The sequence below is a fragment of the Roseibium sp. LAB1 genome (genome assembly GCF_054658235.1).
In genome coordinates this window covers 1497056-1610141 of the sequence record NZ_BAAGIB010000001.1, presented here as the reverse complement: position 1 = coordinate 1610141, position 113086 = coordinate 1497056, and the positions used below count along the sequence as shown (strand labels likewise).

At 60.2% G+C, this 113086-nt stretch carries 108 protein-coding genes and 1 pseudogene (2 of these 109 cut by a window edge); 49 read left to right on the top strand and 60 right to left on the bottom strand.

Going from position 1 to position 113086, the window contains the following annotated elements; all coding sequences use genetic code 11:
- Both ACYQ54_RS07575 and ACYQ54_RS07570 read right to left on the bottom strand, forming a co-directional pair.
- Positions 1-197, bottom strand: the 5' end (the start) of a protein-coding gene (locus ACYQ54_RS07575) for a hypothetical protein (RefSeq protein ID WP_460080786.1). It extends 937 nt beyond the left edge of the window; 197 of the gene's 1134 nt are visible here — the first part of the coding sequence; the start codon lies at positions 195-197; its stop codon lies off the left edge, out of view.
- 11 nt (positions 198-208) lie between these two features.
- The gene (locus ACYQ54_RS07570; protein WP_460080784.1) at positions 209-1285 is read right to left on the bottom strand and encodes a hypothetical protein; all 1077 of its coding nucleotides are present in this window, start codon (positions 1283-1285) and stop codon (positions 209-211) included.
- Positions 1286-1834: 549 nt separating this feature from the next.
- On the opposite strand from ACYQ54_RS07570, the gene ACYQ54_RS07565 reads away from it, so the two are divergent.
- The 25 genes from ACYQ54_RS07565 to ACYQ54_RS07445 all read left to right on the top strand — a co-directional run bounded on the left by ACYQ54_RS07565 (position 1835) and on the right by ACYQ54_RS07445 (position 27317).
- Complete coding sequence (locus tag ACYQ54_RS07565; protein ID WP_460080782.1) at positions 1835-2863, top strand: LacI family DNA-binding transcriptional regulator; 1029 nt, start codon at positions 1835-1837, stop codon at positions 2861-2863.
- 225 nt (positions 2864-3088) lie between these two features.
- The gene (locus tag ACYQ54_RS07560) at positions 3089-4408 is read left to right on the top strand and encodes an ABC transporter substrate-binding protein (RefSeq protein WP_460080780.1); all 1320 of its coding nucleotides are present in this window, start codon (positions 3089-3091) and stop codon (positions 4406-4408) included.
- Positions 4409-4582: 174 nt separating this feature from the next.
- Positions 4583-5530: a carbohydrate ABC transporter permease gene (locus ACYQ54_RS07555; protein ID WP_031270370.1), complete on the top strand. Its 948-nt coding sequence runs from the start codon at positions 4583-4585 to the stop codon at positions 5528-5530.
- Positions 5527-6468 carry a carbohydrate ABC transporter permease gene (locus ACYQ54_RS07550; protein WP_460080778.1) on the top strand — a complete coding sequence of 314 codons (942 nt, stop codon included), beginning with the start codon at positions 5527-5529 and terminating at the stop codon, positions 6466-6468. Before ACYQ54_RS07555 ends, ACYQ54_RS07550 begins: the two co-directional genes overlap by 4 nt.
- Positions 6465-6656 (top strand): hypothetical protein, encoded by a 192-nt coding sequence (locus ACYQ54_RS07545; protein WP_023003183.1) that lies wholly within the window; start codon positions 6465-6467, stop codon positions 6654-6656. The genes ACYQ54_RS07550 and ACYQ54_RS07545 overlap by 4 nt, the downstream gene beginning before the upstream one ends.
- 5 nt (positions 6657-6661) lie before the next feature.
- The gene (locus ACYQ54_RS07540) at positions 6662-7759 is read left to right on the top strand and encodes an ABC transporter ATP-binding protein (protein ID WP_460080777.1); all 1098 of its coding nucleotides are present in this window, start codon (positions 6662-6664) and stop codon (positions 7757-7759) included.
- On the top strand, positions 7752-8747 hold the full coding sequence (locus tag ACYQ54_RS07535) for an ABC transporter ATP-binding protein (protein WP_460080775.1): 996 nt from the start codon (positions 7752-7754) through the stop codon (positions 8745-8747). Before ACYQ54_RS07540 ends, ACYQ54_RS07535 begins: the two co-directional genes overlap by 8 nt.
- An 11-nt stretch (positions 8748-8758) precedes the next feature.
- Positions 8759-10405: a dihydroxyacetone kinase subunit DhaK gene (locus tag ACYQ54_RS07530; RefSeq protein WP_460080774.1), complete on the top strand. Its 1647-nt coding sequence runs from the start codon at positions 8759-8761 to the stop codon at positions 10403-10405.
- A gap of 549 nt (positions 10406-10954) precedes the next feature.
- Positions 10955-11995 carry a TRAP transporter substrate-binding protein gene (locus ACYQ54_RS07525; protein WP_460080772.1) on the top strand — a complete coding sequence of 347 codons (1041 nt, stop codon included), beginning with the start codon at positions 10955-10957 and terminating at the stop codon, positions 11993-11995.
- Positions 11996-12061: 66 nt separating this feature from the next.
- Positions 12062-12649, top strand: a complete 588-nt coding sequence (locus ACYQ54_RS07520; protein WP_460080771.1) for a TRAP transporter small permease — start codon at positions 12062-12064, stop codon at positions 12647-12649.
- Positions 12646-13962 carry a TRAP transporter large permease gene (locus tag ACYQ54_RS07515; protein WP_460080768.1) on the top strand — a complete coding sequence of 439 codons (1317 nt, stop codon included), beginning with the start codon at positions 12646-12648 and terminating at the stop codon, positions 13960-13962. Before ACYQ54_RS07520 ends, ACYQ54_RS07515 begins: the two co-directional genes overlap by 4 nt.
- 88 nt (positions 13963-14050) lie before the next feature.
- Complete coding sequence (locus tag ACYQ54_RS07510; protein WP_460080767.1) at positions 14051-14815, top strand: SDR family NAD(P)-dependent oxidoreductase; 765 nt, start codon at positions 14051-14053, stop codon at positions 14813-14815.
- Between the two features lie 10 nt (positions 14816-14825).
- Complete coding sequence (locus tag ACYQ54_RS07505; RefSeq protein WP_460080766.1) at positions 14826-15593, top strand: crotonase/enoyl-CoA hydratase family protein; 768 nt, start codon at positions 14826-14828, stop codon at positions 15591-15593.
- Between the two features lie 19 nt (positions 15594-15612).
- On the top strand, positions 15613-16083 hold the full coding sequence (locus ACYQ54_RS07500; RefSeq protein ID WP_460080765.1) for a MarR family winged helix-turn-helix transcriptional regulator: 471 nt from the start codon (positions 15613-15615) through the stop codon (positions 16081-16083).
- Positions 16084-16108: 25 nt separating this feature from the next.
- The gene (locus ACYQ54_RS07495) at positions 16109-17923 is read left to right on the top strand and encodes a feruloyl-CoA synthase (protein ID WP_460080763.1); all 1815 of its coding nucleotides are present in this window, start codon (positions 16109-16111) and stop codon (positions 17921-17923) included.
- Between the two features lie 16 nt (positions 17924-17939).
- On the top strand, positions 17940-18812 hold the full coding sequence (locus tag ACYQ54_RS07490; RefSeq protein WP_460080762.1) for an amidohydrolase family protein: 873 nt from the start codon (positions 17940-17942) through the stop codon (positions 18810-18812).
- Complete coding sequence (locus tag ACYQ54_RS07485) at positions 18809-19264, top strand: DUF3237 domain-containing protein (protein ID WP_460080760.1); 456 nt, start codon at positions 18809-18811, stop codon at positions 19262-19264. The genes ACYQ54_RS07490 and ACYQ54_RS07485 overlap by 4 nt, the downstream gene beginning before the upstream one ends.
- A gap of 219 nt (positions 19265-19483) precedes the next feature.
- Positions 19484-21058: an acyl-CoA dehydrogenase family protein gene (locus ACYQ54_RS07480; protein WP_460080758.1), complete on the top strand. Its 1575-nt coding sequence runs from the start codon at positions 19484-19486 to the stop codon at positions 21056-21058.
- Between the two features lie 240 nt (positions 21059-21298).
- On the top strand, positions 21299-22207 hold the full coding sequence (locus ACYQ54_RS07475) for a LysR family transcriptional regulator (protein WP_460080757.1): 909 nt from the start codon (positions 21299-21301) through the stop codon (positions 22205-22207).
- Between the two features lie 73 nt (positions 22208-22280).
- Entirely contained in the window at positions 22281-23102 is an 822-nt protein-coding gene (locus tag ACYQ54_RS07470; RefSeq protein ID WP_460080755.1) for a putative hydro-lyase, read from the top strand.
- A gap of 25 nt (positions 23103-23127) precedes the next feature.
- Positions 23128-24165 (top strand): TRAP transporter substrate-binding protein, encoded by a 1038-nt coding sequence (locus ACYQ54_RS07465; protein ID WP_460080754.1) that lies wholly within the window; start codon positions 23128-23130, stop codon positions 24163-24165.
- An 18-nt stretch (positions 24166-24183) separates the two neighbouring features.
- A complete protein-coding gene (locus ACYQ54_RS07460; protein ID WP_460080752.1) occupies positions 24184-24732 on the top strand; it encodes a TRAP transporter small permease subunit in 549 nt (182 codons plus the stop codon).
- Positions 24732-26015, top strand: a complete 1284-nt coding sequence (locus ACYQ54_RS07455) for a TRAP transporter large permease (RefSeq protein WP_460080751.1) — start codon at positions 24732-24734, stop codon at positions 26013-26015. The genes ACYQ54_RS07460 and ACYQ54_RS07455 overlap by 1 nt, the downstream gene beginning before the upstream one ends.
- A gap of 107 nt (positions 26016-26122) precedes the next feature.
- Positions 26123-26608, top strand: a complete 486-nt coding sequence (locus ACYQ54_RS07450; RefSeq protein ID WP_460080749.1) for a DUF992 domain-containing protein — start codon at positions 26123-26125, stop codon at positions 26606-26608.
- 121 nt (positions 26609-26729) lie between these two features.
- Complete coding sequence (locus ACYQ54_RS07445) at positions 26730-27317, top strand: exopolysaccharide biosynthesis protein (RefSeq protein WP_460080748.1); 588 nt, start codon at positions 26730-26732, stop codon at positions 27315-27317.
- Between the two features lie 280 nt (positions 27318-27597).
- Here ACYQ54_RS07445 and ACYQ54_RS07440 read toward each other — a convergent pair whose 3' ends face one another.
- Both ACYQ54_RS07440 and ACYQ54_RS07435 read right to left on the bottom strand, forming a co-directional pair.
- Positions 27598-28527: a PRC-barrel domain-containing protein gene (locus ACYQ54_RS07440; RefSeq protein WP_460080745.1), complete on the bottom strand. Its 930-nt coding sequence runs from the start codon at positions 28525-28527 to the stop codon at positions 27598-27600.
- A gap of 127 nt (positions 28528-28654) precedes the next feature.
- Entirely contained in the window at positions 28655-28840 is a 186-nt protein-coding gene (locus tag ACYQ54_RS07435) for a PLD nuclease N-terminal domain-containing protein (protein WP_460080743.1), read from the bottom strand.
- A 158-nt stretch (positions 28841-28998) separates the two neighbouring features.
- Between ACYQ54_RS07435 and ACYQ54_RS07430 the strand changes: the two genes are divergently transcribed.
- Positions 28999-29169, top strand: coding sequence for a DUF1328 domain-containing protein (locus ACYQ54_RS07430; RefSeq protein ID WP_006937216.1), 171 nt, complete (start codon positions 28999-29001; stop codon positions 29167-29169).
- Between the two features lie 139 nt (positions 29170-29308).
- Here the strand turns inward: ACYQ54_RS07430 and ACYQ54_RS07425 are convergent, their stop codons facing one another.
- The 3 genes from ACYQ54_RS07425 to ACYQ54_RS07415 form a co-directional block, all read right to left on the bottom strand.
- Positions 29309-30619: a DUF2254 domain-containing protein gene (locus tag ACYQ54_RS07425; protein ID WP_460080740.1), complete on the bottom strand. Its 1311-nt coding sequence runs from the start codon at positions 30617-30619 to the stop codon at positions 29309-29311.
- Positions 30620-30780: 161 nt separating this feature from the next.
- Entirely contained in the window at positions 30781-31335 is a 555-nt protein-coding gene (locus tag ACYQ54_RS07420) for a sigma-70 family RNA polymerase sigma factor (RefSeq protein WP_460080738.1), read from the bottom strand.
- On the bottom strand, positions 31332-31538 hold the full coding sequence (locus ACYQ54_RS07415) for a NepR family anti-sigma factor (RefSeq protein WP_460080736.1): 207 nt from the start codon (positions 31536-31538) through the stop codon (positions 31332-31334). Before ACYQ54_RS07415 ends, ACYQ54_RS07420 begins: the two co-directional genes overlap by 4 nt.
- A gap of 186 nt (positions 31539-31724) precedes the next feature.
- On the opposite strand from ACYQ54_RS07415, the gene ACYQ54_RS07410 reads away from it, so the two are divergent.
- Positions 31725-32525, top strand: coding sequence for a response regulator (locus ACYQ54_RS07410; RefSeq protein ID WP_460081707.1), 801 nt, complete (start codon positions 31725-31727; stop codon positions 32523-32525).
- A 157-nt stretch (positions 32526-32682) separates the two neighbouring features.
- Here ACYQ54_RS07410 and ACYQ54_RS07405 read toward each other — a convergent pair whose 3' ends face one another.
- A complete protein-coding gene (locus ACYQ54_RS07405; protein ID WP_460080735.1) occupies positions 32683-32880 on the bottom strand; it encodes a CsbD family protein in 198 nt (65 codons plus the stop codon).
- Between the two features lie 181 nt (positions 32881-33061).
- On the opposite strand from ACYQ54_RS07405, the gene ACYQ54_RS07400 reads away from it, so the two are divergent.
- Complete coding sequence (locus ACYQ54_RS07400; RefSeq protein ID WP_460080733.1) at positions 33062-34864, top strand: sensor histidine kinase; 1803 nt, start codon at positions 33062-33064, stop codon at positions 34862-34864.
- Between the two features lie 70 nt (positions 34865-34934).
- On the opposite strand, the gene ACYQ54_RS07395 is transcribed toward ACYQ54_RS07400, so the two are convergent.
- Both ACYQ54_RS07395 and ACYQ54_RS07390 read right to left on the bottom strand, forming a co-directional pair.
- Positions 34935-35216 (bottom strand): hypothetical protein, encoded by a 282-nt coding sequence (locus ACYQ54_RS07395; RefSeq protein ID WP_460080731.1) that lies wholly within the window; start codon positions 35214-35216, stop codon positions 34935-34937.
- 92 nt (positions 35217-35308) lie between these two features.
- Positions 35309-35824, bottom strand: a complete 516-nt coding sequence (locus ACYQ54_RS07390; protein WP_460080729.1) for a Dps family protein — start codon at positions 35822-35824, stop codon at positions 35309-35311.
- Positions 35825-36181: 357 nt separating this feature from the next.
- Between ACYQ54_RS07390 and ACYQ54_RS07385 the strand changes: the two genes are divergently transcribed.
- The 4 genes from ACYQ54_RS07385 to ACYQ54_RS07370 all read left to right on the top strand — a co-directional run bounded on the left by ACYQ54_RS07385 (position 36182) and on the right by ACYQ54_RS07370 (position 38577).
- Positions 36182-36442, top strand: a complete 261-nt coding sequence (locus tag ACYQ54_RS07385) for a DUF7218 family protein (RefSeq protein ID WP_460080727.1) — start codon at positions 36182-36184, stop codon at positions 36440-36442.
- Between the two features lie 198 nt (positions 36443-36640).
- Positions 36641-36985 carry an ElaB/YgaM/YqjD family protein gene (locus ACYQ54_RS07380; RefSeq protein ID WP_460080724.1) on the top strand — a complete coding sequence of 115 codons (345 nt, stop codon included), beginning with the start codon at positions 36641-36643 and terminating at the stop codon, positions 36983-36985.
- Entirely contained in the window at positions 36985-37413 is a 429-nt protein-coding gene (locus tag ACYQ54_RS07375) for a hypothetical protein (RefSeq protein WP_460080721.1), read from the top strand. Before ACYQ54_RS07380 ends, ACYQ54_RS07375 begins: the two co-directional genes overlap by 1 nt.
- Before the next feature lie 42 nt (positions 37414-37455).
- Positions 37456-38577: an AI-2E family transporter gene (locus tag ACYQ54_RS07370; RefSeq protein ID WP_460080718.1), complete on the top strand. Its 1122-nt coding sequence runs from the start codon at positions 37456-37458 to the stop codon at positions 38575-38577.
- Positions 38578-38882: 305 nt separating this feature from the next.
- On the opposite strand, the gene ACYQ54_RS07365 is transcribed toward ACYQ54_RS07370, so the two are convergent.
- Positions 38883-39188, bottom strand: coding sequence for a hypothetical protein (locus tag ACYQ54_RS07365; protein WP_460080717.1), 306 nt, complete (start codon positions 39186-39188; stop codon positions 38883-38885).
- Positions 39189-39368: 180 nt separating this feature from the next.
- Between ACYQ54_RS07365 and ACYQ54_RS07360 the strand changes: the two genes are divergently transcribed.
- Positions 39369-39737 carry a response regulator gene (locus tag ACYQ54_RS07360; RefSeq protein WP_460080716.1) on the top strand — a complete coding sequence of 123 codons (369 nt, stop codon included), beginning with the start codon at positions 39369-39371 and terminating at the stop codon, positions 39735-39737.
- 36 nt (positions 39738-39773) lie between these two features.
- Here ACYQ54_RS07360 and ACYQ54_RS07355 read toward each other — a convergent pair whose 3' ends face one another.
- The 11 genes from ACYQ54_RS07355 to ACYQ54_RS07305 form a co-directional block, all read right to left on the bottom strand.
- Positions 39774-40520 carry a Crp/Fnr family transcriptional regulator gene (locus tag ACYQ54_RS07355; protein ID WP_460080714.1) on the bottom strand — a complete coding sequence of 249 codons (747 nt, stop codon included), beginning with the start codon at positions 40518-40520 and terminating at the stop codon, positions 39774-39776.
- 176 nt (positions 40521-40696) lie between these two features.
- Positions 40697-41140, bottom strand: a complete 444-nt coding sequence (locus ACYQ54_RS07350; protein ID WP_460080713.1) for a DsrE family protein — start codon at positions 41138-41140, stop codon at positions 40697-40699.
- Between the two features lie 87 nt (positions 41141-41227).
- A complete protein-coding gene (locus ACYQ54_RS07345) occupies positions 41228-42349 on the bottom strand; it encodes a c-type cytochrome (RefSeq protein ID WP_460080711.1) in 1122 nt (373 codons plus the stop codon).
- Positions 42333-43607 carry a sulfite dehydrogenase gene (gene soxC, locus ACYQ54_RS07340; RefSeq protein WP_460080709.1) on the bottom strand — a complete coding sequence of 425 codons (1275 nt, stop codon included), beginning with the start codon at positions 43605-43607 and terminating at the stop codon, positions 42333-42335. The genes ACYQ54_RS07345 and soxC overlap by 17 nt, the downstream gene beginning before the upstream one ends.
- 33 nt (positions 43608-43640) lie before the next feature.
- Complete coding sequence (gene soxB, locus ACYQ54_RS07335) at positions 43641-45335, bottom strand: thiosulfohydrolase SoxB (RefSeq protein WP_460080708.1); 1695 nt, start codon at positions 45333-45335, stop codon at positions 43641-43643.
- 196 nt (positions 45336-45531) lie between these two features.
- Complete coding sequence (soxA, locus tag ACYQ54_RS07330; protein WP_460081704.1) at positions 45532-46362, bottom strand: sulfur oxidation c-type cytochrome SoxA; 831 nt, start codon at positions 46360-46362, stop codon at positions 45532-45534.
- Between the two features lie 173 nt (positions 46363-46535).
- Entirely contained in the window at positions 46536-46862 is a 327-nt protein-coding gene (gene soxZ / locus ACYQ54_RS07325; RefSeq protein ID WP_460080706.1) for a thiosulfate oxidation carrier complex protein SoxZ, read from the bottom strand.
- Between the two features lie 97 nt (positions 46863-46959).
- The gene (soxY, locus tag ACYQ54_RS07320; RefSeq protein WP_460080703.1) at positions 46960-47409 is read right to left on the bottom strand and encodes a thiosulfate oxidation carrier protein SoxY; all 450 of its coding nucleotides are present in this window, start codon (positions 47407-47409) and stop codon (positions 46960-46962) included.
- A 23-nt stretch (positions 47410-47432) separates the two neighbouring features.
- Complete coding sequence (gene soxX, locus ACYQ54_RS07315; protein ID WP_460080702.1) at positions 47433-47912, bottom strand: sulfur oxidation c-type cytochrome SoxX; 480 nt, start codon at positions 47910-47912, stop codon at positions 47433-47435.
- 177 nt (positions 47913-48089) lie between these two features.
- Positions 48090-48644 (bottom strand): SoxW family protein, encoded by a 555-nt coding sequence (locus ACYQ54_RS07310; protein WP_460081701.1) that lies wholly within the window; start codon positions 48642-48644, stop codon positions 48090-48092.
- Between the two features lie 72 nt (positions 48645-48716).
- Positions 48717-49451 carry a cytochrome c biogenesis CcdA family protein gene (locus tag ACYQ54_RS07305; protein ID WP_460080700.1) on the bottom strand — a complete coding sequence of 245 codons (735 nt, stop codon included), beginning with the start codon at positions 49449-49451 and terminating at the stop codon, positions 48717-48719.
- 92 nt (positions 49452-49543) lie between these two features.
- On the opposite strand from ACYQ54_RS07305, the gene ACYQ54_RS07300 reads away from it, so the two are divergent.
- The 3 genes from ACYQ54_RS07300 (at position 49544) to ACYQ54_RS07290 (ending at position 51613) form a co-directional block, all read left to right on the top strand.
- Positions 49544-49918 carry a thioredoxin domain-containing protein gene (locus tag ACYQ54_RS07300; RefSeq protein ID WP_460080699.1) on the top strand — a complete coding sequence of 125 codons (375 nt, stop codon included), beginning with the start codon at positions 49544-49546 and terminating at the stop codon, positions 49916-49918.
- Positions 49919-50010: 92 nt separating this feature from the next.
- Positions 50011-50361, top strand: coding sequence for an ArsR/SmtB family transcription factor (locus ACYQ54_RS07295; protein WP_460080697.1), 351 nt, complete (start codon positions 50011-50013; stop codon positions 50359-50361).
- 145 nt (positions 50362-50506) lie between these two features.
- On the top strand, positions 50507-51613 hold the full coding sequence (locus tag ACYQ54_RS07290; protein ID WP_460080695.1) for a YeeE/YedE family protein: 1107 nt from the start codon (positions 50507-50509) through the stop codon (positions 51611-51613).
- A 24-nt stretch (positions 51614-51637) separates the two neighbouring features.
- Here ACYQ54_RS07290 and ACYQ54_RS07285 read toward each other — a convergent pair whose 3' ends face one another.
- Positions 51638-52576 (bottom strand): MBL fold metallo-hydrolase, encoded by a 939-nt coding sequence (locus ACYQ54_RS07285; RefSeq protein WP_460080694.1) that lies wholly within the window; start codon positions 52574-52576, stop codon positions 51638-51640.
- Positions 52577-52713: 137 nt separating this feature from the next.
- Here ACYQ54_RS07285 and ACYQ54_RS07280 point away from each other — a divergent pair, with 137 nt between their 5' ends.
- On the top strand, positions 52714-53820 hold the full coding sequence (locus ACYQ54_RS07280) for a YeeE/YedE family protein (RefSeq protein WP_460080693.1): 1107 nt from the start codon (positions 52714-52716) through the stop codon (positions 53818-53820).
- Between the two features lie 48 nt (positions 53821-53868).
- Here ACYQ54_RS07280 and ACYQ54_RS07275 read toward each other — a convergent pair whose 3' ends face one another.
- Positions 53869-55314, bottom strand: coding sequence for an SH3 domain-containing protein (locus ACYQ54_RS07275; RefSeq protein WP_460080692.1), 1446 nt, complete (start codon positions 55312-55314; stop codon positions 53869-53871).
- A gap of 226 nt (positions 55315-55540) precedes the next feature.
- On the opposite strand from ACYQ54_RS07275, the gene ACYQ54_RS07270 reads away from it, so the two are divergent.
- A complete protein-coding gene (locus tag ACYQ54_RS07270) occupies positions 55541-57001 on the top strand; it encodes a COG3904 family protein (protein WP_460080689.1) in 1461 nt (486 codons plus the stop codon).
- Between the two features lie 15 nt (positions 57002-57016).
- On the opposite strand, the gene ACYQ54_RS07265 is transcribed toward ACYQ54_RS07270, so the two are convergent.
- From ACYQ54_RS07265 to ACYQ54_RS07255, 3 genes are read right to left on the bottom strand one after another with little or no spacing between them, the layout of a single operon-like run.
- Positions 57017-58462, bottom strand: coding sequence for a caspase family protein (locus ACYQ54_RS07265; protein WP_460080687.1), 1446 nt, complete (start codon positions 58460-58462; stop codon positions 57017-57019).
- Entirely contained in the window at positions 58459-60063 is a 1605-nt protein-coding gene (locus ACYQ54_RS07260; protein WP_460080685.1) for a caspase family protein, read from the bottom strand. The genes ACYQ54_RS07265 and ACYQ54_RS07260 overlap by 4 nt, the downstream gene beginning before the upstream one ends.
- 9 nt (positions 60064-60072) lie before the next feature.
- Positions 60073-61059 carry an OmpA family protein gene (locus tag ACYQ54_RS07255; RefSeq protein WP_460080684.1) on the bottom strand — a complete coding sequence of 329 codons (987 nt, stop codon included), beginning with the start codon at positions 61057-61059 and terminating at the stop codon, positions 60073-60075.
- Between the two features lie 283 nt (positions 61060-61342).
- Between ACYQ54_RS07255 and ACYQ54_RS07250 the strand changes: the two genes are divergently transcribed.
- A complete protein-coding gene (locus ACYQ54_RS07250) occupies positions 61343-62551 on the top strand; it encodes a caspase family protein (protein ID WP_460080683.1) in 1209 nt (402 codons plus the stop codon).
- A gap of 146 nt (positions 62552-62697) precedes the next feature.
- Here the strand turns inward: ACYQ54_RS07250 and ACYQ54_RS07245 are convergent, their stop codons facing one another.
- Positions 62698-63366 (bottom strand): OmpA family protein, encoded by a 669-nt coding sequence (locus tag ACYQ54_RS07245; RefSeq protein ID WP_460080681.1) that lies wholly within the window; start codon positions 63364-63366, stop codon positions 62698-62700.
- Between the two features lie 183 nt (positions 63367-63549).
- Between ACYQ54_RS07245 and ACYQ54_RS07240 the strand changes: the two genes are divergently transcribed.
- Positions 63550-65178, top strand: a complete 1629-nt coding sequence (locus ACYQ54_RS07240) for a COG3904 family protein (RefSeq protein ID WP_460080680.1) — start codon at positions 63550-63552, stop codon at positions 65176-65178.
- A 19-nt stretch (positions 65179-65197) separates the two neighbouring features.
- On the opposite strand, the gene uxuA is transcribed toward ACYQ54_RS07240, so the two are convergent.
- The 9 genes from uxuA to uxaC all read right to left on the bottom strand — a co-directional run bounded on the left by uxuA (position 65198) and on the right by uxaC (position 74090).
- Complete coding sequence (gene uxuA, locus ACYQ54_RS07235; RefSeq protein ID WP_460080678.1) at positions 65198-66379, bottom strand: mannonate dehydratase; 1182 nt, start codon at positions 66377-66379, stop codon at positions 65198-65200.
- Positions 66376-67830, bottom strand: a complete 1455-nt coding sequence (locus ACYQ54_RS07230; protein WP_460080676.1) for a mannitol dehydrogenase family protein — start codon at positions 67828-67830, stop codon at positions 66376-66378. The genes uxuA and ACYQ54_RS07230 overlap by 4 nt, the downstream gene beginning before the upstream one ends.
- Positions 67808-68536: a 2-dehydro-3-deoxy-D-gluconate 5-dehydrogenase KduD gene (kduD, locus tag ACYQ54_RS07225; protein ID WP_460080674.1), complete on the bottom strand. Its 729-nt coding sequence runs from the start codon at positions 68534-68536 to the stop codon at positions 67808-67810. Before kduD ends, ACYQ54_RS07230 begins: the two co-directional genes overlap by 23 nt.
- Positions 68533-69357 (bottom strand): 5-dehydro-4-deoxy-D-glucuronate isomerase, encoded by an 825-nt coding sequence (gene kduI, locus ACYQ54_RS07220; protein ID WP_460080673.1) that lies wholly within the window; start codon positions 69355-69357, stop codon positions 68533-68535. Before kduI ends, kduD begins: the two co-directional genes overlap by 4 nt.
- A gap of 27 nt (positions 69358-69384) precedes the next feature.
- Complete coding sequence (locus tag ACYQ54_RS07215) at positions 69385-69702, bottom strand: cupin domain-containing protein (RefSeq protein WP_460080671.1); 318 nt, start codon at positions 69700-69702, stop codon at positions 69385-69387.
- A 10-nt stretch (positions 69703-69712) separates the two neighbouring features.
- Positions 69713-70993: a TRAP transporter large permease gene (locus tag ACYQ54_RS07210; RefSeq protein WP_460080669.1), complete on the bottom strand. Its 1281-nt coding sequence runs from the start codon at positions 70991-70993 to the stop codon at positions 69713-69715.
- 1 nt (position 70994) lies between these two features.
- Positions 70995-71492, bottom strand: coding sequence for a TRAP transporter small permease (locus tag ACYQ54_RS07205; RefSeq protein WP_460081699.1), 498 nt, complete (start codon positions 71490-71492; stop codon positions 70995-70997).
- A 151-nt stretch (positions 71493-71643) separates the two neighbouring features.
- Complete coding sequence (locus ACYQ54_RS07200; protein WP_460080666.1) at positions 71644-72624, bottom strand: TRAP transporter substrate-binding protein; 981 nt, start codon at positions 72622-72624, stop codon at positions 71644-71646.
- A 23-nt stretch (positions 72625-72647) separates the two neighbouring features.
- Positions 72648-74090, bottom strand: a complete 1443-nt coding sequence (uxaC, locus tag ACYQ54_RS07195; protein ID WP_460080665.1) for a glucuronate isomerase — start codon at positions 74088-74090, stop codon at positions 72648-72650.
- A gap of 93 nt (positions 74091-74183) precedes the next feature.
- On the opposite strand from uxaC, the gene ACYQ54_RS07190 reads away from it, so the two are divergent.
- The 3 genes from ACYQ54_RS07190 to ACYQ54_RS07180 all read left to right on the top strand — a co-directional run bounded on the left by ACYQ54_RS07190 (position 74184) and on the right by ACYQ54_RS07180 (position 76652).
- Positions 74184-74876: a GntR family transcriptional regulator gene (locus tag ACYQ54_RS07190; RefSeq protein ID WP_460080662.1), complete on the top strand. Its 693-nt coding sequence runs from the start codon at positions 74184-74186 to the stop codon at positions 74874-74876.
- Positions 74873-75817 carry a sugar kinase gene (locus tag ACYQ54_RS07185; RefSeq protein WP_460080661.1) on the top strand — a complete coding sequence of 315 codons (945 nt, stop codon included), beginning with the start codon at positions 74873-74875 and terminating at the stop codon, positions 75815-75817. Before ACYQ54_RS07190 ends, ACYQ54_RS07185 begins: the two co-directional genes overlap by 4 nt.
- Before the next feature lie 172 nt (positions 75818-75989).
- Entirely contained in the window at positions 75990-76652 is a 663-nt protein-coding gene (locus tag ACYQ54_RS07180; protein ID WP_460080658.1) for a L,D-transpeptidase, read from the top strand.
- A 354-nt stretch (positions 76653-77006) separates the two neighbouring features.
- Here ACYQ54_RS07180 and hpaI read toward each other — a convergent pair whose 3' ends face one another.
- From hpaI to ACYQ54_RS07145, 7 genes are read right to left on the bottom strand one after another with little or no spacing between them, the layout of a single operon-like run.
- Positions 77007-77795 carry a 4-hydroxy-2-oxoheptanedioate aldolase gene (gene hpaI / locus ACYQ54_RS07175; RefSeq protein WP_460080656.1) on the bottom strand — a complete coding sequence of 263 codons (789 nt, stop codon included), beginning with the start codon at positions 77793-77795 and terminating at the stop codon, positions 77007-77009.
- Between the two features lie 8 nt (positions 77796-77803).
- Positions 77804-78613, bottom strand: a complete 810-nt coding sequence (gene hpaH / locus ACYQ54_RS07170) for a 2-oxo-hept-4-ene-1,7-dioate hydratase (protein ID WP_460080654.1) — start codon at positions 78611-78613, stop codon at positions 77804-77806.
- Complete coding sequence (locus tag ACYQ54_RS07165; protein WP_460080652.1) at positions 78610-79464, bottom strand: fumarylacetoacetate hydrolase family protein; 855 nt, start codon at positions 79462-79464, stop codon at positions 78610-78612. The genes hpaH and ACYQ54_RS07165 overlap by 4 nt, the downstream gene beginning before the upstream one ends.
- Positions 79461-80879 carry a pyridoxal phosphate-dependent decarboxylase family protein gene (locus ACYQ54_RS07160; protein ID WP_460080651.1) on the bottom strand — a complete coding sequence of 473 codons (1419 nt, stop codon included), beginning with the start codon at positions 80877-80879 and terminating at the stop codon, positions 79461-79463. The genes ACYQ54_RS07165 and ACYQ54_RS07160 overlap by 4 nt, the downstream gene beginning before the upstream one ends.
- A 29-nt stretch (positions 80880-80908) precedes the next feature.
- On the bottom strand, positions 80909-81889 hold the full coding sequence (hpaD, locus tag ACYQ54_RS07155) for a 3,4-dihydroxyphenylacetate 2,3-dioxygenase (protein WP_460080649.1): 981 nt from the start codon (positions 81887-81889) through the stop codon (positions 80909-80911).
- Positions 81890-81918: 29 nt separating this feature from the next.
- Positions 81919-83430, bottom strand: a complete 1512-nt coding sequence (gene hpaE, locus ACYQ54_RS07150; RefSeq protein WP_460080647.1) for a 5-carboxymethyl-2-hydroxymuconate semialdehyde dehydrogenase — start codon at positions 83428-83430, stop codon at positions 81919-81921.
- 3 nt (positions 83431-83433) lie between these two features.
- Positions 83434-83820 carry a 5-carboxymethyl-2-hydroxymuconate Delta-isomerase gene (locus ACYQ54_RS07145; RefSeq protein WP_460080644.1) on the bottom strand — a complete coding sequence of 129 codons (387 nt, stop codon included), beginning with the start codon at positions 83818-83820 and terminating at the stop codon, positions 83434-83436.
- 102 nt (positions 83821-83922) lie between these two features.
- Between ACYQ54_RS07145 and hpaR the strand changes: the two genes are divergently transcribed.
- Positions 83923-84375, top strand: a complete 453-nt coding sequence (hpaR, locus tag ACYQ54_RS07140) for a homoprotocatechuate degradation operon regulator HpaR (protein WP_460080642.1) — start codon at positions 83923-83925, stop codon at positions 84373-84375.
- Positions 84376-84561: 186 nt separating this feature from the next.
- On the opposite strand, the gene ACYQ54_RS07135 is transcribed toward hpaR, so the two are convergent.
- The 9 genes and pseudogenes from ACYQ54_RS07135 to ACYQ54_RS07095 form a co-directional block, all read right to left on the bottom strand.
- A complete protein-coding gene (locus ACYQ54_RS07135) occupies positions 84562-86352 on the bottom strand; it encodes a hypothetical protein (RefSeq protein WP_460080641.1) in 1791 nt (596 codons plus the stop codon).
- Positions 86331-87428, bottom strand: a complete 1098-nt coding sequence (locus ACYQ54_RS07130) for a glycosyl hydrolase family 8 (protein WP_460080639.1) — start codon at positions 87426-87428, stop codon at positions 86331-86333. The genes ACYQ54_RS07135 and ACYQ54_RS07130 overlap by 22 nt, the downstream gene beginning before the upstream one ends.
- A 1-nt stretch (position 87429) precedes the next feature.
- Positions 87430-88851: a cellulose biosynthesis cyclic di-GMP-binding regulatory protein BcsB gene (locus ACYQ54_RS07125; RefSeq protein ID WP_460080638.1), complete on the bottom strand. Its 1422-nt coding sequence runs from the start codon at positions 88849-88851 to the stop codon at positions 87430-87432.
- 131 nt (positions 88852-88982) lie between these two features.
- Positions 88983-89711 (bottom strand): annotated as a pseudogene (locus ACYQ54_RS07120) (cellulose biosynthesis cyclic di-GMP-binding regulatory protein BcsB); the annotation flags it as partial.
- 11 nt (positions 89712-89722) lie between these two features.
- Positions 89723-91978: a UDP-forming cellulose synthase catalytic subunit gene (gene bcsA, locus ACYQ54_RS07115; protein ID WP_460080637.1), complete on the bottom strand. Its 2256-nt coding sequence runs from the start codon at positions 91976-91978 to the stop codon at positions 89723-89725.
- A 25-nt stretch (positions 91979-92003) separates the two neighbouring features.
- Positions 92004-93146, bottom strand: coding sequence for a helix-turn-helix transcriptional regulator (locus tag ACYQ54_RS07110; RefSeq protein WP_460080635.1), 1143 nt, complete (start codon positions 93144-93146; stop codon positions 92004-92006).
- A gap of 856 nt (positions 93147-94002) precedes the next feature.
- Positions 94003-95358, bottom strand: coding sequence for an aminotransferase class III-fold pyridoxal phosphate-dependent enzyme (locus ACYQ54_RS07105; RefSeq protein ID WP_460080634.1), 1356 nt, complete (start codon positions 95356-95358; stop codon positions 94003-94005).
- The gene (locus tag ACYQ54_RS07100) at positions 95355-96035 is read right to left on the bottom strand and encodes an HAD-IA family hydrolase (RefSeq protein ID WP_460080632.1); all 681 of its coding nucleotides are present in this window, start codon (positions 96033-96035) and stop codon (positions 95355-95357) included. The genes ACYQ54_RS07105 and ACYQ54_RS07100 overlap by 4 nt, the downstream gene beginning before the upstream one ends.
- Positions 96025-96810, bottom strand: a complete 786-nt coding sequence (locus tag ACYQ54_RS07095; RefSeq protein WP_460080631.1) for an IclR family transcriptional regulator — start codon at positions 96808-96810, stop codon at positions 96025-96027. Before ACYQ54_RS07095 ends, ACYQ54_RS07100 begins: the two co-directional genes overlap by 11 nt.
- A 269-nt stretch (positions 96811-97079) precedes the next feature.
- Here ACYQ54_RS07095 and ACYQ54_RS07090 point away from each other — a divergent pair, with 269 nt between their 5' ends.
- The 5 genes from ACYQ54_RS07090 (at position 97080) to ACYQ54_RS07070 (ending at position 102889) form a co-directional block, all read left to right on the top strand.
- Entirely contained in the window at positions 97080-98015 is a 936-nt protein-coding gene (locus tag ACYQ54_RS07090) for a tripartite tricarboxylate transporter substrate binding protein (protein WP_460080629.1), read from the top strand.
- 66 nt (positions 98016-98081) lie between these two features.
- Positions 98082-98621 carry a tripartite tricarboxylate transporter TctB family protein gene (locus ACYQ54_RS07085; RefSeq protein WP_460080627.1) on the top strand — a complete coding sequence of 180 codons (540 nt, stop codon included), beginning with the start codon at positions 98082-98084 and terminating at the stop codon, positions 98619-98621.
- A gap of 7 nt (positions 98622-98628) precedes the next feature.
- The gene (locus ACYQ54_RS07080) at positions 98629-100149 is read left to right on the top strand and encodes a tripartite tricarboxylate transporter permease (protein ID WP_460080626.1); all 1521 of its coding nucleotides are present in this window, start codon (positions 98629-98631) and stop codon (positions 100147-100149) included.
- A gap of 8 nt (positions 100150-100157) precedes the next feature.
- Positions 100158-101645: an aldehyde dehydrogenase gene (locus ACYQ54_RS07075; protein WP_460080625.1), complete on the top strand. Its 1488-nt coding sequence runs from the start codon at positions 100158-100160 to the stop codon at positions 101643-101645.
- An 8-nt stretch (positions 101646-101653) separates the two neighbouring features.
- Positions 101654-102889 carry a Tm-1-like ATP-binding domain-containing protein gene (locus tag ACYQ54_RS07070; protein WP_460080623.1) on the top strand — a complete coding sequence of 412 codons (1236 nt, stop codon included), beginning with the start codon at positions 101654-101656 and terminating at the stop codon, positions 102887-102889.
- A gap of 135 nt (positions 102890-103024) precedes the next feature.
- Here ACYQ54_RS07070 and ACYQ54_RS07065 read toward each other — a convergent pair whose 3' ends face one another.
- The 7 genes from ACYQ54_RS07065 to ACYQ54_RS07035 form a co-directional block, all read right to left on the bottom strand.
- Positions 103025-105586, bottom strand: a complete 2562-nt coding sequence (locus ACYQ54_RS07065) for a GcvT family protein (protein WP_460080621.1) — start codon at positions 105584-105586, stop codon at positions 103025-103027.
- A 433-nt stretch (positions 105587-106019) separates the two neighbouring features.
- The gene (locus ACYQ54_RS07060) at positions 106020-106685 is read right to left on the bottom strand and encodes a hypothetical protein (RefSeq protein WP_460080620.1); all 666 of its coding nucleotides are present in this window, start codon (positions 106683-106685) and stop codon (positions 106020-106022) included.
- Positions 106686-106788: 103 nt separating this feature from the next.
- The gene (locus ACYQ54_RS07055; protein ID WP_460080619.1) at positions 106789-107388 is read right to left on the bottom strand and encodes a hypothetical protein; all 600 of its coding nucleotides are present in this window, start codon (positions 107386-107388) and stop codon (positions 106789-106791) included.
- 14 nt (positions 107389-107402) lie between these two features.
- Complete coding sequence (locus ACYQ54_RS07050; RefSeq protein WP_460080617.1) at positions 107403-108815, bottom strand: caspase family protein; 1413 nt, start codon at positions 108813-108815, stop codon at positions 107403-107405.
- A 207-nt stretch (positions 108816-109022) separates the two neighbouring features.
- Positions 109023-109601, bottom strand: coding sequence for a histidine phosphatase family protein (locus ACYQ54_RS07045; protein ID WP_460080616.1), 579 nt, complete (start codon positions 109599-109601; stop codon positions 109023-109025).
- A 128-nt stretch (positions 109602-109729) separates the two neighbouring features.
- Positions 109730-112066: a methyl-accepting chemotaxis protein gene (locus tag ACYQ54_RS07040; protein ID WP_460080613.1), complete on the bottom strand. Its 2337-nt coding sequence runs from the start codon at positions 112064-112066 to the stop codon at positions 109730-109732.
- Positions 112067-112601: 535 nt separating this feature from the next.
- Positions 112602-113086, bottom strand: the end of a protein-coding gene (locus ACYQ54_RS07035) for an ABC transporter ATP-binding protein (protein ID WP_460080612.1). It continues 574 nt past the right edge of the window; only the last 485 of its 1059 coding nucleotides appear in the window; its start codon lies beyond the right edge, outside the window — the gene reads right to left on this strand; the stop codon is at positions 112602-112604.

The window sequence follows — 113086 nt, the reverse complement described above, 5'->3', positions numbered from 1 at the left end:
GAAAGCGCCGTGAAGGTTCCCGACAGCGCTTCCAGATACTCCTTCAGAACCGGAATTTCCGATTCAAGCGCGGTGTTCTCGCTGATGACGTTTTCCGCCACCCCTTGCAAATGCGAGATGATGCGCTCGAACTTGGCGAAGTAGCGCCGTGTTTCATGCGCTTCTTCCAGGGTTCTGTGGTCCAGGGTCAGATCCACCGTTCAGACCCTCAGGCCCCGTACGTGTTCTTGTCGTGCTTCTCGACGATCTGCTGGAACCGGCGTGCAAAACGCTCGTCAGATTTCGCCTTTTCCTCCAGCACCTTGCGGGCAAACACCATGTGGTCCTCATGGGCTTCCATCATGTCGGCCATACGCTGGTTGGTTGCCGAGCCGATGGCGGCCATGGCGGACTGGGCTTCCTTGTCGGTAGCCACGCCGATCTCGTTGATCTTGTGGGCGATATCCTGCTGCTGCGCCGTCTTGAGCGATTTCACGAGTGCATCGTAGAGCACGACACGCTGCTTGGTGTCCGTCTGCAGCTTGTTGATCAGCACCATCTGGGTGGCTGCCTGGTTCTGCAGGCTGTCGACCCAGGTCTTACCCTTTTCGATGTAACGCTCCAGCGTCTGGCTTTCGGCAAGCTTGACCTGTTCTTCCTGGGCAAGACGGTTGTATTCGGCGTTCATCTCCGCCAGCTGGCTTTCCAGCTTGGTGCGCGTGGCCGCGTCGGTTTCCATGGAAATCTTGTTTTCCAGGGCAATGACATCCGGATCCATCGCAACCAGCTTGGCCTTGATATCTTCCAGCGTGCTGACGGTCTGTTCGCGCTGGCTCAGCGTCTCGCTCAGGTTGGCTTCCACACGCTTGGAATGTTCGTTCAGCGTGCCGAGCTGTTCCTGCAGCAGCTGGCCGATGACATTGGACTTGGAAATCAGGTCCTGCAGCTTGTCGTCGATACTGGCCGAGCGCATGCGTTCCTGCCGGATGCTGTCGGAACGCTGCTTGGAAAAGATGCCGATGAAGCTTTCCCAGCCGGTCTTCGTGCGCATGGCATCGAAGTCCTTGGAGAAGGTCGCGGTGACATCATCGAGGCCCATGATGAGCTCGGCGATATTGGCGCCCATGAGCTCGGTGTGCTTGTGAACGTCGTCCAGGGACGCGTTCTCGATGTCGATGGAAATGTCCTGGCCGGTGTCCAGCTTGGACTTTGCGGTCTCGATCTTCGAGGTCATCTCGTCGATCTTCTGCCTTGCGGCGGCAACTTCCTTTTTCGACTTTTCAATCTGAGCGCTGAAATCCGCCATGGGCCCCTTCCGGATAAAATTTTTGTAATCTGGTTCTTATTTAACAAGTCTTCTTGGAAATACAATTACAACGCGCTTGCCGGGACGTTATGGTTCCAATTGCTTGCGTGGCGTTAAGGGGCGGGACTTCAGTCTTTTCGAAGCGGACAACCGCCCCTGTGTTCTCGCGAGACCGGCGGGTGGCTGGTGCATTTCTGACGTCTGACGCCCTTGCTTTTGGAAGAGGGGCCGTGGGCGTGGCCGGCCCGGCTTGCCTCGCTGCCGTGAATCGGCTTTGCTGTGAAGCCCGTGGTCAGGAGCTTCATTCTGGCGCCCGCAGGGCGTGACTGCGTTCTCCAATTGTCTGATATCCTTGGGGAAATTTCTTCCCTCTCTCGCCGCAAAGCGGATTTTTGATTGACGTATGTCAGACTGCTGCGCGACATTGTCTCCCCGTTGGTCAGTTGGTGTCCGGCCAAACCCGGAAGGATGTCCGGACGCTGATCGGCCTTGAAGTGTTGAAGCATCTTGTCAGCGTTCATGTGAATGCGGGATGGTTCGGGAGACGTGATGGTCAAGCCAACCGTACACGATATTGCCCGTGAGGCGGGGGTCAGCCTGTCGACTGTCGACCGGGTTCTGAACGGCCGTGCGGATGTGCGTCCGAAGAACGCGGAACGGGTCAAGGAAGCCGTCCGGAAGCTCGGCTATGTGCGCGATACCAATGCGGCCAATCTCGCCAGGCAGCGCCAGTACAGGTTCGTGTTCGTGCTGCCCGAAGGGCCCAATCACTTCGTAGAAACGCTGGCGGCCGCGGTCGAGGAAGCGTCAGGCGCGCAGGTCGCGGACCGGACCGATGTCAGCGTGCTGCTGGTCAATGCAGCCGACCCGCATGCCGTTGTCGACAGACTGAAGACCCTGGACCTTTCGGAGCTTGACGGTGTTGCCATCATGGTTCCGGAGACACCGCAGGTGCGCGATGCCATCGCTCATATCAAGAGTGCCGGCGTCTACGTGGTTGCGCTGGTCTCTGACCTGCCGAATTCCAAATGCCACTATTTTGCCGGTGTCGACAATTTCTCCGCCGGCAAGACGGCGGGGGCTCTCCTGGGCAAGTTCCTGCGCAACGAGACAGGCAGCATCCTGGTGGTGACCAATTCCATGGTGGCGCGCGACAGTATCGAGCGGCGTTTTGGCCTGGACGAGGTGCTGTCGCGGGATTTCCCGCACTTGAAAACCCTGCCGACCATCGAATTTTATGACGATCCGGACCGGATCCACGAGACGCTGGACCACGCTCTCAAGGCCCATCCCGAGCTGAAGGCGGTCTATTCCATGGGGTCGGGCAATGCGGCCATGCTGGACGCGCTGCGTGAACATGGCGTTGCCGGACGGTTTGTGGTGATCGCCCATGACCTGACCCCTGTCACCCGTCAGGCCCTTGCCGATGGCGAACTCGACGCGGTCATTGCCCAGAATGTCGGCCATCTCGTGCGCAGTGCCCTGCGGGTGCTGAGGGCCAAATGCGACGGCACGGACATCTATGAGGCGCAGGAAAAGATCCGGATCGAGATCATCATGCGCGAAAACCTCTATTGAGGCGGGCCTTTTCGGCGGAAGACGAAACTCCAGAAAACTGAGAGAAAACAAGGGAATGCCTCGGTGTGGCAGGCTGTTTCGAGCCTGTTTGATATCGAAAAGAAAGACGTATGTCAGTTTTTTCGTTGACGTGACATACGTATGTCAGATAGCGTGAGCCTGCACTTGGAGGAGTGCTGCGGTCCGGCAGGCGCCGGTGCGCGACCATTCGGGAGGACTTCACCCATGAAAACTGCGAAATTTCTCGCGGCGACCGCCATTGTTGCGGTCAGCGGACTATCTGTTTCCAACGCGCAGGCCGATGAGCTGACGCTTTGTTGGGCTGCCTGGGATCCGGCCAATGCGCTGGTCGAACTGTCGAAGGAATTCGAGACCGAATTCGGCCACACCATGAACTTCGAATTCGTGCCGTGGCCGAACTTCGCCGACCGCATGCTGAACGAGCTGAACTCCGGCGGCAAACTGTGCGATCTGCTGATCGGCGACAGCCAGTGGATCGGCGGCGGCGCGGAGAACGGCCATTACGTCAAGTTGAATGACTTCTTCGAGAAGGAAGGCATCAGCATGGACGATTTCGCCCCGGCGACCGTCTATGCCTATTCCACCTGGCCCAAGGGCGAACCCAACTATTATGCGCTGCCGGCCATGGGCGATGCCAATGGCTGGTTCTATCGCAAGGACTGGTTCGAGAAGCCGGAAATCCAGGCTGCCTTCAAGGAGCAGCACGGCCGTGATCTGGCTCCACCCAAGACCCAGGCCGAACTTCTGGAGATTGCCCAGTTCTTCCAGGGGCGCGAGATTGACGGTCAGACCCGTTACGGCGCGTCGATCTTTACCGAGCGCGGCTCGGAAGGCATCACCATGGGCGCGACCAGCGCGATGTATCCGTTCGGCTTCAAATACGAAATGACGCCGGGCAAATATGACATGGAAGGTGCGGTCAACTCGCCGGAAGCCGTGGCTGGCCTGGAGTTCTACAAGGAACTCTACAAGACAGGCACGCCTCCGGGGTACACCGACAGCTACATGGAACAATCGCTCGATGCCTTCAAGTCGGGGCAGGTGGCCATGGCCATGAACTGGTTCGCCTTCTTCCCCGGCCTTTACGCCGACCCGGACGTTGGCGGTGACAAGATCGGCTTCTTCGTCAATCCCGGCCAGAACCGGGAAGCGTCGACACTTGGCGGGCAGGGCATCTCCGTGGTGGCCTATTCCGACAAGCAGGACGCGGCGCTGGAATACATCAAGTGGTTTGCCCAGCCGAGCGTTCAGAAGAAGTGGTGGGATCTCGGCGGCTATTCCTGCCATGTCAGCGTCCTCAGCGACCCGAGTTTCCCGGACAGCGCGCCGTTTGCATCAGACTTCCTTCTGGCCATGGATAACGTCATGGATTTCTGGCAGGAGCCGGCTTACGCCGAGTTGCTGCTGGCGATGCAGAAACGTCTTCATGACTATGTGGTCGCCGACCAGGGCACCGCACAGGAAGCGCTCGACAAGCTGATCGAGGACTGGACCGAAACCTTCGAGGACGAAGGCAAGCTCTGAAGGTCTGATTCAAACCTGCTTCAGCGGACGGTCCGCCCCAGGGCGGGCCGTCTCTCCCTGAAAAGCCAGCCGGCCTGCGGGCAGGATGCTGGGCTTCCAGGCGTGCCTCTGGCACCCTGATCACAGCCCGGCCGGCCGGGACTTTCCGGAACCGTTTCTCAAGAAGAGCGTCTCATGTCCGACACCCCGATAGACCGAGTAGCAAAGGCAACGCCGCCCACCGTTGCCGCGAAAATCCGAGGGCTTTCCGACCGAACCATTGCCTGGCTTTTTGTCGCCCCGACAATTTTCCTGCTGCTGGCGGTCAACATCTTCCCGCTGATCTGGACGATCAATCTGAGTTTCACGAATTTCCGGGCCAACCGGCCCAATCGGGATGTCGAGTATATCGGCCTGCGCAATTACGAGCGCATCCTGACCGACGGCGACATCTGGCTGACCATGCAGGCAACCGCGCATTTCCTGTTCTGGACCATCGTCCTGCAGGTGCTGATCGGGTTCACGCTGGCCTGGCTGATCAACCGGAAATTCAAGGGCAACGATCTTTGGACGACGCTCATCGTTCTGCCGATGATGTTGTCGCCGGCCGTTGTCGGCAACTTCTGGACCTTTCTCTACCAGCCGCAGATCGGTCTCTTCAACTACGGTGTGTCCTTCTTCACCGGCGTCGATCCGGCATCCTTCCAGATGATCGGCGACGTGGCACTCGCGCCCTGGGCCATCGTGATTGTCGATACCTGGATGTGGACCCCCTTCGTGATGCTCATCTGTCTGGCAGGCCTGCGATCGATACCGGACTATATCTACGAGGCCGCGGAAATCGATCGGGCCAGCAAGTGGCGCCAGTTCTGGACGATCACTGTGCCCATGGTGCTGCCCTTCCTCATGCTGGCAGTCCTGTTCCGCGGCATCGAAAACTTCAAGATGTTCGATCTTGTAGTGCAGCTGACCGGCGGCGGCCCCGGCTCCGTGACCGAGCTGACCTCCATCAACCTGAAGCGTGAAGCCTTCGAAAAATGGCGCACCGGCTATGCCTCCGCCTACGCGATCGTCCTGTTCGTGACCGTCTTCGGCCTCGCCTCGATCTACGTCAAAGCCCTCAATAAGGTGAAGGAAAGATGAGCAGCTATTCCATCACAGAACCGTCTTCGCGGCAGAAGTGGGTGGCCGGGTCGCTGGTCATCGCCTACGCGATCATCACCCTGCTGCCGCTGGTCTGGATCCTGACAACAGGCTTCAAGTCACCGGTCGATGCAATCGCCTATCCACCCAAGGTGCTCTTCGAACCGTCGCTGGAGGGCTACGTCAACCTCTTCACCACCCGTACCCGGGTATCGCCGGAGCAGCTGCAGGCCCTGCCGCCGCCGGCCACCTGGTACGAGGAGATCGTGCGCAACCGTGACATGGTGATCGCCGGTCCCTCCCGCTACGGCGAAAGGTTCCTGAACTCGGTCATCATCGGCTTCGGATCCACCTTCCTGTCGGTGTTCCTGGGAACGCTCGCCGCCTACGCCTTTTCAAGGTTCAAGGTGCCGCTGAAGGACGATCTGCTGTTCTTCATCCTGTCGACAAGGATGATGCCGCCGATCGCTGTCGCCATTCCGATCTTCCTGATGTTCCGCACACTCGGGCTGTCGGACACGCATCTGGGCATGATCCTGCTCTATACGGCGGTCAATATCTCCCTGGCGGTCTGGCTGTTGAAAGGCTTCATCGACGAGATCCCGCGAGAATACGAGGAAGCGGCGCTGATCGACGGCTACACCCGCTTCCAGGCTTTCTACAAGGTGGTGCTGCCGCAGGCGGCAACGGGCATCGCCTCGACGGCCATCTTCTGTCTGATCTTCTCGTGGAACGAATATGCCTTCGCGGTGCTGCTGACCTCCGGTACGGCCCAGACGGCACCTCCCTTCATTCCGACCATCATCGGCGTCGGTGGCCAGGACTGGCCGGCGGTGGCCGCGGGGGCAACCCTGTTCCTGGTGCCGGTCATGGTCTTCACCATCCTGCTTCGCAAACATCTCCTGCGCGGCATCACCTTCGGAGCGGTCCGCAAATGATCAGCGATTTCATGAGTGGCCTTGTCCGCCTGCGCCGCGGGTCCTGGGAAATGCTCGCATCCCTTCTGATCGCCATCGGGGTGATCATGCTGATGCAGCCGGTCTTCCTGTGGGCCTACACCTATTCCTTCATTGTCACGCTGACCGGAACAGTCATGTTCATCATCGTCAGCCACTTTCCGGAGTGACTGTCTTGGCAGAGATCGTAATCAGAAACCTTCGGAAGGAATTCGGCGACTTCACTGCCGTGCAGTCGTCTTCCTTCAAGATCGAGGACGGTGAGTTCTTCATGCTGCTCGGCCCGTCCGGCTGTGGCAAGACCACCACCTTGCGCATGATCGCCGGGCTGGAGCTGCCGACGTCAGGCGAGATCTATATCGACGGCGAGGAGGTCGGCCAACGGCCGGCGAGCCAGCGCGATATCGCCTTCGTCTTCCAGATGTTCGCCCTCTACCCGCACATGAATGTGCGCAAGAACATCTCCTATCCTCTGGTCAGCCAGGGCATGCCGAAACATCAGGTTGCCGAGAAAGTGGCGGAAGTTGCCCGTATTCTCGGGATCGAGAAGATCCTCGACCGGCCGGTGGGCGGTCTTTCCGGCGGCGATCGCCAGCGCGTCGCTCTCGGCAGGGCCATCGTCCGGGATCCGAAAGCCTTCATGATGGACGAGCCGCTCGGTGCGCTCGATGCGGAGTTCCGCGAGCATATGGCCGAGGAGCTGCGGGCGCTGCATGACCGCATGGGCGCCACCACTGTCTATGTCACCCACGACCAGCTGGAGGCGATGCAGATGGGCGACAAGATCGTGGTCATGAACCATGGCGTCATCGAGCAGTTCGGCACGCCGCAGGATATCTACGACAAGCCGGCAACCATGTTCGTTGCCGACTTCATCGGCTCGCCGCCGATGAACTTCCTGCGCTTTCACGGCGAGGTCCATGCCGGCGCGTCAAAGGTAATGATGCATCACGAGGAACTGGAGGTGCCGCGGCTGATGGAGCCGTTCGAAGGCGACATGGTCTTCGGCATCCGTCCCGAACACATCACGCTCAGCGATAGCGGATCCTACCGGGGCGAGGTTCTGGCGGCCGAATATCTCGGCACCACACAGATCGTGACCCTGAAGACCGCTGCCGGCGAATTGAAAGCCCGCATTCCGTCGGACCAGCCGGTCCGCGCGGGGGAATATGTCGGCCTCACCTTCAACGGATCTACGGTCACGCTGTTCGACAATCAGTCGGGACGGGCGTTGCGGTCCGAGCTGAACGAGGGAGTGCTTGCTCATGGCTGAAGTCAGGCTATCCGGCCTCACCAAGCGGTTCGGCGACACGCTTGCCGTCGATGAGGTGAGCATGAACATTCCCAACGGCGCTTTCGTGACGCTGCTCGGGCCGACGGGGGCCGGCAAGACCACGATCCTGCGCCTGATCGCAGGGCTGGAGCAACCGGACGGGGGCGATATCGTCATCGCCGGGCGGTCGGTGGTGGGCGACACGCCGGCACAGCGCAACGTTGCCATGGTGTTCCAGCAATATTCGCTTTATCCGCACATGAGCGTGCGGGAAAACCTGGCCTTTCCGCTGCGCTCACCCTTGCTCAAGACGCCTTCGGATGAAATCGAGCGCAAGGTTGCCGAAGTTGCCGAGGTTCTGCGCATTTCGCACAAGCTCGCCAACAAGGCGACCAACCTTTCCGGCGGCGAAATGCAACGGGTGTCCATTGGCCGGGCGCTGGTGCGCGATCCGTCCATCTACCTGATGGACGAACCGCTGTCCTCGCTCGACGCCAAGCTGCGCTCGGACCTGCGCATCGAGCTGAAGCGCATTCAGGAAAGCCTCGGGGCGACCCTGCTTTATGTGACCCATGACCAGATCGAGGCGATGACCATGGCGACGCATGTCGGCGTTCTCGATCATGGCCGCCTGGTGCAGTTCGGGTCCCCGCGCGAGATCTACGAGAACCCGGTCAATCTTTATGTCGCCGGCCGTCTCGGCCAGCCGCGTATCAACGTTCTGCCGGCGGATCTTTTTGCCGGCGCGCCGAGCGGGGCCAAGTCCATCGGCATGCGTCCGGAGCATATCGCGCAAGGCGAAGGCAAGGTTTCGGAAGTTCGCCGGGTCGAACATCTGGGTGATCAGACCCGTCTGCATCTTTCTCTGGATGGACATTCGGTCGTGACACTGTCAGACAGCCACACCGCCCTTGAACCGGGTGACACACTCGCCATTCAACCTCGCAATCCGCTTTTCTTCGACGCCAGCGGCGCTCGCATTTCCTGAGGAGACGGGACATGAAGCAATTCATCAATACCAAGGAAACGCTCGTCACCGAAGCGATTGACGGCATGCTGCGCACCGCCGGCGGGCGGCTCGCCCGTCTCGACGGCTATCCGCATATCAAGGTGGTCGTGCGCACCGACTGGGACAAATCAAAGGTGGCGCTGGTCTCCGGTGGCGGTTCCGGTCATGAGCCGAGCCATGCCGGTTTCGTCGGCCAGGGCATGCTGACGGCTGCCGTCTGCGGCGAAGTGTTTGCCTCGCCCTCCGTGGACGCGGTGCTGGCGGGCATTCTGGCCGTCACCGGCAAGGCTGGCTGTCTGCTGATCGTCAAGAACTACACCGGCGACAGGTTGAACTTCGGTCTGGCGGCCGAACGGGCGCGCTCCTTCGGGCTGAAGGTCAACATGGTGATCGTCGATGACGATGTCGCCCTGCCGGACCTGCCGCAGGCACGCGGTGTAGCCGGCACATTGTTCGTGCACAAGATCGCCGGAGCGCTTGCCGATCAGGGTGCGGATCTGGAGACCATCACGGAGGCCGCCAGGAAAACGATCGGCGGCGCAATATCCATCGGCATGTCGCTAGACACCTGCACTGTTCCAGGGTCGCCCAAGGAAGACCGGATTGCCCATGGCAAGGCGGAACTCGGACTTGGCATCCATGGCGAGGCAGGCATCGAGCAGGTCGATTACTCGAACGCCCGCGCCGCCATGGCCATGGTGGTGGACCGGTTGGCGCCGAACCTCGCACCCGGACCCCATGTGGCGATCCTCAACAATCTGGGCAGCACGACGCCTCTGGAAATGTCGGTGCTTCTGGAAGAACTCACCAGCTCGCGCATCGGCAGTCAGATCCGCTGGGTGATCGGCCCTGCGGCCATGATGACCTCGCTCGACATGCACGGGTTCTCGGTGTCGCTGCTGCCGGTCGGCAAGACGGAAGAGGCCTTGCTGCAGGCGCCGGTCGCGCCATGGGCCTGGCCCGGTTGTCTCGCGCTCGGCGCAGTCTCCGTCCTGCCCTTGCCGGATGGACTGACGCCGATCCAGCCCCTGCCGTCAAAGAACCCGGAGACGCGCCAGTTCATCGAGCGCTGCTGCGATATCCTGATTGCAGCCGAGGACGATCTCAACGCGCTCGATGCCAAGTCCGGCGACGGGGATACCGGCAGTACGCTCGCCACCGCCGCCCGTGCGCTGGTGAAGGCGCTCGACCGGCTGCCACTGGCGGACCTCACCCAGCTTTACCGGGCCATCGGGCTGGAACTCAGCCAGACCATGGGTGGGTCTTCCGGCGTGCTGCTGGCGATCTTCTTTGCCGCTGCCGGTGATGCTTCCTCCAGTGGACGCGGGGCCATCGGTGCGCTGAAGGCCGGCCTCGACCGGATCATGCAGGTGGGCGGTGCCCAGCCTGGTGACCGCACCATGATCGATGCGCTGCTGCCGGCCCTCAATGCCCTGGAAAACGGTATCGAGGCAGCCGCCACCGAGGCCCGTCAGGGGGCAGACGCCACGTCGCGGATCACGCGGGCGCGGGCGGGCAGGGCGTCCTATGTCTCGGAGGCGAGCCTGTCCGGTCACAACGACCCGGGTGCGGAAGCCGTTGCCCGGCTGTTCGAGCAGTTGACCCTTTCTCCGGCCCTTACCTCCAAGTCCGCGTAGGCCGGTACCTGACCGGCGGGCCGGGCTTTAATGCCACGGCCTGCCGGTGCTTTCCCCTGATTTTCCAGTTTGTTCATTTTCCTCTCAGGCCTGAGGCAGCGGCTTTCAGGAAACACGAAGGGCTCTGACTGCGTGACGTTCGGTGCCCTTTCGTCTGTCCTCATCGCCTTTGTGTTACTGCCTTGATGCCTCTGCGTTAGTTGGGGTGCCCCAAATGATGCTGCCTGCCCAGCCCGTCCTTCGCAGGAAGTGGCAGGGTTGATGACACTGGCGTTTTCTGTCCATTCTTCTCACGGAAAGTCTTGCCTTCGGGAACGATCCGTCACAAACTCCGGTAAATTTTACAGGATGTTGTGATGCTTTTGCGGCTGATCAGAATGTATTACTTCCCGAATGGCCGCGTGCATGCAAAGCTGAAGATGGAGGGTTTGAACTGACACCAAAAATTCAGCTTGAAAAAAGTTATGAAGTATAACTATTATAAATCATCATCTGATCGGAGGGAGGAATCCGGTCGGGTTTTGAAGTTGATCGAACAGGGAGGAAACCATGATCAACTTGCATAAGCAGTTTGCCAAACTGGCTGTGGCTGCGACTGTATCCGCAATTGCACTTGCGGGCACCGCGTCGACCACATTGGCGCAGGAAGTCACGCTGCGCCTGCACCAGTTTCTGCCGGCCCAAGCCAATGTTCCCAAGAACGTACTCGACCCCTGGGCCGACAAGATCGAAGCGGATTCGGATGGGCGCATCAAGATCGAGCGGTATCCGGCCATGCAGCTGGGCGGTAAGCCGCCTGAGCTGATCGACCAGGTCGTCGACGGTGTGGTGGACATCGTGTGGACCGTTGCCGGCTATACGCCTGGCCGCTTCCCGCGCGCCGAAGTGTTCGAGCTTCCGTTCACGATGACGGATGCGGAGACCATGTCCCGCGCCTACTGGAAGCTTGCCGAAGAAACCATGATGGATGAGGACTTCGCGCGCTTCAAGCCGTTGGCCCTTTGGGTTCATGGTCCCGGCGTGATCCATTCCAGCAAGCCGATCGTCGCGCTGTCGGATCTGAACGGTGTCAAGCTTCGCGCGCCGACCCGTGTCACCAACAAGCTGTTCTCCAACCTGGGTGCAACGCCGATCGGCATGCCGGTTCCGGCCATCCCGGAAGCGCTCAGCAAGGGTGTTGTCGATGCCACGGTTATTCCGTGGGAAGTCGTCGGCGCTCTGAAGGTGAACGAGCTGGTGAAGAACCACACCGAGTTCCCGGGCAAGGCGCTCTACACCACGTCCTTCATCTTCGCGATGAACAAGGAAAAATACGACAGCCTGCCGGACGACCTGAAGGCCGTGATCGATGCCAATTCCGGTGAGGAATTCTCAGCCTTCGCCGGCAAGCAGATGCAGGCTGACGATGCCGGCCCGCGGGCCGCAGCCGTGGAGATGGGTAACAACATCATCACGCTGACGGACGAGCAGGCTGCAGAGTGGGAAGCCGCCGCTCAGGGCACCATCGACGAGTGGTATGCCGAAATGGATGCCAAGGGCATCGACGGCAAGGCGCTGCAGGCTCGTGCCGAAGCGCTGATGGCCAACTGACCGTCATTGAAGCAGCCCTCCGGAAACTGGATTTCCGGAGGGCCTCCTTCGACAGGATACAAAAAAATGCTGCTCACTTTTGTGGAGCGCCTCGCGCGCTTCATGGCGATCCTTGGCGGTCTGGTGCTCACAGCGCTGATCGGGCTGACCTGTGTCAGCGTACTTGGCCGCGGGCTGAACACGCTCGGTCATTCCGATTTCCTGACCTCCCTGTCTGAAAGCGCGGCCAACGCGCTGATCGCGACCGGCGTCGGTCCGGTTTCCGGCGATTTCGAACTGGTCGAGGCCGGGATCAGTTTCACGGTGTTCGCCTTCCTGCCCATCTGCCAGCTGAAGCGGGGACACGCCACCGTGGACATTTTCGCGGGCAGCTTTCCGCACTGGATGAACCGGGGGCTTGAAGTGTTCTGGGAGGTTCTCCTGAGCGGCCTGATGTTCCTGATCACCTGGCGGCTGTTCGTCGGCATGGAAGACAAGATGCGCTACAACGAAACCACCTTTCTGCTGCAGTTCCCGATCTGGTGGGCCTTCGCGCTCAGCTTTGCCGCCGCTGCCGTTGCCTCCGTCGTCGCGCTCTATTGTGCGGTTGCCAAGGTGTTTGAACTGATCACCGGCCGGCGGTTCACGCCCGATGCCGAGGGAGGGGTCCATTGAGCCTGCTTGAACTCGGTTACCTGTCGTTTCCCGTCCTTCTGTTCCTGATCTTCCTGCGGGCGCCCATCGGCCTTGCCATGATGATCTGCGGCCTGGGTGGTCTCTACCTTGCGACCGGCAGTCCCAACATCATTCTCGCCAAGCTGAAGTCGGAAACCTATTCGACCTTCTCCAGCTACTCCCTGACGATCATTCCCATGTTCCTGCTGATGGGGCAGTTCGCGACCCATTCGGGCATGTCGTCGTCGCTGTTCAAGGCTGCCGAAAGCTGGCTGGGGCACCGCAAGGGCGGTGTTGCCATGGCCGCCGTCGGCGCCTGTGCCGGTTTCGGCGCGATCTGCGGATCGTCGCTGGCAACTGCCGCCACCATGAGCCGCGTCGCCCTGCCGGAACTGCGCCGCTACGGCTATTCCGGCGGTTTCTCGACCGCAACGTTGGCTGCCGGCGGAACGCTCGGCATTCTCATCCCGCCTTCGGTCATCCTGGTGATCTATGCCATCCTGACCGAGCAGAACATCGCCAAACTGTTCCTGGCCGCCTTCATTCCGGGCCTCCTGGCCGCCATCGGCTACATGATCACGATCTCGATCTATGTGCGGCTGAACCCTGGTTCCGCCGGCACGCGTGAACCTGTGCCCTACGCCGAGCGGATGCGCGCCCTGATGGACGTCTGGCCGGTGCTGCTGGTGTTCGGTCTCGTGGTCGGGGGTATCTATCTCGGCTGGTTCACGCCCACCGAAGGGGCCGCGGTCGGAGCTGCCGGGACGGGCATCATCGCGCTCATTTCCGGCAATCTGACCTGGAAGATCTTCGTCGACAGCATGATCCAGACCGCGATGAGCACGGCGATGATCTTCTTCATCGTGCTCGGCGCCGGGTTCTACAACAGCTTTCTCGCGCTCAGCCAGTTGCCTCAGGAGCTCTCCGGCTGGGTTGTCGGCCAGGGCTTCAGCCCGCTGGTGGTGCTGACGCTGATCCTGCTGTTCTATCTGGTCTTCGGCTGTCTGATGGACAGCCTGTCGATGATCCTCTTGACCATCCCGATCTTCTTTCCGGTGATCAGCGTGCTGGATTTCGGCATGAGCCCGGAACATGTCGCGATCTGGTTCGGCATTCTGGTCCTGATCGTTGTGGAGGTCGGGCTGATAACGCCTCCCGTCGGCATGAATCTGTTCATCATCAACGCGATGGACCGGTCGACGCCGATGAAGGAGACCTACAAGGCCGTTCTCTGGTTCGTCACGTCCGACATCGTCCGTGTGATCCTGCTGGTTCTCTTTCCGTCAATCACCCTGTTCCTTCTGGCCGGTTAACCCGGCCGGAAGGCGTGCGCCCATTCGGCGTATCAAAATAGGTATGAGATATAACAATGATGACTAAAACCAATTCAGGGGACATGCCATGCTGATGTCCGGACAAGCGGCTCTCGTCACCGGTGGCGGCAGCGGACTGGGTGCTGCAACCGCCCGTCATTTTGCAAGGGAAGGCGCGAAAGTCGCGATCCTCGATTTCGATATCGACAGGGCTAGCGCTGTCGCTGAAGACATCGGCGGGTTCGCCGTTCAGGCCGATGTCAGCAACGAAGAGGCGGTTGGCGCCGCGTTCGACGAGGCCATCGGGTTGCTCGGCACAACGCCGCGCGTCGTCGTCAGCTGCGCCGGTGTCGGCTTTGCCGCCCGTATCGTCGGCCGGGAAGGCAAGCTGTCCTTCGATACCTTTGAAAAGACGCTGAAGGTCAATCTCTTCGGCACGTTCAACGTCATGAGCCATGCAGCCAAGCGCATGCTGGAGGTGGAACCACTGGAGAACGGCGAGCGCGGCGTGATCATCAACACCGCGTCGGTCGCCTTCGAGGACGGACAGCTTGGCCAGGCCGCCTATTCGGCCTCCAAGGGCGGTATAGCGGCCATGTGTCTGCCGGCAGCGCGGGAATTTGCCCAGCACGGCATCCGCGTGATGGCCATTGCACCCGGCCTGTTCCGCACGCCGATGATGGAAGGCCTGCCTGAAGAGGTTTCCGCGAAGATCGCCGCCAATATTCCGTTCCCGCCACGCCTTGGCGAGCCGGAGGAGTTTGCCCTGCTTGCCGGTCACATCGTGACCAACCCGTTCCTGAACGGCACGACCATTCGTCTGGATGGCGCCGTACGTCTGCCGCCGCGCTGAGGAGACACCGATGACAGAACCGATCCTGAAAATTGAGATTTCCGACAGCGTCGCGACCCTGACCATGAACCGTCCGGACAAGCGCAACGCCATGTGTGACGCGCTGCTGGCGGAAATCGACAGATTTTTCCTGACACCGCCCGCCGAGGTGAAGGCCGTGGTGATCACCGGTACTGCGGGACATTTCTGTTCCGGCCTCGATCTGTCCGAGCATGTTGCCCGTGACGCGGAAGGTACGATGCGCCATTCGCGCGGCTGGCACCAGGTGATGGACCGGATCCAGTTCGGCGGCTTGCCGGTGGTCTCGGCCATGTTCGGCGCCGTCATCGGCGGCGGGCTGGAACTGGCCAGCGCCACTCATGTGCGCGTTGCCGAAAGCTCCGCCTTCTTCCAGTTGCCGGAAGGCCGCCGGGGCATCTTCGTCGGCGGCGGCGCCTCCGTTCGTGTCGGTCGTATCCTGGGGGCGGACCGGATGACCGAGATGATGCTGACCGGCCGCAAGTACAGCGCGGGCGAAGGTCTTGCCCTCGGACTTGCCCATTACACCGTCGGCGAGGGAGAGGCATTGGCGAAGGCACAGGAGCTGGCTGCCCGGATTGCCTCCAACGCGCCGCTGTCCAACTACATCATGATCCAGGCTCTGGCGCGGATCGCGGACATGTCCAAGGCGGATGGTCTGTTCACCGAGAGCCTGTGTGCCGCCATCACCCAGACCAGCCCGGATGCGCAGGAAGGCCTTGCCGCCTTTCTGGAAAAGCGCAACCCGGCTTTCAGGTGACCTTATGAGGAAAACCGTGATGGAACCGCAGACCGAGACCGGAATTGTCAATGTCAACGACAGGACCCTGCGTGCGCTCTACGGCTATCAGATGAAGCGGACGTTCAACGTCATCCAGTCGGACCTGAGCCGGACGCTGAAGCCGTTTGATCTGCGCATGCTGACCTATACAGCCCTTGTGCTGATTGTCGACAACCCGGGCCTGCGACAGTCGCAACTGGCAGAGGCCATGGACATCGAGCGGCCCAACCTGGTTGTGATCGTCGACGAACTGGAGCGGCGTGACCTGATCATCCGCGACCGGCTGCCGAGTGACCGCAGAGCCTATGCGCTCAAGGCGACACTGGCCGGACGGCGGCTGTGTGAAAAGGCGATCGCCGCCGTGATGGCGCATGAAAAGACCCTGCTCAACGGTATCAGCCAGGACGCACTGCGTGTCGCCACGAAGGTGATGCAGATGATCGAAAGCAACCGCCCACGGCAAGACTGACAGGACGTTTCGGGAGGAGACGATCATGAAACGCACAACTGAATTTCTGCGTCATTCGGTCGAGCGGGAAGACCGTCCGGATGGCACTATCCTGCTGCGGTCGACCTATCCGCTCGGCCCGGTGGCAGAGCGCACGGGTGACTGGCTCCACCAATGGGCGCAGGAAGCTCCTGACAGGGTTTTTCTGGCAGAACGCAGTGGCGCCGGCTGGCGCGAGGAAGGCTATGCGGGGGTTCTGGAAAAGGTGCGGGCTGTCGGGGCTGCGCTCCTGGCAAGAGGCATGGGGGAGGACACGCCAATCCTGATCATGTCCGGCAACGGTGTCGACCACGGCATTCTTGCGCTCGCCGCCCAGTACGTCGGGGTGCCGGTGGTGCCGGTGGCCGAGCAATATTCGCTCATCCACGGTGCCCATGGCCGGCTGCGCGAGGCGATCAACCTGATCAAGCCGAAAATGGCCTATGTGGTCGATGCAGACCAATATGGAGAAGCACTGAACCTTGAGGAACTGGCGCACGTCGAGATTGTCGCCAGCAGGGCAGGCAGCCGAAGCGTCACCACTTTCGCCGATCTCCTGAAAGGTGATGGCAGCGTCGATGTCGACGGCGCCTTTGCGGCCGTTACGCCGGACACGGTCGGCAAGATCCTGATGACCTCGGGTTCGACCTCCAGCCCCAAGGGCGTCCTGACCACCCACCGGATGATGTGCGTCAACCAGGTCCAGCTTGCCGATTCCATGCCGTTTCTGCGCAAGCGCCCACCGGTGATTGTCGACTGGCTGCCCTGGAATCACGTTTTCGGCGGTTCGCACAATTTCAACATGATGCTGGCCAACGGCGGCAGTCTCTACATCGACGACGGCAAGCCGGTGAAGGGCCTGTTCGAGCGGACGATCGAGAACCTGACACTCAAGACCGGCACGCTGGTGTTCAACGTGCCGCTGGGGTTCGGCATGCTGCTGAAGGCGCTGGAGGCGGATGCGGACCTGCGGCGCCGCTTCTTCGAGGATCTGGACCTGATCTTCTATGCAGGCGCTTCCTTGCCACAGGACGTCTGGTCGGGGTTCGAGCGCATGGCGATGGAGGTCAAGGGCGAGGTGCCGCTGATGACCTCCTCCTGGGGGCTTACGGAAACCGCACCCTCGGCGATGATGCAGCAGGAGCCAGCAGCGCATTCCGGCATTGTCGGCGTCCCGGTGAACGGGGTGACCGTCAAGCTGATCCCGGATGCGGACATGCGTTGCGAAGTCCGGGTGAAGGGCCCCAACATCATGCCGGGCTATTTCAACGATCCCGAGAAGACGGCTGCCGCCTTCGATGACGAAGGGTTCTTCATCACCGGAGACGCGATGCTGTTCCTCGATCCGGCAGACCCGAACAAGGGCATGCGCTTTGATGGCCGGATATCGGAAGACTTCAAGCTGCAGTCGGGTACCTGGGTACGGGCGGCGCAACTGAAGCTCGACATGCTGTCCCGCCTCGCGCCGCTTGCCACCGATCTGATCATCACCGGCGCCGACCGCCAGCAGATCGGCGTCATGATCTTCCCCAACCTCGGGGAACTGAAGCGGGAAGGGTTCGACCTGCAGGATGATGACGGCGCGTTCCGTTGCAAGCTGCTGCAGGGGGAACTCCACCGGCGGCTCAGTGCCCGTGCCCGCGAAATCAGCGGCAGCTCGACGCTGGTGTCCCGCGCCATCGTTCTGTCTGAGCCGGCGTCCATGCCGGAAGGCGAAATGACCGCCAAGGGCAATCTGAACATCCGCAAGGTTCTGTCACGCCGCGAGCGGCTGCTGGAACGGCTTTACAATGACAATGACCCGGCTGTGGTCACACTCTGATTGAGGAGCGTTTGAAATGGTCGATATCACCAAGGTTCGCGCCATCGACATCCACACCCATGCCGAGGAGCCTTGCGGCTGCCATTCCGATGATGGCTATGACGACCTGCAGGCGACGATGGCGAAATACTTCCGGGCCCCCTGGAGCCATCCGCCGACCGTGCCGGAAACGGCAGCCCACTACCGCGAGCAAAACATCGCGGCGGTAATCTTTCCGGTGGATGCCGAACGCGAGACCGGCTACCGCCGCTACAAGAACGAGGAAGTGGCAGAGCTTGCCGCCGAGAATGACGACGTGCTGATCCCCTTTGCCTCCATCGACCCGCACAAAGGCAAGATGGGTGCGCGCGAGGCTCGCCGCCTGATGAAGGATTTCGGCATCAAGGGCTTCAAGTTTCACCCGACGATGCAGGGTTTTTACCCGAACGACCGCATGGCCTACGAGCTCTATGAAGCGATTGCGGAAGAAGGCTCCATTGCGCTGTTCCATACCGGCCAGACAGGAGTCGGCAGCGGCATGCGCGGGGGCAACGGCATGCGGCTGAAATACTCCAACCCGATGTATATGGACGATGTCGCAGTCGATTTTCCTGATATGAAGATCATTCTCGCGCATCCTTCCTTCCCCTGGCAGGAAGAGGCTCTGGCAGTCGCCCAGCACAAGCCGAATGTCTATATCGATCTCTCCGGCTGGTCGCCGAAGTACTTCCCGGAAATCCTGGTGAAATACTGCAATTCGATCCTGAAGAAGAAGGTGCTGTTCGGCTCCGACTGGCCGATGATCACGCCGGAGCGCTGGCTGTCAGATTTCGAGAAGATCGCCATCAAGGACGAGCTGCGTCCGGACATCATCAAGGGCAATGCGGCAAGGCTGCTGGGGCTGGCATGATCACCCCGGGCCTTACCCACTTCTGCGACCTTGAGGTCGAGCTTGGCCCGGTCCGGGAAATGGGGCAGGGCAGAGCCGGGACACGGCGGATCATCCCGATTGTCGGTGGCCGTGTCACCGGTCAGGTGTCCGGAACGGTGCTCGACATGGGGGCCGACTGGCAGACGATCCTGGCCGACGGTTCAGCTGATATCGACACCCGCTATGCCTTTGAGACAGACGACGGCGCGGTGATCGAGATCATCAACAAGGGCGTGCGCCATGGGCCGCCGGAGGTTCTGCAAGCCCTTGCCCGCGGCGAGGATGTCGACCCGGCGCTCTATTATTTCCGCACAGTGGCGCGGCTGGAAACGGGAGATCCGCGTTACGAGTGGGTCAACCGCACGCTCTTCGTCGGCACCGGCCGCCGCCTGGCGTCCGCCGTGCTGGTGTCGCTGTTTCGGGTGGAGTGAGGGAGGGAGTGATGGTCCGGGGTCTCGAAAGGTCCCGGAACGAAGTTCTTGGCCACCTATTTCCTCATCCTGAGGAGGACCTTCAGGTCCGTCTCGAAGGATGGGCCACTTGCGCCAGAGTTTGCCGCCCATCCTTCGAGACGGGCTAACGTCCTCCTCAGGATGAGGGGGAATACAAAGCGAACACCCGATCGATTATCTGCTGAAAGCCAGTACCCCATGAAACCCTTCGCCGCTCCGCTTGACGATATCCTGTTCTGCCTCACCCATGTTGCCGGGGCGGCGGATCTGCCGGACTTCGATGCAGACCTTGCCGCCGAGATTGGTGGTCACTTCGCCGCCTTCGCCGAGGAGCAGCTGGCGCCCTTGAATGAACCGGGCGACAGCCAGGGCTGCCGGCTGGAGGAGGGGCGGGTGCAGATGCCGGACGGGTTCCGCGAGGCGTATGCCGCCTATGCGGAGCAGGGCTGGCCGGGGTTGACGATCCCGGAAGACTTCGGCGGGCAGGGGCTCGATGCCGGGGTTCTTGCGATCACTTCGGAAATCTTCACAGGCGCCAATCACAGCCTGCAGATGGTGACAAGCCTTGCGGCGGGCGCCGCCCGCACCTTGCTGGCCTTTGGCACGGAAGATCAGCAGGCGCGCGTGATCCCGCAATTTGCCTCCGGCGAGGCCCTCGCCACCATGTGCCTGACCGAACCGGACGCGGGGTCCGATCTGTCCCGCATCCGTTGCCGGGCTGTGCAGGCTGGTGATGGCTGGTCAATCAGCGGCGAGAAGATTTTCATCTCCGGCGGCGACCAGGACATGAGCGAGAAGATCCATCACCTGGTGCTGGCACGCACGTCGGATGATGGTGTGAAGGGTCTGTCGCTGTTTCTGTGCCCGTGCACCCGCGCGGACGGCAGTCGCAACGCGGTGACCGTTACCCGCATCGAGGAAAAGATGGGTCTGCATGCTTCGCCCACCTGCCAGCTTGCTTTCGACGGCGCTGACGCCGAACTGGTCGGCCGGGAAGGCGAAGGCCTGAAAGCGATGTTCACGATGATGAACCATGCCCGCGTGGACGTGGCCTTGCAGGGTGTCGCCCATGCCGCCCGCGCGGCGGACATTGCCAGCACCTATGCGGCAGAGCGCAAGCAGGGCCGGGATGCAGCGGGGAAGCCCGTGACACTGGACGGCCACGCCGATGTCCGGCGCATGCTGGACGAGATCGACGCCCTTGCTCTCGGTGGCCGGGCTATCGCACATCTGGCCCTGGTGACGGTCGAGGGCGGGGAAAACCGGGCTCTGGCCGAATTCCTGACCCCGATTGCGAAGACCTACTGCACTCAAGCAGGGATGCAGGCAACGGAACTCGGCATGCAGGTGCTCGGCGGCTACGGCTATCTGAAGGAATATTACCTGGAGCAATGCTACCGGGATGTGCGGATCACCGCGATCTATGAAGGCGCCAACGCCATTCATGAACGGGCGCTGGTGACGCGCCTGCTGCCGGGCAAGGAAGGCAAGGCTTTCGAGGATTTTCTGCGCGCGGAATGTCAGCGCAACGAAACAGCTTATCCTCAATTGAGCGAGGTGGTTGCCCACTGGTGCCATGCGCGCGAGCAATTGTTGCAGAGCGAGGATCCGACCGCTCTCGCCCATGACTTCATGAAAGTGACGAGCGCGACCCTCTTGAAAGTCCTGTGGGCACGGATGGCGGAGAAGGCGGACCACCATCCAGACCCGGAGCGGATCCGGCGCCTGGCAGGGAAAGTGCTGGCGCGATCCGAACTGGCTCCAGGTGCCTGAGCTTATTCTCTGGAGCGGTGCGCGCCTCTTCGACGGGAAACTCCCCAACTGAAATGTCCCGGTTTCATCAGGGATTTCTGCTTTCGCGGAGAAGACGCATGGGGATCGATGTTTTCCCTTTCGTCGTAACAGCGAAGGAGGCTTTGCCACCGGTCTCTGCGCACCGGCCTTTTTCCAAAAGCTTTTCAATTTCCGCGGCTTCGCGCACAGTAGCCGAAACCGATCACGCCGGGACCTTTCATGCATCCGCTTAATCTCGATCAACTGAGGGCCTTTCTGGCCGTTGTCCGCCATGGCGGCGTCAACAAGGCGGCGGGCAGTCTGAACCTGACCCAACCGGCGGTGACGACGCGGATCAAGCGGCTGGAAGAAGCGCTGGGAACCGAATTGTTCGAACGGTCTCCCGGCAAGCTGAAGCTGACCAAGCGCGGCGAGCTGCTGCAGACGTTCGCCGAGCAGTTCGAGCGTCTGTCGGACAAGGTCGAGGAGACGGTGGTTTCCCGAGAAGGGATCGACCGGCATCTGCGCATCGGTGCGTCAGAAACCATCGCGCAGTGCTGGCTGCCGGATCTGGTGGCCGCGCTGCGGGCCGATTTTCCGAACCTGATCGTGGAAATCAATGTCGATATTTCCGTGAACCTGCGGGCGGGCCTGCTTGATCGGGAAATCGATCTGGCGTTGCTGCTGGGGCCGATTTCGGAATATTCGGTCGACAATATCGAACTGCCCGGCTTCGATCTCGGCTGGTATGTGGCAGCGGATAGCCCGGCAGAGGGTGGCCGTGCCAAGGCGCTTCTCCGGGAGAAGCCCGTGATTACCTATGCAAGGCACACGCGCCCCTACCGCGAGCTGAAAACGCTTTTGTTCGAGAGGGTTGCGCCCGATGTGCAGATGTTCCCCTCGTCCTCCCTCTCAGCCTGTTTCCGGCTGGTGGAAGCCGGGCTCGGCGTCGCGGCGTTGCCGAAGGCGCTGGCACGACCCTATGTTGATGGCGGACGCATCGTCGAGTTCGATCCGGGATGGGTGCCGGATGCCCTGAGGTTCTCGGCAAGTTATCTCGGCGACCCGCGCAGCCACATTGTGGCGGCCGCGGCCAAGAAGGCGCTGGAGGTGGCGCAGGCCTATTCAAGTTATAAAAATCATTTATAGATTCTGCTAAAATCATTCTATTTGAGTTTATAATCGCAATGCGGGAGCCTTTCTCCAATGGAGGAGAGCCCCAGTGCTGCAATCTTATGAAACCCTACGACAGGAAAGCATCGAGACGCTTCGCACGCGGATCCGGTCCGGCAGTTACAATTCGCACACGGCAGGGCTCGGCAAGAACCTGCTTCAGGCCAATCTGGCGATCATTCCGCAAGCCTATGCGCTGGATTTCATGCGCTTCTGCCAGCGCAATCCGAAGCCCTGTCCGCTGATCGGTGCGTCGGATACGGGAAATCCCATCCTGTTCACCCTTGGCCACGGCCTGGACATCCGTACTGATGTTCCCGCTTACAACATCTATCGGGAGGGCCGGCTGGAAGGCTCGGTTCCGGATATCAGCGCCTTGTGGTCCGATGATCTTGTCGCTTTTGCACTGGGCTGTTCCTTCACATTCGAACACGCGCTGATCGAGGCGGGGATCGACCTCTGGCACATTTCCAGCAACGTCACCGTGCCGATGTTCCGCTCGAACCTGGAAACGATACCGGCCGGGCCGTTCCGGGGAGCAATGGTGGTTTCCATGCGGATGATCCCGAATGAACGGGTGCGGGACGCGGTTGCCATCTCGGCACGCTTTCCGCTGGCACACGGATCGCCTGTCCATATCGGCGATCCGGCCGCGATCGGCATCTCCGATCTCGGCAAGCCGGACTGGGGCGATGCGGTGCCGGTAAAGGCCGGACACACGCCCGTCTTCTGGGCTTGCGGAGTGACGCCGCAGGCGATCATCCAGAACGCGGCCCTGCCTCTGCTGATTACCCACAAACCGGGACACATGCTGATCACCGACATCCCGGATGACGCTGAAATTCCAATCATAACAAAAAAGACGCTGTAAGCTCGAACCTTCACGGAGTGGACACATGACAAGATTTCTGACTTTCCTCATGGCCGGTGCCGCCATGTCCTCGGCTGCGGCGGCTGAAGACCTGTCTGTCGTCGGCAGCTGGTCCAGCCTGCCGCTGCATCAGGACTATGAGGCGCCGTTCTGGCAAACCGCCTTGCCCGAGGCATCCGGCGGGACCATCAGCACCACCGTCACCACCCACAACCAGATGAACCTTGGCGTCGGCGAGGTGTTTCGCCTGCTCGGGCAGGGCGTATTCGACGTCGGCATGACGGTGGGTGATTATGCGGTTGCCGATGCTCCGGAACTGGAAGGCCTCGATGTGCCGCTGGTCGCCATGTCGGCTGACAAGGCTCATGCCGCGGTCGATGCCGCCCGGCCGATGGTCGAGGAAATCTTTGAAAAACGCTTCAATTCCAAGGTTCTCGCCATTGCGCCCTATCCGCCGCAAGTGGTGTTCTGCAACGCAGAAGTCGGCTCGCTGGACGACCTGAAGGGCAAGAAGATCCGCGCGTCCGGCCGCATGACCGCCAAGTTCCTTGAAGCGTTGGGCGCAGAAGGCATTACGGTCGCCTTTTCCGAGGTTCCCGGCGCGCTGCAGAAAGGCGTCGTCGATTGCGCGGTGACAGGGGCAGGCTCCGGCTACAGTGCCGGGTGGTGGGAAGTCAGTACCCATCTGCTGCCGATCCCGCTTGGCGGCTGGGATCCCGTGGTGACGGCGATGAACCTCGACAAGTGGAACGCACTGTCCGGCGAGACCCAGGCGCTGATCGAAAAGGAAATTGCCGAGAAGTTCGAGGCTCCGGCCTGGGCATCGGCAGAAGGCGCCCTGACCAACGATATTGCCTGCCTGACCGGCAAGGGCGAGTGCGCTTCGGGCGAGGTGCGTGACATGGTTCTGGTGGAAGCCAGTGACGGCGACATCGAGCGGGCGCGCCAGATCCTGGAAACGGATGTCTTGCCGGAGTGGGCAGAGCGGGCAGGCGGTGATTGGGCCGCGCGCTGGAACGACAGCGTCGGCACCGTTGTCGGCGTGCAGATCAAGACCAACTAGAGCCCGGGAGACATCGAGGTGGCGGAGAAACTCCTGTCAATCCTGTCGAGGACCAACCGGATGATTGCGATATCGGTCGGCACTCTGTTCCTCACCTGTGCAGGTCTTGTTCTGATTGATATCTGTCTCCGCCGCGTCGGTGCCTCCTTCGGCGGCACCGACGAAATCTCCGGCTACGTGATGGCCATCGGCACGGCCTGGGGCATGGCTTTCGGACTGAGTGAACTTTCGCACATCCGGATCGATTTCCTGCGCCGCTCGGTCGGCCTGCCGAAATGGCGGGCGGTGCTGGACCTTCTGTCGATCTTTGCCCTGTCCTCGACCGTCTCCATCGTCGCGCTGAAATGCTGGCCAGTGGTGGAGACGAGCCTGCGCAATTCCTCGCGGGCGAACACACCGCTGGAAACGCCGCTGGCCCTGGTGCAATTGCCCTGGTTTGCGGGGTGGGTCTGGTTCGCGATCACCGCATGGCTGACCTTCGTTGCCGGTGTGCTGCTGGTTCTGCGCGGTGAATTTGCCAAATCCGAGCAGGCCATCGGCGCCTTCCCGGAAGGGGAGACGGCCTGATGCTTTCCTTCGTATCCGTCGGCCTCCTCGGCCTCCTCAGCCTATCCATTCCTGTCGGCATCGTGTTGTTCCTGCTGGGCTTCGGCATCGACCAGTTCTTCAGTGCCTTTCCGCTGACGCGCGGGCTGGGATCGATGGTCTGGTCGACCTCGGAAAATGCGGCGCTGATCGCCATTCCGTTCTTCGTGCTGCTGGGAGAGATCCTGGTGCGCACAGGCATTGCCGCACGAACCTACTCAGCGCTCGACCGCTGGGTCTCCTGGCTGCCCGGCGGTCTGGTGCATGCCAATGTGGCGACCGCCACAATGTTCTCGGCCACATCCGGCTCGTCGGTGGCAACCGCCGCGACCGTTGCAACGGTGGCCATGCCGCAGGCCGAACGGCTGGGCTATGACCAGAAACTCTTTTCCGGTGCGATTGCCGCCGGAGGGACGCTTGGCATCATGATTCCGCCGTCGATCAACCTGATCGTCTACGGCTTTCTGACGCAGACCTCGATCCCGCAGCTGTTTCTGGCCGGGCTGGTGCCTGGCATCCTTCTGGCAGTGGCCTTTCTGGCCGTCACCGCGCTGGTCTGCATGGTCAACCCGAAGCTTGGCGGAGCTCGGCGGACGTTCCCCTTGCGGGAAATGGCGCTCGGGCTGGCAGATCTCCTGCCGATCATCCTTCTGTTCAGCGCCATCATCGGGTCGATCTACAAGGGCTGGGCGACGCCGACAGAAGCTGCCTCCGTCGGGGTGGCCGGAGCGCTGGCGATCGCCGCGTTCTTCGGCGGTCTCAACACGCGCATGATCGGCGAAGCGCTGATCGGCACCGTGCGGGTCACGGCCATGATCATGCTTGTGGTGATCGGCGCGTCGTTCCTCAACTTCACGCTTTCCGCCGCAGGCCTGTCGCAGGAACTGCGCGGGTTTCTGGAAGGGCTCGGTTTCGGACCGCTGCAGACGCTGCTGGTGATCGTCGCGATGTATATCGTGCTCGGCTTCTTTATCGAGACGCTGTCGCTTATGGTCATCACGATCCCGATCGTGGTGCCGATTGTCATCAGCCTGGGCTATGATCCGGTCTGGTTCGGCATTTTGATGATCGTACTGATCGAGATGGCCCTGATCACCCCGCCGGTGGGGCTCAACCTGTTCGTGGTCCAGAGCGCACGGCGGGGCGGTTCCATTGCCGAGGTGATGCTGGGAGCCATTCCATATGTGCTGGCGATGCTGGCCATGGTCGCGGCGTTGATTGCCCTGCCGCAGATTGCGCTGTATTTGCCGATGGCCATGCGCTGACGGGACTGGCGCACAATTATTTTGGAACTGACTGAAGGGGCAGACGTTTCCACCGTGTGAAGGCGGACCGGAGCATTCCGGAAGGCACATACACGAAGGAGACATTGATGAAACGGTTTACCAAACTCGCCTTGATGCTGACAGGTGCCACACTTCTGGCAACCCCTGTGATGGCTCAGGACAAGCCTGCTGGCGTTGAGGTCGGAAAACTGACCTGTGTTACCGAGGAGGAAACCAATTTCATCGTCGGTTCCAAGACGGTCATGAATTGTACCTTCGACCGGGCCGGTGGCGGCGCTGCCAGCTACTATACGGCGACCGTGAGCGAATACGGCCTTGATATCGGAACAACCGACTCGGCCACACTGATCTGGGGCGTCGTCGCCCCGACTGCCGATCTGGAGGTTGGCGCTCTTGAAGGTGAATACGCCGGCGTGACCGCGGGTGCCAGCCTGGGTGCGGGCGTGAAGGCCAACGCCCTTGTCGGCGGGTTCGACAAGTCGATTGCGCTGAACCCGCTGAGTGTCGAAAGCCAGACGGGCACGAATATTACCCTTGGTGTGAGCCGGCTGTCGCTGGAAGCAATCAAGTGATCAACATGACATAGCGTCAAAAAGGGTCGGCATTGCCGACCCTTTTTGCTTTTTCGGCTGCCGGTGTGACCGGACAAGCCACTGCACATCAAAAGACAATCCAAACTGGAGGAGAACCTGGATGGCGTCCGGTCAGGCGAAGACAATCAAAGGAGTTCTCACCAACTGGGAAGACGAAATCGAAGAGGAAGGCCGCGCCGATGTCGGCTCCCTGTTGAAGGCGTCCGGCAGCCGTGCGGCGGGCCCCTTGCTGTTTCTGCCGGCCCTCATAATGATTTCTCCCATCGGGGCCATACCAGGCGTCCCAATCGTTCTCACAACCTTGACACTTCTGGTGGCGGGCCAGCTCGTTCTTGGCCGAACCTCGATCTGGTTGCCGGCTTTCGTGCGCAATCGCGGTCTTCCCGAACAGAAGGTGAAGTCGACCATCGACACGCTGACCCCCTATGCCGAGCGTGCCGACCGTTACCTCGGTCAGCGGCTGTCCCAGTTTGCCGGGGAGACAGCGAGCCGGATCGTCGCGGCCTTTTGCATTGTCCTGTCTCTTCTCGTCTATCCCGCCACCCTGCTGCCCTTCGCTGTCGCCTTGCCCGGCTCGGCAATCCTGTTGCTGAGCCTCGGACTTCTGGTGCGAGACGGCGTTGTTACGCTGGTGGGCCTGATCGTGGCATTGGCTGCGATTGCCACCGTCGTTTACTGGTTTGCCTGAGCACTGGTCTGAGCACTGGTCTGAGCACCTGTCTGAGACTGGAAAAATCTTCTCGTGACAGGCTGCGGGGAGAGGAGGAGGAGGGGGCTGGACCGGCCAGTCGCCCCTGCAACGAAAATAGCAGCTTCAAAATGAGCCGGTTTTCCTGCGTTCTCTCCGCCTTGAAGAATGCCTCTCCACCTTCAAGCGGTTTCAATCTCTTTGACAGAGCATTTCCTGCAGCCCGACACAAAAAACGGGCCGCCGAAGCGACCCGTTTTTACATCTCCCTGACTGCCATTCAGCCTTTCAGCAAAACCGCATCCGGGTTGGACTTGTAAGTGGCAGGCTCATAGGTCTGCGCATTTTCGAGCTGTTCCTTGGTGAAGGGGGCTGTGACCAGAAGGTCGCCGTTCTCCGTTTCGAACATCTTCAGGCTGTTGTAGGAAACGGCGACCGGCTTTGCATTGAAGCCAAGGAACCCGCCAACGTCGATGACAACCGCCTGTGCCTTGCCGTCCTTGCCGATCAGCACCTCGGCAACTTCACCAATGTCGGTGTCCTCGCTGGTGTAGACCGTGGAATCGATCAGATCATCGGTGGACACGCTGGCCGCGTCGACCTCGGTCTTTTCAGCAGTCCAACTCTCGGTCATGGCCTCGTCAAGCTTCTGCCTGGCCGGATCGATGGCTTCCTCGCGAACGACCTGATAGGTGGTCTTGGCTTTTTCTGCGGCCTTGTCCATCTGTTCGCGGGCGCCTTCCGCCGTCATCCAGTGCGGAATGTACTCCGGGCGCTCGTATGCGGTCGCATCTTCCAGCTCCTTGCGCGACACGTCGCTGACGACGATAAGCCGATTGTTGTTTCCGGCCACGAAGTTGAGGCGTGAGAAGTCGAGGGCGACTTCCTTTTCGCCAATACCAAGGAAGCCGCCGACACCGACGATCACCGCACGCACGCTGCCGTCGCGGCTGAAGACGACGTCGTTGATATCGCCGATTTCTTCACCCTCACTGGTCTTGCTGGTCATGATCGGTTTGCCGACCATGTTGGTCGCAAGGATGCCCGTGGTTGCATCCGGGGAAAGTGTGTGGAGTTCGAATTCGAAGACGCCGGTGTCGTCAGTTGCACCGGCCTGACCGCCGTCTTTCATCGCAGCGGTCTCACCGGCGAAAGCCGCCGTGGAAATGGCGGCAACGAGTGCGGTGGTGGCGAGTAGATGGCGAAGCATTTCAGAATCTCCTTTTCATGGTTTGAAAAGTTGAAGTTGCACTGGGTAAATGATTGACTTTTCGGGAAGTTCCAAAAAGAAACGCCACGGGAGCGCGCCTGGTGGCGCACATCCGTGGCGTGAATGGTCAAGCCAGTTTGCCGGAACTTTTCGGTCCGGCCAGCAGCCAGACGATGAAACCGACGACCGGGAATATCAGGATGCCCAGAACCCAGAGGAGTTTCGCACCGGTCGAGGAGCCGCTCCCGAAAACCTGAATGATCGCGTAGACGTCCAGAATGAGGATCAATAGGCCGACAATTCCATATTCCATGACAGATCTCCGATTAAGATAACTGTGATGGAAACGGTCAGGCTGGAAGAAGGTTCCCAGGCGCGGACTTAAAACCGAGATGATAAACTGAAAAAATATTTGGAACGATTTTGAAATTGGCGCGTTTTATCTCCGTATCTCAAATATCGGAGGTTGCTATGCTTTCCTGGGCATTGTTGTTCTTGGTGGTTGCCATTGTTGCGGCCGTACTTGGTTTTGGTGGTATCGCCGGCACGGCAGTCGGCATCGCAAAACTGATCTTCTTTGTCGCCATTGCGCTGTTCCTCATTTCGGCAGTCGCACATGCCATCAGAGGCCGCAGGGTCTGACGCAAAAACAAAACGGGCGCTTCGGCGCCCTTTTTTGTGCCTTCCTTCCAGCCTTTCAGCGGCCATGCGAAACCTCGGGTTCCGCAAGATTTCCACTTTTCAAACTTCTGAAATGCACCGGTTGCGCCCCAGGGCCTGACTAGCAGGTGCCACCTTGCTGACGCAGCGTGTTTCGGGCCGCCCAAAGCCGACGGGCGATCTGCCGCCGGTCCGGCCGGCTTTCGATCGAGAAGACCGCGTCCTGGGCGATGTTGAAAAGCTGATTGGCAACAAGCGGCAGATGCTCCGTCCGGCACACCAGGGCGGCTTTCTCCAGAGCACTGATGAGATGGTCCAAAACCAGGATGTTGCCTCTTGCCGCCTGCCGAAGCGGGCCGATCGCCGTATCCACAAGATCATGCACTTCGATAATCGTCAGCCAGAGGCGAGGGGTGTCGTCTTCATCGCTGATCAGGGAACTGGGTGCGCCGCGCTGGAGGATCCGTGCAACGGAGGCCGACAGGTGATCGATGGCACTGATGGCGGTGTAGCTGTCGTTGACTCCGGGCGATAGCGCGCGCAGGGCGATTTCCACCATCAGGTGAACCGAAAACTGGATGTCTCCCTCTGGTGCCCGGGCCTTTTCGATGTGGAAGGTCGCGCGGATGGGGTGCAGATCCGGCTCGTCGGTGCGCGTTCGGATTTTTGCAATCGGCATGCCTTCGATGACATAGGTGCCGGGGCTGACCGAAACTTCGATGAAACCATCAAGGGTCTTGGCGATCTCAACCAGCCGGTCGCTGTCGATGAAGGTAATATAGCCGCTTTGCTTGGCCTTGAAGACCTGGACCGGCAGGTCGGGGATCTCGTCTTCGTCGCGCGGTTTTTCACGCGGTTCGTTCGCCAGGAGCTGGTCGATGGAGGACCGGAGCGAGGCGTGAATGCGGCCGATTTCTGCATCCACCCGGATCCGTCCGGCCACGTCGTTGACGAAATAGACCAGCCAGAAAAAACTGCTGGCGGCAAGAATGATGGACAGGATGACGGAAAACCGAAGGTCCTCGCTTTCGTCAACGCCGAAGAGGACGAGCATCGAATAAAGAAAGGTCGCGCCCAGGAGGCCGATGGTGATCTGTGTCGTGCGGTTGCTGGCGAAGGTTTCCAGAAGACGCGCGGAAATATTGCCGGCGGCAAGTGTGAAGACGACCAGCGTCAACGAGTAGACCAGGCTGATGACCGACATCATGGCCCCGGCGATGGTCGACAGGACCGAGCGGGCACCGTCTATGCTGATGGACTTGTAGCCGAAGAAGTCGAAAACCCCGGTCAACAGTTCCAGGTCGTCGATGAGAAAGGCCGCAAAGGCGAGGGCAGCCCCCAGAAGGGTGATGCAGATGGGGATGAACAGAAAGCCCTTGGCGAGGCGGACAAGGGCTTGTTCGCGGGCGTTTTCCCGATAGGCCAGATCCATGACTGCTCCCCCTCAAACCGGCAGGGTTCCACCGGTGATGGAACCCTGCAAGTCATTATTAGAAGTCTCCCACCTTACCCGGTTTGCCTGCCCGCACCGGAAGCTTGCGCCGGTCTGCAAGGCAGACGCACAGGCGGAAGGTCTGGTGTTGTCGAAAATGATCAGACGGACAGAGCGTCCCGGATCAGGGAGACGGATTCGGCGGCGGCGATTTCGGACCGTTCGAATTTTTCGGTCCCGTTCATGAGGTCTTCCAGGCGCAGACGTGCACGGGAGACGCGGCTTTTGACCGTGCCGACCTTCACGCCGAGAATATCGGCGGCTTCCTCGTAGGAAAAGCCGCTGGCACCGATCAGGATCAGGGCTTCACGCTGGTCGTCGGGGAGAACCTGAAGGGCGCTCAGGAAATCCTTCAGTTCCAGATGACCGGCCTGTTGCGGCTTGCTCTCCAGGCTGGCGGCATGTTCGCCGTCAGGGTCCGCGACCTCGCGCTGCATCTTGCGGCCGACGGAATAATACTGGTTGCGGAGAATGGTAATCAGCCAGGCGGTGAGATTTGTGCCCTCGGTGAATTTGTCCTTGTTGGCAATCGCCTTTGCCAGGGTTTCCTGGACCAGATCGTCCGCACGGTCGCGGTCACCACTGATCGACCTGGCAAAGGCGCGCAATCGCGGAATAGCGGCGACCAGGTCCTGTTTGAACTTTGCGACGTTCATTCGGCGGCCTCCTCGTCAGAACCTCTGCCATCCAATGCTGACAACAGATCCAGCATGTCGTCGGGTATGTCTTCGGATAGGGCCTCGTCGTAGACTTTCTTGAGCTGGTTGCCGATCCAGTCTTCTTTGGACTTGGCTCCGGCGGCCGGTGTAATGACTCCAAATCCGGCGTTTGGCCGACTTGGGTTAAGTTTGCTTGCCATGGCAGATTCCCGATTTTCGCGTCTGAGACGGTAGGCTGATTTGGGACGTAAACGCAGCGGCGAAAAAAAAGTTCCTCGAGTATGGAACTTTTTTTTGTCGAATGCATTTCCGAGTTACGGGTGCGCTTGATGCGGGCCCTTCGGCCGCTTTCAGGCGGCAACTTATTGAGGAACTAATTTATGTCCGTGAGCCTTTCCGAAGAAATCGCGCCGCTCCTGCCGTATCTGCGCAGATATGCAAGAGCTTTGGCGGGAAGTCAGAAAAGTGGCGACGCCTATGTCAGGGCTTGCCTGCAGGCGCTGGTGGCAGATCAGACCATCATCGACACATCTCATGGTGTGAAGATCGGTCTTTACCGGCTTTTCCATGTTCTTTGGAACGCAAGCGTCGTTCCGCCCGCCGCTCATGACGGGACTGTTTCCATCTTCGAGCAGACCGCGCAGCAGCGGCTTGCGACAATGGCGCCGGAAAGCCGGCAGACCTTGTTGCTGTCCACGCTGGAGGGTTTCTCCCTTCCCGAAACCGCGCTTATCATTCAGCGCAGCGAGGAAGATGTGACCACGCTGATCCAGGATGCGATCGCGGAAATCGACCGGCAGACCAAGACGGATGTGCTGATTATCGAGGACGAGCCGCTTATTTCCATGGATCTGATCCAGATTGTGGAATCCCTTGGTCATGGTGTTACCAGCGTGGCCCGGACGGCGAGCGACGCCATCGCTGCGGCCAAGGCACAGACCCCCGGGCTGGTTCTCGCCGATATCCAGCTTGCCGACGGCTCGTCAGGCATCGACGCGGTCAAGGAAATCCTTGCCGAAATGGCCGTGCCGGTGATCTTCATCACGTCCTTCCCCGAACGTCTGCTGACGGGCGAGCGTCCGGAGCCGACATTCCTGATCACCAAGCCGTTCAACCCGAACACGGTGAAGGCGGGGATCAGCCAGGCGCTGTTCTTCAAAGGCGCGGAAGAGGTTGCCGCTGCCTGACGGGTAGCGGTCATACGATGAGCACAGGGGGCGTGCCACCTTGCCTTCGTTCTTCGCGAACGGAGCCAGATGTCTTTTTGGGCAGACGTCCCTGCGTGCGCGCAGACAAAACGAATAGTGCCGGAAGGGAGAGGCGGGCCGGGCCCGCCCTCCACCTTCAGTGCCGCGCCATCCAGGTGTCGATTTCGCGCTCGGCTTCTTCGCGGGTCTTGCCGTATTTCTGCTGGATCAGGCCTGTCAGTTCGGTCCGGCGGCCGGCAACCCGGTCAACTTCGTCGTCGGTCAGCTTGCCCCATTGGGCGATGGCCTTACCTTTGAATTCTTTCCAGTTTCCTTCAATTCGGTCCCAATTCATCGGTCGTTTTCTCCTTGTCCTGATGGCACAGGGAAAACGGGTTCTGCTCTCGATGGTTCCGAATGAATTGCGGTTGGTGCCAGCTTCGGACGTGACCTGGTGTACCGGCATGCGGGAGGGGCTTCCTCGATGCGGAACCGCCGCGCAAGTTCATATGCCCGGATGACGGAGCAAAACCGAAATGTCTGAAATCGTGACCTATCTTTTTGGTGCGGCCTCGTTCATGCCGCATGGATACTGCCTGCTCTGGCGCCCGGACCTTGTGGCCATGCATGCGATCTCGGATGCCCTGATCGCGCTCGCCTATATCGCCATCCCCCTGATGATCCTTGATTTTTTGCGCAAGCGGCCGGACATTCAAGGCAATTCCCGGAAGATCGGCTATCTGTTCATCGCTTTCATCCTGGCCTGCGCCTTGACCCATCTGACGACCCTGGCAACACTCTGGTGGCCGGTGTACGGCGCACAAGGTCTGATCAAGCTGGTCACCGCACTTATCTCGGTGGCGACCGCTGTCGTCGTATGGCGGTTGCGGCCGATGTTGCTCGCCATCCCCTCGCTGCAGGATCTGGAGGAGGCCAACGATCTGCTGAAAGCTGAAAACCTTCAGCTTTCCAACAAGGTCGGCAGATCGCGTCAGGAGGTCAAGCGTATCAACGAGCGGTTCGAAACCGCCCTGACCGGATCCAACATTTCCGTTTTCACCCAGGACAAGGATCTGCGCTACACCTGGATCCACAATCCGCGGTTCGGCAAGAACGCCGAAGACATGATCGGTTGCGGCGACAAGGACCTTCTGCCGGAAGAGACCGCGGCGGAACTGGAGCCGGTCAAGCGCCAGGTGATGGCGACAGGTGAGACAGCATCCACCTATTTTGCGCTCGACAGCGAAGAGACGGGAACGATCTCCCTGGATCTGATCGTGCATCCGACACGGGACGGAGATGGTCAAATCGACGGTGTGCTGTGCACCGCGATCGATATGACCGAGAAGAACCTTTATGAAATCCGGCTAGCCTCACTGGCCAGTCAGCTTGCGGAGGCCAATCGGCGCTTCGAAAAGGCACTCGACGGTTCGCTCACCACCGTGTTCGAGCAGGATCTGGACCTGAAGTACACGCATGTCATCAATCCGTCGCCCGGGTTCAAGCCGGATTTCTTTATCGGCAAAAGCGACGCGGAGCTGTTTCCGGAGGAGGATCAGCTGAAGCTCATTCCGGTGAAAAAGAAGGTTCTCGAGACCGGCGAAAGCGCGGTGATCGAGTTCGACATGGACATGAAAGGGGTCAATCGCAGTTACAACATGCGCATGGAGGCCTCGCGCGACAAGGATGGCCGGATCGCCGGCCTGATCGGCATTTCCGTCGACCTGACACACAAGCGGGAAAACGAGCGGCAAATGCATCTGGTCATGCGGGAGCTGACGCACCGGTCCAAGAACCTGCTTGCAGTCATTCAGGCGATGGCCCGCCAGACGGCGGCACGCTCGGACAATACGGAGGATTTCGTCGAGAGTTTCGCCGCCAGGCTTCAGGCGATGGCTGCCAGCCACGATCTTCTGGTGTCCCAGTCCTGGTATGGCGCGGATCTGAAGGAGCTCGTGCTGGCGCATCTTGCGCAGTCCATCGACCCGGGAAGTCCGCAGATCGACATCAAGGGCGATCCGCATTCGATCACCGCGGACGCGGCTCAGAACCTTGGCCTTGCCCTGCACGAACTGACGACCAATGCCGCCAAATACGGGGCCTTGTCAGTGCTTGGAGGTAAATTGTCGGTGTCGTGGACCACGGAAAACGGCAAGATCCGTTTGATCTGGAAGGAAAGCGGTGGTCCGGAAGTGGTTCCACCGAAGCGCAACGGCTTCGGGCGGATGCTTCTGGAGCGGCTGGTCGGGCCCGCTCTCGACGGCGAGGTTACCATCGAATTTGCGCCGGAAGGCGTCCGCTGCGTGATCGAATTCCCGGCAAGGCAAACCGGTCTTTAACCGGCCTTGCCGTCCGGGGCAGAACGACGACCCGGACGGGCGATTCAGTTCCCCTGGCGGGAAGCTGCGCTCAGGACGATTTTCCGTGCGCGGTCTTCTCGCGCCGGAGAGCCTTCAGGGACTTCAGTGCCTCATCGATTTCCTCGATCAGCTCGGCTGGGGATCGGCCGTCCTCAGCCCCTGTCTGCGGTGCCTTGCGCAAGGTGGCCCGCCAGGCCAGCAGTGCCGTCCGCTTCTGTTCTAGCGACAACGACCGATCTTCCAGAACGCTTGCGGCAGTTCGGAACCCGGCAAATCGTTTGGGTACGCTGATCATGGTCTCGTACTGTTGGAACAATGGGGTCGTGCTCATGCGAAGGACCGTCTGCCGTCTTGCGGCAGACGGTCCTTCGTCGTCTTGCAAGTTACCTGGGGTTTGCCACCCGGGTTTCCGGCAGGTGCCGGTTACTCGGTAATGACAGCCCTCAGCATCCAGGCCGCCTTGTCGTGGAACGTGATGCGCTGGGTCAGGAGGTCTTCCGTCACCGGGTCACCATTGTCACCGGCATAGGCTGCCATGTCTCGCATTTCGGCCGCGATCATTTCATGGCTGTGTACCAGATCCTCGATCATCTCGAAGGCATTCGGCATGCCGCCGGCCGGCAGGCTGACGGTCAGGTTGAGCTTGCCTTCGTCGACGTTGACCGGAGCCCTGTGGCCCAGGGCACGGATACGTTCGGCCAGATCGTCCGTCGCGGCAAAAAGGTTCTCGTAGTGCTCTTCGGTAAGGTCATGGATCGACTTGAACAGCGGCCCGACGACGTTCCAGTGATACAGGTGCGATTTCACCGTGAGCATGTAGGTTTCGGCCAGAATGACCGAGAGATGCTTCGCCAGCTGTTCGCGCACCTCGGCAGGAACACCCGTCTTGATCGGGTCGACTTTCGGCGTTTCGATGTTCAGAACCTGAGATGTCGACATTGTTCTTTCCTTTCGTGCTGTCGGTTGGCGATGTCAGTTCCAGGACCGCAACCGACAGGGGCGCGTCCCGGATGTTCGCTAGGAAAAGTCTTCAGGTCCGACTCAGTTCCATGTTTTTGACAAAATTTCGATTATTGACAGTATGGAAAATGTGACTTCGAATTATTTCAATAATATTGATCGAGCAATTTCATCAGCCTGCGTGCCAGGTCTCGTTTTTCATTTTAATTGATCTTGCTGAATTCCATTAGAATCGCTTGATTATGGGAAGGTTATTGGAACCTTTCCGCGCAGGCTCGCGTTTTCCTTTGAGATTGTTTTCGGCAAGTCCGGAACAGCAAGTGAAAGGAAAGAGGCATGGCTTCCAGTTCCAGCTCCAGCATCAAGAAGGAAGACACCTACGACGCCCTGCGCGACAAGGGCTACAGCAAGGAAAAGGCGGCGCGGATTTCCAATGCCCAGGCGAATGATCGCCAGTCGCCGTCACGGAAAGGCGGCAAGGCCGCGCCCTATGAGACCTGGACCAGAGATGCGCTGTACGAGCGGGCGCAAGAGCTGGACATCCACGGCAGATCCAAGATGAACAAGGACGACCTGATCGAGGCTCTGCGCGGCTGATCACAGGCCAGATATGATGTCTGGCAACAATTCCAGCCACATTGGCTGGAACCAAATGGGCTCCAGGCCGTTTACAGGCCAGACCGCGACATTCAATAGCGCGGTGTCCAAGCGCCCGGTTTCCGGGCTTGATCCCATTCACGCATTGCGCACCGCCTGTAACCGGGGCCGCATGCAATTGAGAACAGGAGTGAGACCATGGCAACAGCGAAATCTGCCACGGCAACGGCTGCCAATCCTGCCAATGACACTGTAAGCGCCCGCGAGATCGAGGAAAACATCGAACGCATTCGCGGCGATATCGCTTCCCTGGCTGGTACGCTGAAAAAATACGGTTCCGGCAAGACGGATGAATACAAGGCCAAGGCCGCTGCGGCAGGCGAGGACCTGACCAAATTGTCCCAGAATGCCCTGAACGATCTTTCGGCAGAATTGCAGACCTACGAACGCGCTTTCGTCGCAGAAGTGCGCCGCCGTCCGCTGCAGTCGATCGGCATCGCTGCCGGTATCGGCTTCCTGATTGCAGCGCTGGTGCGCCGCTAATGCTCCTGCGCGCCCTTCCAATGGCCTTCGGGGCCGTTTCGCGAGACCTTAATGGCATGGTTCACCGTGCCAAACGCAATGCCGTGTTGAGCGGTATTGCAGCGGTTTGTTTCGCGACGGCTTACGCGGCCGGGGTTGTGGCTGCCGGCGCTTTTCTGGCGCCGATCTTCGGCCCGGCAGTGGCGGCGCTGCTGATTGCCGTCGTCATGGCCGTAACGGGACTGGTGTTTGTGGCGGTGCTCAGCTTTCTGAAGCACAAGGACCGCAAGCGCAAAGCGCATCATCAGGCGGCGCAGCGATTGACACTCGCTGCCGCCCTTTCCGTTCTGCCGCAGCTCACCAAGTCCAAAGGGCTGATGATCACCGTCGCATTGGGTGGTCTGGCTTTTCTGGCTGCGCAGGCACGAGGCGACGACGAGCGCGGCTAACCCCAAGTCGCGCCTTGTTGCCGGCCACCGGAGCATAAATTGATGACAGCGCAGCCAGACCCACCCGCCACGACCAGACTTGTATCCCCTCTGGCTGTGGCCCAGACGCTCAACTCGGATCCGGTTGTTCGCATCTCGCTGGTCATTCTGTGTACCATCGCGGTGATCGCGGCCCTGGATATTGCCCAGGTGGTTTTTGCACCCGTCTGCCTGTCGATCGTCGTCGGCACCATCTTCACCCCGCCAATGGAACGCCTGGCCCGCATGGGGGTCCCGCCCTGGCTGTCCGCGGGGGGCATGGTGCTGGTCTTTGTCGCGCTGATCCTGACTGCGGGGGCGGCCTTCGTCGTGCCGCTCTCGGACTGGCTGGACAGGCTGCCGCTTATCTGGTCGCGCCTGCAAGCGCAGTTGATCAGCTGGCAGGGGTTCTTTTCCTCACTTGCAAGCTTGCAGGAAGACCTGCGCAGCGCCATGGGCCAGAAGGGGGGCATGCAGGTCAGCGTGGACGACAATTCCGCGGTCGAAAGCGTCTTCTATTTCGCACCGGCCTTCGTGGCCCAGGTGATCCTGTTTCTGGCCAGCCTCTATTTCTTTCTTTTGACGCGTCCGCATTTGCGCCGGGCCGCGCTGCAGCTGTCGCCGGACAGCGAAAGCCGCCGGTCCACCGTGACCGCGTTCCGCACCATAGAAGAGCGGCTGTCCACCTATCTGATCTCGATCAGCGTCATCAACGCGGCACTCGGTGTGGCGGTGGCCCTGACCATGTGGGTACTCGGTGTGCCGTCGCCGCTGCTGTGGGGCATGCTGGCCGGTGTGCTGAATTATGTTGTTTATCTGGGGCCGGCGATCATGGTGCTGGTGATGAGTGCCATCGGCCTTGCGACCGGCAACACACCGCTGGCGATCCTGACGCCGCCGCTGGCCTATCTGGTACTCAACCTGATCGAAGCGCAGTTTGTCACGCCGACGGTTCTCGGGCGGACCATGACATTGAATCCCTTTGCAGTGTTCCTGGCCATCGCTTTCTGGATCTGGTTATGGGGACCGGTGGGCGGTTTTGTCGCCGTGCCCTTGCTGCTGGTTGTCGGGACGGTGCTCGAGATCATGAATGAGCCTTCCCACGAGGACAAGGCTGAGCCGTCTGACACCGAGGCCAGCCCCTGAGCGAGCGCCAGCAAACCCCAGAGGACGGGTTCTCCGGGGGGCATTCCTGGGCGCGTGCGGGGCTACAAGAAACATTGCGCCTTGCCAGCACTTCGCGAAAGGACTTGCCTGTCATGTCATGCAGAAGGTGAGACGTGAGTGAAGCCGGCGTCGCCAGAGGTTGCCGAGGAAGCCATCCTGCCCATCCGTTTCAGGTCTGCCATGTCCCCGCTCGTGCTGCGCACTTCACAAGGGCTCATTGGTACAGACAAAATAAAAGCCGCCAGGAAATGGCGGCTTTTCAACGATTATGCTTCATGAACTCATTACTCGGTATGATAGGCCAGCATGCCGTGGGAAATCGGCCAGCCGGTACAGGTGGTCACGCGAATGCCGGACACACAGCGCATCGGACGGCCATGCACGTCGGCAAGTTCAACCTTGAGGTCACCCTTGGGAGCGGCCTTCTGCTCAACTTCCGCCGGTGCGGTCGCGATGTTTGTGTTAGCGGTTTCAGCGTCCGCTTCATTGGAAAACATGGGTTCCGCCAGTGTCAGGCAGGATGCCACGACAGCGGCAATGGCAATTGCCGCGGGGGCGTTGGTCGGGATGCGTTTTCGATGCAAGAACATGATGTCTACCTCCAGCCTGTAAACGCCCGAGTAAAGAAAAGGTTTCACGCTTTTACGGAGTAGCTGAAGGCTATGAGGTCAAAGTGGAAAATCCGTCAGGCCGATAACTTATGTTAATGCAGGGCGATTGATTTCGTGTCATCTTGCAGCCAGTCAAACAGTCTGACCATGAGAACCTTCGTGACAACGGAATCCCACATCACCGCGCCGGTGTCGCGCGGGCCTGCTTTGGTTGTCGAAGACAACCCGATCATTGCGCTCGACACGCAGATGATGCTGGAAGAACTCGGGTTCTCGCCGGTGCAGACGCTTGCGAACCTTTCCGAGGCGGCGGAGACACTGGCCGCGCACCTGTTCAGCTTCGTCATTCTGGATGTGAAGATAGGTGACGACACCAGTCTGGCGGTTGCCAAACAGCTTCTGGAAAAGGGGACGAAGTTCATCTTCGCCAGTGGCTACAGCGACCTCGGTTCGCTTCCCACGGTTTTCGAAGGGCAGGCCATCTTGAGCAAGCCCTATACAAAAGCCCAGATCGACGCCCTCATCTGACCCTGGATCGTACCCAGTCAAAGGGGCGTGCCGCTCTCAGATGAGCGGTCGGCAATGATCGCCCATGCTTTCGTAAGACGCGATTTTTTCCAGCGCGTCCCTGTCCAGGATCCGGATCCGGTCTCTGGTCCAGTTGATCAGCCCTTTCTCCTGCAACTTTCGAAGCGTTCGGCTGGTGTGAACCGGCGTGATGCCGAGCGCGTCGGACAGATGGCTTTGGGAAAACGGTGCGTCGAGCGCCTGGTTGCTGGCATAGCCGATGGCCTCGCCACGTTCGTAGAGATGAAGGATGAGATAGGCAAGCCGCTCCAGAGCGGTGCGCTGACCGAGGCTGATAATGTGCCCGTCCAGTATCTGCTCCTCGCGGGCTGCAATCCAGGTCATTGAATAGGCGAGGGTGGGGTAGTCCTTGAACATGGACCAGACCCGGTCACGCTGAAAGACACACAAGGTGGTGTCGGTAAGGGCCGTCACGGTGTGCTGCATCTCGTTCAGGACAGCAAGCTGCAGACCAACGAGATCGCCCGGCAGGGCAAAGTTCAACACCTGGCGCCTGCCGTCAGCCAGAACCTTGTGACGAAAGGCCCAGCCGTCCAGAATGGTATAGAGGTGAGGGCTCTTGTTTTCTTCCTGAACGATCGTCGCCCCGGCTTCGACGGTCAGTTCACCGGTCTTGAAATCCGAAATGAAATCCAGTTCCTTGTCGTCCAGGGCACGGAAAATGGTCTTGCGTCTCAGCGGGCAGGTTTGACAATTGGTTTGAAACGGGTCGGTTTCGGTCATTCAAATGGCATCTCCATTGCAATTGATCAAAACGCTTTGAACAGCCGCAGGTTCCCATTTGAGGCAGAAGCTTGCGGGAAAGCAACCCCGGCAGCTTGACGGCCTGGGCCAAGATGCAATGAAATGTCTGAAACCGCGCGGACGGGGCTCCCGTCCGCGTGGAAATCTGCCGGACCTTAGGGGCGCAGAATGGTGTAGCCGTCTTCGTTCAGCTCCATCAGAGCGACGGCCCCGGCCGAAACGACCTCGACACCTTCCAGCAATTCGATGTCCTTGCCTTCTTTCTTGGCCATGGCCTGACGGGTGTTGTCACAGGCTTCGAAAGCGACATTCGGCATGCTTTGCACGAAGGATTTCATGCGGTCCGACACGGGAGAGGTATCCGCCCGGAACATGTGCAGGCCTGCATTGAAGGCAATGATCTTGATGTCGGATTCCTCGCCCATTTCGGAGTAGTGCCGGGCAACGTTGGCGGCGACGTTCAGAACGGTGTTCATCTTCTGCGGATCATTGTCGCTGATCTGCAGGGCAAGCTTGTGGACGCCGTCTTCCGCGAGTGCGGCAGAGGCAAGCATCAGCAGGGCTGAAGCGGCCACTGCCAGTCTTGAAAACATTCCCATCGTTTCCTCCTCCTATCGCCGCAGGATATCCTGCGGCGGCCTTGCGCGGGCGGCCTTTCTTTCACGGGCCGTTGCCGCAAAACGATGTCAGTCGACGCCTCCCATGCCCGAGGCCTCGTCATCGTCGACGGAACCGGGGGTCACGTCGAGAATACGGGCACGCATGGTGATCTCGACTGCGCTGTCCTTGCAGTTGCTCATGCAGGGGTCGGCCTTGGCGGCATAATGCGGCTCTTCGGCACGATCATCAGCTATGAAGTTTTCCTCGTTGGGAAGGCGGGTCTCCAGGAAGTTGTCTTTCGACAATTCGAAGTCCTCGTCCTCGACAATGTCGTTCAGATAAAGGAGATAGGCCGTCAGTGCGTAGACGTCGTCATCCGACAGAGAGCGCGCGTTGCCATATGGCATGGCACGGCGGACGTAGTCGTAGACCGTGGACAGATACGGCCAGTAGGAACCGATCGTCTTTTCCGGACGTTCCTCGGTGAGCGTGTCCTGGCCGCCCGCCAGAACCGGCCAGCGGCCGACGCCTTCACCGAAGTCGCCGTGACAGACCGCGCAGTTCTCGGTGAACAGCACTTCGCCATCGGCCACCGTGCCTGAGCCTTCCGGCAGGCCGGTGCCGTCGGGGCGAATGTCGATGTCCCAGGCTGCAACCTCGTCGTCCGTCGCCACGCGGCCCAGACCGAAGACACCGCCATCACGGGTTTCGGACACCGGGGCGGCCGGGGCTTCCGCAGCCGTGTCGGCGCTGGTGGTTTCCGTCTCTTCGGCAGCCGCCTCTGCGGCGTCTTGCTGGTCAGCCGGAGCGGCGCCGCTGGAGAAGGAGGCCAGATAGGCAATCACGTTGTCCAGATCGTCCTGCTTCTTCAGTCCGGCAAAGGCCATCTTGGTGCCCTTGACCATGTCCTTGGGCTTGGTCAGATAGGTCGTCAGCGTCGCCTCGTCCCAGACGAGGCCTCCATCACCGGCTTCGATCATCGCCCTGGAATACTTGTAGTCCTCGAGCGAGCCGGCCGTGCGGCCGAAAACGTCGTTCAGTTCCGGTCCGACCTTGTGCTTTGCGCCTTCCCCTACCGCGTGGCAGGCCGCGCATTTCTTGAAGACCTTCTCACCCTTTTCTGCGTCTCCCGCCTGAGCCGTTGCGGCAAGCAGGGGCAGGGTGGCGATCACGGTTCCAAGGCTGAGGGCTTTAAGAAACTTCGACATTTTCCACCGTTCCGTCTGCTTTGACATACCAGGTCTGGATGCCGTTGTTGTGGTAGATCGAGTTTTCGCCGCGGGCGGCACGCAGCTCGTTCTTGGTCGGCTGGAAGAAGCCGTGCTCGTCCATCGCGCGGGACTGGAGCAGCAGGTCCGAACCGTCCCAGTCGATGTCGAGATAAAAGCGGTGCATGGCCTTCGATAGACTTGGGCCGTCGAGGCGGGCCGTCTTCCAGTTCCGGCCACCATCAAGCGAGACATCCACCCGCTTGATCCGTCCATTGCCGGACCAGGCGACGCCCGAGATAACCATCGGTCCCTTGCCGTGACTGATCGGAGCCTGCGGGCTCGGCGAGGTAATGACGGATTTGGGATCCATCACCCAGGTGAAGCGGCGGGCCTTGCCGTTTTCCAGAAGGTCCGTGTATTTGGACGTTTCCTCGCGCTGGTGCCAGGGTTCGTCGCCGACCTCGATCCGGCGCAGCCATTTCACCCACATGTTGCCTTCCCAACCGGGGACGACCAGGCGCAACGGATAGCCCTGTTCGGGGCGCAGGGCTTCGCCGTTCATCTTGAAGGCGACCAGGCAGTCGTCGAGGGCCTTTTCCATCGGGATGGACCGGGTCATGGCCGAGGCATCGGCACCTTCCGGCATCACCCATTTGGCGTTGGTCTTGAGACCGGCCTCTTCCAGGATCAGCTTCAGCGGAACGCCGGTGTACATCACGCAGTGAACCATGCCGTGAGTGTACTGGCAGCCGTTGAGCTGGGAGCCGCGCCATTCCATACCGGAGTTGGCGGCGCATTCCAGGAAGTAGACCCTGTTCTCGCGCGGGAAGCGCTTCAGGTCTTCCATGGTGAAGACCAGCGGCGTGTCGACGAGACCGTTGATCATCAGCCGGTGATCGGCCGGGTTTATCTCGGCAATGCCGCCGTGGTGACGCTCGAAACACAAGCCGTTGGGCGTGATGATGCCGTCCAGCTCATGAAGGGGTGTGAAGTTGACAGAACTTTCGGTGGAGGCGGTCAGCCACTCCACGTCGCGGCGAACCACATGGGCCTCGAATTCCGACGGCACGCCATAGGGGCGCGCCTGAACACCGTCGCCGAGATAGCGGTTCCAGTCCTGAATCTCGGTGATCAGCGGATCACCTGCCGCGCGCGCGGCGCCTGCGGTGCCTGCAACGGCGCCCGCTGCGAACCCTGCTTTCAGGAGGGAGCGCCTGGACAAGCCGGGCGTCTTGGAGTTGGTTTTGTCAGTCATGATCGTGTCCTCAGGATCTCTGAAGAAATGGCATCATCCTGCCAGCTTGACGGACTGGTTGTCCGGCAGGCTGACCACGGGATTGCTGGTGAGGTAGGCTTCGACGACTTCGGCGATGGGTGGGCCTTCGGTGCCCTCGTTGACCGAAGCCCAGCCGGCAACGACATATTCCCTGGCCGGTTCGATGGGCTCGCCGGTGGCAAGCAGGGTCATGCCCGAAATGCGCTCGCCGATGTCCTTGTTGGGGTCGATGGTGTAGCCCATGCCCCCCACGCGGACCATGTCGCCGCCCTGCTGGTAGTAGGGGTCCTTGTTGAAGAGGTTGTCGCCGACGTCTTCCAGAATGTCCTTCAGCATCTGACCGGTCATCGGCGAGCGGTAGGCCGCCGGATAGGTCATGGCGCAGGCGTTGTGGACGTCCTCGAAGGTGATGTCCTGGCCCGGCAGAACCGATGTCCCCCAACGGAAGCCGGGCGACAGGGCAATCTCGGCGTCGCGTTCGCTTAGCAGCGCCTGGCAGATCAGATCGTCGAAGGTGCCGTTGAAGTTACCGCGCCTGTAGAGAAGGCTCTCGGTCTTGCCGACAACGCGGGCGAGATCCGCTTCGTACGGCGCGCGGACCTCATCGATCAGCGCTGCCATGTCCGCGTCCGGGGTGATCACGTCGGAGAAGATCGGGATCAGGCGGTAGCCATAGCCTGCCAGTTTGCCGTCCTGGACGTCGAGATCGACCCGGGAAACGAATTTGCCGTTGGAGCCGGAGGCGATCACCAGCGTGTTGTTGACGATGACCGGCTCGGGCAGGGCGTCGTGGGTGTGCCCCGTCAGAATGACGTCGATGCCGTCGACACGCGACGCCAGCTTGCGGTCAACGTCAAAGCCGTTGTGCGACAACAGCACCACGATTTCAGCGCCTTCGTCGCGCGCTTCGCCAACGTGTTTGGCAATGTCTTCCTCGCGGATGCCGAAAGACCATCCCGGGATCATCCAGCGGGGATTGGCAATCGGCGTATAGGGGAAGGCCTGGCCAATGACGGCGACCTTGGTGCCGCCGCGCTCGAACATCTTCCACGCTTCGAAAGCTGGTTCGTCCCACTCGTTGTCGTAGATGTTGGAGCCGAGGAAGGAGAAGGGCAGGCTGTCGATGACTTCCTGGACCCGGTCGGTGCCGTAGGTGAATTCCCAGTGGCCGGTCATGGCATCCGGCTCCAGCGAATTCATGATCGTGATCATGTCTTCGCCCTGGGTTTCGTTCGATGTGTAGCTGCCCTGCCAGGTGTCGCCGCCATCCAGGAGAAGGACATTGTCGGCGCCACGTTCGGCGCGAATGCGCTTGATGACGGTGGCGACCCTGTCCATGCCGCCCATCTTGCCGTAGCTCCTGGCCAGGGAGACGAAGTCCTCGGAGGTCAGTGCGTAGGCATCCGGAGAGCCGGGCTGGATGTTGTAGAGCTTCAGGAAATCGGCGCCGGTCACATGGGGCGGTTTGCCGTTGACGTCGCCAATGCCCAGGTTGATGGACGGTTCGCGGAAGTAGATGGGCTTCAGCTGGGCGTGGATGTCGGTGATATGCACCAGCGTGAGCTTGCCTTTCGGCTCCATCCCCAGGAGCTGGTCCTCGGTGAGGGCTTGCTGTGCCATCAGCCGCGACCACGATCCCGCCATGCCAGATCCCAGCAAGGCACTTGTCGCGGTTGCCGCCATCAGGAACTCACGTCTTGAGAACATCCTCGGTTACTCCAAACCAACGGCCGTCTCCCGGCCGGTTGCACAGTTTTCCCGTTGATGCGCGGCCATGCCGTGCACCCCGGTCATCCCACGTTCGGGACAAAGATTTTTTCAGCCCTGTTCTTTCCGCCAGTCGCCGGGCCGGAAAAGAAACCGGCGCGGCGGCTGTGACCGCGCCGGAAGTTGAACGGTCAGCCTATTGGCGAACCGCCGGGGTTTCGATGTCGAGCCCCGTGCCGCGCCAGGTCACATAGACCTCCAGAGCCATCAGCTCGTCGGAGAAGGCTGCCGGGAAAGCTGCCCGCGTATCGCGAATACAGCCACGGAAGCGGTTGTGCAGGGACACCATCGCGCTCTGCTTCAGCCGGTAGGTCGGGAAGCCATTGACGTTGCCCTGGCTGAGGTGATCGGCCCGGATGTAGTTGCCGTTGTAGTTTTCGTGACAGGTGGCGCAGGCCAGGTTCAACTGACCCGTGCGGGTGTAGTAGAGTTCCTTGCCTTTTTCCCACCAGTCCTGCATCTCGCCCTCGCTCAGGTCGACGTGCATCGGCATGCCGAGCGACTGGTGCTTGATGTAGGTTGTCAGGGCCTTCTGATCGTCGGCGTCGAACTTGTAGGGCTTGGCCTGCATGTTCTGTTCGCGGCACTGGTTGATCTGCAGCTCGATGTTGAACGGCTTGCCGGCATCCTCATTCCACTTGGGATAGCTGGCACCAAGACCCTTGAGGAAGCTTTCGGCGTCCTCGTGGCAGGACGCACAGGATTTTCCTGCTTCGCCGTCCACCGTGTTCCAGATTTCCTCACCGCGTTCGACATAGAGCATGCCCGGGTTCTGGAAGCTGTCGGCTTCAAGGTCACGGGTCTCGGGCGTCCGGTAATGCCAGCCGGAAATCAGTTCATCGAAAGGGTGTCCTTCCGGTGCCGGAACCCGGGTGTTGATTTCCATTTCACCGTCGATAACGAGCTTATCGTCAACCGGCCCCCCGGCCAGGCTAGCGCTTGTGCCGACCATCATTACTGCGAACATGGTGGCTATGCGTTTCGTTCTATTGGCCAAATCGTCTCCTCCCGATTTGAGCGGTCCCTGGAACATCCTGTCGTCGAATGACGGCAGATGAGATGTTCCAACACTCTCGAAGCAATCAGCGTCCGGCTGTTCAATCGTTTCCGATGTCACAGCCGCCGATCCTGGGTTGCCACCTATTCAACAGTGATCTTGTTCTCGGTCTCGTAGACGCTGCCGTCGTCGTCAACCCAGGTGAACTTGAACGTTCCGGACTCGTTCACCTTGGCGTTGAACTCCATGTAGGGGTTCGCCGAAACGGCCGGGTCCATGTCGCAGGAAAACACCACCTGTCCGTTGAACTCGCAGGTGAACTTGTTGATGATCTTGCGCGGCACCAGGTTGCCCTGCTTGTCCTTGCGCTGACCGGATTCCATCGGGTGGCTGATGAGCGTCTTGATGGTGATGACTTCTCCCGCAGCTGCCTTCTTGGGCACTTTCACGCGCGGTTTCGGTTCTGCCATGACTTTAGTTCCTTCGTATCCCTGATCTGCTTGCCGGGCGGCAGTGCGGCTGAACGCCGGTGCCGGTCCTGCGGCCAAGCCGCGTCTGTCCGGCGGATCAGCCGCCGCAGCCGCCGATGGTGACTTTCACTTCCTTGCGGTCGATGAAGGTGGAGCCGTCGTTCATCTTCGCGACAGCGATGACGTTCTGCGTCTTGGCCAGCCGGATCCGTGTCTTGGCTTCGGCAGCCCCGCTCATGGCGGTGAAGTGGAACGTCGCAACGGCCGGGTTGGGGTTGCCGTCGGCGAGAATGAGGACGGATTCAACAAAGCTGTCTGCCGTCATCGGGCTGTCGACGGAGACGCCGACCGGCACCGTGTTGCCGTTCTCTGCGATTTCCGGCGTGTCGAGGGACACTGTGCCCTCCTTGGGGTCGGCACCGCCGGTGAAGGCCTTGATGGCCTCTTCGGTCTGGTCGGTTGCGGCGAAGGATACCCGCGATCCGGCAGCCACGAACGCGGCGGTTCCTATCGTCAGTCCAAACACCTGGCGTCTTGTAAAGCTCATCTCTTGCTCCTTGAAACCCGAGATCAATTCTCTTTCAGCGTCATGAGATAGGCGACGACGTCCTCTACCTCTTGCGCTGACAGGATGGTTTTGCCGGCGAATTCCTCGTCGACGTTGATGCCCACCTTCAGGGTGTAGAAACCGGGCATGATGGTCTGGTCACCGAAGACGTCCTTGCTGTTGACCACGATGGCGCGCAGTTGCGCCTCGCTCCAGCGGTCGGCTGCGCCGTCCAGGACGGGGCCGACTTCGCCGTGGAACAGCTGTGCGCTGAGATCGGCATTGGCATGGCAAGCCAGGCAATTGCCCTTCTTGCGGTCGGCGAAAGCTTCGCGCCCGGCCAGCGGGTCTCCCTGAACGCCTGTCAGGGATTGGGACAGTTCCATATCGACGATGGGAACGCTGTCCGGGGCAACCGTTCCGGCGGTTGCTGCGGAAGCGGCCAAGACGGCTAGGCCGGCAAAGACCGCCGGCAGGCTCAAATGTGTCGCGCCCTTGAACATTGTGTCGGCTTTCCTCCTCAGTGCGGAACGCCCGGCTGTGGTGCCGTTTGCGTTCCTGCGGCAGGTCCGATTCCCCAGCCTGCCTGTCCTCCTCATATTAAAAGATATGATTTTTTGCATATGTTATGCAATAGGCCTTTTGCCGTATGCGGCATAAACCTGTTTTATTCGTGCTCCCTATTCCGCGTCGAGGCGTCCTTTCTCGCGCAACTCGTTGATTATGCGGGCATGATACTTCTGGAAATGCTCATCCCCCTCATAGCCTTTTTCCCGAACCCACTGGAACATGTTCAGGAAAGTCCACTTGCCGAAGGCGCCGGGCATGGTTGCAACGGCTACTTCCGACACGGTTCCCTCGCTCGGAACTTCTTCCGGCAGAAACACGATCGTCGGGGTGAAGACGTAGCCCCATTTGCGGGCGGCGGTCTTTTCGGTCAGTTCCTCACCGTCCAGATCGATCACTTCCTCATCGCCGAACATGTTGTATTGCACGACCATGAAGTTCTCTTTGATGTAGTCGGACACCTCCGGATCGGAGAGGATCTTTTCGTGCATCTGGCGGCAATAGATACAGCCGCGTTGCTCGAAAATGATTGCCAGCCGCTTGCCTTCGCCGGCTGCGGTTTCAATGTCTTCGCCGATGTCGCGGAAGGTCACGGTGAACCAGGGCTGCTTGTGCAGGCCGTCGTCGCCGAGCGTTGCGGCGAGCGCTGTCGTGGTCAGGGCCACCATGAGCTCGACTGCCAGGATCAGATGTTTCCAGATACGCATGTCATTGTCCTCCCTGGACCGGATACCGGCCGGTCAGCCGATTTGTGAGAAAACCGGGAATGTTTCGAGAAGCCAGAAGGCGATTGCCGACATCTGCCCGGTGATGAACAGCAGGCCGGTCACGACCAGCAGCCCCCCCATGATCTTTTCCACTGTGCCCATGTGTTTGCGGAAGCGGCCGGCCATCTTCAGGAAACGGCTGGCAAAGGCCGCCGCCAGGATGAAGGGCAGGCCGATGCCGAGCGCATAGACCGCGAGCAGGCCGGCACCGTGCCAGGTGGTGTCCGACGACCCGGCCACGAACAGGATCGCAGCCAGAACCGGGCCGACGCAGGGTGTCCAGCCGAACGCAAAGGCCAGGCCCATGACGAAGGCCCCGACAAGGCCTGCAGGCTTGCGTTCCACATGGATGCGGGCTTCGCGAAACAAAAGGCCAATGCGAAAGACACCGAGAAAATGCAGGCCCATGACGATGATGATCGCCCCGGCGACGTAAGACAGGATATCGTAATAGCGGGCGATCGACTGGCCGATGACGCTGGCCGTTGCGCCCAGGGCGACAAAGACCAGCGAAAAGCCGAGCACAAAGGCGATGGCGGCCAGAATCACCCGGCGACCTGTTTCCGCTGTTGCGGTTTCGCCCTTCAGTTCATCGACGCTGACACCGGCCAGATAGCACAGATAGGGCGGCACAATCGGCAGCACGCAGGGCGAAATGAATGAGAGCAGGCCCGCCAGAAAGGCGGCACCCAGAGAAACATCGAGCATTCATTTCCTCCCAGAGAAACTCGATCTTCGGTTGCTTTAAAATATTCAAAAGTTCCTATATATTGCAATGAAAGAAATGTGGAGACTGCAAAATGTCCGTCGCGACACGTGCGATGATCCTTGCCGGAGTGTTATTTTCCGGCCTGTTTCAAGGGCTTTCGGCCTGGAGTGCCGAGCTGGTCATGCTGGAACAGCCTGGGTGTGTCTGGTGCAAGCGCTGGAACGAAGAGATCGGCATAGCCTATCCGAAGACGACGGAAGGCCGGCAGGCACCGCTGCGCCGGGTCGATATCACCGGCGACTGGCCGCAGGACCTGGCCGGTATTCCCAGGGAGCGCATGACGCCGACGTTCATTCTGGTTGCCGACGGCGTTGAAATAGACCGGTTGCGCGGCTATCCGGGAGAGCACTTCTTCTGGCCGCTGCTGGGCGATATGCTGAACAAGCTTCCAGACAACACCAAGTGATGTTGTTGATCCGGTCCTGAAGTTAAGGCATGAATCTGCTGTGTGGATTTGTGCGCTGCAATGGCGATGCTGACAAAGGGTGTGGGTTCGGGATGATTTTGCCGGCCTTGGACAAGAACATGGATGCGAAGGACCTCGACCTGCTGATGGAGCAGGCGCGGAAGGCGAGCGACCTGCTCAAGGCCCTTTCGCACGAAGTGCGTCTCGTGATCCTGTGCCTGTTGTCGGAAGGCGAAAAATCCGTTTCGGAGCTGGAAGAAATCCTGACCATGCCGCAGGCCGCTGTATCGCAGCAGCTTGCCCGGCTTCGCCTGGAAGGCCTGGTGCAGTCGCGGCGCGACGGGCGCATGATCTACTACAGCCTGATGAATGACGAAGTGAGTTCGATCATCTCGAATCTCTACGACCTTTTCTGCAAGGATGTCCGCGCTCCGGAACAATAAGCGCTGGCAGCTGGTCTAAGGTGCGTGCAACGCAGCAACGAGTTCGATTGCTGCAGTTTTCGCCGCCTGCTACGGTTTATGGAAATCGCCGACAGAGCGAGTATTGGAAACGCAGCCGGAGAACCCGGCGGAGGGTAGGACGCGCATGGTCAATCTGGATCCGGCGGTACTGACACCGCTCCTCGGTGTGCTTGCGGGGTGCGTGCTCGGCGTCGTTGCCCGTTCGAGCCATTTCTGCACCCTGTCCGCACTTGAGAGGCATTGGTATGCGGGCGACAGCAGCGCCCTCAGAACCTGGGTGCTTGCTTCCGTCTCGGCGCTGATCGGCACGCAGCTGCTTGTTGCCGTCGGCATGGCCGACACGGCTGCATCCTTTTATCTGTCCCCGGAATTTGCCTGGACAGGCGCCATCCTCGGCGGGTTCATGTTCGGCATCGGCATGGCCCTAGTCGGCACCTGCGGTTTTGGCGCCGTGCTGCGCCTTGGAGGCGGCAGCCTCAGGGCGCTGGTGGTCCTGACGGTGATCGGCCTGTCTGCGCTGGCGGCACAGAGAGGCATAGTCGGCATCTTGCGGGTGCCGCTTGTTGACGATCTTGCCGTTTCCTTCACCGCAAGCGGCAGCCAATCCATGGGCGACATCGTCTCGACCCTGTTCGGCATGAAGCTGCAGGGTGTGGTTGCTATCCTGATTGCCCTGGCGGGGCTGTTCTGGATCTTCAAATCGGCCTCCTATCGCCGTCAATGGAGCAAGATCGGAACCGGCGTCCTTATCGGCAGCGTGATTGCCTTCGGCTGGTTTGCAACGACCTTCCTTGCCGAACGTTCCTTCAATCCGGTTCAGATCGAGGCAGGGTCCTTCGTGGTGCCCGTGGGCGACACCATCATGCAGCTGATCACCTATACAGGCACCCTGCCGGATTACGGTGTCGGCCTGATTATCGGGACACTTTTCGGAGCCGTGGTCGCGGCCCTGTGGAAGCGGGATATCCGCTGGGAAGCCTGCGACGATGCACGTGAACTCGGGCGTCATCTTCTGGGCGGCACGCTGATGGGCGTTGGCGGGGTGTTTTCCATGGGCTGCACCGTGGGGCAGGGCATCACCGGCTTTTCAACGCTGGCGATCTCAGCGCCGATTGTCATGGTGTCCATGGCATTCGGAGCCAGGGTCGGGCTCGCCTGGCTTGTGGAAGGCAATGTCTTTGCCGCTTTTCAGCGCAATCAGGGAGCGGCGCATCAGTCAGCGGCGGAGTAACTCCGCCGCCGTTGATCCCGTTCCTCAGACCGCAACGAAACTGTAGGCGTTGCCGGAGCGTTCGACATGTCCTCCACCCGGGTGGGGGAAGTGGTAACCGATGACGCGGGAGCCATCCTGTGCCAGCCGGTCCAGCAGGGCCTTGCGGGTGGCGATGCCCTGGTCGCGATCCTGGTCGGAACCGGAGGCCCAACCGGGTTTTTCGAACGAGATCACCGTGTTGGAAATCGCGTCGCCCACCACAAGCAGGCTCTCCGATCCACCGTGAAGCATGTAGGACATGTGCCCCGGGGTATGTCCTGCCGTATCGACGGCCTCAACGCCGGGCAGCACTTCCTGGCCCGGTTTGATCATCGCCACGCGATCCTCGATCACGTCGAAACGAGATTGCGCCCCAACCACGAAGCTCTTGCGCTCTTCCGGGGTCTTGGCAAGCGTGTCGTCCGCGCGCCAGTAATCCCATTCGGCCTGCGGCATCCAGATCTGGGCCTCCGGATAAAGCGGGTCATCAAAATCGTCCAGAATGCCCCACAGGTGGTCGGGATGGGCATGGGTGAAGATGATGTCGGTGATGTCCGACGGGTCGATGCCCGCGTCCGACAAGTGTTCCGGGAGGTTGCCCGCCGTGGACTGAAAATTGGCCCCTGAACCGACGTCGAACAGAACGGTGCGGTCGCCGGTTCGAAGCAGGGTGATGTTGCAGTCCGGCGTCAATGCGTCGGTGGCAAGACCGTGTGGTTTCAGAAGTGCCTCGATCTCCGCTTCGCTTTGCTCCGGCAGGATGAAGGACATCGGCAAGGTCAGGTGACCGTCGGAAAACACCGTGATGTCATGGGCACCGAGTGTCAGGTTTGCTTTGGCGAATGCGGGGGGTATCCGCCCGGCAAACCCCGCGGCTGTGAGCGCGAGACCTCCGGCAAGAACGTTGCGTCTCGTCAGATCTTTCCGAAATTGCCCGGACATGGCATCCTCCACATATTCAAACTTTTGAATTTATCTATGTTTCATTGAGAGAGGTCAATGCCTGTCGATGCAAATGAGGACCAAGCTGACGTCAAGCGAGGGTGCAGTGCGCACAGGTGACGCCCCGGGAGAGGCCCATGGATCTGACATTTCTTCTGGATGAGATTTCCGAACCCTGGCTGCTGGCAATCGGCGGTCTCGTTGTCGGGATAATGTTCGGTGCCTTTGCCCAGCAAAGCCGCTTCTGTCTGCGGGCCGCCAGCCTGGAGTTTTCGCGCGGTGCACCGAAGGACCGGTTGCCGGTCTGGCTGCTGACCTTTTCCTCCGCGGTTCTGTGCACGCAACTGCTGATCCATCTGGGTGAGGTTCAGGCCAATGAAGCGCGCCAGCTCGCCTCACCTCAGAGCCTCTCCGGGGCGCTTCTGGGCGGATTGATGTTCGGCACTGGCATGGTGCTGGCCCGCGGTTGCGCCAGCCGCCTTTTGGTGCTGTCGGCCACGGGCAACCTGCGGGCGCTGCTGTCCGGCCTCGTCTTTGCCGTTGTCGCCCAGGCCAGCCTGCGCGGGCTGTTGAAGCCGGTGCGAGAATGGTTTGCCGGTCTTTGGACAACCGGGGACATTGGCGGAAACGACCTCACGGAAATGCTGGGCCTGAGCACGCCGGTGACACTCGGCTTCACCGCCCTGTGGCTGTTGGCGGGTCTGGTTTTTGCATGGCGGTCACGCGTGAAGCTCTGGCAGCTTGTGGCAGCGGCGGGTGCCGGGCTCGCCATTCCGCTGGCCTGGTGGTTTACCTCGGCCATGGCACGGCAGGCTTTCGATCCCGTGCAGGTGGAAGGCGTAACCTTCACCGGTCCGTCCGCCGACGCCCTGATGCTGGTTCTGTCACCGCCGGGTGATCTGCTCGATTTCGACGTCGGGCTGGTTCCCGGTGTTTTTCTGGGATCGTTCCTGGCGGCTTTCCTGACGCGGGAACTGGCGCTTCAGGGGTTTGAAGGCGGCAAGTCCATGGCACGCTATCTCACCGGAGCAACGCTCATGGGGTTTGGCGGCATGCTGGCCGGCGGCTGCGCTGTCGGGGCCGGTATTACCGGGGCTTCCATCTTTGCCCTGACGGCCTGGATTACCCTGACCGCAATCTGGCTGTCCGCAGGGGTCGCCGACCGCCTGCTGACAAGCTATGACGCCCGCGCCCAGTTGGCCGGGGTGGCACCAACGGTGGAACCGGTAAAAGTGGCAACGTGAGTCCGAATAAGGTGTGGGCTTGCCTGCCGCAGTTGTTTGGACTTTGCCTTATCGCCCGATCATGGTTGCTTCCGTTGCCGGACGTGTGAACTGATCGAATTCGGCAACGAAACGGGCGCTGATCCAGCCTCCGGTCGACAGTTGATACCAGACGCCTTGCGGCCCCGAGACGATGCGGCAGCCGGAGATCCTGACCTTGTCGCCAATCTGCACCCGGCCAATGGCCTCCGCGTCCAGAGACGGTTGCTGGCGAACGTTGACGTCCCGCGCGATGGTACGCATCCAATCATACGGGTCTGTGCTAACTGTCGGGACTTCTTCGCCCAGGTCATAATCGATGACGTCGCTCGTCCAGTAGGCGTATTCGTTCGTCAGGGTGCCGCCGTTGCAACTTGCGGCGTCGGCCAGAAGCGCGTTGGTCACTTTCGGCAGAGTGTCTTCAAACGGTCCCTGTATTGCACACCACGTCGGGCCATCGGATCGGCCGTCGGAACAGGGCAGGGCCCCGGCGGTCAGCCGCATGCCAACTGTGCCGTCCTCGGACAGTTCGACCGTGCAATAGGCAGCACCGTTGTGGCTGGCGGCAATGCGGCGTGAGCCCAACTGCTGGGTCAGATCTTCCAGCCGGGTTTGCTTGGGGTCCGGAGCAAAGCCTTCAATTGCGCCGAATTCGTATTCAACTTCCGATTTCTTGATGGTGTTGTCGGCGAGAAAAAGCTGCGTGCACATGGCGCCAACCGTGTCCATGTAGAGAGCGCTCTTGTAGATCGGGTCCGCAATGGCGCCAGCAGATACCGGCGTCAGGCCCATGGCAAAGGACCGGATGCCGCCAGCCAGATAAAAGAAGCTGTCGGCGGTGCGGTGGGACAGCGCTTCCTGCAACAGAATAGACGGGGCTATCCCGCCCTTGATCAGCTTGACGTAGGTCTGCGTCACTTCATAGGCCAGGTTCATGGCTTCCTTCACCGCAACAAGCTGGTTGGCCTTGTCGTCGGGCAGGAAGGCCATGTGGAAGCCGAGGGCGGCACCTGCTTCCAGAAAGCGGATATCGTCACCGTAAACAGCATTGCGCGGGGTTGCTGCCAGGGTGAAAGCGAGGGCGCAGGCGGACAGGCACCGATTGCCGTTGAGCACAAAAACGCCGTAGAGATCCGGGTCCTGCGAGCCGACGTTGTATTGCAGATACTGGCCGATGCGGATCCCTTCCAGAAAGCTTCCGCCGGGGCTGTCGAAGACGATGTATTTGCCCCAGGTGCCTTCGAGTGCTGTTTTCAGCTTTTCCAGATCGCCTTTTTCGATGACACCGGAAATCAGGAAAACACTCCCCTGCTGGTCATTGACCACGCTGCTGCCGGCGGTGCGCTTGCCCGGATACAACGGCTTTAGTTGGGCCAGCCGCGGGGCGAGATCGGGACGTTGTGTAATCTCTGCGGCAGAAAGCTGCGAAGCTGTGAAAACGAGTGAAAGGCAGAAAAGACTTAATCTGAAAAACATGTGTGCCATCGGTCCTGATTGAAAAGGCATCCTGATGTAGGGATGCCGTCAGACAGACAAATCCAGCTGCGTTACTTTCGCAAGCCAAAAGTGGTTGTGGGCCGGTTGCAGAAAGTGCCTGACGAGGGTGGGCTTTCGACTGGTTCCGGACTGATATGCCTGCTGACGTTCTTGACGGATGGCCCAACGTCACGCTTTTGTGCGGGAGAAAACGCTGGGGGATTTCATGAAGGTTTTTCGTCTGTTGTTCTGCTGGCTGGCATGTTTTGCCAGCGTGACTTGTTCTGCCAATGCAGCTGATTTCGCCGAAGGCGGCGATGCGGAATTGATATGTGTTGCCACCATCAGCGGGCAGATTGCGCCTGGCGACACCGAAAAGTTGAAAACTTTTCTGGCCGGGCTTTGGGAGAAGCGCGATACGCCGATCAACGGTGTTGTACTGGGAGACGACACGGGTAACAGGTCACACGGCAGACTGTGTCTGGACAGTCCTGGCGGATCCCTGTCCGAGGCTATCCGTATGGCCGATTATCTGCTCAAGGGATATGGCAGCAGCTACTGGGTGCACGGTCTGGGGACTGCTGTTCCGGCAGGGGCAAGGTGCGAGTCTGCCTGCGCGGTCTTCTTCATGGCGGGGGGCGAGAATACGGAAAGTGATATCGGACGGATCGCCGACCGGGTTCTGCATGTGAACGGCAAACTCGGCTTTCATTCCATTTCGCTGACCTTGCGGGAAGGGACCTACAGCCGGGACGACGTCGGCAAGGCGTTCGGGCTTGCGTTGAAAAGCATGGGCGCTGTTGCCGCGCGCATGGAGGCCCTGCGCCTGAGATTGTCGCTTCTGCAGACCATGCTGGCGACGCCGCCGGACGACATGTACTTCGTGGAGAAAATCGGCGATGCGGCCCACTGGAACATCCAGGTGGCCGGGTTGCCGAAGATCGCCAGGCCTACCTCTTCCAACATTGCGGAAGCCTGTTCGAAGCTGTCCCGGCAATATACGCCCGAAGACGGTGCCACGCCGGCCAATTATTCGGCCGAACAAAACGAAGACAACCCGGACGCCATTCTTCCGCATTCGCGCTGGTCGACCGTTGACGTCACACCAGACAGTTTCCAGAGCTACAAGATCAACGAGACGGATGGCATCATCGAATTCGTTACCGATGGCGGTACGGAACTAGGTGATATCGGCTGTTCAGGCCGTTTCGACATCGGTCGCATGGAAATGAGCGCACAGGTTGAGGCAAGCAACGGCTGGTACGTCGCTGTCCCGAACTTCTTCATGTATCCGGGTGACATGACCTTTTCCGAGATCATGTCGCTGGCCGAGGGGGCTGAAACGGTCAGTCTGGATCAGATCGTCGCCAAAAAGCTGGGGGCCCCGCAGAAAGGCAGTTGTCTGGTGTTCAAGGGCGACACGAATATCGACGACGAACCTTGCGATATGACGTCGCTCACATCGCTGAATGCGGGTCTGGAGAGTTACACGCTCGAGTCCTATCAGTGGCCGTCCGGAAGCATTACCGTGATTGAACGTCAGGCTGACAAGGTGCTGGTGAATGGCGCACTGGCCGAAACCCTGTGGCGGAAAACCAAGCCGAAACCTGTTGCCGAGGACTGGGAGACAAGCTGCCTGAAGAACACTTCCTCAGGCAACGTCTTCTGCTTCAAGACGACTTCCTGATCTGCGCGCCGCCGGTTATGGCCGGATTTCATAGTCCTTGTAGCCGGCGGCCCACCGGGCACTGCGATTTGCATTGTCCGAGGTCCAGACCTTGTTCAGGCGGCCGGAGAGTTCCTTCATGAAATCGATCTTGTCACCGATCGGTTCAAATTCGCCGTTGGCGGCAAGAAGGCTTTCCAGATCCACAGGATCTTCCGTCACGATCGCCAGCAGCTTCCCCTTGCCGGCCGGGGCCTCGGCCTCAAAGCTGAAGCCGTAAGAGGGATCGGGAACCGTGAGAGCGGAGTTCGCACGAATGCGGCCGGTCTTGCCGGCAGAGCGGTCCTCATCGGTCGGGAACAGCAGTACGAGGTCGTTTTCAACGGTCAGGTCGAAAAGGGTCAGATAGCCATCGACAGCGCTCGTGAGCTGAAACTGGACCTCGTCGCCGATCTGATGCACCGCGCCGGGCAGGATGGAGACCCTGATGTCCTGCGAGGATTGTTCCGGCAGCACGTCGGAAACGTCGTCCGCTGTATTCCCGGTGACCGTCTGGACAGGTCCTTCGGTTGAAGCCGGCTGCAGAATGAAGGCTTCGTTGCTTGGTGACATGTTCGGCGTGAACTGAAGATCACGGCAGTCTTCCACCCGCTGGCACCACTGTTCGGTGCGTGGTCGCAGATAATTCAGAAGTTCCGCCGTGGTGACACGGCCATTGCCGTTGAGGTCGGCCTCGCGCGTCCGAAGACCCCGGATCAGGTTCTGGGTAAAGATGCCCGAGCCGTTGGTTTCCCACGCAAGCTGATGCGGCAGGGCCGCGGCGAGGGTCAGATGCGCATTGGATTCGCGCGCCAGGGGGTCTTCGTCACGCACCACCGGCAGGGATCTGGAAACGCCCGTGAACGGCAGATACCGGGCCTTGGCGTCGCCCCCCTTGGATGTCAGCTTCGGCAGAACGTCGCGGTTGACGGTGCCGGAGTGGCAGGAATCGGCGATGAGGATCACTTCGCGGCCGTTCAGGGCCTTCAGGGCAGAGGCGATTTCATCGTCGCGAAGCATATCCTCCGCCTTTGGGCCCCGTCGGCCGTAATCGGTCGGCACGAAAGTTTCGTCCAGTCCGTCTTCCTCGTCGCCATCGCGGTCGGGCACCTGGGAGCCATGACCTGAATAATAGATGATGACGCGGTCGCCCGGGCGGGTTTCATCGGCGAGCCAGCCGGTGATCGATCCGAGGATGTTTTGCTTGGCCGCACCTTCTTCCTCCAGGATCCGGATGTCCGAAGAGGCGAAGCCCCAGTCGTCCTTGAGGAAGGAGGCCATCTGGCGAACATCGTTGGCAGGGCCGGAAAGCTGTGCATCGGGCGGCAGATAGGGGTAGACCCCGGCGCCGATCAACAGGGCCTTTTGCGCTGCCTGAACGGTGCCGACGGAAAGACACAGGCACACGGTGGTCACGAAGGCCTTGAGGTATCCGGTTTTCACTGCAGGTCTCCCTTTGCGCGCGTATAAAGCCCGACCCAGTCGAGACCGAAGGACTGGCCCTTGAGGATTTGGCCAAGATCCTTCGCCAGGGCGGCGAGATCATTGTTCTGTTGTGCGTCCTGAACCGCGTCCACGAGATCGGGCAGGGGGGACGGCGTGGTGATGGCAACGAGATGGTCGGCACCGAATGGCGGGATCACCGCGGAGCGGAAACTGTCTGCCCGGTCCGGTCTGAGCTTGCCTGCAGCGAGGCCGCGCTTGCCTCTTCGAACCGGGCCGACCAGCTGGACAGCGCCGTTTGAAGCGAGGTTGAACAGGACCACATTTTCGTTGCCGGACGAGCGGATCGAGAATGTCACCTGCTCACCTTCGACATAGGTCCGGCTGCCGTCGGAAAGGTCCAGTTCCGGACCTTCAGTGTCGGCAAAGCCGATCAGGAAGGCAAGGAAGCGCCATTTGTCGACGGTCGCCTGCAGGTCCTCGGTGGAAGGCGGGGCGGGAAACGAGGCGATCACGTCGCCGGTCTTGTAGACCAGTGAAGAGCCGTCGCCGTCGTAAATCAGATCGGCCTCCGCCTTGCTGTCGACCTTGCGGATGCCTGACAGGGCAGGAATTGTCTCGCCGGGGGCGGCGTAGAGCGTCAGTTCCGGTAGTCCGGCGCTCGGGGCAGGCGTGCCGGCGGCATCATGCAACAGGATTTCCAGGTCTCGGGACCCGGCATTGACTTCCGGCCGCTGCCGTCGCTCGGTGAAGCGTTTTACCGAGCTGTTGACGTAGCGCTTCAACTCGGCCGTGTTCAGCACGCGGTCGCTGTCACCGTCCGCTTCACCTTCAAGGGCGCGGGAAAAGGCATAGGAGAGCGCACCACGCAGCTCTTCGCCAATCCGCACTTCCTGGGTGACCTTGTTGCGGTCCTGGGCGTAAAGCCAGATGACATTCTGAAGTGCATCTTCCTGAACTTCGCCAAGCTGCCTGACCCGATCCGCAATCCGGTCGGAAGATTTGTCGATCTGAACATCGGCAACGCGCACATGCACTTCAGCGCGATAGTCCGCCGCACGGGCCATGTCGCCGGCAAAACAGCTGTCGGCGACGAAGACGACGGTTGCTTCCTTTTCTTCGGCGAGCAGATGGCCGACCTCGTTGTCGATGATCCGCTCGTTGACCCCGGGTCCCGTTTCGTCGAAGCCGGCCAGCAGGAACATATTGTCGAGCTCTTCGTGGCCGGGAAGGATCGCTTCCTGCCGGGCACCGTGACCGGCGTAGTGAAACACCAGCGTGTCACCCGGGCCGGCAAGCTCCGTCAGCTCCCGCCACGAGGCAAAAACGTTGTCCCGCGTGGCGTCGGCATCGGTCAGCAGAATGACCTTGCTGGCTTCCAGCTTTTCCAGTGTTCCGGCGACGTCCATTGCGTCATTTACGGCGCCCTTGAGGTTGGTGATGTGCTGATAGTCGTCAATGCCGATGACGAGGCCATAGAGATTTCCGGCAACTGCGGGAAGTGGTGTGGCAAGGCCTGCCGCAACGGCGAGGGCAGGAGCAAAACCCCGCAGCCCCTTTTTCACGAAGGCAGCCGGGGCCGGGAGAATGGATCTGATCATTCGGGCCGCCTATTTCCGGACGAATTCTACACGCCGGTGCGCCTGATTGCGCACGTCCTCGGTGTAGAGTGACGGATCGTCGAACTGGAAAGGCTGGCTTTCGCCCATGCCGAGCACTTCGATGGAGCCGGAGTATCCGGCTGCCAGCAAGGCTCGGCGAACGGCTTCCGCCCGCTTCAGCGACAATTGCAGGTTATAAGCGTCCGAGCCGACCGGATCGGTGTGGCCGATCACCTGGATATCCGGTGCCCCCTGTTTTTCCAGCGCTTCCTGCACGTCCTCGAAGCTGGTTCTGCCGGCTTTGGTCATGACATCCTGATCATAGATGAACTGGATCGGAACCAGTGTCTTCTTGCGTTTGTAGCCACGCGTGGAAAAGCTGTATTGCGAGATCGACTGGCCGCTGCGGGTGACCGGGATCTTGATGTCTCCCGGCTCCTCGGAAATCTGGGCGACGACTACCGCCAGCTCGTCCAGGCGGTCGCGCAGCCGGGCGATCATGGCATGTGCCGGTTCTGCGGGCGTCAGCTCGGTGTCGTCCACCAGGCCAAGGGCTTCCTGATAGGCGCGGAACGCGGGCAGGGTCTGGTGCTGCTTGCGCAGGATTTCCCCGAGCAGATAGGAAATGCGCCAGTGGCTGCCGAATTCCTGAAGGTCGGCAAGATCCTGCTTCAGGGTTTCAAGGTTGCCGTTATAGCCTTCAAGATCCTGAAACGGGGCGATGACGTCGAGTTGGGCATCGATGATTTCCTTGCCGAAGCCTTCCACCACTATGCCGTCGCAATCACTTTCATTGAAGGCCTTGTCGTAGATCTCGACCCTGTCCTCGTGACTGGCGCTCAGCGGCATCGCGAGCCAGTCCTTTTGAACGCTGTCGCACGAGATGAGCTGCGCAGACGCACCGGTGGTGAAAAGGGGCAGGGCGATGATGGCGGAGGCGGCAAGAGCCGCCAGGTGCAGACGGCGGGCAGATAAAACAGTTCGAATAGGCGGCATGCTGGAATGTCTCTCCAACTCTTGCAGGATAAATTATAAAATGGGTCGGTCTGGCGGGTGGTTGCAGCGAAGGGTTGAGAGCCGGTTGTTTCAAGGCTCGCCGACGTTGCACATGTTGCACCGGAGTAAAATCCCGGTTGCTTCTCCGTTCCTTATTGCGTTTCAATCTGTTCACAAGACAACATCACGCAGGGTCGCTTGAGTCAATTGTCGGGGCGTCATGAGGTATTTCACATTGATGGTTTCAAAGGATAAGGTTGTAGCGTGGCTGCGCGGTCAAATATTGAACTCCGCCAGGCTTCTGGCCGGGTTCTGCTGCCTTTTTCTGCTGGCTGCCGGTCTGGCGCAGGCAGAGGAAAACCGCTTCGCACTTGTCATCGGAAATTCGTCCTATGAAAAGATTGGGCGGCTCGGAAACCCGGCGCGCGACGCAGACCTTGTCGCCCAGGCCCTGGAAGCGGTGGGATTCGAAGTGTCGGTCCATTTCGATCTTGATGAGGATGGTCTCGGCAAGGTTCTGGACGATTTGGCAGACCGTGCTCCGGAACTGGATGTCGCCATATTGTATTTCGCCGGTCATGGCATCCAGAAGGATGGCGAGAACTATCTGATCCCCGTGGATGCTCAGCTGAAATCGCCGACCTCGATCGAGCGGGAGACGGTCAGCCTGCGCTCGTTCATGGAAGTCATGGAGGAGGTGCCGATCAGCCTCCTGTTCCTTGATGCCTGCCGCAACAATCCCTTTGCCGAACAGCTTCTGTCACAGTCTTCCGCCGAGGGTCGGTCCGCCGGGATCACACGGGGTCTTGCCCCGATCCGCACCGTTGGCGACATGCTGGTGACCTTTGCCACCCTGCCGAATTCGGTCGCCAAGGATGGTGCCGGCCAGAACTCTCCCTTCGCCAAGGCGCTTGCCCGCCACGTGAATACGCCAGATGCGGAAGTGTCGGTGCTGATGAAACGGGTGACGCGTGACGTCCTGGCGGAAACGGACGGCGAGCAGCGACCGCAGCAACTGTCTCAGATGCAGACGGAATTCTATTTCAAGCGCACCGACGCAGCCGCTCCGGAGACAGATGATCAGCAGACCCTGCTGGCGGTTTACCCCGGTTCTGTCAGTGTGGGTGAGGAAGTCTCGGTTCTGGCGGATGTGCCGCGGCAATGCGCGCCGGACTTCTTCAACATCACGCCGTCCAGCCGCGTGACGCCGATCCCGACCAAGTTCTTCAAGACGGTGGATCTCGGAGGCGGCAAGATCCGCTACGAAATCTCGCCCGGTTCCCGCTATGGCCTGATCGTGCAGGACCAGGACGAGAAGGGCCCCAACCGTATCGGTTTCTTCTGTTCCATGGGCTCTGCCCTTTCCGATCAGCAGAAGAAGGAGGTGCTGAGGCGGATCAACGGACAGCTTGCGCAAAACGAGATGTCCGGAACCATCGGATCTGACCCGGAACTGGTCGCCTATCACTTCGCTGAGTTCAAGATCAACTGACGCCGAGTGACCGGTGTGGGCCGCTCTCAGCGGAAATGCGGAACCTGAAAACCGAGAGGCTTTTGCGGCCCAAGTCCCGGCTCGCGCTGCGCTTGGCCGGGAGGACGACAGGGAGGTTACTGTGGAGGCAGATCCGCTTGTGCGGGTCAGTTGACCGGCAGCAGGACCAGCTGAACCCGGCGGTTCTGTCCGCCGTATGGGTCGCCCTGGTCTTTCAGCTTGGAAGCGCCCATGCCTGTTGCAAGGACGCGCTGTTCGGAGAGGCCACCCCAGGCTGTCACGTAGCCGGCAACCGTCTGTGCGCGCTGCTGCGAGAGAGTGAGATTGTATTGCGCGCTGCCCTTGGCATCCGTATGGCCAAGCAGCAGGAAGCGGTAGTTCTTGAACTTATCCTGGCTCAGAATGCGCGACAGCTCGGTGATCTTCGCGGCCTGGTCAGGACGGAGCGAAGCCGAGTTGTAGTCGAACAGGATCTCCATATCGATGGTCGGCAGCGGGTCAGATGCCGCCGTGACCGAAGAGCCATCGCCTGAAGGCGCGGTGGCAGCTACTTCCTCGCGGTCGACAATGCCCAGATTGACAACATCGTCCAGCGAGAAGGTGGTGTTGGACTTGAATTCCGAATTGCTGCAGGCAGCCTGATCGAGCAGGCATTTTTCCATGTCGGTTTCAGCCGGTGCAGCCGCGTCACGCGAGGAGGACGTTGCCGACGTGCTGTCGCCGCCGAGATCGAAATCTTCCAGCGTGATGGTGGATTGTGCTGCTGCCGGCAGGGTCAGGGAAATAAAAAACAAAAGAAATGCGAAAGGCTTCATGGCAATATTCCGAACAGATTGGTTGCCGTTTCACGGATTGATCTTTTTCTACCATACGGCTACCGGATTTTGAAAGTGGGCGCCGCGTCAGTTGCGTATTTGACGATGCCCCGTCATTCCTGCCACATTTGAAACCTTGCCAAAGACGATTTTCAATTAGACGGATTGAGTGAGGGGCATTTCATGTTTCGAAACATTGAAGCGGCGGTGCCGGGTGAGAGCTATTGCCTCGGCGTAATACGGACGCTTGCGTTGCTGGCGATCTGCGTCGCTGTATTCTCGACGGCAAATGCAGCCGATATCCGCTTGCTCGACAACAATCCTGCCTCTGCAGCTGCGTACCAGCTGCTGGATCTCGGCACGGTGAGTGAAGAGGCTTTTGTACATGCCAAGGGCATGGAGGGCGGGTTTACGTCGAAGAGCGCCGTGAAAGACGGATCGCTGCCCTATTTCGACAACGGCATCTCGGGCGATGGCGCGCATACCTATGAAACGCTGCATATCGTGCCGGCCTGGGGCGGGTTGAAAACGGGAAAGGTTATTTCCCTCGAAGGGCAGATCCAGAAGGGGGACCTCGATCAACTGAAGGCCCTTGTCGATCGCACCGGGTTTTCGGATTGCCTGAAGCCGGGGTATTGCCCGTACAACAACGTTATTTCCCTCAACAGCCCGGGCGGCAATCTGCGCGAGGCTCTGGAGATCGGCAAATATATCGCCGAGCAGAATTTCATCACGTTGCTACCGGAGAACGCCACTTGCGAATCCGCCTGTTCGCTCGTCTTTCTGGCCGGTTTCACGCGCTACGAGGGCTTTTTCTTTCCGCGCCGTTTTGCTCATGAAACCGCCCGCCTTGGTATTCACCAGCCCTTTATCCAGCTACCGGAAGGCAACTACAGCGCGGAGCAGGTCGGGCAGGTTGTTCGGCTGATCAACCAGGGCGTCAACGAGGTTACCGACTATTTCCTCAGCACCGGCATCGGTATCGGCTTCATGCGCAACATGTACGGCACGAAGCCCGGGTCCATGTATCACTTGTCTCTGGCGGAAATGGCCGCCGAAGGCATTTTCGTCGTCGGGCGTCCGCAGGACCTGTCCAACATCAGTCGCAGCCAGATGCTGTCCTATTGTTCCAGCCTGTATCAGGGCCGGTTCAACACCTTGTCACCGGAGCTGCTGGCCAATCTGCAATCGAACGAACGCAGCTTCCTGACCTATGTCACCGGGCAGAATTTTGTCTGTCTCGGGGTCAAGAGCCCTGATGGAAACAGTTGGCGGTCCTATGTCTGTGACGGCAGTTCGACATGTTCGCTCGGAGAGTTCGGTCAGGTGGCGCTGTTCGATCTGGAAGCCAAGGGCAAGCTTTCAGCCTTCCGCGACCGGGACGTGACAGCCTTGATGAACATTGCCGCCGGCATCGACAACACAGAGATCGGCCTTGCGCTGAAAGAGTACAATCACCGGGTGGCTCTGCTTTACTACGTCGAACTCTTTGCCGAGAACATGGGAACGTTCGACACCTCCTTCAAACGTATTCCGGCAAGCCTTGCCTTTGCCAAGGTGCCGCAGGATTTCTGCGGTCAGGTCGATGAATATGATGCAGGGCTGGTGCGGCTGGTGCAGGCAGGTCTCAACAACAACGGCATCGATGTCGGCACGCCGGACGGGTCACTCGGACCCAACACACGCAAGGCCATCGGGCGAGCCAACAAGGATCTGCTGAACCGCACCGAAACCGTCATCGACCCGTCTCTTCTGAAGGCGCTGGGCGTACCCGAAGACGAAGTCCGCGGGTACGTATTCTGCGGAGGATAATGCTCTTGGGCCCGAGGCTCTAGCCGATTGGTCCTGCCTTCAGGCCCGCGATGACACCGCGCAGCTCGGCCAGACCGCGCATCCGTCCGATCAGGGGATAGCCCGGGTGCGCTTTGCGGTCGGCGTCATTCAGCAGCTCGTGGCCATGATCCGGCCGGAAGACGATTTCGGCATCCGCACGGCCTTCGCGCAATCGCCTGGCTTCTTCGCCGAGAAGCACGCCGAGCAAGGCCGGCATGTCGGTGTCGCCGCCGAGATGGGCAGCTTCCTCGAATGAGCCGTCCGGATCCTTCGCGACATTCCGCAGATGGGCGAAATGGATCTTGTCGGCAAACCGTTCCGCGATCGCAGGCACGTTGTTTTTCGGGTTTGCACCAAGAGAGCCGGAACAGAGCGTCAGTCCGTTGGACGGGCTGTCCACCGCCGACAGGATCCAGTCGATATCGTCCGCATCAGAGACGATACGCGGCAGGCCGAGCAGGTCCCGGGGTGGGTCGTCCGGATGGACAGCCAGCTTCAGTCCCAGTTCCTCCGCAGCCGGTACGACTTCCTCAAGAAACCTCTTGTGGTTTTGTCTGAGAGCTGCGCGCTCGAGGCCCTGATAGGGCAGGAGTGCTTCGCGCAGGCCATTTGGGTCGTAGCGGTCGTAAGCGCCGGGAAGACCCGCCATGATGGCCTGTGTCAATTGATCGAGATCCGACTGGGTGGCCGCATCGAACCAGCGTTTCGCCTCGACCAGAACTTGCTCGCAATAGTCCTTTTCCGCATTGGGGCGCTTGACCATGTAAAGCTCGAAGGCCGCCATCTTGGCTGAGGAAAACCGCAGGCAGGTGCCACCGCGTGCAACAGGCGCGGCCAGGTCCGTTCGGGTCCAGTCGAGCAGTGGCATGAAGTTGTAGCAGATAACCTTTATGCCTTCGGCGGCCAGGTTTGCCATCGATTGCCGGTAATTGGCGAACAGCTCCGAAAGGTCGCCTTCGCCGCGTTTGATGGCTTCATGAACCGGCAGGCTCTCCACCACCACCCAGTCGAAACCGGCGCTGTGAAGTTGCGCACGGGTGTTCGCAACGGTTTCGCGAGGCCAGATCTGGCCGTAGGGAATTTCGTGCAGCGCCGTGACGATGCTGACAGCACCGGTCTGGGCGATTTCAGAAAGCGAGATGCGGTCATAGCCGCCATACCAGCGCCAGCCTTCGATCATGACAAAGCCCCGATTGTGTTGCGGACGCCATCGGCCTTCAAGGCGGCGTAGGCGGAGGTCACGGATGGCTGCAGGGCCGCGGCCAGCTTGGAGTCGAATATTTCGGTGACCCCCAGAAGCGCGGCCACTTCGCCGGCATCGCCATCGGCCTCGCGGACAAGAGACTGCAGGCGTTCGCTCAGCGGATCGCGCACATCGATCGGCTTGCCCTCAAGATCGGTGCCGCCGACGTAGATCATCCAAGCGGCAATGGCGAGGCACAACCCCGGGCAGTTTCGCCCGTTTGTCAGGTTGTCGTGCACCGTTCCCAGAATGCGCTGAGGCAGTTTCTGGCTGCCGTCCATGGCGATCTGCCAGGTGCGGTGCCGGATGCCGGGATTGGCATAGCGCTCGAACAGGGCATCCGCATAGGCTTCCAGATCGACCCCGGGAGGAGCCTCGAAGGACGGAATGATTTCCCGGCGCCACAGGGCTTTGACGAAGCCGGCGAGCAGCGGGTCGGCGACGGTTTCGGCAATTGTCTCGTGCCCGGCGAGATAACCGAGATAGGCGAGCGAGGAATGGGTGCCGTTGAGCATGCGCAGCTTCATGTGCTCGAAGGCGGTGACGCTGGCAACAAGCTCGACGCCCACAGTGCCGAGGTCCGGTCTGGCATCCACGCCGTAAGCCGGGACGAAGTCGTCTTCCACGACCCATTGCCGGAACGGTTCGTGCAGGACAGGCGCCGCATCGTAGCGGCCCGTCTTGCGTGTCAGCGCATCAACGTCTTCGGGTTTCGTGGCCGGTACGATCCGGTCGACCATGGTCGCAGGGAAACGGCCTTCGGCTGCAATCCAGGCGGCTAGTTCCGGATCGAGCCGTTCGGCGAGATCCAGGACAATGCGGCGGACCAGCCGGCCGTTGTCCGGCAGGTTGTCGCATGTGAGCACGGTAAATGGCGGTAGACCGGCGGCTTTCCGCCTTGCGAGTGCCCGCACGAGATACCCGGGGGCGGAGAGGGGACGGGCCGAGCCGAGGTCGTGTTCGATGTCCGGATGGGCGGCATTGAGCCTGCCGGTTGCCGGGTCGTGGCAATAGCCCTTTTCCGTGACGGTCAGCGTGACGATCCTGATGGAAGGGTCGGCCATGGCGGCCAGAACTGCTTCCGGGTTCTCACGGGCGACCAGCACATCGCGGATGATCTCCACCTGGCGCAGGGTTTCGCCCTCCGGGCCAAGTTCCTGCGCGGTGTAGACAAAGCCTTGCGGTGCCAGTTGGTCGTGCATGCGCGGGCTTTGCAGGCTGACGCCGATAATACCCCAGTTGCCGCCCGAGGCCTTCATGGCTTCTTCGATGTAGATCGCCCCGAAGGCCCGGAAGAATGCTCCTAGCCCCAGGTGGACGATGCCGGCTTTGGCCGCTGGTGTGGTTCTGGAAAGGCGTGGCAAGTCAGCGTGCAAGCCAGCCTCCATCGACGTTGAGGATCGCGCCGTGAATGTATTTGGCGGCCGGAGAGGCAAGAAAGACCGCTGCCTCGCCGATGTCGCTGGCTTCGCCCCAGCGACCAGCCGGGATACGTTCCAGGATCTGCCGGCTGCGCTCGGGATCCCCGCGCAGGACTTCGGTGTTGTTTGTGGCGATATAGCCGGGCGCAATCGCGTTGACATTGACGCCCCGGGCGGCCCATTCGTTTGCCAGCAGCTTGGTGATGCCGGCAACCCCATGCTTGGCGGCTGTATAGGACGCCACCTTGATGCCGCCCTGGAAGGACAGCAGCGAGGCGATGTTGACAATGGCCCCGGTGCGGCCGGACTTGAACGCCGCGTTGCCGAAGGCCTGACAGGAGAAGAAGACCGACTTCAGGTTGACGTCCATGACATCATCCCAGTCGGTCTCGCTGAAGTCTTCCGCCGTGCCGCGCCGGATGGTGCCCGCATTGTTGACCAGGATGTCGATCTGCTCCGCATCGAACAGTGGTACCGCGGCCATCGGGTCGGACAGGTCGAGCGGCACATGGCGGCCGTTGTCGATCTGCGCCAGTGTTTCGTCGCAGTCGCGTCGGGCCGCGCATAGGACTTCGGCGCCTGCCTTGCTCATGGCAATGGCAATTGCCTGGCCGATACCGGTGTTGGCACCCGTTACCAGGGCGCGTTTGCCTTCCAGGGAAAAGGGGTTCATCGCAGGTCTCCCATGGCTACCATGTCCATGTCGGTGAAATCGACGTTGTCGCCGGCCATGGCCCAGCAGAAGGTGTAGGCCCCTGTGCCGGCACCGCAATGGATCGACCAGGGCGGCGAGACCACAGCGTCCTCGTTGGCCATCACCAGGTGCCGGGTCTCGTCCGGCTTGCCCATGAAGTGGAATACGCGCTGGTCCGGGCCGAGTTCGAAGTAGAGATACGCTTCCATGCGGCGGTCATGAACATGGGCGGGCATGGTGTTCCAGACCGAGCCGGGCGAAAACTGGGTGTAGCCCATCAGCAGCTGGCAGCTTTCGGCGACCTCCGGATGCAGGAACTGCAGGATGACGCGCTCGTTGGACGTTTCTGCCGATCCGAGTTCCACCCGGCGGGCATCCTTGACGGTGATCAGCCGGCTCGGGCAGCTCCGGTGCGCGGGGGCGGACAGAATGTAGAAACGGCCCGGGCCGGAGAAGGTGACCGGTCCCGCGCCCATGCCGATGTAGAGCACGTCGCCCGTGCCGACCTGATAGGTCTCTCCGCCCGCCTTCACGGTGCCGGGCCCGCCGATGTTGAGAATGCCAAGTTCCCGCCGGTCGAGAAGGGACGGAGTGCCGGCTTCCTTGACTTCGTCCAGGACGAGTTCGCCCGATCCGGGCACGGCACCGCCCAGGATAAGCCGGTCGTAATGGGTGTAGATCAGGTTGATCTTGCCTTCCTGGAAAAGGCCGGAGGCGTGGAAGTGTTTGCGAAGACCTGCGGTGTCGAGGGTCTTGGCGGTGTCCGGGTCGATGGCGTAGCGGGTTTCAACGGTCAACATGGCAAAGTCCTTGGATGCAGGCGGTGTTCAAAGAAAATCGTCGCGGCGCGGCGTGAAAGTGTCGATCAGGGTGCCCGGCTCAAGGCAGACGCACCCGTGCAGGGCGTTGGAAGGAATGACGAAACTGTCGCCCGGGCTGACGTCGAACGTCTCGCGGTCGATGGTGAAGCGAAAGCGGCCGCTTTCGACATAGGTCGATTGTACGTGCGGGTGATTGTGAAGCTTGCCTTCCGCGCCTTCCTGCTGAAATCGGAAGGCAACCACCATCAGGTCCGGACTGTCGGAAAGAACCTGCCGGCGGATGCCCGGGTCGGCTGTCACTTCGGGAAAGGATTTCACGAACATTGGATGTGCCTCAATGGAACAGGGATGGCAGCCACAGCGACAGGGACGGAATGTAGGTCACCAGGAGCAATGTGAAGACAGCGGCGCCATAGAAGGGCCAGATGGTCCTGATTGCATCCCAGACCGATATCCGGCCGACGGCGCAGCCGACAAAGAGCACGGTGCCGACCGGCGGTGTGCACAGGCCGATGCCGAGGTTGAGCACCAGGATGACACCGAAATGAACCGGGTCGACGCCAAAGGCGGTGGCGACCGGCAGGAAGATCGGCGTGGTGATGACGATCAGCGGCGACATGTCCATGAAGGTGCCGAGGAAGAGCAGAACGATGTTGATCATCAAGAGGATTATCAGCGGGTTCTCGGAGATCCCCTTCATGAATGCCACCAGTTGGGCCGGGATGTGCAGGAAGGCCAGCAGCCAGCCGAAGGAGGCCGCGCAGCCGATGACGAGCAGCACCATGGCGGTGGTGCGCACGGCAGCCTTGGTGGCGGCGACGAATTCGGGCCAGTGCATCGTGCGGTAGGCGAGCGTGGTCACCAGCAGGGCATAGACGGCCGCGATGCAGGAGCTTTCCGATGCGGTGAATACGCCGGAGCGCACGCCGCCGAAGATGATGCCGATCAACAGCAGACCCGGAATGGCGTTGATGAACAGGGCGCCCAGAGCTGACCAACCGGGAAAGCGTTCCGTCGGATAACCGGCGCGGCGGGCAACGAACCAGGCGGTGATCATCAGCGAGACTGCGAGCAGCAAGCCGGGCAGAATGCCGGCGGTGAACAGATCAGCGATGGACAGGCGTCCTCCTGCCGAGATCGAATAGATGATCATGTTGTGCGAGGGCGGCAGCATCAGCGCGATGATCGACGAGACCACGGTGACATTGACGCCGTATTCGACCGAGTAACCCTTTTCCTTCATCTGCGGGATCATCAGGCCGCCAATGGCGGTCGCATCGGCCGCAGCCGACCCGGAAATGCCGCCGAAGAGGACGGAGGCGGCGATGTTCACCTGGCCGAGGCCACCGCGCATATGCCCGACAACGGCACCGGCAAGTGCCACCAGTCTGCGGGCAATGTCGCCGCGCACCATGAGTTCACCGGCAAAGATGAAGAAGGGGATGGCCATCAGCGCGAAGACGGAGACACCGGAGTTCAACCGCTGGAAGACGACGACGGGTGGCAGGTCCATGTAAAGCACCGTGGCCAGCGATGCAGCGCCCAGACAGAAGGCGACAGGGGTGCCGATCAGGAGCAGGATCGTGAACGTGCCGAAGAGGATTACGGGTTCCATATCAAGCAGCCTCTTCGATAGGATCTTCACCGAAGCGTGCGGTCGGCAGCCCGGCAGCGCGGCGCACCAGGCGCTCGACGGAAAAGAGAAAAACCAGACAGCCACCACCGACCAGTGGCAGAAAATCGACCGCGCCCGAGATTCCGAGGGACGGCAGCTTTACGTCCCAGGCGGAAAGCGCCAGCTCCGCACCGAACCAGGCCATGCCTGCGCCAAAAGCGGCAACCACGGCATCGGAGATGCTGAAAAGGATCAGCTTGGCACCCTGAGGCAGAAAGTAGAGCAGGACGTCGAAGCTGAGATGGTAGCCTTCGCGGATGCCGACGGCGGCGCCCAGGAAGATGAACCAGCCCATCAGGATGACGGAGGCCGGCTCCGACCAGACGAGGCTGTCGTTCATCACGTAGCGCATGAACACCTGCGCGGTGATGAACACGGTCATGAGAATGAGGCCGCCTCCGGCAAGCCAGAGCGCTGCCGTGGAGACAAGGCGCAACATCTGCGCGGCGAACTTGAGATGGGGCTGCACGTCGAGATCCTGAAACCGGGATCCGGTCAAGGCGGATCCTGAAGAACGGCCCGCGGCCGGCCGGGCCGTTCCGCGTTCATGGGAACACGGAACAGCTTTACCGGCAGCGGGCTTGCGAAGATCAGTCGGTCGCGCGGATGCGGGCGACGAGATCCTTCAGCTTTTCAGACGTCACGTGCTTCTCGTAGACGCTGTCCATGGCGCTCATGAACGGCTCCTTGTCGATTTCGGTGACGACCTCGACACCTGCAGCGCGGACTTTTTCCTCAGAGGCCTTTTCGCGGGCCTGCCACTGTTCACGCATGAAGGGCACGGAGTCCTTGGCGGCCTGGCGGACGGCAGCCTGGTCTTCCGGAGAGAGGCTGTCCCATGTCTTCTTCGACATGACCAGCACTTCCGGCACGATCAGGTGTTCGTCCAACGTGTAGTAGCCGGCAACTTCGAAGTGACCGGAAGACTCGTAGGACGGCCAGTTGTTTTCCGCACCGTCGATAACGCCGGTCTGGATGGACGAATAGACTTCGCCGTAGGGCATCGGAGTCGCGTTGGCGCCGAGAGCGGACATCATGTCGACAAAGATGTCGGACTGCATGACGCGAACTTTCATGCCTTCAAGATCTTCAATCGATTTGATCGGCTTGACCTTGTTGTAGAAGCTGCGCGAGCCGCCGTCGTAAAAGGCAAGGCCGACATAACCGTGCGGTTCGAACGCCGCCAGGATCTCGTCACCGATCGGACCGTCCATCACTGAGTGCATGTGATCGACGCCCTTGAAGATGTAGGGCAGCGAGACAACCTTGGTTTCCTCGACCAGGTTGTTGAACGGGCCCATGGAAACGCGGTTCAGGTCGATGACGCCGAACTTGGTCTGCTCGATGGTGTCCTTTTCCTCACCCAGCTGGGCGGAATGGAACACTTCGACGCAGATGCGACCGTCGGTCCGCTCTTCGAGCAGTTTGCCCATTTGCTTGACAGCCTCGACCGTCGGATAGCCGTCCGGATGGGTGTCGGACGATTTGAGGGTCACTTCGCATGCAAGCGATGCGGATGTGAGGGCGGCGGTCGCCAGAAGCGATGCCGCAAGGGTCTTCAATACTTTCATAGTCTCCTCCCGAAATTGGCTCGTCAGAGCCGGTAGGCCTGCTTGGCAAGCCTGTAAGTGAGGTCGTGAGCGACCTCATATGCCTCGTCCTCGTCCAGCCTCCCGGATGTCACGAGCGATGCGAGGTAAGCGCAATCGACCCGGCGGGCCACGTCGTGGCGGGCCGGGATCGAGCAGAAGGCGCGGGTGTCGTCGTTGAAGCCGACTGTGTTGTAGAAACCCGCGGTTTCCGTGGTCAGTTCCCGGAAACGGCGCATGCCTTCCGGGCTGTCGTAGAACCACCATGCCGGACCGAGCTTGAGCGTCGGATAGACACCTGCAAGCGGGGCCAGTTCCCGAGAGTAGGCCGTTTCGTCCAGCGTGAAGAGAATGATCGACAGGTTCTTTTCCAGGCCGACCGCATCCAGCAGCGGCTTGAGCGCCTTGACGTAGCTGGTCTGGGTCGGGATATCGAAACCCTTGTCTCGGCCATGGGCAGCCATGATGCCGGCCGAATGATTGCGGTGGCTCCCCGGATGGATCTGCAGGACCAGTCCGTCCTCAAGGCTCATGCGCGCCATTTCCGTCAGCATATGGCCGCGGAAGGCATCGGCTTCCTCCGCAGTGCAGCTCCCTTTCAGGGCCTTCTGGAACAGGGCTTCCGCTTCTGCTGCCGACAGGTTCTCGGTGCGGGCGGTGGCGTGGCCGTGATCGGACGAAGTGGCGCCGAAGGACTTGAAATAGGCACGGCGGTCCCGGTGGGCGTTGAGATAGCCCTGCCAGGTGGTGGCGTTTTCGCCCGCAAGTGCACCGAATGTCTCGATATTGGCGGCAAATCCCTCGAACTCCGGATCGACGACCGCATCGGGGCGATAGGCCGTGACGACCCGGCCGTTCCAGCCGCTGTCGCGGATCTGGCGGTGCCATTTCAGGTCATCAAGGGGGGATTCCGTGGTCGCGATCACCTCGATGTTGAAGCGTTCGAACAGGGCGCGCGGCCGGAACTCCGGGCGGGTCAGGCAATCGGCAATGTGGTCGTAGGCCTCGTCGGCGGTGTCGGCCGAGATGCGCCGGGTCCAGCCGAAGACTTCCTGAAAGGCGTGTTCCAGCCACATGCGTGAGGGTGTTGCCCGGAAGAGATGGAAGTTCTCCGCAAAAATGCGCCAGATCTTGCGGCTGTCGGTCTCGCTCAAGCCGCCATCGATGCGCGGCACGCCCAGTTGGCTGAGGTCGATGCCCTGCGAGAACAGCATGCGAAACACGTAGTGATCGGGAACGATGAACAGTTGCGCAGGGTCTGGGAAGGCTTCGTTTTCGGCATACCAGCGCGTGTCCGTGTGCCCGTGCGGGCTGACGATCGGCAGATCCTTGATGGTGGCGTAAAGCTCTGCTGCGAGCGAGCGCGAGGCCGCATCGGCGGGAAACAGGCGGTGCGGGTCGAGGCCCTGTCCCGAGATATCCGGTGCATCCGCTCTTTCCAGTGACATTCGTTTCTCCCAAGGCCGCCTTTGGACGGGCTGATGTTGCTACTAGTAAACTGATATGCTAGTTGAGTAGACGAGTCAACGGAGACGACGCTGATGTCAGAAAGTAGCGCCCTGAAGGTGCTCGAGCCGATCAAGATCCCGACCGTCGCAGATACGGTGTTCGAGGAATTGCACCAGCAGATCCTGTCACTGGATCTGGCACCGGGCACGCGCATGTCGGAAGCGGAAGTGGCCAAGGCCTTCGGTGTGTCCCGCCAGCCGGTCCGGGATGCGTTCTACCGTCTGTCCCAGCTCGGCTTTCTGTTGATCCGGCCTCAACGGGCAACCGTTATCTCCAAGATCTCGGAGGTTGCGGTGCTGAAGGCCAAGTTCGTGCGGACGGCGCTGGAAGTTGCCTGCATGCGGGCTGCGATCGAAGTGATCACCGACGAGCAGATCGATGATCTGGAACAGCTTCTTGCGCAACAGCAGGCGGCAGTGGATGCCAATGAACGCCAGCTGTTTCACACGCTCGACGATACTTTTCACCGCAGGATCTGCGAAATCTCGGGGCATGACTACGTCTGGGCGCTGATCCGCGAGCAGAAAGCGCACATGGATCGGGTGCGGTTCCTGTCACTGGCCTCCGGGGCCCAGGCAGCGCTCGATGACCATTACCGCATCATCTCGGCCATGCGCCGACGGGACGGCAAACTGGCCGAATCCATGCTGACCGAGCATCTTGGCCGGATTGCCACCATTCTCGGCCGCATCCGTGCCGAAAACCAGGATCATTTCGAGGAATGAGTATGCCGATGCGGTTTCTCGCCATCGGCGAATGCATGGTCGAATTCTCGCCGACACCGTCGGGCACTTATGCTGTCGGCTTTGCCGGCGACACGTTCAACACGGCCTGGTACGCACGCCAACTGGCGGATCCCGAAAAGCTGGACGTCGCCTACCTGAGCGCCGTCGGTGACGACGACCTCTCCGGGCAATTGACGGATTTTGTCGAGGCGGCCGGCATCAGGCCGCTGATGGCCCGGGTGAAAGGCGCTGCGCCGGGCATGTACATGATCTTTCTGAGCGAGGGTGAGCGAAGCTTTCAGTATTGGCGCTCGCAGTCCGCAGCCCGCCATCTTGCCGACGATCTGTCTGCGCTTGAGACCACCGGGGAAGGGGACCTGCTCTATTTTTCCGGCATTACCGTCGCCATCCTGACCGAAGATGCCCGGGATCGGCTGCTGGCCGCCCTGCAGGCGGCTGCCGGACGCGGAGCGGAAATCGTCTTCGACCCGAACCTGCGCCCGCGCCTGTGGCCGTCTAGCGATGAGATGTGCCGATGGACGATGAAAGCCGCCAGTGTTGCCGGCATCGTCCTGCCGTCCTTTGAAGATGAAGCCAGCCATTTCAGCGATACCAACGAAGAGGCTACCGCAGCCCGTTATCTCGGTAACGGCGCCCGGCTGGTTGTGGTCAAGAATGGTGCCGGGCCGATCCTCGTGCGCGGGGCCGACGGAGACAGTTTTCAGTATCAACCGGAACCCGCCAGCGTGGTTGTCGACACGACCGCCGCGGGCGACAGTTTCAATGCGGCCTTTCTGGTCGAATTCATGGAACGGGCAAGAACGCGTGAAGCCGTTCGTGCGGGCTGTGCCCTGGCAGCCCATGTGATAGGCAGTCGCGGGGCACTGGTGCCAGTCACCAGAATGGACCTGATTGCCTGCCGCAACAGGTTGAGCGCCTGAGCCATTATGTGACCTAACGGCAGAAAAGCCCCAATTTTAATCAACTGTTTACCATAAATATGTTGCTTTCCTTTCTGGATCGCGTGATTTGTTTTTAGATTTTTCTGATCCTGTCAGAACCGTATCATCGCAAGCATTGACGGTTCGCGCTTGCCGCTGAAAGGACGCGCCTATGGCTTCAAGGATGAGCCGACGCACATTTGTTGCCGCAATACCCTTGCTTCTGGCTGCCTGCCAGAGCCAGCAGAATTCAACAGTGCAGGCGGGATTGACCCCGCTGGCTGACGGCACGCCGGATTACGCAACGGCCTATGCCGCCAGAACCGATGGCGGGTTTTCGATTCCGGCAATCCAGTATCAGAAGTTCGACCCGAAATATCTGCGCCAGGTGGTGTTCTATCCGAGCAAATATCCCACCGGCACCATCGTCGTCGATCCCCGCAGCAAGTATCTTTACCTGATCCAGCCCGGTGGCCGTGCCATCCGTTACGGCATTGGTGTCGGTCGTGCCGGCTTTGCCTGGAACGGTGAAGCGGAAATTCGTTTCAAGCGCGAGTGGCCGAAGTGGTTCCCGCCAGACGAGATGATCGAACGCGATCCGAGGCTGGAAAAATATCGCGATGGACAGGAAGGCGGCCCCAGCAATCCGATCGGCGCGCGCGGGCTTTATCTGTGGCAGGGCAACAAGGATACGCTCTACCGCATCCACAGCACCAACCAGCCCTCCAGCATTGGTACCAATGCCTCCAGCGGATGCATCCGCATGTGGCATCAGGACATCATCGATCTCTATAACCGCGTCAATGTCGGCGCCAAGGTGGTTGTGCTGGGCTAGGTTTTCGGCACGATCGACTACGGCCTCATGTTCGAAGAGCCGCCAGGTCCCTACAGATGGACTGGCGGCTCTTTTTCGTTCACGCGGCCCATCCTTCGAGACAGCGCTTCGCGCCTCCTCAGGATGAGGAGGGTGGTTGGAAGGCTCTTCGGTGAAGGGGCTCTCGGGGGTGGAAAGTCCGACATGGTGACCTGTCTGACGTAGCGTCCGGGATTCTGGCAGGCAGGTGTCTCGGATCCGGACAGTCAAGGACAGCTCATACTGCCGCCCCAAGGCCTCATCCTGAGGAGGGCCGTCAGGCCCGTCTCGAAGGATGGGCGCCTTGTTCAAGAGACTGCAACGAGCCTCTGGCCTTTAGCCTTCGACCGACCCGAGTAACTCCTTTGCCTGCCGGGCAGCCCCACGGATGGCGGCGGCGTAGAGGGTGACGTCGATCGACGTGGCGACGAAGGTGGCACCAAGTTCCAGACAGGTGCGGGCGAAATCTAGATTGGTGGTCAGGATTCCCGGTGCCTTGCCGGCAGCCTTGATGCGCTTCAGGGCGTCCAGGATCGTGGCGACGACTTCCGGGTGCATCGGGTCGCCGAGGTGCCCCATATCGGCGGCCAGATCCGACGGGCCGATGAAGACGCCGTCAACACCTTCGACTGACAGGATGCCGTCAAGCTCCGCCAGGCCGGCGCGGTTTTCCACCTGCACCAGCAGGCAGATCTCGCCGTCGGCGGTCGTCAGGTAATCGGGAATGGCGGAAAACCGGGATGCGCGGGCGAGAGCCGACCCGACGCCGCGCATGCCGACCGGCGGATAACGCACGGCGCTGACAAGCTCTTGCGCCTGAGTTTTGCTTTCCACCATGGGGATCAGCAGTGTTTGCGCACCGGCATCCAGGAACTGCTTGATCATCCAGGTCTCGCCGATGGGCACCCGCACGACCGGTTTGCTGGTGGAGGCCTCGACCACTTTCAGCTGCGCCATCATGGATCTGAGGTCGTTGGGTGCGTGTTCGCAATCGATCAACAGCCAGTCGAAGCCGGCACTTGCAGTGATTTCCGCCGTATAGGCATCGGCAAGTCCGACCCAGCAGCCCATCTGCGGCTGACCGGACTTCATGGCGGCTTTGAAGGCGTTTTGAGGCGCTGGCATGGTTTTCCCTATGACGCGAAAGAGCAGGAAACAGACCCGAACGGGCCGAAATCGGCGTGGACCCTCGAGCCGGGCGGGCATTCCACCGGCCGGATGAAGGATCCGGAGAGAATAATCTGCCCTGCTTCGATTGTCTGTCCGTAATCGGCCATGCGCCGCGCCAGCCAGACGACACTTTCCACCGGATCGTTGAGCACACCAGCGCCAAGACCGGTTTCCTCGACCTCGTCGTTGCGGCTGACAATGGCACCGATCCAGCGCAGGTCGGTCGCACCGGGATCGTGTTTCTCCGCGCCCAACACAAGTCCGGCATTGGCGGCGTTGTCGGCGATGGTGTCGAAGATCTTGCGGGCCTGGCCGGTTTCCGGATCGACCCGCTGAATACGGGTATCCAGAATTTCCAGGCTCGGGCAAATGTGATCCGTTGCCGCCAGAACATCCTCCCGCGTGACGTTGGCTCCGCCGAGAGGTGCTTTCATGACGAAGGCGATTTCCGCTTCGATGCGCGGTTGGATGAAGCGGCCTTTCGGTATGGTGGCTCCGGTTTCAAACAGCATGTCGTCGAAGAGGACACCGCTGTCCGGAATATCGATCTTGAGCGCGTCCTGCATGGCCTTCGACGTCAGGCCGATCTTCCAGCCGATGGTCGTGCGGCCCTCGGCAAGCTTCGCCCTGGCAAGTTCCTTCTGGATCGCATAGGCCCCGTCCATGTCGAGGTTCGGATGGCGCAGGGTGAGAAGACCGATCTGCTCGAGCGTCTTTTCCGCGTTCAGGAGATCGCTTGCGGCCCTGGAGATGTCTGCTTCGCTCAGGTTCATTTTTCATCCTCCACGCCATTGCGCAGAATGCCGATCCCATCGACCTCGATCTCGACCACGTCACCGGGTTTCAGATAGCGGGGAGGGTCGAAACGGGCGCCTGCGCCCGTCGGTGTTCCGGTGACGATGATGTCACCGGGCTGAAGTGTCATGAAGGTCGAGATGTAGGCGATTTCCTCGCGGATCGGGAATGTCATGCGCTTGAGGTAATCATCCTGGCGCAGTTCTCCGTTGACGCGGGTCTGAATGCGGGCCTCGTCAAGTTGCGCAGCGTTTTCGAAAGCAACCAGCCAAGGGCCAAGCGAGCCGGACCGGTCCCAGTTCTTGCCCTGGGTGACGTTGAATTTCGCGTGTCGTACCCAGTCGCGAATGGTGCCTTCGTTGCACAGTGTCAGGGCGCAGATATGGTCGTAGGCGTCTTCCACCTTGATGCGCCGGCCGGCCTTGCCGATGACGATGGCCACTTCGCCCTCGTAATCGAGCGTGTGGTTTTCCGGCGGCCGGATCAGCGGCTGCTCGTGACCGGTGAACCCGCTGGCAAACCGCGGGAACAGGGACATGTATTTCGGCTGCGCGCTACCGTCCTTGTACTCCGCATTGCGGTCGGGAAAGTTGACGCCGACACACAGGATACGTGGCGCGTTCGGCAACACCATTTCATAGGTAAAATCGGTATGCGTAACCGGCTTGCCCTTCGCGGCTGCGACAAGGTCCTGCAGGCCGCCGGCATGGATGGCGTCGTAAAGCGTCGGCCACTGCGGAAAATCCGGCGACAGAGCAATCATGCCGGTATCGGTGACGGCCCCGTAATATCGTGTTCCGTCGGCGCTGTAGGTCGCGAGCCGGGTCATGCGGGCTCCCTGTTTCTGGCAATTTCAAGGATGACGTCGAAGGCGACGTCGACATCTTCCCGGGTGCAGTCGAACTGACCGACCTGGAAACGGATCACCTTGGAACCGTCGAGCAAAGTCTGGGTCAGGTAGATCCTGCCATCATCGTTGATGGCATCTACGAGGCACTGGTTGAGTGCGTCTGGGTCCTGCGTTCCTGCCGGCGTATAGCGAAAGCTGAACAGGGACAGGACAGGCTCGGACGCGATCTCGAAATCCGGTTCGGCGCGCAGGCGTTCGGCGAGCGCAACCGACCAGTCGACGTGGTTGCGCAGCCGCTGCCGCAGGTCTTCAAGGCCATAGGAGCGCAGCAGGAACCAGAGCTTCAAAGCCCGGAAGCGGCGACCGAGCGGAACGGACCATTCGGAATAGTTGACGATGCCGTCGTGGCCGTGGGTTTTCAGATATTCCGGCCGGATCGCCAGCGTTCGCACAAGGTCTTCCGGATTGCGCACGAAATGGGCGGAACAGTCGAACTGGGCACCGAGCCATTTGTGCGGGTTGAAGACCATGGAATCGACGCCGTCCACGCCTGCCCAGAGGTCGCGGTACTCGGGCACGATCATGGCTGCGCCTGCCCAGGCTGCATCAAGATGCACATAGAGGCCGAAGTCCCTCGCGACGGCAACCACAGAGGCAACATCATCGGACGCGCCGACACCTGTTCCGCCGGTGCAGGCGATGATGCCCGCGGGTCTGAAACCCGCTTCAAGATCCGCTTCAATGGCCGCACGCAGCGCGTCCGGATCCATCGCCCGGCGCGGGCCGTTAACCGGGATCCGGACCAGGTTGTCCTGGCCGATGCCGGAGATCCAGATGGCCCTGTCGATGGAGGTGTGGACCTCGTTGGAGGAATAGACGCGCAGGCGCGGCTGACCGCTGAGACCGGCCTTGTTGCCGTCCCAGGAAAGGGCGCGTTCGCGCATGGTCAGCACGGCGGCGAGGGTTGCGGTGGACGCGCTGTCCTGAATCACCCCGGTGAAGGTGTCGGGCAGTCCAACGGCCTGGCGCAGCCAGTCCATCATCCTGGTTTCCATCTCGGTGGCGGCAGGAGAGGTCTGCCACAGCATGCACTGGGCCGCCATGGCGGTGACGAGATATTCCGCCAGCATCGACGGGGGCGAGGCATTGGCGGGGAAATAGGCAAAGAAGCGCGGGTGCTGCCAGTGGGTCATGCCCGGCAGCACGATCTTCTCGAAGTCCGCGAAGATCGTCTCCATCTCCTCGGCAAGTTCTGGCGGTGCCTCGGGCAGAGCGTTGAGGATCTCGCCGGGTTTCACCTGGGCGCGGACAGGCCGCTGCCGCAGGGTCTGATGATAATCTGCGGCCCAGTCGGCCACCCTCCGGCCCCAGCCGGCAAAGTCAGTCCAGTTCATTGCTGTCGTCCAACCGTTGTCTGTTTCACCTATGGCGCAACAATCGGTTGTGCGGCAAGGCTGGGAGGCTGAACTTCCGTTCCCTCGAACAGGGATCCTTCCTCGAACCAGCTCCTTGGGGCAGGGGCGCCCCAGAGTGTCTGGCGCTGCGGATCCTTCAGATCCCATTTGATCGGTTCCAGATCGGGATCGACCGTCTGGTAGTCCGAGCAGTAGATCTCGATCCGGTGGCCGTCCGGGTCTCGAATGTAGAGGAAGAAGGCGTTGGAAATGCCATGTCGGCCCGGGCCACGCTCGATATTGGATACCCAGCCGGTGGTTGCCATCAGGTCGAGCAGGTCGATGATATTGAGCGGGGTCGGCACCCAGAACGCCGTGTGGTGGAGGCGCGGGCCCTTGCCGTTGGTAAAGGCAATATCGTGGACGCCGCCCTTACGGTGGGTCCAGGCGGCCCAGAGGCGGCCGGTCTCCTCGTCCTCGGTATATTCGGTCACCCGGAAGCCGAGCTCGTTGTAGAAGGCAACGGAAGCATCGACGTCCGGCGAGAAGCAGTTGAAGTGGTCGATGCGGAGCGGCTTCACGCCCTTGTAGAGCGCGTATTTCTGATGGATCGGCGGCAGGCGGTCCATCTTCGCATAGAATTCCAGCGGAATGCCGTGCGGGTCGCAGGTGCGGAAGGTGCGTGACTGGTAGGGCCGCTCGACCCAGTCGACCGGAAGGCCCTTGCCCTTGAAATAGGCGGCGGCCTTGTCGAGATTCTCCTCGTCGAACACCTTGAAGCCGAGATCGCGCGCTGAGGCCTCCGCCGATTTGCGCAACACCAGGCAATGGTGTCCACGTTCTTCCATGGCGCGCAGATAGATCGCGTCGCCGGTTTCGTCCGTCACCTGAAGGCCGAGCGTATCGACATAGAAGGCCCGGCTTCTGGCCAGATCCGTAACGCCGAGTTCCACATGGCTGAGCCGGACGATGTTGAAGGGCGGGTAGAGATTGGGCGCCGGAATGGGCATGAGGTCCTCCCAGAAGATCTATTTTATTATCAGGCCCCGAGGCGCGGGATTGTGTGCTGTCCCGTCGCAAAGCCGATGTGTTTCTGTTCCATGTAGAATTCAAACGACCAGTCGCCGCCGTCGCGGCCGATACCGCTGGCCTTGACGCCGCCGAACGGGGTGGGCAGGTGGCGGACGTTTTCCGAGTTTACCCAGATCATGCCCGCTTCCAGGCTGCCTGTGAACCGAAGCGCACGCGTCAAGTCGTTGGTCCAGACGTAACCGGTCAGGCCGTAGGGAATATCATTGGCGATCCGCAGAGCTTCTTCTTCGGAACCGAAGCGGATGGAGGTCAGCACCGGGCCGAAAATTTCTTCCTGGGCGATCTTCATGGAGTTGTTCGCACCGGTGAAGAGGGTGGGGCGGACGAAGCAGCCTTCCGTCCCGACACGGCTGCCGCCTGCGGCAATTGTCGCGCCGTCCTTGCGGGCCGTTTCGAAATAGCCGGTGACCTTGTCGAAATGGGTCTTGTGGATCAGCGGTCCGATTTCGGTCAAAGGATCGAGGGGATGACCGACCCTGATGTTGTTGACGCGCTCGATGAGCCTCGCTTCGAATTCATCGGCAATGGTGTCTTGCACCAAAAGACGCGATGAGGAAGTGCAGCGTTCGCCGTTGAGCGAATAGATCATGAAGATTGCCGCATCGAGTGCCCGGTCGAGATCGGCGTCATCGAAGACGATTACAGGGTTCTTGCCGCCGAGCTCGAAATGGACCCGCTTCAGGGTTTCCGCGCCCTGACGCATGATCATGGAGCCAGTGCGGCTCTCGCCGACAAAGGCAATGGCCTTGATGTCCGGATGTTCGGTCAAGGCCTTGCCGGCTTCTTCGCCAAGGCCGTTGACCAGGTTCCAGACACCCTTCGGCAGGCCGGCTTCCTCGGCGATTTCCATCAGGATACGAGCGGTGACGGGAGAGAACTCCGCCGGCTTGTGAACCACGGTGCAGCCTGCCGCGAGCGCCGGTGCAATCTTCCAGGTCGACAGCATGAAGGGCGTGTTCCACGGCGTGATCACGCCGACCGGACCGATGGGCACGCGGGTCGTGATGTTCATGAGGGTCGGCGATGGCAGGGCCAGGCCGTCCCGGGCGCCCGGCGCCTTGTCGGCAAAGAAACGGAAGTTTTCGGCACCGCGAAGAGCAGCCTTCGACATGAAGCGCAGCGCCTGGCCGGTGTCCCAGCATTCGCAAAAAGCGATTTCCTCCGCGCGGGCAACAATGCCGTCGGCGATCTTGTGCAGGATCTTCTTGCGCTCCGTCGCGGCCATGTCGCGCCATGCGGGAAACGCCTCTTTTGCGGCCGTGGCAGCAGCATCGATATCGGCGGCATCGCCTCGGGCCACCTTGCAGATCAGGCTTTCGTCGACCGGTGATGTGGTCTCGAACGTGGCACCAGAGACTGCGGGGCAGGCCTTGCCGCCGATCTGGTTCAGGACGCCGGTTTCCCGGAACCGTGCGAGATAGGCCTCAAGTTTTTCGATGTTGTTCTGAAGGTCAGGCATGGGTCAGGCAGTCCCCAAATGGTCGCGAATGGTGCCCGTCTTGGGCGAAAGGTCCGGGTCGATGTCACGCAGCTCAAGCGATAGCGCGAGCGAGCTGGTGTCCAGAACCGGTTCCAGGAAAGTCTTTGCGGCAGCGAACAGGCGCTCGGCGGCGTCGCGCTTGACGTCGTCCGAACGTCCGGCGCGCATGCGCACGGAAATGTCGATGAAGGCGTGTTTCGGATCGCCGTCGGCGATTGCATAGTGGTCGCACCGTATGGCGCGTACTCGAAGACCGGGCATGGGAAGGGCATCGATGGTTGCTGCCTGGGCACGCAGATGCTCGCACAGGGCCTGAATGTCGGCCCGCTGTTCCAGATTGGCGGAATATTCCAGCGATATGTGCGGCATGGGATTTCCTTAACAGCGCAATATTTGCTATGTTAAATATATGAGATCGAAACTGTCAAACTTTTTGTGTCTAATAATCTGCCAATTCGCTATGGACCTTGCATGATCGACGACACCAAACCCGCTGGCGGCACAACGCTGCCGTCAACCAGACGCTCCATCCCGATTGCCCTCATCCGGGCGCGTGAAAAAGTCATGGGGCCAATCCGGGAAATGCTCTCCGACTGCGGCATCACCGAGCAGCAGTGGCGCATCCTGCGGGTGCTGGAAGAATACGGCCCCCAGGACGCCTCGACCCTGGCAGAGCGGGCCTGTCTGTTGCTCCCCAGCCAGACAAGGATCGTTCAGACGCTTCTGGAAAAGGGGCTGGTGACCCGTCAGGCTGACGATAAGGACCGGCGCAAGCAGACGGTCGCGATCACAGCCGCCGGACAGGCGATCATTGATGACAAGCTTCAGGATGCCAAGGCGATCGCCGCGCGTATCGAAGAAGTCATCGGCAAAGAGAAGCTGGCCCAGCTGCTCGACATCCTGGAGGATTTCCAGAAGCTGTAAGAAGCTTGGGCCCGGGTTTGGTCCATGAGGCTGGCTTCCGAGTGAGCCGGCTTTTTTCGCTTTCAAGGCCAGGTAAGGAAAACGCGCTGTTGGGCCGTTCCGGAAACAGCGCCGGGGTCCCCTTCAACCGGCGTGACTGAAGGGGACCCCGGGTTTCCGGTCTCGTGCGGGAAGAGACCGGGTGCTCTAGTTGTAGCGGTACATCTTCTTTTCGGAGAACCACTTGCCCTGACGGGTTTCGGTCGTTGAACGTGACTTGTCGGCTTCCGCAAAGAGCTTGTGCGCCTCTTTTGAGCGCCCTGTGTGATAAAGGGCCCAGGCCCGAAGCAATTTCGCCTTTCGGCTTTCCTGCCCGCTCATCGCGTTGCGTTCAAGGAACGGCAGGGCGCCGGCATAATCGCCGGTGCTGATCTCCTGTTCGGCTGAACGCAGGTACGAAGAACCGGAGGAGCGCGACCCGCCAGACGAACTGCTCCGCGTGGCGGACGCGGCCGCAAGCTGTGTGTTGCCGAGCATCTTGATCGCCGGGAACTTGTTCGACCATTCCGCGATGAGTTGCCGTTCCCGGGTTTTCTGCTTTTTCCTCTGAGCAACCACGATCAAGCCAACCGCGGCAGCTTCGTTCGGCTGGAAATCCATCGACTTGGTAAACCAGATTTCGGCTTCATCGAGTTCGAGCGTGTTGAAGAAATGCCAACCGAACACCTGGGCTGCGATTGGCGATTGCGCGTCCTGCACGACGTTTGCAAATCGCGACAGGCGTTTGAAATCCATTTCAGCGCCATAGCCTTCCAGAAGCTGGATCGAGACGACCTCCAGATAGGCTTTCAGGATGAGTGGATCCTTGCGGCGGTTCTTGTAGGCGAGTTCCTCCGCTTCCTCATAGTCGCCTTCCTCCTTCATGGAAACGACCATGCCTTCGATAGCCTTTGGCGTCGGGCGCAACTTGTAGGCTGCCTGAAACCATTTCGTGGCCGTCTTGAACTCCTCTCGGGAATAGTAATACCAGCCAAGAAGTTCAGCATCGTTCGGATTCTGGAGTTTGGTTGCGGAATTGGCGAGCGCGTCCAAATCCGATTTCTCGACCATCATTGCGGGGTCCGTGGCGCCTTCACCAACTTCACCGCGCAACAGGTCGAGGTAGATTTCGTTGAACTCCGACCGCCCGTCCAGACCAGTTCTGCCGAAGGCGACGAGTTGTTCCACCGCCTTGCGCGGCAGGACTTCGGCAGCCTTCTGAACGGTTGCCTTGCGCTCGTCCTCGTTGGCACAGTTGGTCAGGATATACTTGTAGGCTTCGAGCGCCTTGACGTCCTGTCCCGTCTCGTTGAGGGCCTTGGCGGTCCGCCAGATCATGTCGACTTCCTGGCAGGTCAGAAGGTCGGTGTTCTTGACCGCGGTCTGAATGACCTCCTGGGAGTTGCCGAGTTCGGACGCCTGGATGAGTGTCTTGCGCGCTTCGGCGTTGATGATCTGCCGGCGCAATTCGGCCGAGGGTTCATAGCCCGGATAGAGCTTTATGTATTCCCGGATCTTGGCGTAGAGATCCTGGGTCCTGCCGGTGGCGAACAGGTCCCAGAGGGGTTGTTCGTTCACCTCGACCCGGTTCTGATCGTAGATGTTTTCCGGTGGCTGCCAATCCGGATGAAGGGCCTTGAGCCGTTTGATTTCCGCTGACACACGGCCGATTTCGCCATTTTGCGCATAGTACCGCAAGGCCGTTTCGTCGACCTTGGCGGCAGCTGGTGCCGCCGGGGCGGAAGTCTGCCCGGCGCCGGGTTGAGTGACCGACAGCGCGAAGGGCGAAACATTGGCCTGCTGCGCCTGCAATCCGCCGGTTTCAGGTGCCTGCAAGACAAACGGAGAGCCGCCTGGCTGCTGCCGGGGGGCGGATTCCCACGGTGCGGTCTGTGCCAGCGAACCGTTCGTCGCAAACGCCAGCGCGAAGGAGGCAATTACCATTCTGGTGAAAGACATTGCGGATACCTCTCTGCAATTGCGAGAATTGTGAAGATCTGAAGCGTTGTGGAGTAGTAGTCATCGGTGCCGATCTGAAGCAGGTCGGACGGGAAGGGCTCGGCCTTGTCCATGCACCGGGTCAATGCCGCGATCGCACGAAACCCGATGCCGCCCATGACGCTCTGTGGCTCGCCGGTAACGACATGGGTGACTGATGGGCCGCGTGGATCGGCAAAGCCGCGCATTGTCGAAAAGTCCGCCGCCTTCTTCACGCGCAGGGCGTTTCTGGAAAGAGCGAGATAAAGCGGAACCCGGATGGCATTGTAGCCGAATTCCGGAGGGAACTTTTCGGAAGGCACCAGCTTGAGGCCGCCGATGTCCACCCAGTCCGGCGGCAGGTAGGTCGGGGCCCGCTGGGAGAGATCAAGCACGTCCTCTCCGACAACGGCGACTTCTCCCCAGTTCGCGGACGTATCGAACTGGGCGATGGTTTCAAGGGCCGGATAGACCCAGTAGGACGGGTTGACCGTGACGGTCTGGTGATCGGCAGAAACGAACCCTTCGCTGCCGGGAACGAGCACCGGTCCAAGCGCACTTGGCTGAAGCAGCGTCGCCGCGATATCCGCCAGAACGACCTTCGCCGAGGCAAGGTCTTCGGCATCGCCCCAACTCTTGTAAGCCTCGATCAGTGCCCAGGCGATGAGGAGGTCGCCGTCCGTGGCGTTGTTGGTGTCGGCGACATTGGGGCCCTCAGGCGTGTGCAGAAGCTTCCAGGCAAACAGACGGTCCTTGCGCACCTGAAGGTTCTCGTAGGTGTAGTCGCGGATAAGCTTGAAGGTGTCCCGATCGCCCACCGCAACGGCCAGAACCATGCCGTAGCCCTGGCCCTCGCTGTGGCTGATGCCCTCGTTGGCATCGTCGATGATTGCCCCTTCCGGGGTCATGTGACGGCTTGTGTAGTCCCGCCACGCCGACCCCAGCCACAGCGACACGGCTTCCCTGCTGCGCGCGCCCTCGCCGAAGACCGGTTCGGCTGATGCGGGAGCGAGCGTCAGGAAAAGCGCCATGCCGGTTGTGATGCAAAGCCTCAACATGTCAGCGTCCGGACCGTTTGAGGGAGACGAAGTAGCTAAAGCCGAGTACCAGGCAGAACGCGAGCATGAACACGACGAAGTCGAGCATGTTGTGCGAGACCAGTCCGGCAACGACGAGCCTGCTGTTTCTGAATTCCGACGGGTTGGCGAGCGACGCAAAGTAGCTCGGGTCGGCGAGCCGTTCCGAGGTGAACCGGTTGGTGGTCGCGTTGTAGAGCGACGTATCGCCGGTCAGCCACGCGAGCCTGCCTTCCCGCAGCATTGTTTCGGTGCTGGCCTTGATGTCGTCGCTGGTCAGTCCGGTCACGATGGTCCAGGTGTCCTGTTTTACCGGAGCGCCCATGAAAGCGACCCAGCTTTCCTTCGACGACAAGGTCTTCGTGCGCTGCGCGATCAGGATGCTGTTGCCTTGAAGGGCGAAGCTGCGGTCGGACAGCATTTCTGAATTGAGCTTGAAGCCAATGCTGCGCCAGGCGGATCCGGCATAGCGCTGAATGCTTGCCATCACGCTGGTGTCCGTATCGTCAACCGACTTCAGGCCCAGGAACCGGCCGACCTGACTGCGTGAGCCTTGCGTCCTTTCCGGGTCGAGTGTGTCCAGATAGGCTTCCTTGGCCATGCCCGACAGGCGATTGACCGGGGCAACGATCAGCCCCGGCTGGTTGCCGACGGTGGCAGAGGCCGTCGTGATGGCGATCGGCCGGACCTGCTGTGTTATGGCCGCCGTTGCCACGGCAAGCTGTACGGCTGCCTCGAGGCTTTTCGTGTCGTCGGAAAGCACCTGGATGGTCGTCGGTCGGTTTTCTGCCGGATTTTTCGGCAGAAGGTCGGAAGGGGACAGGCTCGGCGTCACGCGCATCCTGGCAAGTGCGTCGAACTCTATCGTCGATGTGTCCGCATCAAGCGACAGCCGGTCGCCATTGAGGCCGGTAGCGACATCGCACGTGGCATCATCTTCGGTCAGGGCCGACACTTCGATGCGCAGATCGTTGAAGCCGGGTGAGAAGCCGCCAAGCGGGATATCGAGCGGATTGCGTGAGGAAATGCCGTCACGCGTCAGTTCGGCAGACGCAAGCGCGGCGCCATTGGCGAAGACCTGCAGCCGGTTGGCATTGGACAGGTTCGCCAATGCATCGATGTTCAGGCTCAGTTTGGCCTTGCCGTAATCGCCGACGAAATAGTCGTCCGGCAGCCGGATCGAGAAATCCTGCCGCAGGAGCCGGCCGTCGAAGCGCTTGCTGCTGACGCCAATCTTTGCCAGGGAAACCGCTTCGCCGGGTTCGATCTTGTAACCGAACTTGTTTTCGAAGGCGGCGATGCCGCGTCGGCTCCCCAACAGCGGTTTGGCCTGCAAGGCCTGCTTGAAGGCTTCGATGGATTTATCCAGGGCAGGACGGTTCTCTGCTGCGAGAAACAGGGACACTCTGCCCGTGTCTGGCCGGTGAACAATTGCAAGCCCCGGTATTTCGGAACGGGCGTCGGCAACAGCATAGCCTGCGTGCGAAAGTTCCGCCCGTGTCCCGACAATGATGTCCAGACCGGCGCCGGTGCCCGGTTCGTTCCGGATCTGAATGTCGGGTTATGGTATTTCCCGAAAGCCGCGACGGTCTGGGCAACGGCAAGAGCCCGATCCTGGTTACCGGCGCTGGCCGTGCCGAGTTGAAGCAGGCGCATGTTGGTGGCGCCGCTCTTGTCGTTCGGGATCGCCCGCAGGAGTTCGAGGCTGGCGGACACTCTCGGCGAGGTATCAGGGCCCGGATCGAACTTGATGCCGGTATTGGCCGGGTTCAGGACCGTCCAGAGTTCATAGGTCGCGGGGATCGTGCAATCGACGCGGTGCTTGTGCTTCGCGATGAAACGAATTTCGTTGAACCCCTCGACCATCAGGCCGGGCGGGAGATCGAACGACCGCATGGAACTTTGCGCACCCGCATTGAGCTCAATGTCACCGACGGGCTGGCCATTGACCATGATGCTCATGCTGGAATGTTCCGGCGCGGTCGAGACCGCGGTCAGATAGTCCACCTGAAGCTTGCGATACAGAAGGACTTCGTCCCGTGGCGCATAGACGGCCAACCGGATTTCGGCCTGTTCGCCTTCCATCCTGAGCTGGTCCGCCGTTGCGGTCAGCCGCCGGATGGTGCTGCGTTCCTCGGTCTTGGTATCGAGCACCGACAGATCGAGTTGTTGTGCACCCGCCGAAACCGGCAAGGCGATCAAGGTAGAGGCGACAAGGGCTGCCTTGAGGCAGGTTGCGGCTTTGAGGTGATACAGAGTTTTCATCGTTTCGATCCTCATTCTGCAGGCGAGAGGACGGATTCAGGCAAGTCCTGCTCGACAGGTGCCGGTTTGCGTTTCAGGCCGGACCGCAGTGCTGTCATGACACCGAGGACCGGAACGCGAATGCCGAAGTAAAGTGCCCATCTGGTCAGGCGCATCATTCCCGCGAGGACCGAGGATCCTTTCAGCTTCCTGTTGTGCAGGGCCCTTGGAATTGTGAGGTCGGCAAACATCACGTCGCTGGATACGATTGCCCGTGTTGCGACCGTGTCGAGATAGGCTGCACCGATAAGAATTCCCTTCGAGCCGGCACGTTGCGAGGCGACACGAATGTTGATGCCCGTTTCGGCAAGAGCCTCTTCCGGTTCCGGTGCAGTTTTGGCCGGCCGGTCCAGCGGTTGCCGGGGATGGAACGTCAAATGACCGTTGTCGCCGAGCACATTCCCCCATGCGGGAGCTCGTTCAAGCTGCAGCAGCAGACCATTGGTGTTGGATTCCACCAGGTTCACGGGGATGGTTTCGTCGCGCAGCCGGAGCGTCGCCTTGCGATGCACCCGGATACGCGGTGCTGTTCTGACTTCTTTCCGCTCAAGGATGGCGCCAAGTGCCGCACCGGCGATGATCAGATTGAAGACGTGCCAGATGCCGACAACACCAAGCAGGGCGGTCTGGCCGGTATCGTTTTGCAGGCGCCAGGCCAGCACGCCGGTCGTGAACAGCATGACCGCAAAGACGATGATGTAAGGCCAGGCGATAACAGAGAGCTGTTCTTCTTCGAGTGTTTCACCCTTCGTCGTGACATTGAACTTCGGCGCGCGCGGGTTCATCAGCACGGAGAAGATCGCCGGGAACAGGTAGATCGACTGGATGTACTCGTAGAGTTCGGAAATCCACGGCCACCTGAGCTTGCCATAAAGGCCGGACTGGATGGTAACGACGGCCAGGATGTAGGTCATCGTGTAGGCGAGGAATTCCTGCGGCGACGCGATGTAGATCTTCATGTTGAACAGGATGAACATCAACGGAGCCAGCAGGAACACCAGCCGCGGGAACGGGAACAGCCAGAACATGGCGCTCGACATGTAGGCGACGCGCTGCATGAAGCTCAGGCCCGGCTTGAACATCGGGTTCTTGAGCATGAGGATCTGCAGCATGCCCCGGCACCAGCGGGACCGCTGGCCGATGAAGGAGGCGAGGGTGTCAGGCTGCAGGCCGGCGATCATCGGACGGTCGACATAGGCGCTCTTCCAGCCGCGCGAATGCAGCTCGAGCGCGGTTTCGCAGTCTTCCGTGATCGAGACACCCGAAAATCCGCCGACCTCGTTGAGCGCCGCGCGCCGCAGAACGGCACCGGATCCGCAGAAGAAGGTGGCGTCCCATTTGTCGAGACCCTTCTGGATCATGCCGTAGAACATGTCGTTCTCCGACGGCATGATGTTGTAGGTGCGCAGGTTGCGCTCGATGGGATCGGGATTGAGGAAGAAGTGCGGGGTCTGCACCAGGAAGAGTTCGGGGTCCATGAAATAGGCGACAGTTTCGCGCAGGAACTCCCTTGCCGGTGCGTGGTCGGCGTCGAAGACGACAACGAGATCGCCTTCCGACCGGGACAGGCCGTAATTGAGGTTGCCGGCCTTGGCGTGTTCGTTCCGCTCGCGGGAAAGATATGTGGCGCCGAGATCCTCGCAGATCCGTTTGAATTCCTGGCTGCGCTCATAGGCGGCAAGCGCTGCCTTCTGGTCCGTCGAGTTCAGCTTCTGCAGGGTCGCGCCATCGTCCAGAAGGAAGACCCGGAACTTGTCCTTCGGATAATCCATGTTCTTGGCCGCGGCGATGGTGCAGGCGACGAGGCCCGGATCTTCGTTGTAGGTGGGAATGAATACGTCGACGGTCGGTGCATCGGCATCGGTGTTCTGCACCTTGCGGGGGCGTTCATACCTGTCGGACACGATCAGCGCCGACAGGAAGAACATCAGAATGCAGAAAAGTTCGGCGACCAACAGCAGGACGCCCGGAACGAAATCGGAGAAGTTCTCGATCGGCGGAACTGTCTGGGTGACGCGCCAGTAGACGTAGCGGCCGACGAGCAGGCCGCCGAGCGTCAGAAAGGTTACGCGCCCCAGTGTGCCTGGCAAGACTTTCGTGAATTGCATGGCAACCAGGACGAACAGGCCGAGAAAGAGTTGAACTTCAACCGAAAGCGGCAGGGTGACGATGAAAAATGTCGCGATGGTCGCTATCGTCGCGAATACATATAAAAGTAAGTTCAGCATAGCCTAAACTCCTGTACTTCGTACTTTATTGGTCTGGTGCTATTTGAATTGCTTTTGTGACCGAGTTGACGAGCTCGATTTGTGAGCTGGTGGCAGTTCTTTGCTGAGCCATCGCAAGGTGATTTCTTGCGGTGTTGTAGCTGATGCCGATTTCTTCAGCGGCTTGTCTTACGGTTTTTCCGTCTATTATTTTTTTGATGATGCGCGCCTGCTGATGGGTGACACCTGTGGCAGCCTTTATCGCCTCGGCACTCGCAGTGTTGGCGGCCGGGGCCGCACTGATCAGGACATTTTTGCGGAAGTAGGCCCTCACAGGATCACCTGTTTCGTCCTGAGGTGTGTGTGGCGGGACGGCTTCAACGAAGTAACGTGGGCTGCCGTCGACACTCATGACCCGCCCCTGTTCTGACCGGGCTGTTCCGGAGGTCGCCGAAGCGTCGAAGGCCGTATTGCCGGCATTGCGGGCAAAGTAGGGCGCAAGGCTCAGGGGGGCCTGGATCCTGCCATCGACCAGACGAAGTTCGCCGTCTGTCTGCAGGGCCTTTTCCATGGCGGGGTTTTGCGCAAGGACGGAGCCGTTTCCGAAAAAGACCAGCGCGGGGGACTTTATGTGTTTGATCCAGTATTGCGCGCTTGTCAGTTCGGCCCGGTTTCTGCCGAAAACGAGATCCACGGCATAGGCCTCGAAGCCGCCGAATATGTCATCCGCATAGGCTATGACACCTTGGAACAAACTGTCCGAATATCCGACCGGGATGTGGGCTGTAAGGTAGAGCCGCAGCCCCATGCCCAAATCGACCATGAGCACAGCCGCGCGGTTGGTTTCGATGGTTGTGTCTCGCGGAGGGCTGTTTGGTGTTGTTGCAGTGCGGTGCAGGATGTCGGCGTCGTGTTGTACTGGAGTGCAGGAGTTTGCCTTTACTTGCGAAAAAGCATAAATTTCCCTGTCGATCAGATGTTTTGCATTCCACGTTTGTCGGTGAGCATCGAACGTATAGCAAAGATCGATAGTTTTATTTCTCGTATCGAAAACAAAGATTGTGAAGAGAAGAAATTCAAATCGTTTTGCCAATGCAAAAGGGAATTCAAGGTTGCTCCGGTTGCGGCGTTCTTTTATCTCGCCGCCATATAAAACGTTTTCGTTGAAGTCTCTCGATGCGAAATACATTTTAAACCCCTGCGTATAAAATGATTTTATTCGTGACCGCGATCTAAGTTTTCGTCTGCCTCATTCGTGAAATCGAAACATTGTCTAAATCAAATGATTAATCTCTTATGCGTTTAATAAAATATTAGTCATTTTATACAGGGAAATTGATGCCGTTTCTTTAGTGCAATTGCACCAATTTTATAACAACTGAAGAGTTGGTTAATTTATAACGCAACGAAAAAAGAAGAATACATCTGAGTAACAATCAAATCCCGGCGATGAATACATTAAGATCATCGGGTTGCGTTGCGGTGCTTGTTTTTGTCTGATCTAAGAAATGCAAGTCAAGGTGGTGCGTATGCGTGTATTGTTGCGACGCAGCATTTTATGTAATTTTTGATTTTTACTTCTTGAGGCGTAAAGGCCGAAAATGTTTTCGGAACGAGCGCCGCGAAAACTGTTTCCAATAAAATTTTATCTTGTCTGAAATGGCTATAGGATGTGCCGTGAAATTAGGCGGGGTTGGCTAATTTCGGTTCAAGCTCAGAAAATGGGCGTTCTTGATCTCGGTTTTTTGATCCAGTTAGCCCGAACTCAGGGGTAACAAAGACAGAAAGCAGCGCCCGGCAGCGGAAACCCGGAGGCAAAGCTTTGCCTGAAAGGAAAACGTCCAGCCTGTAGCCGGGCACAAAGCGGCATAGCGCAGCGGTGCGCAGGCGATTGTGTCGAGAGGGAGCTGACCACATCTGCTGGCTGTCTGCGGTCTGAAAAGGTATCGGAGCCCTCAGGGTGCACAGGCGTGAGGGCTCCGTTTCAAGGTGGTGACGCGCTACCTTTTGGGGTTGCGTGTCGCGCCTGGTGGCCGCCAGATGTCCTAGCTGGCAACCGCCTTCAGGCCGGTTTCGACGGCTGACAGGATTTTCGCAACGTGGTCTGCAGTTACGATCAGGGGCGGTGAGAAGATGGCGTTGTTGCCGGAAACGCGGATCATGACGCCGTCCTCATAGGCGGCCTGCTGCAGCTTCAGCGGCACGTCCTTTGCGGCGGGTTTCTTGCTGGTGCGGTCGGAGACCAGTTCGATGGCGCACATCAGACCTTCGCCGCGAACATCGCCGATGACCTCGAAGCGCTCCTGCAGACCTTTGAGGCCTCCGAGAAGTTCCTTGCCGCGGCTGGCTGCGTTTTCATGCACCTTCAGGCGGCGGATTTCAGCAAGTGCAGCAAGAGCTGCGGCGGCGCCAACCGGATGGCCGGAGTAGGTGTAGCCGGTGTCGATAGATGCAATTCCGCTGGTGTCCTTTTCAAAGACTTCGGCCACATGGCCGGCGATCATCACAGCGCCGAAAGGGAAGTAGCCGTTGGTGATCGCCTTGGCCGTGCACATGAAGTCCGGCTGCACGCCCCAGTGGCGCGCGCCGCTTTCGCTGCCGGTGCGACCGAAGGCAGTGATGACTTCGTCGGAAATCAGCAGGATGCCGTTTCGGTCGCAGATCTCGCGCACCATCGGCATGAAGCTGGAGTGCGGCGGCATGACGCCGCCAGCGCCTAGCACGGGTTCCATGATGAAGGCGGCAATGGTGCCCGCACCCTGGAAGGCGATCTCGTCTTCAAGGGCTGAGGCGCAAAGCTGGGCGAGCTTGGCCGGATCGCTCTCGTTGAACGGATTGCGGTAGGTGTAAGGCGCGGGAATATGGAAGCAGCCCGGCAGCAACGGCTCATAGGCATTGCGGAACTTGCCGTTGCCGTTGACGCTGGCGCCGCCGAAGTGGGTGCCGTGATAGCCTTTCTTCAGGCTGAGGAACTTGGTGCGGCCGGCTTCGCCACGAATGCGGTGATACTGGCGGGCGAGCTTCAGAGCGACCTCGACCGAGTCCGATCCGCCGGAGGTGAAGAACGCGCGCGACAGTCCGTCCGGCGCGAAAAAGTCGGCCAGCTCGTAGGAAAGCTCGATCACCTTGTCGTTCGAGGTGCCGCGGAAGATCGAATAATAGGGCAGGGCGTTCAACTGGTCGGCGATTGCCTGTTTCACCGGTTCGCAGGAATAGCCCAGGTTGACGTTCCAGAGACCGCCGACGGCGTCGAGCACTTCGTGGCCGTCGACATCGGTAATGAACACGTCACGGCCACCGGTCACGATCGTCGGCAGGTTGGCCTGGCTGTCGGCTGGATGCGCCATCGGATGCCAGACATGGCGGGCGTTGTTTTCCTTCAGGAAGTTGGAATCCTTCATGTCATGTCTCCTTGGGGTAAGCTTGGCAGGCCGAGCAGCGACAGAGCCTGGTCGTATGAGGAACGGGGGGAAAGAACGTTGAAGTGGACCGTCTGAAGGCCGACTGCCTCCGCACCACGAATGTTGCGCAGCTGATCATCGACGAAGACGCAGGCGGATGCCGGCAGGCCGAGCTCGTCCAGGCACAGTTGATAGGCGCGCGGGTCAGGTTTCAGGATCTTGGTGTAGGTGGCGTCGACGATGACGTCGAAATCATCCAGAAAGGCGAGCTTTTTTCTGAAGTCTGCTCCGTAGAAGAGGTCAAGCTCGTTGGACAGGACGGCTAGCTTGCAGCCTGCCTTCCGGGCGATGTCGATGGCGGCAAGGGCTTCGGGCCGCATGACGGCATCGGGATCGGCGCCGCGCGCAGCTTTCACGAACTCGGCCATTTTCGTCCAGCTGTTGCCAGTCAGCTCGGCAACTTCCTGCGTGCGCCGGTGCCAGTAGTCGCGTTCTGAAATCTCGTCCTGCTGCATTGCCTGCCAGAGACTGTCCGTTTCCGGTGCGAAGGGCCCGCGCCAGGTGAGGCTGCCCGGGGCGAGCCCGAGGGCCTGTTCGGTCAAGTTGTGGGTCTCGAACATCGTGTGGGTAACGACGCCGCCGAAGTCGAGCACCAGAGCCTTCGTGTCATGCGGCATCGCGCCAGATCCTTCTCAAATCGACCGGAACAACACCGCCGAGTTTTTCCGTCACTTCCGTTGCCGCAAGTGGCAGGGTTGCGCGGATCTTTGCCTTCAATTCGTCGGTCATGCGAACGGTGGGGGCTGCGACCGCAATGGTGCCGATTGCCTCGGGCAAGTCTCCGAACACCGGCGAGGCAAATGACGAGACGTGTTCCTCAAAGCCCTGGTCGATAAAGGCGATGCCGTCATTTCGTACCTGTTCGACCGCCTGTTTCAGCAGATCGGCATCGGTGATCGTATAGCCGGTGGAGGGCTTGAGTTTTGTCTTCAGAAGCTGCGGCAGCAGGTCGATCGGGCCAAAGGCCAGCATGGCAAGGCCGGAGGCGGTGGCGTGCAGCGGCAGCAGTTCGGCTTCGTCGAAATAGACCCGCGTCCCGTGAAGGAGGGCGTCAAAATGGTAGAGCGGCGACAGGTGGTCGCCTTCTCTCAACGAAACATGCACCAGCTCTCCAAGTTCTCCTGCCAGCTTTTCTACCAGCGGCGCGACCAGCCGGCGTGCCGGAAACAGGCGTTCGCGAACAGCGGCAAGGCGCAGGATGGCGGGGCCGAGGCGGTAACCTTTGGTGCCGGGGTTCTGCTCAAGAAAACCGTTCGCCGTCAGTTCGCTGAGGTGCCGGTGAACGGTTGCCTTGTCCTGGCCCGACAGGTTGCGGAACTCGGTCAGGCCGATTTCCGAGCGGCTTGCCGAAAAGTGGTTCAGCAGGCTCAGCGCTTTTGTGATCGTGCCCATCTTTCAGCTTGTCCCTTTGCGGAGGTGCCGGAGGGAAGCTCCGACATTCGACGAGATAATGTTGACATGTAGTTTCATTTGAAACAATATATTTTTAAACCGACGGTTTGTTATTTGAACCGGTCAACAAGGCAGACAAAAGCGTCAGCGCTCCGATTGGAGGTTGACATCGAATTATTTAAGATCACAATAATTAACAAAGCAAATAAAAAATGACCAAGACCGGCGCAAAGACCGGCTGTCACCTGACCAGAAGAGGGACTGTTGAAATGAAGAAACATGTGATCGCCCTGACGGCCGCGACCTTGATGTCCGTGACGGGTGCCCTGGCTGAATATCCGGAAAAGCCGGTGTCGTTCATCGTTCCGTGGCCTCCGGGAGACCTGGAAGATGTGTTGACCCGCCTCATCGCGGACAAGTTCCAGGAAATGTACGGTGTGCCGGCGGCCGTGGTGAACAAGCCGGGCGGCGGCGGCGGTCCGTTCCCGGGTGCGGTGGAAGTCGCAACGGCTCCGGCGGACGGTTATACGGTCGGCTCCTTCGTGACAGACGTGCCCATTGGCGGACCGCAGATCGGCATTCCCGAACTGTCGCCGAACCCGTTCGAGCCGATCGGCATTTTCATGACCTATCCGTTCGTAATCGCAGCCGGTGCCGATGCGCCTTACAGCACCTGGGCCGAACTGGCGGACTATGCCAAGGAAAATGAGGTCGCTCTCGGTCATTTCGGCTCGTTCCTGCCGCCCACCCAGATCACTTTCGCGGCTGCCAAGACCTCCGGGTTCGACTTTGCCAGCGAAGCGGCGTTTGACGAGTTGAACTGCAACACGCTGGCCTCCGGCGATGTCGATGTCATCAACACGACGCTGCAGCAGATCCAGCCGTGCCTCGGCGAAGTGAAGATCCTGGCCAGCATCGGCAAGGAGCGTACATCGCTGACGCCGAATGTGCCGACCATGCAGGAAATCAATCCGGATCTCTCGGTGGCCTTGTGGAACGGCCTGTTCGTGCACAAGGATGTTCCTGAAGACGCACGGATCAAGATCTCCGAAGCCGCGCAGGCCGCGCTCAAGTCACCGAAAGCACTCGAGCTGATCGGCCAGACCGGTGTCCTGATCTACTGGCAGGACCCGGTTCAATCCGAACAGCAGATCGAGGAAGATGCGGCCGCTCTGCAGAAAATCTCCGAGCTGATCGAACAGTAAAGCGCTCTTTCCGGCCGGCGCTTCTTGTGCCGGCCGGTTGCCTTGAGGTTCCAGGGAGGGTTCGGCTTGGCCCGCATCAAGACGCTGCAGGAACTGTTCAAACGCTATCGCCGGCCCGGCGACATCGTGTTTGCGACCCTGTTTCTGGCATTTTCCGTGTTTCTTCTGACGCAGATCCCAGGTGAGACGGTCTGGGCCAAGCGCACCAAATGGTTTGCCCAGCCGAGATTCTGGCCGTCGGTTGCCATCGGTGGCATGGTGCTGTTTGCAAGCCTGCATTTCATCGGCTCGCTCTGCTCCAAACGCATTCCAGGTCGCTGGCGCGAAGTCGGCTTCTGGCTGCAATCGTTCGAATTCGTGGCCTATTTCCTGATCTACGTGCTCCTGGTGCCGCAAATTGGCTATCTGCCGGCAACGCTCGCCTTCACATTGTTCCTGTGCGTCCGTGTCGGTGAAGCAAAGCCCGTCAACCTGGGCGCGGCGGTTGTCTTCAGCATTTCGGTGGTGGTGATCTTCCGGGCGTTTTTGCAGGTCAAGGTTCCCGCCGGCCACATTTACGAAGCGCTGCCGGACGGCATCCGCGCCTTTGCCCTGACCTATCTGTGAGGCAAGAATGGAACTGATCCTCTCCAGCCTGTCCATGCTTGCCCAATGGGACGTTCTAGCGGCCCTTGTGATCGGCTCGGTCGGTGGCGTCATCATTGGTGCAATTCCGGGTGTCGGGGCGGCGGTCGCCATTGCGATCCTTCTGCCGGCTACCTTCTCCTTCGAGCCGATCGTCGGTCTGACGCTGCTGCTCGGCGTCTATGGCTCTTCCATGTATGGCGGCGCCATTCCGGCGGTGCTGATCAACACACCGGGCACGGCGGTCAATGCGCTGACCACCTACGACGGCTATCCCATGACCAAGAAAGGGCAGGGCCACCGCGCGCTATCGCTGGCCTATTCGGCCTCCTTCTTCGGCGGCATGTTCTCGATCCTGTGTCTGATCGTCCTCTCGCCGGTGCTGGCGATGATCGCGCCGCATTTCGGCAGCCGCGAGATCTTCCTGGCCGCGCTGATGGGCATCATCCTGGTGGTGGTGGCGCATCGCGGGCAGGTTTTCGCGGCCGGCATGCTGGCCTGTTTCGGCATCTTCCTAAGCACCATCGGCCTGGAGCCGGCCAAATACACCAAGCGCTTCACGTTCGACCAGAGCTGGCTCACCTCCGGTGTCGATCTAATCGTGGTGGTACTCGGTCTTTTTGCGATCTCGCAGGCTTTGCTGCTGCTGGTCGACAAGGAACATCACCCGGGATCGGCGAAGGTCGAGGGCAATCTCTTTTCCGGGCTCAAGGAGCTGTTTGCCTTCAAGCGGGTAGCGACCGTTTCTTCCAGCTTCGGCGTGCTCATGGGCATGATCCCCGGCGTCGGCGAATTCACGGCCCAGTTCCTGTCCTACACCTATGCGCAGAAAACCTCGAAGGATCCGGACCTTTTCGGCAAGGGCTCACCTGAGGGACTGATCGCATCGGAAGCTGCCAACAACGCAGTGCCCGGTGCGGCGATGATCCCGCTGCTTGCTCTCGGCATTCCGGGTGAGGCACTGACGGCAATGATGCTGTCGGTGTTCTATGTCCACAATGTCATCCCCGGACCGCAACTGTTTCAGGGGCAGCTCGACTTTGTCATCGCGCTCTATCTGGCGCTTATCCTCCTGAACATCATCGTGCTGATCTTCCTGCTGTCCTCTACCGGACTGCTGCTCAAGATCATCCAGATCCCGACGCGGTTCCTGGGCGTGATGATCATGACGCTGTCCTTTGTCGGCGTGTTCTCGCTGCGCAATTCGGTGACCGACTGCGCGATTGCCGCCGGGTTTGGCGTCTTCGGCCTGGTGCTGAAGCGGCTCAACCTGCCTATCGTGCCGATCATCCTCGGCATGGTGCTTGGCGGCATCATGGAGGTGAAGCTGCGCAGCGCCATGGCTCGGGTCAATTCTCCGCTCGACTTCATCGACCGACCGATCGCCGCCATCCTCTTCGTTGCCATCATTCTCATTCTCGTCCTGCACGTGCGCGCGGTCTTTCGCGAGAACAAGGTGCGGATGGAGCGTGAAGAGGACAGTTCCGAAACTTCAACCCAGCAAGGGTAACACCCAAGATGCTTGATCAGGCAGCAATCGATGCCTTGCGCAATCAGCCCGTTGGCGAGCAGGGACATTTTGTAAACGGGGCCTTTGCCGCGTCCCGGGACGGGGCGACGCTGGAGGTGCTTTCCCCCATCAACGGCAAGGTTTTGACGAAGATCGCGAGCGGAACCGCCGCCGATGTGGCGCTGGCTGTTGATGGCGCACGCAAGGCGTTCGAGGATGGCCGCTGGTCGAAGGCCGCCCCGGCGCATCGCAAGAAGGTCTTGCTGAAGCTGGCTGACCTGATCGAGGCGAAAGCGCTTGAGCTTGCCGTTCTGGGCGTGCGCGATAATGGCACCGAGATCACCATGGCTTTCAAGGCCGAGGCTTTGTCCGCAGCCGGGACCTTCCGGTATTACGCCGAGGCGCTCGACAAGATCTATGGCGAGATCGCACCGACTGCGGATAATGTGCTGGGGCTCATCCACCGGGCGCCTGTCGGGGTGGTTGGGGCTATCGTTCCCTGGAACTTCCCGCTGATGATCGGGGCCTGGAAGATTGCGCCGACGCTCGCAATGGGAAATTCCATCGTGCTGAAACCGGCGGAAACAGCCTCGCTCAGCCTGCTCAGGATTGCCGAGCTGGCGTCAGAGGCAGGGGTTCCGGATGGGGTCTTCAACGTTGTGACCGGCCCCGGTGCCGTTGTCGGCGAAGCCCTGGCCCTGTCGATGGACGTCGACATTCTGGTCTTTACCGGATCGGGGGCAACCGGGCGGCGGCTTCTGGAATATTCCGCGAGGTCCAACCTGAAGCGGTGTTACCTGGAACTTGGTGGCAAGTCGCCGAACATCGTCTTCAGGGACGCGCCGGATCTCGCCAAGGCGGCCAAGGTGTCAGCGGCAGGTATCTTCCGCAATTCCGGTCAGGTCTGCGTTGCCGGGTCTCGCCTGCTGGTGCAGGAGGAAATCCACGATGATTTCGTTGCCGCGATCTGCAAGGAAGCGGAGGCGCTCAAGGTGGGCGATCCGCTGGATCTTTCAAGTCAGATCGGCGCGGTGCATTCGCTGTCTCAACTGGAAGCCGACCTGAAGTTCGTGGAGACTGCGGAAGTCGAGGGCGCGGAGCGTCGCACCGGGGGAACGCGCATCCTGACCGAGACCGGCGGCTACTACATGGCCCCCACTGTCATGACCGGGGTCAAACCGCAGGACACGATTGCCCGCAAGGAAGTGTTTGGACCGGTTCTGGCGGTCACCGCTTTCAAGGATGAGGAAGACGCAATCAGGATCGCCAACGGCACCGAATACGGTCTTGCGGCCGGCATCTGGACGTCTGATCTCGGCCGGGCGCACCGGATGGTCGCCGGCGTCCGCTCCGGCGTCATCCATGTGAACACCTACGGCGGTTCGGACATGACCGTCCCGCTTGGCGGCATGAAGCAGTCCGGCAATGGCCACGACAAGTCGCTGCACGCACTCGACAAGTATGTCGACCTGAAAACCGCCTGGATCCAGCTCTGAGGATAGACATGACCAAGACCATCCTGTCCATCGGGACCTACGACACCAAGAATGCCGAACTGGAGTTCATCGAGCGGACCATTCGCGATCAGGGCGGCGAGGTGCTGACCATGGATGTCAGCGTGCTGGGCGATCCGGCCAGGCCGACCGGCATTTCCAAGCACGAGGTTGCCAGGGCGGGGGGCATGTCCATCGAGGACGTGATCGCACAAGGCGACGAGAACAAGGCTTTTCAGGTGATGGCGCAGGGTGCGGCAAAGCTTGTCGCCGACCTCTATGCGCAGGGCCGGATCGACGGCATGATCGCGCTCGGTGGGACGATGGGAACGGATCTGGCTCTCGATTGTGCGCAGGCGCTGCCGATGGGCGTGCCGAAATTCATCGTCTCCACGGTCAGCTTCTCGTCGCTGATCCCGCCGGAGCGGCTGGCACCCGATATCCAGATGATCTTGTGGGCCGGTGGCCTTTATGGCCTCAACGAAATCTGCAAGTCGTCGCTGGCGCAGGCCGCGGGCGCCGTGCTGGGTGCCGCCAGGGCCGCGCAGATGCCGGATCGCTCAAAGCCGCTGGTCGGCATGACGTCGCTCGGCTCCAGTTGCCTCTCCTACATGAAGCTTTTGAAACCGGCACTCGAAGACCGGGGGTACGAAGTCGCTGTCTTCCATTCCACCGGCATGGGCGGCATGGCTTTTGAAAGCCTGGCGCGGGAGGGGGCCTTCTGCTGCGTCATGGATTTCTGCCTGCAGGAATTCGGCAACCTGCTGGCCGGTTCGCTTGTCAGCAGCGGACCTGACCGGTTGCAGAATGCAGGCAAGCAGGGCACGCCGCAGATCGTCGCGCCGGGCGCGCTCGATCTGGTGGATTTTGCCGGATGGCAGGAAATCCCGGCGCAATATGCCGACAGGCCGTTTCACGAGCACAACCGTCTGATCAAGAGCTCCGTGTTCAACCCGCAGGAGCGCCGTCAGTGGGCGAATGCACTCGCCGACCGGCTGGAGGCGGCCAAAGGGCCGGCGCACTTCCTTTTGCCGCTTGGAGGTATCGAGGCCTGGGACAAGGAGGGCGAGGAAGCCCACGATCCGGAGGGGCTGGCCGCATTCATCGACGAAGTCAGGACAGTCTTCCCGGGCCGTATCGAGACGACCGAGGTTTCTGCGCATATCAACGACAAGGCGTTTGCGGATGCTGCGCTTGTCGTCTTCGACAGATGGGTCGACGAAGGGATTGTCAAGCGAGGCGGTTAAGGCCGCCGCACGTGTCACGAAAGGAAAAAGCGCCGGCGAGCGGCGCTTTTTGGTGTCATGAGATGGGGCTTTAGCTTGTTCTTGTGATCTGAGGTCAGCCCGTGGCAAGTCGTTGCCTGTCACGGGCCTTGGTCATCAGGACCGCGGCTTCAGGTTTTCCGGATCGTAGAGCGGCTGATAGCCGACACCGGCGACCTCGACCGGGTAGGTTTCCGAGAAATACTCAACGTTCAGCTTGCGGCCGACCTGGCAGTATTCCTGCGGCAGGTAGGCAAGAGCGATGTTCTTGCCGATGGTCGGGCCATAGGCGACCGAGGTCGTGTAGGAAATACGGCCCAAGCTGTCGACCAAGGTCTTGCCCGTGTCCGGATCCTGAACCGGCATCGCGCCGACCGGGTAGCGCTTGACGCCGTTTGCATCGGTGTTTTCAAGCATCACCAGCGTGCAGAGCATGGCCGGCTGCTTGTCGCGCTCCCGGTACTCGACGTGCTTTGCCTTGCCGCGGAAATCCGCTTCCTTGACCTTCGGACGGGCGAGATCAGCCTCCAGGAGGTTGTACTGGGTCAGAAGATCGGCGTTCTGCAGACGCAGGGACTTTTCCATACGGCGCGAGTTGGCGTAGGTTTCGACGCCGACCGCGATGACACCCGTGGACCGCAGAGCGTCCCAGACGGCCAGGCCGTCTTCATACTTCATGTGCAGTTCCCAGCCCTGTTCACCGACATAGGACAGGCGCAGGGCCATGACGGACTTGCCGGCGATCTCGATCTGGCGGATGCCCGCAAACGGGAAGTTTTCCGGATCGAGTGCTGCCGGATCGGCAACCACTTTCTTCAGGTTCTCGCGGGCGTTCGGGCCCCAGATGCCGATGGTGGTGTACTGCTCGCTGACGTCAGTCACCGTGACGTTGAAGCCTTTGTCCTCGGCGATGCGCTTCACATAATGATAGTCGCGCGGACCGGCGTCCGCGCCGTCGACGATGCGGCAGCGGTCGGCCATGCGGAAGACCGTGAGGTCGGCACGCACGTTGCCTTCGTCATCAAGGAAGTGGGTGTAGATACCCTTGCCGATGTTGGCATCGCCGCCGATCTTGGCGGCACACAGCCACTCCAGCAGTTCCACGTGGTCCGGCCCTTCGACGTCGAACATGTAGAAGTGCGAGAGGTTGATGATGCCGCAGTTCTCGCTGAGCTCGAGCTGCTCGGCGTTGGAGACGCGCCAGAAATGGCGGTTGTCCCATTCGTTTTCACGAACCGGAACCCGGTCGCCGTATTTTTCCAGCAGATGCTCGTTGGCGGCATACCCATGCGCGCGTTCCCAGCCGCCCAGTTCCATGAAGTGGCCGCCGAGTTCAACCTCGCGTTCGTAGAACGGCGACCGCTTGACGCTGCGGCTCGTCAGGTAAGGCTCACGCGGGTGGATCGCCGGGAAATAGATCTTCTGCGCAGCTTCGTAGCAGCGGTCCTCGATGTATTTCTCGGTCAGCTGATGGGAATAGAAGCGCGAATAGTCGATGGACGCATGGTCGATTTCGGTGCGGCCATCGGTGATCCAGTCAGCCAGCAGCTTGCCGTAGCCGGGTCCGTCCTTGACCCAGATGGCAACGCAGTACCACAGGCCGCGGACCTTCTGGCTTTCACCGCAGGACGGGCCGCCGGCGGCGGACACTTGCAGGAGGCCGTTGAAGGAGTGGCCTTCGTTGTAACCGATCTCACCCAGGATCGGGGTCAGTTCCATGGCGCGCTCGAGCGGCTCCATGACCTGTTCCATTTCCAGATCGCGCTGGGAGGGGGACAGGCGGGCCTGATCCTTTTCCAGAAGGTCGCGCGGGTGGCACATGCGCGGATGGTTCGGTTCGTAGTAGCCCCATTCGATCTGGCCACCTTCGGCCGTCTTGGGATCGCCGGTGTCGCGCATGTAGGCGGAGTTGCCCTGGTCGCGCAGCAGCGGATAACCGATGTCCTTGCCGGTGCCTTCGAATTCGTTGTACGGGCCGAAGAAGGTCAGCGGGTGGTCGACCGGCATTACCGGCAGGTCTTCGCCAACCATATCGGCAATCAGGCGACCCCAGAGACCGGCGCAGACGATCACATGGTCAGCCATGATCGTGCCGCGGTGGGTCTTGACGCCCTTGATGTGGCCGTCCTCGACGATGAGGGATTGGGCCGGGGTGTTTGCGAAGGCTTTCAGCTTGCCGGTCTTCTCACCTTCATCAACGAGCTTGCCGGCAACCGTCTGCGAGCGCGGGATGACGAGACCGGCATCCGGGTCCCACATGCCGCCCTGGACCATGTCCTCTTCGATCAACGGAAACTTTTCCTTGATCTCGGCCGGGGTCACAAGGCGCACATTGGTGCCGAAGGCCTTGCCCGAGGTCACCTTGCGCTTGATTTCCTCCATCCAGGTGTCGTCGCCGGTGCGCGCGACTTCCAGACCGCCGACGCGGGCGTAGTGACCCATCTTGTCGAAGAAGTCGATGGAGTACTGGGTGGTCCAGACGGACAGGTAGTCGTGGCTGGTGGTGTAGCAGAAGTCGGACGCATGGGCCGTCGAGCCGATGTCGGTCGGAATGCCGGACTTGTCGATGCCGACAATATCTGTCCAGCCGCGTTCGATGAGGTGATGTGCGATCGACGCGCCGACGATACCGCCGAGACCGACGATGACGATCTGTGCCTTGTCAGGAAATGCTGACATGTCTCATTCCTTTTTCATCGACCGGAGCGCAGTCCGCCTGCGTCCGGTCCGTGCGACTGCACCGGATTTCCGTTTCGTGGCGGCAGTATCGCGACTGATCGACTGGCAAAATAGCGTAATTGCGTCATGGCGGCATAAGCGCCACGACACGGCGGTTCAAATCGTCAGGAAAAGCTTGCCTGTGATTGCGACAGGCTGGTCGTGTTTCGATAACGCGGCACGGCATGAAAACTGTCGCGAAATATCAGGGAAACATCAGGGTTTCGGGTGGTTGGTGAAGTATCCGGCAAGCGCGCCACGCTGGAAGGGAGTGGCGGCAGATGATAGGCGTTCGCCGCGTTGCGCTCCGACCATCATATCCGTCAGGTCAGGATGGTTGCCCCGGGAAACGCAAGCCGGAAAGCTGCAGCCCGGGGCAACGCGTCAAGTCCAATCAGCGAATGCTGCAGTTGCCTGAAGTCGATGTGCTGTTGATCGTGTAGCGCCACTTGGTCTTGCCGCCGTAGTAGCCCAGGCAGGGTCCGTCACAATAGCCGTTCTTGGCGTTCGAGAACTCCGAGAAACTGATGAAGCGGCAGCTGTTGCCGTCATAGGCGAACTTGTAGGTCCGTTTTGTGGTGCGGTCCTCGGCGGGGTCCTTTTCCTCTTCGGAAATCTCGACGATGCCGTTGCTGTAGGTGTAGCGCGAACAGATATTCCGCTTGTAGCCTTCCTCGATTTCCAGCTTGACGCAGTTGGTCCTGCCCTTGCCGGAGATGCTGCCGGAGGTCTTGACGCTTTTACCGTTCACAAACACGGTTCCCGCCTGGTTGTCCGGATCGGCGACCAGCAGATTTTCGCCGTTCTGGCGGATCAGAACGGCCGTTGAGCCTGTGCGGTTGTTGGTTTCGGTGAACGAGCCCTTGTTGGTGTTGGAATAATAGTCCTTCTGCTCGACCTTGATATTCGAGGTCAGGAAAATCTTCTTGCTTCCGAGATCGAAGGTCGCGGGAGCTGATTTTGAGCTCTGGGCCGGGGAGGCGCCTTCCGGCGCAGTCGACTGGCAACCGGCCAGTGCCAGCATCGATGCGGTAAATGCCAGGAACGAAATCTTCTTCACAATAAGTCTCCTTTCGGGAAGGTGCCCTCCATGTGGAGGACCTTGAAATTCCATGTTGATGGGAACGTTTCGAACCGTGTTCGCAGTCACTCCGTCCATGCCGTCACTTTCCATAGACGTCGGTTTGCGGGCCGTCCTGAACCTTGCAAATCAGCGAGGTTGGCTTTCCATAGGCGTACTTGAGCTGCGTGTTGGAGAAGTGCTCCTGCCTGAATTCCAGGATCCGGCACTCCTTGCCGTTCATTTCCAGCGTGAATGTGTTTTTCCGGATGTACCCGTCTTCAACCATTTCCATGGTGTGGATGGCATGAAGACGCTTTGCCGAGAGCCGCTGAACATCCACGAAATGGACGATCGGGTCGCCGGATTTCGTTTTATTGACCCTTTCACCTGATCCCGTGCCGGTTGGTATCCGGACGCCTTCCGTTTCGAAGTTCGAGTGAAACGAAAAGGAATAGAACAGGTCGTCGTTCCCGGCGAAGAAGATGGCGGCGAGATAGAACCACTCGCTGTGTTCCCAGACGCAGGACTGTGTGCCGTCGGCAAAACCGCAGATCGGCATCGTGATGTCGATCGTTATCGTCTTGCCGGACATGTCGTCCGCGCTTGCGTTTCCGGCAAGGCCGGTCGCAAGAAGCAGGCTGGCTGCCAGAGTTTTTATCGACCCCATCTTGCCCCGATCAGCTGAAGCTCGAACACGCATGCCGCATTGCCAGGTCAGTCACAATATTGCTGGCCGTTGAACGTGAAGCAGTTGCCTCCGGATGAGGAGGACTGGGGACTGGGTTTTGATTTCGTGTAACACTGTCCGGCTGAAGACAGCAGTTGTCCGGCCGGGCAGGTTTTCAGAACACACTCGTTGTTCTTCAATACGTAGCGGGCGGAACAGGTCAGCGGACATATCCTGCCGTTGAGCTGTCGGAGTTTCTTCAGGACAGCTGCGTTGGGAGACAAGGACGCAAGCTGAAGCTTGGCTTCGTTCCTCAAAGTGTCGAGTGCGCGGCCGCTTTTCGGGCCCCAGACACCGTCTGGCGAACCTGCGTCGCAGCCAAGCCTGTTGAGTTCCACCTGGACGGCTCGGGTCAGTTCCTTCGGGTCATCCGGAATTGGCACTTCGGTGACCGATTGGCCGGTTCCGGACGGGTCAAGGCTTGCCTGCACCTGTGGCTTTTCCTCGAGGGCTTTGAGGCGGCTGGCCGCGACACCTGCGAAAAGTCCGTTCGGAAACTTCGCGAGGTAGGCGCGCAGTTCGGAGATCGTCGGATTGTCGCGAATGGCGGTCCAGTAGGCCACGTCAAGGCTGCCCTGGCTGCCGGCTTCTCCTGCGTTATCGCCGGGCAGTGGACCGTCTTCATAAAAGTAGAAATCACCGGTGATCGAGCTGACTTCCCAGGGCACCTGCCGGTCGGCGGTTTCGGCCAGAACATCGCGCCGGGCCTGCTTGAAGACGGATTCGATCGGCTCGCCGGGGCTGGTTTCGATGGCGCGGGTGAGGGCGGCCGTATAAGGGGAATTTCCGTCCGACCCGTCCATGGCGACCTGACCGGGCGACGTCGCGTAGGCGATCAAGGTGCCCATCGGTGCATCGATGGGGGCAAGCCCGCGTGTCGCCGAGCGAAAGGAGCCCCTGAAGGGATTGTTCCGACAGGCATCCAGAACCACGATGTTGACCGGACTGCTGGACGAATTCATCACCTTGAGAAAATCGTTGACGTTGATGCCCTCAAGATCGACCTCGTCCTCATCCGCCAGAAGGGCGTTCACCGGGATTAGATAATTTTCACCGCGTACCTGGACACCGTGGCCTGCGTAGTAGATCAGGCCGGCTTCGACAGTCGAATCCCGCAAGGTGCGGCCGAACGCGAGCAGTTCGCGTTTCATATCCCTGTAGTTGCCGTCTATCAGCTGCCTGACTTCAAAACCTGCATTTTCCAATGTCTTCGCCATCAGGCGCGCATCGTTTTCCGGGTTTTTCAGCGACTGGATATGATCGTAGTTTGAATTTCCGATGATGAGCGCAACGCGCTTACCTGCAAATGCGTCACTTGTGCTGGAAATTATCTGAAGAAATACGATAGCTGTAATAATGACGCTTAAACGAACAAAATGTGTCGGCAGCAAATATTTCACTAGTAGCCCCCGCTAAGTGAATGAAATGAAAGAGTGCTTGCTGATTACTCACCTTTGTATAGCTTCAGCACCGGTTTCCTGTCCACATCGTCAATGTACAAAGACCATTGCCAAGTGCTGTGGTCGTCCTGTCTTCCGGTTCTGGTCTTGTATTCGTGCCGGGAAGGGATGCGGGGCGTGCAGATCGGGGGGGCACGCCCGCAGTCTTTAGCTCCAGACCGTTTCCTGCCCATTTTCAAGCACATGAACCACGCCTTGCGGCTCCTTGAGGCTGAGGATCTCAGTGTCATCGAGGCCAAGAACGATACCCCGGATAACCTTGCCGATCTGACCATGGGCAACGGCGATGGTCGGGCCGGTCAGGCCTGCGAGCCAGGCTCCGGCCCGCTCCCGCATCTGCTGCAGGGTTTCGCCACCAGGTGCACCGAAGTACCAGGTGTTACCGGGCTTGCCGTCCATGTGCGCGGGATATTTCTCAAACATCTCGGGTTTTGTCAGGCCGCTCAATCCGCCAACATCGATTTCCATCAGCAGGTCGGTCTTGACCGGTGAGAAGTCGAAGGTCTGTTGAACGTAACTGGATGTCTCCAGGGTTCTGCCCAAGGGACTGACCATCTGGTCGTAACCATCGGCGGATGTCAGTTCTCGGGCAAGGATCTCTCCCAGCCTTTTGGCCTGTTCGCGCCCCTTGGCCGTCAGGGGAGAATCCAGCCGGCCTTGTGCGCGGCCGATCAGGTTCCACTCCGTTTCGCCGTGGCGCATGAAGACGATTTTTGGATGAGTCATTGATTGGTCTTTTCGCGTGTCGTTGTGCCCGCTTGTTCAGGTTCTGCGGGCATTGATGTTGAGTATGGATCGGGATTAACCGCCGGCCGGGACAGGACAGGCTTGAAGCCTGCCCGGCCGGCGAGGTGTCAGGCTGCAGCCACCTCGTTCAGGAAGGTCGTCACGGTCGACTGAATACGAACGGTCTGTTGGTTCAGGTTGTCGGACGCATTCAGAACTTCGCTTGCGGACTTCCGGGTGTCGCCGATGGCGTCCGAAACACTGGACATGTCTTCAACGACCGCGAGGGTTCGATTGGACGCCAGGGCGGCATTGCGGGCGATTTCATTGGTCGCATAGCCCTGCTGCTCGACGGGGGCTGCAATTGCGCTGGTGCATTCGGAAACGTCCTGCATGATTGCGACGATCTCGCCGATGGCGGTGACCGTTTCCGAAGCGGACGCCTGTATCGCTGCAATCTGGGTGGCGATTTCATTGGTTGCTCTTGCGGTCTGTGTCGCCAGCGACTTGACCTCTGCGGCTACCACCGCAAAGCCCTTGCCCGCTTCACCCGCACGCGCGGCCTCAATGGTGGCATTGAGTGCCAGCAGGTTGGTTTGTTCCGCAATCTCGGAGATCAGGGAGACGACACCTTCGATGCTTTGCGCCGTTTCCGCCAGACCGGTGATCTTGCTGCTGGTCCGGTGAGCGTTGTCCGCAGCATTGCTGACGATTTGCGTCGAGGTTTCCACCTGTCTCGCAATCTCGGCAATGGAAGCGGCCATCTCGTCTGTGGCTGCGGCGACGGCCTGAACGTTGCCGGAGGCTTCGGTCGAGGAGCCGGTAGCGTTTCCGGTGAGGGAAGACGCCGTCTCCGCAATCACGGTCATGGACTGGGCAGTGTCCTGCATCTGTCCGGCGTTTTGCGACAGACTGTCGAGGACGTCCTGAATGTCCTCCCGGAACCCGGCGACCAGTCTGTCGATATGCTGCTGACGCTCTTCACTGGCCAACTGATTTTGCATCCGTTCTTCGCCAAGGCGCCGGTTTTCCAGCAGGCTGTCACGGAAGATCAGGAGTGCCTGGCGGAGCTGGCCAACCTCGTCACGCGAGATTGCACCTTCGATCCTGACGTCCACATCACCGTTAGCAAGGCGGCGGGTTGCGGTCGTCAGAATGGAAACCGGCTGGGCGACGGTGAACCACAGGGCCAGTGCGGCTGCAATGCCGAACACCAGACCGACAGCGGAAACTGTCAGCAGAATGAGATTCGAATTTGCCTCTGTGCTGGCGGCATTGGTTTCCAGCCTGGCGTTGAGCGCTGTAATACCCTCGGCAAACTCCGTCTCGGCGGTGTCGGCAGATGAGAGAGCAACACGGAAATCGGCCATTGCAGACGTCAGCTTTGAAAAGGCGCTGCCCAGGGTTTCGATTGCCGAGCGCGCAGCGACCGCATCGGCACCTGTCAGCATGCTGGACAGGACCTCTTCCTGTTGCTTTTGCAAGGCTGCGATGCTGTCGAGCACAGCTTTGCGGGTAAGGGTCGACCTGTCGACCTGGAATTGCCAGAACGCATCGGACAACATGCGGGCTTGGGAAGCAAAGTCTTCGCCGGCCTTGGCTTCAGCGACGGCGGAGCGGGCAAGGCCTTCAAGGGCCAGCATATCACCGTGGGCTGTCTTATAGGCACGGCCAAGGGTATCGCGAACGGCGTTGGTCAAAACGGCAAGACTGTCGAAACCGTCGGTCAGGGCATCTCTTTTGGACAGGGCCTGGGACGGATCCTTCTGGATGCCGGCCAGCAAGGCGCGCATGGCGTCTGCGCCGGTGGCCAGATCCTGCGCCGGCTTCAGGCTGTCTTCCACGGTCTCGGAGGACGTCAGTTTACGGATCAGCAGGTAGTATTTGCCGAAAGACTTGCTGACAGCCTTCATGCGGGTGGTGTCCGGCTGCTGGAACAGGTGCTCTAGGTCCAGCTTGAGCTGCATGGACTGGGCGCTGGCAAGTGTTGCTGCCTGTGCAAGGTTACTGGCTGCTTCCCCACGTGTTCTCAAGGTTTGCAAATCCCCGACCAGTTGCTGTTCGCGTGTCGCTGCGGACAGCGCGACGCTGTGACCGATCGCCATCAGGTTTTCCAGCGAGGAGGTCATCTGCAGGCGCTTGCGCTCGATTTCCTCTTCGGAGGCAACCAGCGTGTCGAAAGCAGTCGAGAATGCTGCAATGTTCCCGGTTGCGGAGACAACATCCTCGCCTCCGGTTTCCAGTAGGGACAGCGTCCCGGAGATGTCGGCCATGCGGTCTTTCACCCTGGAGACGGTTTCCGGATCGCCTGTTTCGACGTAACGCGCTTTCAGCCGGTTGAGCTGTGCCATGGATGTGAGGGCGGAGCCCGCAGTCTGGGACGTTTGAATTGCCCCGCCCATCTGGCGCGTCGCGACATAGCCGACGACAGCGACGGACATTGTGAGCAGAACGGAAACGGCCATGCATATGGCGAGTTTCATCGATATCGGAAGGTTGCCGGCGGCTCTCATGTTTCCCCCATGAATCGAGTATCAGTGGTTCACTGAACTCCATGCCGCCACAGGAGTGATCCGGAAAAACTAGGTGGTAGTTGTTACCAAACACTTTATCGGCAGGCAGTTTTATCATTGCGACAAGTGCAATGGCTTGTTGGCATGAAGATCCTGCGCCGGACAGCTTCTTTGGAAACGTAGTGTTGCTTGGTCTGAGGCGGTGATTTTCTTCGGTGCGCTGGTGTCTTGCATCGATTCCGGGTATGGAAACTTGACCCAAGGTCAATTTTGAAAGTGTTTCCGGAAAAAATGGCCCGTGAACTGCGTTCACGGGCCCCGACGCCTGAACCGTGGGCTTTCAGCTTCTCCCATCCGGCAGTGGCGGCCGCCGGTTGGGGGAAGGGTGAGAGGAGGTTGGATCGGACGTCGGTTTTCTAGGCGTGAACATGCCGGGTCCCGGCAGGTGAGCCGTCACGATCTCATGCGGACCTCCTGCCGGAATGGGTCACAGCAACACGGCATTCCGGGTGTTGACGCTCATCTTCACTTCCATGCCGGGCTCGTACCAGTCGACACCGCCCACATGTTTCTGGTCGATGATGAGTTCGCTGCCTGCGGCCTCCACGAGATAGCGAGTCTGGCTGCCAAGAAACTCCCGGTGCTTGACCTTGCCTGTGATCAGGTCGGGGTGGTTCCGGTCGGTGACAATCTCGATGTTCTGTGGCCGCAGGACCAGTGACGAGCCGTCGGATCCGCCCGCGCCCAGATGAAGCACCTCGCCGGAAGCGATCTTGAAAGTGTCGCCGCCGTCGTCGCGATGAAGCGTGCCGTCGATGATGTTGGCGGTGCCCAGGAATTTCGCCACGAACAGGTTGGCAGGCGTGTCATAGAGCTGCTGCGGGGTGCCCATCTGCTGGATGACGCCACCGTCGAGCACGGCCATCCGGTCTGCGGTGGTGTTGGCCTCTTCCTGGTCGTGGGTGACGAAGA

Coding starts and splice junctions, on each gene's coding strand:
- ACYQ54_RS07395 (WP_460080731.1), bottom strand. CDS start 35,216: ATGAGCACGACCCCATTGTTCCAACAGTACGAGACCATGATCAGCGTA.
- ACYQ54_RS07165 (WP_460080652.1), bottom strand. CDS start 79,464: ATGACCCGGCTCGCGACCTACAGCGCCGACGGAACACGATATTACGGG.
- uxaC (WP_460080665.1), bottom strand. CDS start 74,090: ATGTCACTGGAAAGAGCGGATGCACCGGATATCTCGGGACAGGGCCTC.
- ACYQ54_RS07080 (WP_460080626.1), top strand. CDS start 98,629: ATGGAACTGATCCTCTCCAGCCTGTCCATGCTTGCCCAATGGGACGTT.
- ACYQ54_RS07355 (WP_460080714.1), bottom strand. CDS start 40,520: ATGACCGAAACCGACCCGTTTCAAACCAATTGTCAAACCTGCCCGCTG.
- ACYQ54_RS07570 (WP_460080784.1), bottom strand. CDS start 1,285: ATGGCGGATTTCAGCGCTCAGATTGAAAAGTCGAAAAAGGAAGTTGCC.
- ACYQ54_RS07065 (WP_460080621.1), bottom strand. CDS start 105,586: ATGTCAGCATTTCCTGACAAGGCACAGATCGTCATCGTCGGTCTCGGC.
- soxA (WP_460081704.1), bottom strand. CDS start 46,362: ATGTTCGCAGTAATGATGGTCGGCACAAGCGCTAGCCTGGCCGGGGGG.
- ACYQ54_RS07270 (WP_460080689.1), top strand. CDS start 55,541: ATGAAGGTTTTTCGTCTGTTGTTCTGCTGGCTGGCATGTTTTGCCAGC.
- ACYQ54_RS07180 (WP_460080658.1), top strand. CDS start 75,990: ATGGCTTCAAGGATGAGCCGACGCACATTTGTTGCCGCAATACCCTTG.
- ACYQ54_RS07350 (WP_460080713.1), bottom strand. CDS start 41,140: ATGGGAATGTTTTCAAGACTGGCAGTGGCCGCTTCAGCCCTGCTGATG.
- soxZ (WP_460080706.1), bottom strand. CDS start 46,862: ATGGCAGAACCGAAACCGCGCGTGAAAGTGCCCAAGAAGGCAGCTGCG.
- ACYQ54_RS07260 (WP_460080685.1), bottom strand. CDS start 60,063: ATGATCAGATCCATTCTCCCGGCCCCGGCTGCCTTCGTGAAAAAGGGG.
- soxC (WP_460080709.1), bottom strand. CDS start 43,607: ATGACTGACAAAACCAACTCCAAGACGCCCGGCTTGTCCAGGCGCTCC.
- soxY (WP_460080703.1), bottom strand. CDS start 47,409: ATGAGCTTTACAAGACGCCAGGTGTTTGGACTGACGATAGGAACCGCC.
- ACYQ54_RS07295 (WP_460080697.1), top strand. CDS start 50,011: ATGATTTTGCCGGCCTTGGACAAGAACATGGATGCGAAGGACCTCGAC.
- ACYQ54_RS07415 (WP_460080736.1), bottom strand. CDS start 31,538: ATGGCAAGCAAACTTAACCCAAGTCGGCCAAACGCCGGATTTGGAGTC.
- ACYQ54_RS07285 (WP_460080694.1), bottom strand. CDS start 52,576: ATGTCCGGGCAATTTCGGAAAGATCTGACGAGACGCAACGTTCTTGCC.
- hpaR (WP_460080642.1), top strand. CDS start 83,923: ATGATCGACGACACCAAACCCGCTGGCGGCACAACGCTGCCGTCAACC.
- ACYQ54_RS07565 (WP_460080782.1), top strand. CDS start 1,835: ATGGTCAAGCCAACCGTACACGATATTGCCCGTGAGGCGGGGGTCAGC.
- ACYQ54_RS07070 (WP_460080623.1), top strand. CDS start 101,654: ATGACCAAGACCATCCTGTCCATCGGGACCTACGACACCAAGAATGCC.
- ACYQ54_RS07370 (WP_460080718.1), top strand. CDS start 37,456: ATGACAGCGCAGCCAGACCCACCCGCCACGACCAGACTTGTATCCCCT.
- ACYQ54_RS07530 (WP_460080774.1), top strand. CDS start 8,759: ATGAAGCAATTCATCAATACCAAGGAAACGCTCGTCACCGAAGCGATT.
- ACYQ54_RS07520 (WP_460080771.1), top strand. CDS start 12,062: ATGCTGCTCACTTTTGTGGAGCGCCTCGCGCGCTTCATGGCGATCCTT.
- ACYQ54_RS07500 (WP_460080765.1), top strand. CDS start 15,613: ATGGAACCGCAGACCGAGACCGGAATTGTCAATGTCAACGACAGGACC.
- hpaH (WP_460080654.1), bottom strand. CDS start 78,613: ATGAACCTGAGCGAAGCAGACATCTCCAGGGCCGCAAGCGATCTCCTG.
- ACYQ54_RS07095 (WP_460080631.1), bottom strand. CDS start 96,810: ATGGGCACGATCACAAAAGCGCTGAGCCTGCTGAACCACTTTTCGGCA.
- ACYQ54_RS07435 (WP_460080743.1), bottom strand. CDS start 28,840: ATGGAATATGGAATTGTCGGCCTATTGATCCTCATTCTGGACGTCTAC.
- ACYQ54_RS07215 (WP_460080671.1), bottom strand. CDS start 69,702: ATGTTCGTGAAATCCTTTCCCGAAGTGACAGCCGACCCGGGCATCCGC.
- ACYQ54_RS07145 (WP_460080644.1), bottom strand. CDS start 83,820: ATGCCGCACATATCGCTGGAATATTCCGCCAATCTGGAACAGCGGGCC.
- ACYQ54_RS07480 (WP_460080758.1), top strand. CDS start 19,484: ATGAAACCCTTCGCCGCTCCGCTTGACGATATCCTGTTCTGCCTCACC.
- ACYQ54_RS07450 (WP_460080749.1), top strand. CDS start 26,123: ATGAAACGGTTTACCAAACTCGCCTTGATGCTGACAGGTGCCACACTT.
- ACYQ54_RS07430 (WP_006937216.1), top strand. CDS start 28,999: ATGCTTTCCTGGGCATTGTTGTTCTTGGTGGTTGCCATTGTTGCGGCC.
- ACYQ54_RS07425 (WP_460080740.1), bottom strand. CDS start 30,619: ATGGATCTGGCCTATCGGGAAAACGCCCGCGAACAAGCCCTTGTCCGC.
- ACYQ54_RS07245 (WP_460080681.1), bottom strand. CDS start 63,366: ATGAAGCCTTTCGCATTTCTTTTGTTTTTTATTTCCCTGACCCTGCCG.
- ACYQ54_RS07390 (WP_460080729.1), bottom strand. CDS start 35,824: ATGTCGACATCTCAGGTTCTGAACATCGAAACGCCGAAAGTCGACCCG.
- ACYQ54_RS07365 (WP_460080717.1), bottom strand. CDS start 39,188: ATGTTCTTGCATCGAAAACGCATCCCGACCAACGCCCCCGCGGCAATT.
- ACYQ54_RS07210 (WP_460080669.1), bottom strand. CDS start 70,993: ATGGAACCCGTAATCCTCTTCGGCACGTTCACGATCCTGCTCCTGATC.
- ACYQ54_RS07385 (WP_460080727.1), top strand. CDS start 36,182: ATGGCTTCCAGTTCCAGCTCCAGCATCAAGAAGGAAGACACCTACGAC.
- hpaI (WP_460080656.1), bottom strand. CDS start 77,795: ATGCCAGCGCCTCAAAACGCCTTCAAAGCCGCCATGAAGTCCGGTCAG.
- ACYQ54_RS07205 (WP_460081699.1), bottom strand. CDS start 71,492: ATGTTGCGCCTTGTCTCCACGGCAGCGCTCTGGCTTGCCGGAGGCGGC.
- ACYQ54_RS07130 (WP_460080639.1), bottom strand. CDS start 87,428: ATGTTGAGGCTTTGCATCACAACCGGCATGGCGCTTTTCCTGACGCTC.
- ACYQ54_RS07405 (WP_460080735.1), bottom strand. CDS start 32,880: ATGAATTGGGACCGAATTGAAGGAAACTGGAAAGAATTCAAAGGTAAG.
- ACYQ54_RS07550 (WP_460080778.1), top strand. CDS start 5,527: ATGAGCAGCTATTCCATCACAGAACCGTCTTCGCGGCAGAAGTGGGTG.
- kduD (WP_460080674.1), bottom strand. CDS start 68,536: ATGAACCCCTTTTCCCTGGAAGGCAAACGCGCCCTGGTAACGGGTGCC.
- soxX (WP_460080702.1), bottom strand. CDS start 47,912: ATGTTCAAGGGCGCGACACATTTGAGCCTGCCGGCGGTCTTTGCCGGC.
- ACYQ54_RS07560 (WP_460080780.1), top strand. CDS start 3,089: ATGAAAACTGCGAAATTTCTCGCGGCGACCGCCATTGTTGCGGTCAGC.
- ACYQ54_RS07105 (WP_460080634.1), bottom strand. CDS start 95,358: ATGAAGGATTCCAACTTCCTGAAGGAAAACAACGCCCGCCATGTCTGG.
- ACYQ54_RS07305 (WP_460080700.1), bottom strand. CDS start 49,451: ATGCTCGATGTTTCTCTGGGTGCCGCCTTTCTGGCGGGCCTGCTCTCA.
- ACYQ54_RS07505 (WP_460080766.1), top strand. CDS start 14,826: ATGACAGAACCGATCCTGAAAATTGAGATTTCCGACAGCGTCGCGACC.
- ACYQ54_RS07255 (WP_460080684.1), bottom strand. CDS start 61,059: ATGCCGCCTATTCGAACTGTTTTATCTGCCCGCCGTCTGCACCTGGCG.
- ACYQ54_RS07400 (WP_460080733.1), top strand. CDS start 33,062: ATGTCTGAAATCGTGACCTATCTTTTTGGTGCGGCCTCGTTCATGCCG.
- ACYQ54_RS07100 (WP_460080632.1), bottom strand. CDS start 96,035: ATGCCGCATGACACGAAGGCTCTGGTGCTCGACTTCGGCGGCGTCGTT.
- ACYQ54_RS07045 (WP_460080616.1), bottom strand. CDS start 109,601: ATGACTCATCCAAAAATCGTCTTCATGCGCCACGGCGAAACGGAGTGG.
- ACYQ54_RS07110 (WP_460080635.1), bottom strand. CDS start 93,146: ATGTATTTCGCATCGAGAGACTTCAACGAAAACGTTTTATATGGCGGC.
- ACYQ54_RS07495 (WP_460080763.1), top strand. CDS start 16,109: ATGAAACGCACAACTGAATTTCTGCGTCATTCGGTCGAGCGGGAAGAC.
- ACYQ54_RS07280 (WP_460080693.1), top strand. CDS start 52,714: ATGGATCTGACATTTCTTCTGGATGAGATTTCCGAACCCTGGCTGCTG.
- ACYQ54_RS07485 (WP_460080760.1), top strand. CDS start 18,809: ATGATCACCCCGGGCCTTACCCACTTCTGCGACCTTGAGGTCGAGCTT.
- ACYQ54_RS07040 (WP_460080613.1), bottom strand. CDS start 112,066: ATGGCCGTTTCCGTTCTGCTCACAATGTCCGTCGCTGTCGTCGGCTAT.
- ACYQ54_RS07190 (WP_460080662.1), top strand. CDS start 74,184: ATGTCAGAAAGTAGCGCCCTGAAGGTGCTCGAGCCGATCAAGATCCCG.
- ACYQ54_RS07510 (WP_460080767.1), top strand. CDS start 14,051: ATGCTGATGTCCGGACAAGCGGCTCTCGTCACCGGTGGCGGCAGCGGA.
- ACYQ54_RS07345 (WP_460080711.1), bottom strand. CDS start 42,349: ATGTCGAAGTTTCTTAAAGCCCTCAGCCTTGGAACCGTGATCGCCACC.
- ACYQ54_RS07420 (WP_460080738.1), bottom strand. CDS start 31,335: ATGAACGTCGCAAAGTTCAAACAGGACCTGGTCGCCGCTATTCCGCGA.
- ACYQ54_RS07525 (WP_460080772.1), top strand. CDS start 10,955: ATGATCAACTTGCATAAGCAGTTTGCCAAACTGGCTGTGGCTGCGACT.
- bcsA (WP_460080637.1), bottom strand. CDS start 91,978: ATGCTGAACTTACTTTTATATGTATTCGCGACGATAGCGACCATCGCG.
- ACYQ54_RS07535 (WP_460080775.1), top strand. CDS start 7,752: ATGGCTGAAGTCAGGCTATCCGGCCTCACCAAGCGGTTCGGCGACACG.
- ACYQ54_RS07375 (WP_460080721.1), top strand. CDS start 36,985: ATGCTCCTGCGCGCCCTTCCAATGGCCTTCGGGGCCGTTTCGCGAGAC.
- ACYQ54_RS07290 (WP_460080695.1), top strand. CDS start 50,507: ATGGTCAATCTGGATCCGGCGGTACTGACACCGCTCCTCGGTGTGCTT.
- ACYQ54_RS07075 (WP_460080625.1), top strand. CDS start 100,158: ATGCTTGATCAGGCAGCAATCGATGCCTTGCGCAATCAGCCCGTTGGC.
- ACYQ54_RS07300 (WP_460080699.1), top strand. CDS start 49,544: ATGTCCGTCGCGACACGTGCGATGATCCTTGCCGGAGTGTTATTTTCC.
- soxB (WP_460080708.1), bottom strand. CDS start 45,335: ATGTTCTCAAGACGTGAGTTCCTGATGGCGGCAACCGCGACAAGTGCC.
- ACYQ54_RS07380 (WP_460080724.1), top strand. CDS start 36,641: ATGGCAACAGCGAAATCTGCCACGGCAACGGCTGCCAATCCTGCCAAT.
- ACYQ54_RS07135 (WP_460080641.1), bottom strand. CDS start 86,352: ATGTCTTTCACCAGAATGGTAATTGCCTCCTTCGCGCTGGCGTTTGCG.
- ACYQ54_RS07055 (WP_460080619.1), bottom strand. CDS start 107,388: ATGCGTGTTCGAGCTTCAGCTGATCGGGGCAAGATGGGGTCGATAAAA.
- ACYQ54_RS07455 (WP_460080751.1), top strand. CDS start 24,732: ATGCTTTCCTTCGTATCCGTCGGCCTCCTCGGCCTCCTCAGCCTATCC.
- ACYQ54_RS07475 (WP_460080757.1), top strand. CDS start 21,299: ATGCATCCGCTTAATCTCGATCAACTGAGGGCCTTTCTGGCCGTTGTC.
- hpaD (WP_460080649.1), bottom strand. CDS start 81,889: ATGCCCATTCCGGCGCCCAATCTCTACCCGCCCTTCAACATCGTCCGG.
- uxuA (WP_460080678.1), bottom strand. CDS start 66,379: ATGATCGAAGGCTGGCGCTGGTATGGCGGCTATGACCGCATCTCGCTT.
- kduI (WP_460080673.1), bottom strand. CDS start 69,357: ATGTTGACCGTTGAAACCCGCTACGCCATCGACCCGGACACCGCCAAG.
- ACYQ54_RS07240 (WP_460080680.1), top strand. CDS start 63,550: ATGTTTCGAAACATTGAAGCGGCGGTGCCGGGTGAGAGCTATTGCCTC.
- ACYQ54_RS07275 (WP_460080692.1), bottom strand. CDS start 55,314: ATGTTTTTCAGATTAAGTCTTTTCTGCCTTTCACTCGTTTTCACAGCT.
- ACYQ54_RS07545 (WP_023003183.1), top strand. CDS start 6,465: ATGATCAGCGATTTCATGAGTGGCCTTGTCCGCCTGCGCCGCGGGTCC.
- ACYQ54_RS07230 (WP_460080676.1), bottom strand. CDS start 67,830: ATGGAGGCTGGCTTGCACGCTGACTTGCCACGCCTTTCCAGAACCACA.
- ACYQ54_RS07555 (WP_031270370.1), top strand. CDS start 4,583: ATGTCCGACACCCCGATAGACCGAGTAGCAAAGGCAACGCCGCCCACC.
- ACYQ54_RS07310 (WP_460081701.1), bottom strand. CDS start 48,644: ATGGTGGCCCTGACCACGACAGCGCTCGCCGCAACGCTCGGCGACGAC.
- ACYQ54_RS07465 (WP_460080754.1), top strand. CDS start 23,128: ATGACAAGATTTCTGACTTTCCTCATGGCCGGTGCCGCCATGTCCTCG.
- ACYQ54_RS07200 (WP_460080666.1), bottom strand. CDS start 72,624: ATGAAAGTATTGAAGACCCTTGCGGCATCGCTTCTGGCGACCGCCGCC.
- ACYQ54_RS07185 (WP_460080661.1), top strand. CDS start 74,873: ATGAGTATGCCGATGCGGTTTCTCGCCATCGGCGAATGCATGGTCGAA.
- ACYQ54_RS07090 (WP_460080629.1), top strand. CDS start 97,080: ATGAAGAAACATGTGATCGCCCTGACGGCCGCGACCTTGATGTCCGTG.
- ACYQ54_RS07445 (WP_460080748.1), top strand. CDS start 26,730: ATGGCGTCCGGTCAGGCGAAGACAATCAAAGGAGTTCTCACCAACTGG.
- hpaE (WP_460080647.1), bottom strand. CDS start 83,430: ATGCCTGACCTTCAGAACAACATCGAAAAACTTGAGGCCTATCTCGCA.
- ACYQ54_RS07440 (WP_460080745.1), bottom strand. CDS start 28,527: ATGCTTCGCCATCTACTCGCCACCACCGCACTCGTTGCCGCCATTTCC.
- ACYQ54_RS07490 (WP_460080762.1), top strand. CDS start 17,940: ATGGTCGATATCACCAAGGTTCGCGCCATCGACATCCACACCCATGCC.
- ACYQ54_RS07160 (WP_460080651.1), bottom strand. CDS start 80,879: ATGAACTGGACTGACTTTGCCGGCTGGGGCCGGAGGGTGGCCGACTGG.